Source organism: Streptomyces sp. NPDC054842 (genome assembly GCF_053611025.1).
In genome coordinates, this window is sequence record NZ_JBSGZN010000009.1 from 1 (window position 1) to 115343 (window position 115343).

Annotated in this window: 91 protein-coding genes and 2 pseudogenes (1 of these 93 running past the window's edge); 57 read left to right on the plus strand and 36 right to left on the minus strand. The window is 73.3% G+C overall.

Features of this window, described 5'->3' with window-relative positions; genetic code table 11:
- The first annotated feature begins 376 nt into the window (after positions 1-376).
- The 5 genes from ACWGIS_RS09295 (at position 377) to holA (ending at position 7443) form a co-directional block, all read left to right on the plus strand.
- Positions 377-1531 (plus strand): helix-hairpin-helix domain-containing protein, encoded by a 1155-nt coding sequence (locus ACWGIS_RS09295; protein ID WP_453361911.1) that lies wholly within the window; start codon positions 377-379, stop codon positions 1529-1531.
- Positions 1532-1647: 116 nt separating this feature from the next.
- The gene (locus ACWGIS_RS09300; RefSeq protein WP_453361771.1) at positions 1648-4224 is read left to right on the plus strand and encodes a ComEC/Rec2 family competence protein; all 2577 of its coding nucleotides are present in this window, start codon (positions 1648-1650) and stop codon (positions 4222-4224) included.
- A 493-nt stretch (positions 4225-4717) separates the two neighbouring features.
- Positions 4718-5530 carry an arylamine N-acetyltransferase family protein gene (locus tag ACWGIS_RS09305; protein WP_453361772.1) on the plus strand — a complete coding sequence of 271 codons (813 nt, stop codon included), beginning with the start codon at positions 4718-4720 and terminating at the stop codon, positions 5528-5530.
- Positions 5531-6004: 474 nt separating this feature from the next.
- A complete protein-coding gene (locus ACWGIS_RS09310) occupies positions 6005-6250 on the plus strand; it encodes a hypothetical protein (RefSeq protein ID WP_453361773.1) in 246 nt (81 codons plus the stop codon).
- A 206-nt stretch (positions 6251-6456) separates the two neighbouring features.
- On the plus strand, positions 6457-7443 hold the full coding sequence (gene holA / locus ACWGIS_RS09315; RefSeq protein ID WP_453361774.1) for a DNA polymerase III subunit delta: 987 nt from the start codon (positions 6457-6459) through the stop codon (positions 7441-7443).
- A gap of 1015 nt (positions 7444-8458) precedes the next feature.
- On the opposite strand, the gene rpsT is transcribed toward holA, so the two are convergent.
- Positions 8459-8725, minus strand: coding sequence for a 30S ribosomal protein S20 (gene rpsT, locus ACWGIS_RS09320; protein WP_121403109.1), 267 nt, complete (start codon positions 8723-8725; stop codon positions 8459-8461).
- Positions 8726-9032: 307 nt separating this feature from the next.
- On the opposite strand from rpsT, the gene lepA reads away from it, so the two are divergent.
- Both lepA and ACWGIS_RS09330 read left to right on the plus strand, forming a co-directional pair.
- Positions 9033-10901, plus strand: coding sequence for a translation elongation factor 4 (gene lepA, locus ACWGIS_RS09325; RefSeq protein ID WP_355780567.1), 1869 nt, complete (start codon positions 9033-9035; stop codon positions 10899-10901).
- 305 nt (positions 10902-11206) lie between these two features.
- Positions 11207-13093 carry an AMP-dependent synthetase/ligase gene (locus tag ACWGIS_RS09330; RefSeq protein ID WP_453361775.1) on the plus strand — a complete coding sequence of 629 codons (1887 nt, stop codon included), beginning with the start codon at positions 11207-11209 and terminating at the stop codon, positions 13091-13093.
- 285 nt (positions 13094-13378) lie between these two features.
- On the opposite strand, the gene ACWGIS_RS09335 is transcribed toward ACWGIS_RS09330, so the two are convergent.
- Both ACWGIS_RS09335 and ACWGIS_RS09340 read right to left on the minus strand, forming a co-directional pair.
- Positions 13379-13963: a response regulator gene (locus ACWGIS_RS09335; RefSeq protein ID WP_453361776.1), complete on the minus strand. Its 585-nt coding sequence runs from the start codon at positions 13961-13963 to the stop codon at positions 13379-13381.
- A 12-nt stretch (positions 13964-13975) separates the two neighbouring features.
- On the minus strand, positions 13976-18124 hold the full coding sequence (locus ACWGIS_RS09340; RefSeq protein WP_453361777.1) for a HAMP domain-containing protein: 4149 nt from the start codon (positions 18122-18124) through the stop codon (positions 13976-13978).
- A gap of 102 nt (positions 18125-18226) precedes the next feature.
- On the opposite strand from ACWGIS_RS09340, the gene ACWGIS_RS09345 reads away from it, so the two are divergent.
- On the plus strand, positions 18227-20260 hold the full coding sequence (locus tag ACWGIS_RS09345; RefSeq protein WP_453361778.1) for a SpoIIE family protein phosphatase: 2034 nt from the start codon (positions 18227-18229) through the stop codon (positions 20258-20260).
- Between the two features lie 22 nt (positions 20261-20282).
- Complete coding sequence (hemW, locus tag ACWGIS_RS09350) at positions 20283-21515, plus strand: radical SAM family heme chaperone HemW (protein ID WP_453361779.1); 1233 nt, start codon at positions 20283-20285, stop codon at positions 21513-21515.
- A gap of 189 nt (positions 21516-21704) precedes the next feature.
- On the opposite strand, the gene ACWGIS_RS09355 is transcribed toward hemW, so the two are convergent.
- The gene (locus tag ACWGIS_RS09355; RefSeq protein WP_453361780.1) at positions 21705-22508 is read right to left on the minus strand and encodes a DUF3097 domain-containing protein; all 804 of its coding nucleotides are present in this window, start codon (positions 22506-22508) and stop codon (positions 21705-21707) included.
- Positions 22509-22554: 46 nt separating this feature from the next.
- On the minus strand, positions 22555-23289 hold the full coding sequence (locus ACWGIS_RS09360; RefSeq protein WP_453361781.1) for an MBL fold metallo-hydrolase: 735 nt from the start codon (positions 23287-23289) through the stop codon (positions 22555-22557).
- A 212-nt stretch (positions 23290-23501) separates the two neighbouring features.
- Here ACWGIS_RS09360 and hrcA point away from each other — a divergent pair, with 212 nt between their 5' ends.
- The 9 genes from hrcA to ACWGIS_RS09405 all read left to right on the plus strand — a co-directional run bounded on the left by hrcA (position 23502) and on the right by ACWGIS_RS09405 (position 34262).
- Positions 23502-24518, plus strand: coding sequence for a heat-inducible transcriptional repressor HrcA (gene hrcA, locus ACWGIS_RS09365; RefSeq protein ID WP_453361782.1), 1017 nt, complete (start codon positions 23502-23504; stop codon positions 24516-24518).
- Entirely contained in the window at positions 24519-25655 is a 1137-nt protein-coding gene (gene dnaJ / locus ACWGIS_RS09370) for a molecular chaperone DnaJ (RefSeq protein ID WP_453361783.1), read from the plus strand.
- A gap of 135 nt (positions 25656-25790) precedes the next feature.
- A complete protein-coding gene (locus ACWGIS_RS09375; protein ID WP_453361784.1) occupies positions 25791-26876 on the plus strand; it encodes a nitronate monooxygenase in 1086 nt (361 codons plus the stop codon).
- The gene (locus tag ACWGIS_RS09380) at positions 26873-27622 is read left to right on the plus strand and encodes a 16S rRNA (uracil(1498)-N(3))-methyltransferase (RefSeq protein WP_453361785.1); all 750 of its coding nucleotides are present in this window, start codon (positions 26873-26875) and stop codon (positions 27620-27622) included. Before ACWGIS_RS09375 ends, ACWGIS_RS09380 begins: the two co-directional genes overlap by 4 nt.
- 150 nt (positions 27623-27772) lie before the next feature.
- A complete protein-coding gene (locus tag ACWGIS_RS09385) occupies positions 27773-28330 on the plus strand; it encodes a hypothetical protein (RefSeq protein WP_453361786.1) in 558 nt (185 codons plus the stop codon).
- 71 nt (positions 28331-28401) lie between these two features.
- On the plus strand, positions 28402-31614 hold the full coding sequence (locus ACWGIS_RS09390; protein ID WP_453361787.1) for a S41 family peptidase: 3213 nt from the start codon (positions 28402-28404) through the stop codon (positions 31612-31614).
- A gap of 132 nt (positions 31615-31746) precedes the next feature.
- Positions 31747-32100, plus strand: coding sequence for a histidine triad nucleotide-binding protein (locus ACWGIS_RS09395; protein ID WP_453361788.1), 354 nt, complete (start codon positions 31747-31749; stop codon positions 32098-32100).
- A gap of 12 nt (positions 32101-32112) precedes the next feature.
- Positions 32113-33018 (plus strand): ribonuclease Z, encoded by a 906-nt coding sequence (locus ACWGIS_RS09400; RefSeq protein ID WP_453361789.1) that lies wholly within the window; start codon positions 32113-32115, stop codon positions 33016-33018.
- A 227-nt stretch (positions 33019-33245) separates the two neighbouring features.
- Complete coding sequence (locus tag ACWGIS_RS09405; RefSeq protein ID WP_453361790.1) at positions 33246-34262, plus strand: adenosine deaminase; 1017 nt, start codon at positions 33246-33248, stop codon at positions 34260-34262.
- A gap of 23 nt (positions 34263-34285) precedes the next feature.
- On the opposite strand, the gene ACWGIS_RS09410 is transcribed toward ACWGIS_RS09405, so the two are convergent.
- The gene (locus tag ACWGIS_RS09410; RefSeq protein WP_453361791.1) at positions 34286-35656 is read right to left on the minus strand and encodes an MFS transporter; all 1371 of its coding nucleotides are present in this window, start codon (positions 35654-35656) and stop codon (positions 34286-34288) included.
- A 674-nt stretch (positions 35657-36330) separates the two neighbouring features.
- On the opposite strand from ACWGIS_RS09410, the gene ACWGIS_RS09415 reads away from it, so the two are divergent.
- The 8 genes from ACWGIS_RS09415 (at position 36331) to ACWGIS_RS09450 (ending at position 44704) form a co-directional block, all read left to right on the plus strand.
- Complete coding sequence (locus tag ACWGIS_RS09415; RefSeq protein ID WP_453361792.1) at positions 36331-37293, plus strand: 5-dehydro-4-deoxyglucarate dehydratase; 963 nt, start codon at positions 36331-36333, stop codon at positions 37291-37293.
- Positions 37290-38585: a glucarate dehydratase family protein gene (locus ACWGIS_RS09420; RefSeq protein ID WP_453361793.1), complete on the plus strand. Its 1296-nt coding sequence runs from the start codon at positions 37290-37292 to the stop codon at positions 38583-38585. The genes ACWGIS_RS09415 and ACWGIS_RS09420 overlap by 4 nt, the downstream gene beginning before the upstream one ends.
- A gap of 175 nt (positions 38586-38760) precedes the next feature.
- Entirely contained in the window at positions 38761-39870 is a 1110-nt protein-coding gene (locus ACWGIS_RS09425; RefSeq protein WP_453361794.1) for a carbohydrate kinase family protein, read from the plus strand.
- Positions 39871-40001: 131 nt separating this feature from the next.
- Positions 40002-42140: a PhoH family protein gene (locus ACWGIS_RS09430; protein ID WP_453361795.1), complete on the plus strand. Its 2139-nt coding sequence runs from the start codon at positions 40002-40004 to the stop codon at positions 42138-42140.
- Positions 42141-42152: 12 nt separating this feature from the next.
- Complete coding sequence (gene ybeY / locus ACWGIS_RS09435) at positions 42153-42650, plus strand: rRNA maturation RNase YbeY (RefSeq protein WP_453361796.1); 498 nt, start codon at positions 42153-42155, stop codon at positions 42648-42650.
- Positions 42651-42666: 16 nt separating this feature from the next.
- A complete protein-coding gene (locus tag ACWGIS_RS09440) occupies positions 42667-43974 on the plus strand; it encodes a hemolysin family protein (protein WP_453361797.1) in 1308 nt (435 codons plus the stop codon).
- On the plus strand, positions 43971-44330 hold the full coding sequence (locus ACWGIS_RS09445) for an MmcQ/YjbR family DNA-binding protein (protein WP_453361798.1): 360 nt from the start codon (positions 43971-43973) through the stop codon (positions 44328-44330). The genes ACWGIS_RS09440 and ACWGIS_RS09445 overlap by 4 nt, the downstream gene beginning before the upstream one ends.
- A 20-nt stretch (positions 44331-44350) precedes the next feature.
- Positions 44351-44704 carry a cytidine deaminase gene (locus ACWGIS_RS09450; protein ID WP_453361799.1) on the plus strand — a complete coding sequence of 118 codons (354 nt, stop codon included), beginning with the start codon at positions 44351-44353 and terminating at the stop codon, positions 44702-44704.
- Positions 44705-44817: 113 nt separating this feature from the next.
- On the opposite strand, the gene ACWGIS_RS09455 is transcribed toward ACWGIS_RS09450, so the two are convergent.
- Positions 44818-45156 carry a P-II family nitrogen regulator gene (locus tag ACWGIS_RS09455; RefSeq protein ID WP_453361800.1) on the minus strand — a complete coding sequence of 113 codons (339 nt, stop codon included), beginning with the start codon at positions 45154-45156 and terminating at the stop codon, positions 44818-44820.
- The gene (locus ACWGIS_RS09460; RefSeq protein WP_453361801.1) at positions 45153-46460 is read right to left on the minus strand and encodes an ammonium transporter; all 1308 of its coding nucleotides are present in this window, start codon (positions 46458-46460) and stop codon (positions 45153-45155) included. Before ACWGIS_RS09460 ends, ACWGIS_RS09455 begins: the two co-directional genes overlap by 4 nt.
- A gap of 218 nt (positions 46461-46678) precedes the next feature.
- Between ACWGIS_RS09460 and era the strand changes: the two genes are divergently transcribed.
- Complete coding sequence (gene era / locus ACWGIS_RS09465) at positions 46679-47638, plus strand: GTPase Era (RefSeq protein WP_356168756.1); 960 nt, start codon at positions 46679-46681, stop codon at positions 47636-47638.
- A gap of 42 nt (positions 47639-47680) precedes the next feature.
- Here the strand turns inward: era and ACWGIS_RS09470 are convergent, their stop codons facing one another.
- The 4 genes from ACWGIS_RS09470 to ACWGIS_RS09485 all read right to left on the minus strand — a co-directional run bounded on the left by ACWGIS_RS09470 (position 47681) and on the right by ACWGIS_RS09485 (position 51379).
- On the minus strand, positions 47681-48487 hold the full coding sequence (locus ACWGIS_RS09470; protein WP_453361802.1) for a GNAT family N-acetyltransferase: 807 nt from the start codon (positions 48485-48487) through the stop codon (positions 47681-47683).
- Positions 48488-48515: 28 nt separating this feature from the next.
- Entirely contained in the window at positions 48516-49904 is a 1389-nt protein-coding gene (locus ACWGIS_RS09475; protein ID WP_453361803.1) for a GH1 family beta-glucosidase, read from the minus strand.
- A 95-nt stretch (positions 49905-49999) separates the two neighbouring features.
- Positions 50000-50266, minus strand: coding sequence for a protealysin inhibitor emfourin (locus ACWGIS_RS09480; protein ID WP_453361804.1), 267 nt, complete (start codon positions 50264-50266; stop codon positions 50000-50002).
- A gap of 39 nt (positions 50267-50305) precedes the next feature.
- Positions 50306-51379 (minus strand): M4 family metallopeptidase, encoded by a 1074-nt coding sequence (locus ACWGIS_RS09485; RefSeq protein WP_453361805.1) that lies wholly within the window; start codon positions 51377-51379, stop codon positions 50306-50308.
- 321 nt (positions 51380-51700) lie between these two features.
- Here ACWGIS_RS09485 and leuA point away from each other — a divergent pair, with 321 nt between their 5' ends.
- From leuA to ACWGIS_RS09515, 6 genes are all read left to right on the plus strand, one after another.
- Positions 51701-53431 carry a 2-isopropylmalate synthase gene (leuA, locus tag ACWGIS_RS09490; RefSeq protein ID WP_453361806.1) on the plus strand — a complete coding sequence of 577 codons (1731 nt, stop codon included), beginning with the start codon at positions 51701-51703 and terminating at the stop codon, positions 53429-53431.
- Between the two features lie 175 nt (positions 53432-53606).
- Positions 53607-54311 carry a TerB family tellurite resistance protein gene (locus ACWGIS_RS09495; protein WP_453361807.1) on the plus strand — a complete coding sequence of 235 codons (705 nt, stop codon included), beginning with the start codon at positions 53607-53609 and terminating at the stop codon, positions 54309-54311.
- 168 nt (positions 54312-54479) lie between these two features.
- Positions 54480-56570, plus strand: coding sequence for an MMPL family transporter (locus tag ACWGIS_RS09500; RefSeq protein WP_453361808.1), 2091 nt, complete (start codon positions 54480-54482; stop codon positions 56568-56570).
- A gap of 466 nt (positions 56571-57036) precedes the next feature.
- Positions 57037-58425 carry a sensor histidine kinase gene (locus ACWGIS_RS09505; protein ID WP_453361912.1) on the plus strand — a complete coding sequence of 463 codons (1389 nt, stop codon included), beginning with the start codon at positions 57037-57039 and terminating at the stop codon, positions 58423-58425.
- Complete coding sequence (locus ACWGIS_RS09510; RefSeq protein WP_453361809.1) at positions 58422-59087, plus strand: response regulator; 666 nt, start codon at positions 58422-58424, stop codon at positions 59085-59087. Before ACWGIS_RS09505 ends, ACWGIS_RS09510 begins: the two co-directional genes overlap by 4 nt.
- Before the next feature lie 119 nt (positions 59088-59206).
- On the plus strand, positions 59207-60427 hold the full coding sequence (locus ACWGIS_RS09515) for a sialidase family protein (protein WP_453361810.1): 1221 nt from the start codon (positions 59207-59209) through the stop codon (positions 60425-60427).
- Positions 60428-60496: 69 nt separating this feature from the next.
- On the opposite strand, the gene ACWGIS_RS09520 is transcribed toward ACWGIS_RS09515, so the two are convergent.
- From ACWGIS_RS09520 to ACWGIS_RS09540, 5 genes are all read right to left on the minus strand, one after another.
- Positions 60497-61432 (minus strand): dihydrodipicolinate synthase family protein, encoded by a 936-nt coding sequence (locus ACWGIS_RS09520; RefSeq protein ID WP_453361811.1) that lies wholly within the window; start codon positions 61430-61432, stop codon positions 60497-60499.
- A gap of 8 nt (positions 61433-61440) precedes the next feature.
- Entirely contained in the window at positions 61441-62526 is a 1086-nt protein-coding gene (locus ACWGIS_RS09525) for an oligopeptide/dipeptide ABC transporter ATP-binding protein (protein ID WP_453361812.1), read from the minus strand.
- A 67-nt stretch (positions 62527-62593) separates the two neighbouring features.
- Positions 62594-64582 carry a dipeptide/oligopeptide/nickel ABC transporter permease/ATP-binding protein gene (locus ACWGIS_RS09530; RefSeq protein WP_453361813.1) on the minus strand — a complete coding sequence of 663 codons (1989 nt, stop codon included), beginning with the start codon at positions 64580-64582 and terminating at the stop codon, positions 62594-62596.
- 40 nt (positions 64583-64622) lie between these two features.
- Positions 64623-65585 carry an ABC transporter permease gene (locus tag ACWGIS_RS09535; protein WP_453361814.1) on the minus strand — a complete coding sequence of 321 codons (963 nt, stop codon included), beginning with the start codon at positions 65583-65585 and terminating at the stop codon, positions 64623-64625.
- A 22-nt stretch (positions 65586-65607) separates the two neighbouring features.
- Complete coding sequence (locus ACWGIS_RS09540) at positions 65608-67236, minus strand: ABC transporter substrate-binding protein (protein WP_453361815.1); 1629 nt, start codon at positions 67234-67236, stop codon at positions 65608-65610.
- Between the two features lie 218 nt (positions 67237-67454).
- Between ACWGIS_RS09540 and ACWGIS_RS09545 the strand changes: the two genes are divergently transcribed.
- From ACWGIS_RS09545 to ACWGIS_RS09565, 5 genes are all read left to right on the plus strand, one after another.
- Positions 67455-68216, plus strand: a complete 762-nt coding sequence (locus ACWGIS_RS09545; protein ID WP_453361816.1) for a FadR/GntR family transcriptional regulator — start codon at positions 67455-67457, stop codon at positions 68214-68216.
- Between the two features lie 31 nt (positions 68217-68247).
- Entirely contained in the window at positions 68248-68718 is a 471-nt protein-coding gene (locus ACWGIS_RS09550) for a protein-tyrosine phosphatase family protein (RefSeq protein WP_453361817.1), read from the plus strand.
- 253 nt (positions 68719-68971) lie between these two features.
- Positions 68972-69187: a hypothetical protein gene (locus ACWGIS_RS09555; protein ID WP_453361818.1), complete on the plus strand. Its 216-nt coding sequence runs from the start codon at positions 68972-68974 to the stop codon at positions 69185-69187.
- A gap of 217 nt (positions 69188-69404) precedes the next feature.
- A complete protein-coding gene (recO, locus tag ACWGIS_RS09560; RefSeq protein WP_453361819.1) occupies positions 69405-70151 on the plus strand; it encodes a DNA repair protein RecO in 747 nt (248 codons plus the stop codon).
- A gap of 29 nt (positions 70152-70180) precedes the next feature.
- Positions 70181-71026 carry an isoprenyl transferase gene (locus ACWGIS_RS09565; RefSeq protein ID WP_453361820.1) on the plus strand — a complete coding sequence of 282 codons (846 nt, stop codon included), beginning with the start codon at positions 70181-70183 and terminating at the stop codon, positions 71024-71026.
- 81 nt (positions 71027-71107) lie between these two features.
- Here ACWGIS_RS09565 and ACWGIS_RS09570 read toward each other — a convergent pair whose 3' ends face one another.
- The 4 genes from ACWGIS_RS09570 to ACWGIS_RS09585 are packed head-to-tail and all read right to left on the minus strand — an operon-like array spanning position 71108 to position 74233.
- Positions 71108-71530: a Fur family transcriptional regulator gene (locus ACWGIS_RS09570; RefSeq protein ID WP_453361821.1), complete on the minus strand. Its 423-nt coding sequence runs from the start codon at positions 71528-71530 to the stop codon at positions 71108-71110.
- Between the two features lie 59 nt (positions 71531-71589).
- Positions 71590-72492 carry a metal ABC transporter permease gene (locus tag ACWGIS_RS09575; RefSeq protein ID WP_453361822.1) on the minus strand — a complete coding sequence of 301 codons (903 nt, stop codon included), beginning with the start codon at positions 72490-72492 and terminating at the stop codon, positions 71590-71592.
- Positions 72492-73259: a metal ABC transporter ATP-binding protein gene (locus ACWGIS_RS09580; protein ID WP_453361823.1), complete on the minus strand. Its 768-nt coding sequence runs from the start codon at positions 73257-73259 to the stop codon at positions 72492-72494. The genes ACWGIS_RS09575 and ACWGIS_RS09580 overlap by 1 nt, the downstream gene beginning before the upstream one ends.
- Positions 73260-73276: 17 nt before the next feature.
- Positions 73277-74233 carry a zinc ABC transporter substrate-binding protein gene (locus ACWGIS_RS09585; RefSeq protein WP_453361824.1) on the minus strand — a complete coding sequence of 319 codons (957 nt, stop codon included), beginning with the start codon at positions 74231-74233 and terminating at the stop codon, positions 73277-73279.
- A gap of 173 nt (positions 74234-74406) precedes the next feature.
- On the opposite strand from ACWGIS_RS09585, the gene ACWGIS_RS09590 reads away from it, so the two are divergent.
- From ACWGIS_RS09590 to ACWGIS_RS09605, 4 genes are all read left to right on the plus strand, one after another.
- Positions 74407-75789 (plus strand): glycine--tRNA ligase, encoded by a 1383-nt coding sequence (locus ACWGIS_RS09590; RefSeq protein WP_402381674.1) that lies wholly within the window; start codon positions 74407-74409, stop codon positions 75787-75789.
- A 208-nt stretch (positions 75790-75997) separates the two neighbouring features.
- Positions 75998-76609 (plus strand): LysE family translocator, encoded by a 612-nt coding sequence (locus ACWGIS_RS09595; RefSeq protein ID WP_453361825.1) that lies wholly within the window; start codon positions 75998-76000, stop codon positions 76607-76609.
- A gap of 234 nt (positions 76610-76843) precedes the next feature.
- Positions 76844-77860, plus strand: coding sequence for an aldo/keto reductase (locus tag ACWGIS_RS09600; protein ID WP_453361826.1), 1017 nt, complete (start codon positions 76844-76846; stop codon positions 77858-77860).
- 20 nt (positions 77861-77880) lie between these two features.
- On the plus strand, positions 77881-78468 hold the full coding sequence (locus tag ACWGIS_RS09605; RefSeq protein WP_453361827.1) for a TetR family transcriptional regulator: 588 nt from the start codon (positions 77881-77883) through the stop codon (positions 78466-78468).
- Positions 78469-78489: 21 nt separating this feature from the next.
- On the opposite strand, the gene ACWGIS_RS09610 is transcribed toward ACWGIS_RS09605, so the two are convergent.
- Positions 78490-78945 carry a VOC family protein gene (locus ACWGIS_RS09610; RefSeq protein WP_453361828.1) on the minus strand — a complete coding sequence of 152 codons (456 nt, stop codon included), beginning with the start codon at positions 78943-78945 and terminating at the stop codon, positions 78490-78492.
- A 21-nt stretch (positions 78946-78966) separates the two neighbouring features.
- Between ACWGIS_RS09610 and ACWGIS_RS09615 the strand changes: the two genes are divergently transcribed.
- Positions 78967-79584: a CGNR zinc finger domain-containing protein gene (locus ACWGIS_RS09615; protein ID WP_453361829.1), complete on the plus strand. Its 618-nt coding sequence runs from the start codon at positions 78967-78969 to the stop codon at positions 79582-79584.
- A gap of 37 nt (positions 79585-79621) precedes the next feature.
- Here ACWGIS_RS09615 and ACWGIS_RS09620 read toward each other — a convergent pair whose 3' ends face one another.
- Positions 79622-79828 (minus strand): hypothetical protein, encoded by a 207-nt coding sequence (locus ACWGIS_RS09620; RefSeq protein ID WP_453361913.1) that lies wholly within the window; start codon positions 79826-79828, stop codon positions 79622-79624.
- A 225-nt stretch (positions 79829-80053) separates the two neighbouring features.
- The gene (locus ACWGIS_RS09625) at positions 80054-81490 is read right to left on the minus strand and encodes an MFS transporter (RefSeq protein WP_453361830.1); all 1437 of its coding nucleotides are present in this window, start codon (positions 81488-81490) and stop codon (positions 80054-80056) included.
- 101 nt (positions 81491-81591) lie between these two features.
- On the opposite strand from ACWGIS_RS09625, the gene ACWGIS_RS09630 reads away from it, so the two are divergent.
- Positions 81592-82494: a helix-turn-helix transcriptional regulator gene (locus ACWGIS_RS09630; RefSeq protein ID WP_453361831.1), complete on the plus strand. Its 903-nt coding sequence runs from the start codon at positions 81592-81594 to the stop codon at positions 82492-82494.
- A gap of 191 nt (positions 82495-82685) precedes the next feature.
- Here the strand turns inward: ACWGIS_RS09630 and ACWGIS_RS09635 are convergent, their stop codons facing one another.
- A complete protein-coding gene (locus ACWGIS_RS09635) occupies positions 82686-84131 on the minus strand; it encodes an MFS transporter (protein ID WP_453361832.1) in 1446 nt (481 codons plus the stop codon).
- Between the two features lie 268 nt (positions 84132-84399).
- Here ACWGIS_RS09635 and dusB point away from each other — a divergent pair, with 268 nt between their 5' ends.
- Entirely contained in the window at positions 84400-85551 is a 1152-nt protein-coding gene (gene dusB, locus ACWGIS_RS09640; RefSeq protein ID WP_453361833.1) for a tRNA dihydrouridine synthase DusB, read from the plus strand.
- 465 nt (positions 85552-86016) lie between these two features.
- On the opposite strand, the gene ACWGIS_RS09645 is transcribed toward dusB, so the two are convergent.
- Both ACWGIS_RS09645 and ACWGIS_RS09650 read right to left on the minus strand, forming a co-directional pair.
- Positions 86017-87954, minus strand: a complete 1938-nt coding sequence (locus tag ACWGIS_RS09645; protein WP_453361834.1) for an amylo-alpha-1,6-glucosidase — start codon at positions 87952-87954, stop codon at positions 86017-86019.
- Between the two features lie 22 nt (positions 87955-87976).
- A complete protein-coding gene (locus tag ACWGIS_RS09650) occupies positions 87977-89452 on the minus strand; it encodes an MGH1-like glycoside hydrolase domain-containing protein (protein ID WP_453361835.1) in 1476 nt (491 codons plus the stop codon).
- A 143-nt stretch (positions 89453-89595) separates the two neighbouring features.
- Here ACWGIS_RS09650 and ACWGIS_RS09655 point away from each other — a divergent pair, with 143 nt between their 5' ends.
- The 3 genes from ACWGIS_RS09655 to ACWGIS_RS09665 all read left to right on the plus strand — a co-directional run bounded on the left by ACWGIS_RS09655 (position 89596) and on the right by ACWGIS_RS09665 (position 95104).
- Positions 89596-90807, plus strand: a complete 1212-nt coding sequence (locus ACWGIS_RS09655; RefSeq protein WP_453361836.1) for an ROK family protein — start codon at positions 89596-89598, stop codon at positions 90805-90807.
- A 429-nt stretch (positions 90808-91236) separates the two neighbouring features.
- Positions 91237-93978 (plus strand): pyruvate, phosphate dikinase, encoded by a 2742-nt coding sequence (gene ppdK / locus ACWGIS_RS09660; RefSeq protein ID WP_453361837.1) that lies wholly within the window; start codon positions 91237-91239, stop codon positions 93976-93978.
- A 199-nt stretch (positions 93979-94177) separates the two neighbouring features.
- Positions 94178-95104, plus strand: coding sequence for an oxidoreductase (locus tag ACWGIS_RS09665; RefSeq protein ID WP_453361838.1), 927 nt, complete (start codon positions 94178-94180; stop codon positions 95102-95104).
- Between the two features lie 39 nt (positions 95105-95143).
- Here ACWGIS_RS09665 and ACWGIS_RS09670 read toward each other — a convergent pair.
- The 4 genes and pseudogenes from ACWGIS_RS09670 to ACWGIS_RS09685 all read right to left on the minus strand — a co-directional run.
- Positions 95144-95867: pseudogene (locus ACWGIS_RS09670) on the minus strand (SDR family NAD(P)-dependent oxidoreductase); the annotation flags it as partial.
- A 49-nt stretch (positions 95868-95916) separates the two neighbouring features.
- Complete coding sequence (gene nirD / locus ACWGIS_RS09675) at positions 95917-96267, minus strand: nitrite reductase small subunit NirD (protein ID WP_453361839.1); 351 nt, start codon at positions 96265-96267, stop codon at positions 95917-95919.
- Positions 96264-98867 (minus strand): nitrite reductase large subunit NirB, encoded by a 2604-nt coding sequence (nirB, locus tag ACWGIS_RS09680; protein ID WP_453361840.1) that lies wholly within the window; start codon positions 98865-98867, stop codon positions 96264-96266. Before nirB ends, nirD begins: the two co-directional genes overlap by 4 nt.
- The gene (locus ACWGIS_RS09685) at positions 98867-100093 is read right to left on the minus strand and encodes an NAD(P)/FAD-dependent oxidoreductase (RefSeq protein ID WP_453361841.1); all 1227 of its coding nucleotides are present in this window, start codon (positions 100091-100093) and stop codon (positions 98867-98869) included. Before ACWGIS_RS09685 ends, nirB begins: the two co-directional genes overlap by 1 nt.
- A gap of 420 nt (positions 100094-100513) precedes the next feature.
- On the opposite strand from ACWGIS_RS09685, the gene ACWGIS_RS09690 reads away from it, so the two are divergent.
- Positions 100514-101299 carry a sulfite exporter TauE/SafE family protein gene (locus tag ACWGIS_RS09690; RefSeq protein WP_453361842.1) on the plus strand — a complete coding sequence of 262 codons (786 nt, stop codon included), beginning with the start codon at positions 100514-100516 and terminating at the stop codon, positions 101297-101299.
- A 108-nt stretch (positions 101300-101407) separates the two neighbouring features.
- Here ACWGIS_RS09690 and ACWGIS_RS09695 read toward each other — a convergent pair whose 3' ends face one another.
- Positions 101408-102031: a class F sortase gene (locus tag ACWGIS_RS09695; protein ID WP_453361843.1), complete on the minus strand. Its 624-nt coding sequence runs from the start codon at positions 102029-102031 to the stop codon at positions 101408-101410.
- Positions 102032-102191: 160 nt separating this feature from the next.
- Positions 102192-102707, minus strand: coding sequence for a hypothetical protein (locus ACWGIS_RS09700; protein ID WP_453361844.1), 516 nt, complete (start codon positions 102705-102707; stop codon positions 102192-102194).
- Between the two features lie 449 nt (positions 102708-103156).
- Here ACWGIS_RS09700 and ACWGIS_RS09705 point away from each other — a divergent pair, with 449 nt between their 5' ends.
- Positions 103157-103816, plus strand: coding sequence for an NADPH-dependent FMN reductase (locus ACWGIS_RS09705; RefSeq protein ID WP_453361845.1), 660 nt, complete (start codon positions 103157-103159; stop codon positions 103814-103816).
- Between the two features lie 150 nt (positions 103817-103966).
- On the opposite strand, the pseudogene ACWGIS_RS09710 reads toward ACWGIS_RS09705, so the two are convergent.
- Positions 103967-104089, minus strand: a pseudogene (locus ACWGIS_RS09710) (M4 family metallopeptidase); the annotation flags it as partial.
- 122 nt (positions 104090-104211) lie between these two features.
- Between ACWGIS_RS09710 and cutA the strand changes: the two are divergent.
- A complete protein-coding gene (gene cutA, locus ACWGIS_RS09715) occupies positions 104212-104544 on the plus strand; it encodes a divalent-cation tolerance protein CutA (protein WP_453361846.1) in 333 nt (110 codons plus the stop codon).
- Positions 104541-105053: a gamma-glutamylcyclotransferase family protein gene (locus ACWGIS_RS09720; protein WP_453361847.1), complete on the plus strand. Its 513-nt coding sequence runs from the start codon at positions 104541-104543 to the stop codon at positions 105051-105053. The genes cutA and ACWGIS_RS09720 overlap by 4 nt, the downstream gene beginning before the upstream one ends.
- On the opposite strand, the gene ACWGIS_RS09725 is transcribed toward ACWGIS_RS09720, so the two are convergent.
- Positions 105010-107178 (minus strand): molybdopterin oxidoreductase family protein, encoded by a 2169-nt coding sequence (locus ACWGIS_RS09725; RefSeq protein ID WP_453361848.1) that lies wholly within the window; start codon positions 107176-107178, stop codon positions 105010-105012. The two genes, ACWGIS_RS09720 and ACWGIS_RS09725, sit on opposite strands and share 44 nt — an antisense overlap.
- A gap of 583 nt (positions 107179-107761) precedes the next feature.
- Positions 107762-108499 (minus strand): SanA/YdcF family protein, encoded by a 738-nt coding sequence (locus tag ACWGIS_RS09730; RefSeq protein ID WP_453361849.1) that lies wholly within the window; start codon positions 108497-108499, stop codon positions 107762-107764.
- Between the two features lie 226 nt (positions 108500-108725).
- On the opposite strand from ACWGIS_RS09730, the gene ACWGIS_RS09735 reads away from it, so the two are divergent.
- The 5 genes from ACWGIS_RS09735 to ACWGIS_RS09755 all read left to right on the plus strand — a co-directional run.
- Positions 108726-109631, plus strand: a complete 906-nt coding sequence (locus ACWGIS_RS09735; protein ID WP_453361850.1) for a sirohydrochlorin chelatase — start codon at positions 108726-108728, stop codon at positions 109629-109631.
- Positions 109632-109725: 94 nt separating this feature from the next.
- Positions 109726-111093 (plus strand): deoxyguanosinetriphosphate triphosphohydrolase, encoded by a 1368-nt coding sequence (locus tag ACWGIS_RS09740; protein ID WP_453361851.1) that lies wholly within the window; start codon positions 109726-109728, stop codon positions 111091-111093.
- A gap of 93 nt (positions 111094-111186) precedes the next feature.
- Complete coding sequence (locus tag ACWGIS_RS09745) at positions 111187-112452, plus strand: NAD(P)/FAD-dependent oxidoreductase (protein ID WP_453361852.1); 1266 nt, start codon at positions 111187-111189, stop codon at positions 112450-112452.
- Positions 112453-112498: 46 nt separating this feature from the next.
- Positions 112499-114400, plus strand: a complete 1902-nt coding sequence (gene dnaG, locus ACWGIS_RS09750) for a DNA primase (RefSeq protein ID WP_453361853.1) — start codon at positions 112499-112501, stop codon at positions 114398-114400.
- 201 nt (positions 114401-114601) lie between these two features.
- Positions 114602-115343, plus strand: the 5' portion of a protein-coding gene (locus ACWGIS_RS09755) for an RNA polymerase sigma factor (protein ID WP_453361854.1). 569 nt of this gene lie beyond the right edge of the window; the window shows 742 of its 1311 coding nt (coding positions 1-742); the start codon lies at positions 114602-114604; the stop codon falls past the right edge of the window.

Below are 115343 nucleotides of genomic sequence, written 5' to 3' on the forward strand. Positions count from 1 at the left end.
GCCGCGCGGACCGCCCCGGCCGCGAGGGCGGCGCGGGCCTCGGGGCGCCCCCGGGCCCCGGGGTGCGGGGGGCGGGTGGCTCGTCCCGGTGAGGCCGGAGGGCCTTGGTGGTGAGACGGCGGGTCTCGGTGCGGCGGCGGGTCTCGGGGGACGGCGGGCCTTGCTGGGACGGCCGGTCTCAGTGAGGCGGCGGGATCGGGGCGGACGCCGGGCCTGGCTGCGGCGGCGGGTCTCGGTGGGAGGGCGCGCCTCAGCGTGAGGTGGCGGGCGGGTGGATTGCCCCGTTCGGGTGAGCGAGTTATCCACAACGGGGTCGTCGTCCACGGGATTCGACCAAGATCATCGCGAGAGTCACGGGCTGCCTCATCCTCGGCGCATGGCACTTCGATCTCGCTCACGTACAGGCATCGCGACCAGCGGCCCGGGCCGGGGTCCCGTCTCCGACGGGCGTACCCGTCATCGGCGGCACCACGCCCGCCTCCGGGGCGGACGTCATCAGGCATCGGCGGAGGTGCTCCGCCGACGGGCCGAGGCGCTCTTCGCCGAAAAAGCAGGAGAATCGGGCGGTTCTGACGACGAGCCGCCGGAAGGTTCGGACCATGGGCCGCCGGGAGGACGGGCGGGGGATGCCGCCCACGGCGGTGACGATCGTCGCGGTGGTGCCACGCATCGCGGGGGCGCCACCCGTCGCGGTGGCGTCACCCGTCGCGGTGGCGTCACTGCCGGTGCTTACGCGGATGCCGTCGCGGAGGCCGAGTCGGGGACGGGCGCCGACGTCGGCGGGGTGCCTCACGCCTGGCGCGAGCGGGTCGCGCCCGCGGTGCGGGAGCGGCTGCCGCTGTGGCTCCAGTCGCGGTGCGGACTGGAACGGCGAAGCGTGGCCGCGCTCACCGTCGTGCTCGTCGTCGCCGGGATCTTCGCGGCCCAGCACTTCTGGACGGGACGTACGCAACAGGTCCGCGCGCCGGAAGTCGTACGGGCGGCGGTTCCCTACGGGGAGGAAAGCGGAGGGGAAGGCACGAACCCGGAGTCCTCGACAGGCGCGCCGACACCGGCCGGAGGCAACGGCGCCGGCCCCGGCCCCGCGATCTATGTGGACGTCAGTGGCAAGGTTCGCAGTCCCGGTGTCCAGCGGCTGCCGGCCGGTTCACGGGTCGCCGACGCTCTTCGGGCGGCCGGCGGAGTGCGTCCCGGCACGAAGACCGAGGGACTGAACCGGGCACGTCTCCTGGTCGACGGCGAGCAGGTGGTGGTCGGCGGTCCCGCACCCCCGGCAGGCGTCGGCTCCGGCCAGGCGGGGGCCTCCGGCAGTACGGGGTTGGCCGGAGGGGCTCCCGCGGCGCCGATTTCCCTGAACTCCGCCACACCGGACCAATTGGACACGCTGCCGGGAGTCGGGCCCGTGCTGGCGCAGCACATCATCGACTATCGCGCCCAGCACGGGGGGTTCCGGTCGGTCGACGAACTGCGCGAGGTCAACGGCATCGGCGACCGCCGCTTCGCCGATCTCCGAAATCTCGTACGGCCATGAGCGCGGCGGGGACCACGGAGCACAGCGGGGCGGGGACCGCGGAGCGCAGCCGGTTGGGGACCGCAGAGCACAGCGGGTCGGGGACCCCGGAGCACAGGGCACCTGACCGCCCTGCGGTGCATGCCGTCTCGGGCAGACGGCTGGGGGCGTCGCACCCCCGCCAGGAAGGAGCGACGGACCTGCGGCTGGTGCCGCCCGCGCTGGCGGCCTGGGCGACCGCGGCGCTCGCCGTGCACGTGTCCGGCGCGTGGGTGACGGGTCTGGTCGTGGTCTGTCTCGCCGGGGCGGCCGTGCTGTTGCTGGCGCGGTGGAACGGGGCGCGGCGGGGAGCGCCACGGGACGGGAGGGTGAGCGGGCGGGAGTGTCCGAGCGGGTCACCCGTTGCCTCGGCGGGGCGGCGACGGCGAGACGGCGTTCAGGGTGTCTCGGGGGCGTGGCCGCGGGTTTCGGTGGCCGCCGTGCTGCTCTGTGTCGCCGCGGCCGCCACCTCCGCCGGTGTGCACGGGGCGGACCTGCGCCGAGGCCCCGTGCCGGACCTGGCCCGGCAGTACGCGCGGGTCACCGCAGAGGTGCAGCTCACCTCCGACCCCCGGCTCACCCGGCCCCGCGTCGGAGGCGACAGAACGGCTCCCACGGCCGTGCTGCTCGACGCGGAGGTGCGGCGGCTGACGAAGCCGGACGGGACGGTCGTGGCGACCCGCACGCCGGTGCTGGTGATCGTGGACGCGAGCGGCGACCGGAAGCGGGGAGGTGCGGGGCGTTCACCGTGGCTGGAGCTACTGCCGTCCACGCGGGTTCGGGTGTCCGCCCAGTTGGTGCCCGCCCTGACGGGTGGAGACCGGATCGCGGGTGTCCTGCGCGTGCGGGGCGGGGCGGCACCGAATGTGGTGGGTGAGCCGTCGGGTGCGCAGCGGCTCGCGGGCCGGCTGCGCGGCGGGCTGCGGCAGGCGACCGAGGGTCTGGACCCGGACGCGCGGGCGTTGCTGCCGGGCCTGGTCGTCGGTGACACCTCACGCGTCTCGCCGGAGCTGGACGAGGCGTTCAAGGAGACCGACCTCGCGCACCTGCTGGCGGTCAGCGGCGGCAATCTCGCGATCCTGCTGGTCCTGTTCATTGGACCGCCAGGGCTGGCGCAGCGGGCGGAGCGTCGCGGCCTGGCGGCCGGACTCGGCATGTCATTGCGGACAACCGCGCTGTTCGGGGGTGCGCTGACGCTCGGCTTCGTGATCGTGTGCCGACCGGACCCCAGTGTGCTCAGAGCCGCGGCGTGCGGTGCGATCGTGCTGCTCGCCATCGCGACCGGACGACGCAGGTCCCTGATCCCGGCGCTGGCCACCGCCGTCCTGGTCCTCGTGCTGTACGACCCGTGGCTGGCGCGGAGTTACGGCTTTCTGCTCTCCGTGCTGGCGACCGGCGCCCTGCTCACCGTCGCTCCGCGCTGGAGCGCCGCACTCCAGGGGCGCCGGGTACCGCCCCGGGTGGCCGAGGCGCTGGCCGCGGCGGCCGCCGCCCAGGTGCTGTGCGCGCCGGTGGTGGCGGTGTTGTCCGCCCGGGTGAGCCTCGTGGCGGTGCCGTGCAACCTCCTGGCCGAGTTCGCGGTCGCACCGGCCACGGTGCTGGGGTTCGCCGCCCTCGTGGCGGCACCGGCGGCGATGCCCGTCGCCAAGGCGCTGGCGTGGGGGGCGAGTTGGCCCGTCGGATGGATCGCGGACATCGCCCGCACCGGAGCCGCGCTGCCCGGCGCGGGGGTGGACTGGCCGGGCAGTTGGACGGGCGCGCTGCTGCTCGCCCTGGTCACGGCGGTTGTCGTCCTGGTCGGGCGGAGGCTGGTGAGGCACCCCTGGCTGTGCGGAGTCTGCGCCGTGCTGTTCCTGCTGGTCGTGGTGCAGCCGCCGCCGTTGACCCGGGTGATCACGGGCTGGCCGCCGCCGGGCTGGCGGTTCGCGGTGTGCGATGTGGGTCAGGGCGACGCGACCGTGCTCGCGGCGGGCGACGGCACGGGTGTGGTGGTGGACGCGGGACCGGACCCGGTGCTCGTCGACCGGTGCCTGAGCGAACTCGGCGTCACCAGAATCCCGTTGGTCGTGCTGACCCACTTCCACGCCGACCACGTGGCGGGGCTTCCGGGCGTGCTGCGAGGGCGCTCGGTGGGCGCCATCGAGACGACCGGCCTGGAAGAGCCGCCGTCACAGGCAGAGTTCGTGCGGTCCCAGGCGGCGGCACGGCAGATCCCGGTGACCCGGGCCGCGGCGGGGGAGCGGCGGCGTACCGGAGACCTCGACTGGCGGGTGGTGTGGCCGCCACCGGGTCCCGCCCCGTCGGCCGAGGGCCCGAACGACGCCAGTGTCGCCCTGCTCGTGCGGTCGGCGGGACTGTCCCTGCTGCTGCTCGGCGACCTGGAACCCGCGGCCCAGCAGGCCCTGTTGAGATCGCCCGACGGCGCGGGCCTGGGCGCCGTGGACGTGCTGAAGGTCGCCCACCACGGATCGGCGTACCAGGATCCGGAACTCATACGCAGGGTGGCTCCGCGGCTCGCGCTGATCTCGTGCGGTGAGGACAACCCGTACGGCCACCCGGCACCGAGCACGGTCGCCGCGCTGCGTTCCAAGGGGGCAGCGGTGATGCGCACGGACAAGGACGGGTCCATCGCCGTAACGGGCTCGGGTGAGGGGCTGCGGGTGGCGAGGGGGTGAGGGGATGACGGGATGAGGAGGTGAGGGGCGGGAGCGTGGGGCAGTTCCGGGGAGGCGTCGCGCGGTAGCGGCCTGGGTGGAAGGCGGGGGGCGTGTGGCGGGGCGGTCAGAGGCCGAGAGCTGGCCGACCGGTGGGGCGGTCCGGATGGGAGAGCAACCGGGGAGGAGGCGGCGGCGGAGGAGGGGCCGGGAAGGAGGGGCCGAACCAAGTGGTGGGCGGCGCGAGAGGAGGGAGCGGGTCGGGCGGCGGCGCGGGTCGAGAGTGAGGAGTGGGCGGGCGGCTGACCGGGCGGGGCCGAGACGAGGGGGCGGGCGGGTCGAGACGAGAGGGCGGGTGGGTCGAGAGGGAGGCGGCAGGTGGGCTCAGACGAGGGGGCAGGTGGGTCGAGAGGGAGGACAAGTAGGGCGGCGGGACGGGCGGCGGAGGGAGAATCAGCCGGATTGGGTGGCTCGGGACCGGGGCGTGCGGTGGTCGCGGAGAGAGACTGGCGCCATGAATAGCGCACAGATCGACGCCTACCTCAGTCGTATCGGGGCCGCCCGCCCCGAGCGGCCCACCGCCGAAGCGCTGCGCGAACTCCAGGTGCGGCATCTGCGGACTGTCCCGTTCGAGAACCTGTCGATCCACCTCGGTGAGGAGATCGTGCTGGAGGAGAAGCGGCTGTTGGACAAGGTGGTGGGGGCTCGCAGGGGCGGCTTCTGCTACGAACTGAACGGCGCGTTCGGGATGCTGCTGGCCGCTCTGGGCTTCGACGTGGCTCTGCTGGCGGCGCGGGTGCACGCGGCGGGGGGACGGCTCGGCGTCCCCTACGACCACCTCGCGCTGCGGGTGCGGACGTCGGACGGGGGCGACTTGCTGACCGACGTGGGCTTCGGGGCGCACAGTCACTGGCCGCTGGCTTTCGGGGAGAGGGGCGACCAGGTCGATCCGGCCGGCACGTTCCGTGTGGTGGAGGTGGAGGAGCCGGGCGGGGACGGTGTGCCGGGGTACGGGGATCTCGACGTGCTGCGGGACGGCGCCGGGCAGTACCGCCTGGAGACCCGCAGGCGTGTGCTCGGGGACTTCGTGACGGGAGCCTGGTGGCACAGCACGTCACCGGAGTCGCACTTCTCGAAGTCGCTGGTGTGTTCGCGGGTGACGGAGGACGGAGGGCGGATCACGCTGAGCGGCCGGAGCTTCACGGTGACCGCAGTCGACGGCACGAAGGAGGTGTCGGAGCTGGGTACGGACGAGGAGGTGCTGGGGGCGTACCGGGAGCGGTTCGGGATCGAGCTGGACCGGGTTCCGGTGGTGCGGGGAGTCTGATCGACTCGGGGTTGCCGGAGTCGACTCAGTGTCGCCTGGCCCGGTTCAGATCGGGCCCGGGGTCGCCGGGCTCGGTCCGGAGTCAGCCCGGGGTCGCCACGCCCGGTCCGGAGTCAGCCCGGGGTCGCCCGGTCCGGAGTCAGCCCGGGGTCGCCACGCCCGGTTCGGAGTCGGCCAGGGTCGCCAGGCCCGGTCCGGAGTCGTCCCAGGGTCGCCAGACCCCGTTCGGAGTCGTCCCCCGAGCGGCTGCGGATCGGCCGGAGTTGTCCCGAGATCGGCCGCGGATCGTCCGGGGGCGGGATGCTCACGTGACCCGTAGGCGACGACCCTGCCGTCTGCGCCCCTGCGCCCCTGCGCCCCTGCGCCCCTGCGCCCCTGCGTCCCTGCGCCCCTACTCCTTCGCTCCCTGGCGTCTGCTTCCTGTGAGGGTGGGCCCGGCGTCCTGGGCCGGCGGGCGTGGCGGAAAATGTCTCCGTGAGCGATGTGAGACATGTGCTGGTGCTGCCCGACCGTGATGCGGCGGAGGAGGCGTTGGAGGCACTCGGGGACCGGTTCGGCCTGACCGAGGAGCCGCAGCTCGTACGGGACGCACTGGCCGGTGAGGACGACGCCGAGGACGCGCAGTGGCTGGTCGTGCTGCGGGACGCGGAGGGTCGGCTCGTTGCCGAGGAACTGGACGAGTTCGCGGGCGAGTGGGACGGCTGGCGGGAGGAGCCGTAGCCGGGGGCCGACGCCCAGCTGTCGTCCCCGACGTCCGCCTTCCCTCCAGGCGACCCAGAAGCTCCCCGGCCGTGTGATCCCGCGTGATCAGGTTGAAGCTCCGCGGTCGCGTGATCAGGCAGGAGCTCCCCGGCCGCCTGATCAGGGCTGCGGGGGTCAGCGGGCGGGGCGGTGGGTTGTCAGTGGCCCGTGGGATGCTTGGCGCGATGGCCAGGAAGACTGCACAAGACGACCCCCTCGCCCCTGTCACGCTCGCCGTGGGACAGGAGGATCTGCTGCTCGACCGTGCCGTGCAGGAGGTCGTGGCCGCTGCCCGGGCCTCGGATGCCGACACGGATGTCCGGGATCTCACGCCGGACCAGTTGCAGCCGGGGACGCTCGCGGAGCTGACGAGCCCGTCGCTGTTCGCCGAGCGCAAGGTGGTCGTCGTACGGGACGCGCAGGATCTGTCCGCCGACACGATCAAGGACGTGAAGGCGTACTTCGGGGCGCCCGCGGAGGAGATCACCCTGGTGCTGCTCCACGCCGGTGGGGCCAAGGGCAAGGGGCTGCTCGACTCGGCGCGCAAAGTGGGAGCGCGCGAGGTGGCCTGCCCGAAGATGACGAAGCCGGCGGACCGGCTGGCGTTCGTGCGCGGTGAGTTCCGGGCGCTGGGCCGGTCGGCGACGCCCGAGGCGTGTCAGGCGCTGGTCGACTCCATCGGAAGCGACCTGCGGGAGCTGGCGTCGGCGGTGTCGCAGCTGACCGCGGATGTCGAGGGCACGATCGACGAGGTCGTGGTCGGGCGGTACTACACGGGGCGGGCCGAGGCGTCGAGCTTCACCGTGGCCGACCGGGCCGTGGAGGGGCGGGCGGCGGAGGCGTTGGAGGCGTTGCGCTGGTCCCTGTCGACCGGGGTCGCGCCGGTGATGATCACCAGCGCGCTGGCGCAGGGGGTGCGGGCGATCGGCAAGTTGTCGTCCGCGCGCGCGGGGCGGCCCGCCGATTTGGCCCGGGAGCTGGGCATGCCGCCGTGGAAGATCGACCGGGTGCGGCAGCAGATGCGGGGGTGGACTCCGGACGGGGTCGCCTACGCGTTGCGGGCGGTGGCCGAGGCCGACGCGGGGGTCAAGGGAGGCGGGGACGATCCCGAGTACGCGCTCGAGAAGGCGGTCGTCGCCATTGCCCGGGCGGCGCGGTCCAGGCGGGGCTGACTCCGAAGCGGGATGCGGCGGGCTGACTCTCCCGACCAGGCCGGAGGGACCTCGCCGCTGCCCAAGCGCGAACCGGAACCCGGGGCGACCGCCGGCCACGCAGAGGACCCGGCCCCCACAGCGCAAGCCGAAGACTCGCTAGCTCCCGATCCTGCCTACGGTCCCGGTCCACTCCCGGTCCCGATCCCGGTCCGGATCCCGCTCGCGCTCCTGTTCCGGGTCCCGGACCGCTCCCGCTCCTGCCCCCGGTCCCGGTCCACTCCCGGTCCCGATCCCGGTCCCGGTCCGGATCCCGCTCGCGCTCCTGTTCCGGGTCCCGGACCGCTCCCGCTCCTGCCCCCGGTCCCCGGCCCCGGTCCACTCCCGGTCCCGGTCCCGGTCTACTCCCGTCCCGGTCCGTATCCTGCCCCCCGTCCCCGTCCCCGTCCCCGTTCCCGTCCCCGGACCGCTCCTGCCGCCGGACGGCTCCCGCTCCTGCCCCCGGACCGCTCCTGCCCCCGGCCCCCGGTCCACTCCCGATCCCGATCCCGGCCCGCTCCGGATCCAGCTCCGGGTCCCGGTCCTGCCCCGCTCCAGCTCCCGCCCCTGTTCTCGGTCCCGCCCCCGCCCGGGCTCCCCGACCCACTCCCGAGCCCCTCACCCCCGCTCCCACACCTCCAGGCCCTCACCGCCCCGCCCCCCACCGCCTCCACCACTGCCGACCCCACCGCCCCACCACTCCCGCCCCCACCGCCTCCACCACTGCCGACCCCACCGCCCCACCACTCCCGCCCCTCCCACCCGCCCGCCATCACCCCCCCCACCCCCGAACACTCAATGCAAAAGCCCCGGCTGTCCCTCCTGGGGAAGGAGGGACGACCGGGGCCTTTGGAGCAAGCTCTGTGGATCCACGCCCGCGTGGCGAACGCAGGTCGCGCGTGGGTCCGGGGGTGTCGGGTGGGAGCGGAGAGAGAGGGCCCGCTCGGGTCCAGCCGACGGTCAAGTCAGGGGTCGAGCCCGCGAGGGCTCAGCCGACTCAGCCCTTGAGGGAAGCGACCTTCGAAGCAAGCGCCGACTTCTTGTTGGCGGCCTGGTTCTTGTGGATGACGCCCTTCGAGACGGCCTTGTCGAGCGCGCGCGACGCGTCGCGCGTGTACTCGGTGGCCTTCTCGACGTCACCCGCGGCAGCGGCCTCGCGGGCCTTGCGGATCGCGGTCTTCAGAGAGGACTTGACGGCCTTGTTGCGCAGCCGGGCCTTCTCGTTGGTCTTGATCCGCTTGATCTGGGACTTGATGTTCGCCACTGATGAGCCTTTTCAGGTTCAGGCGCGCGAGGGCAGGCCTCACGCGCCGGTGATTGATCTTCGAGTAGCTCCCCGGCGAACCGGCGGAACTGCTGCCCCGCTGGTAGCCCGGCGGAGCCGATACTCCTCCGGTGACCCGGTGGAGCCGTATGTGCCTCGTGCTGAGAGGGCATGAGACACAGCCACCCAGGCTACCAGTCGTCGCGGGGGCGGCCCAAACCGGTCGCAGCTCCGCGCCCGTGGGACCATGGAGCCTACGTATCGATCCGACCCGAGGCGACAGGCGCCTCAAGAGACAGGACCCTGCGTGCCCGCGACCCCTAACAATGTGCCCGAGCCGAGCCGTACCGCCCCGGCTCTGATCCGCAATTTCTGCATCATCGCGCACATCGACCACGGCAAGTCCACGCTCGCCGACCGCATGCTCCAGCTGACCGGGGTGGTCGACCAGCGGCAGATGCGTGCTCAGTACCTCGACCGTATGGACATCGAGCGCGAGCGTGGCATCACGATCAAGTCCCAGGCGGTCCGGCTGCCCTGGGCTCCCACGGAGGACCCGGGCAGGACCCACATCCTCAACATGATCGACACCCCCGGGCACGTCGACTTCACGTACGAGGTGTCCCGGTCCCTCGCGGCCTGCGAGGGCACGGTCCTGCTGGTCGACGCGGCCCAGGGCATCGAGGCGCAGACTCTCGCCAACCTCTACCTGGCGATGGAGAACGACCTCAAGATCATTCCCGTACTGAACAAGATCGACCTGCCGGCGGCGCAGCCGGAGAAGTTCTCCGAGGAGCTGGCCAACCTCATCGGGTGCGATCCCGACGACGTGCTGAAGGTCTCCGCGAAGACCGGCATGGGTGTCGAGGCGCTGCTCGACCGGGTCGTCGCGGAGGTGCCGGCCCCGGTCGGTGTCGCCGACGCCCCGGCGCGCGCGATGATCTTCGACTCGGTCTACGACTCCTACCGCGGTGTCGTGACGTACGTGCGTGTCATCGACGGGCAGCTCAACAAGCGTGAGCGCATCAGGATGATGTCCACCAACGCCACGCACGAGCTGCTGGAGATCGGCACCAACTCGCCCGAGATGCTGTCGGCCGACGGCCTCGGTGTCGGCGAGGTGGGGTACATCATCACCGGCGTGAAGGACGTCCGTCAGTCCAAGGTCGGTGACACGATCACCACCCTGAACAAGGGTGCGACCGAGGCGCTCGGCGGTTACAAGGACCCGAAGCCGATGGTCTTCTCGGGGCTGTATCCGCTCGACGGGTCCGACTACCCCGAGCTGCGTGACGCGCTCGACAAGCTCCAGCTCAACGACGCCGCGCTGGTGTACGAGCCGGAGACCTCGGCGGCGCTGGGCTTCGGCTTCCGGGTCGGCTTCCTCGGGCTGCTGCACCTGGACGTCATCCGCGAGCGGCTGGAGCGCGAGTTCGGGCTCGACCTCATCGCCACGGCGCCCAACGTGGTCTACCGCGTCCTCATGGAGGACGGCAGCGAGCACACGGTCACCAACCCGAGCGAGTTCCCCGAGGGCAAGATCAGTGAGGTGTACGAGCCCGTCGTACGCGCCACGATCCTCGCGCCCTCGGAGTTCATCGGCTCGATCATGGAGCTGTGCCAGACCCGCCGCGGTGTGCTGCTCGGCATGGACTACCTGTCCGAGGACCGGGTGGAGATCCGGTACACGCTGCCGCTCGCGGAGATCGTCTTCGACTTCTTCGACCAGCTGAAGTCCAAGACGCGCGGTTACGCCTCGCTCGACTACGAGCCCACCGGTGAGCAGACGTCGAGCCTGGTCAAGGTCGACATCCTGCTGCACGGCGACAAGGTGGACGCGTTCTCGGCGATCACCCACAAGGACGCGGCGTACGCCTACGGCGTGCGGCTCGTGGCCAAGCTGCGCGAGCTGATCCCGCGGCAGGCCTTCGAGGTGCCGATCCAGGCGGCCATCGGCTCGCGCGTCATCGCCCGCGAGACCATCCGCGCCATCCGCAAGGACGTCCTCGCCAAGTGCTACGGCGGTGACATCTCCCGGAAGCGGAAGCTGCTGGAGAAGCAGAAGGAGGGCAAGAAGCGCATGAAGATGGTGGGTTCCGTGGAGGTTCCGCAGGAGGCCTTCATCGCCGTGCTCTCCAGTGACGACAACGCCGGCTCGGGCAAGGGCAAGAAGTAGCCGCCCGGACCGAGAAGCAGCCGTCCGATACGCGGACGACGCCCGGAAACGGACCGGGCGGCAGGGGCCCGTTCCGCTCGTGTGCGGCGGGCCCCCTGTGCATGCGGGCGGTTGCTCTCTGTAGGAAGTGACAGGCCGCTGCCTCTTACGTACCAGGCGGTCGGGCCTTACTCTGATCTCTGCTCGGTAGTTACTCACGAGTTAAACAAGGCTTCGCGAGTGACGACAACACAGCCGCAACCAGCCAGCCGCACAGCAGTCGATCGAGCCAGTCGCACGCACTGTCGCGGGCCCCGGAGGATGTCGTGAGCGACACACAGACCCTGATCGAGAACCGTCCGCCCTCCGTGGCGGCCGTCTTCCTGGAGCGCGTGGCGGCCACGCCCGATGCCGAGGCCTACCGCTATCCCGTCCCATCCGCCACGGGCCAGGGCCCGGACGAGTGGAAGTCGCTGACCTGGGCGCAGGCCGCCGAGCGGGTCTACGCCATCGCGGCGGGCCTGATCGAGCTGGGCGTGCAGCCCGAGCAGCGCGTGGCGCTCGCCTCCTCCACCCGCGTCGAGTGGATCCTCGCGGACCTCGGCATCATGTGCGCCGGCGCGGCCACGACGACCGTGTACCCGCAGACGAACGCGGAGGAGTCCGCGTTCATCCTCTCCGACTCGGAGAGCAAGGTCCTGATCGCGGAGGACGCCGCGCAGCTCGCCAAGGCGCGCGCCAAGCGGGCCGAGCTGCCCGAGCTGACCCATGTCGTGGTCGTCGACCCCTCCGGCCTGGACGCCGGCGAGGACGAGGGCGACTGGGTGCTGACGCTCGCCGAGCTGGAGGCGCGCGGCGCCGCGTACCTGGAGAAGAACCCCGACCTGATCAAGGAGAAGGTCGGCGCGATCACCGCCGACCAGCTCGCCACGCTGATCTACACCTCGGGTACGACGGGTCGCCCCAAGGGTGTCCGGCTGCCGCACGACAACTGGTCGTACATGGCCAAGGCCACCGTCGCCACCGGTCTGATCACCAGTGACGACGTGCAGTACCTGTGGCTGCCGCTCGCCCACGTGTTCGGCAAGGTGCTCACCTCCGGGCAGATCGAGGTCGGCCACGTCACCGCCGTGGACGGCCGGGTCGACAAGATCATCGAGAACCTGCCGGTGGTGCAGCCCACCTACATGGCGGCCGTGCCGCGCATCTTCGAGAAGGTCTACAACGGGGTCGCGGCCAAGGCGCGGGCGGGCGGCGGCGCCAAGTACAAGATCTTCAAGTGGGCGGCCGAGGTCGCCCGCGAGTACGCGAAGGCCAGCCAGGACAACTTCCGGCGCACCGGCGTCGCCTCCGTCCCCTTCGCGCTCGGCGCCAAGCACAAGGTCGCCGACACCCTGGTCTTCGCCAAGATCCGCGAGGCCTTCGGCGGCAACCTGCGCGCCTGCGTCTCCGGCAGCGCAGCGCTCGCGCCGGAGATCGGCTACTTCTTCGCCGGCGCCGGCATCCACATCCTGGAGGGCTACGGGCTCACCGAGTCCTCCGCCGCCTCCTTCGTGAACCCCGGCGAGGCCTACCGCACCGGCACGGTCGGCAAGCCGCTGCCCGGCACCGAGGTGCGCATCGCGGACGACGGCGAGATCCTGCTGCGCGGCCCCGGCATCATGGAGGGCTACCACGGGCTGCCCGAGAAGACCGCCGAGGTGCTGGAGTCCGACGGCTGGTTCCACACCGGCGACATCGGCGAGCTGTCCCCGGACGGCTACCTGCGGATCACCGACCGCAAGAAGGACCTGATCAAAACGTCCGGCGGCAAGTACATCGCGCCCGCCGAGGTCGAGGGCCAGTTCAAGGCCGTGTGCCCGTACGTCTCCAACATCCTGGTGCACGGCGCCGACCGGAACTTCTGCACCGCGCTCATCGCCCTGGACGAGCCGTCCATCCTGGACTGGGCGAAGGAGAACGGCCTGGAGGGCAAGTCGTACGCCGAGGTCGTCGCGGCCCCGGTCACGGTCGAGATGGTCGAGGGCTACGTCAAGCAGCTCAACGACGGTCTCCAGCGCTGGCAGACCATCAAGAAGTTCCGGCTGCTGCCGCGGGACCTGGACGTGGAGCACGGGGAGATCACCCCGAGCCTGAAGCTGAAGCGCCCGGTCGTGGAGCGGCAGTACAAGCACCTCATCGAGGAGATGTACGCGGGCTCGCGCGAGGCGTAGCCACCCGGCGGTGCGGGTGCGGGGCCGGCGATCCCCGGCCCCGCACCGGCATGTCGTGACGGTGCGGCCGGCTCCGGGCTCCCGGACCAGGAGGTCGTGTGGGGACCGGCGGTCCGCTGTCCCCGCACCGGTACATCATGAGAGGCCGCGGCCCCGCGTGCGCCCGCACCGGCACGTCGTGACGGGATCGGCCGCCCCCGGGCTCCCGTAGCGGCGGCAGGTCGTGACAGGTCCGGGGCCCGCCCCTCCCCGTACCCGCAGGTGCTGGCAGGCCGGGAGCCGGGGCTACAGGCCGCGTCCGTGCCGCATCTCCGTGAGCAGGTCCTCCATCTTCCGGAGCCGGCCGCGCAGTGCGGCGGGGTCCGTGATGCCGCCGGCCGTCACGTGGGTCTCGACCTCCCGCAGATGCTCGGCCAGTTCGTCGAACCGGGCCTGCTCGCGGGCCAGCATCCGCTCCAGCTGACGGCTCTTGCGGTGCAGATCGAGGAAGACGGTCACCTTGGCGCGCAGCACCCACGGGTCGAAGGGCTTCGTCAGATAGTCCGCGGCGCCCGTCGCGTACCCGCGGAAGGCGTAGCCCGCGTCGGCGTCCGTGCCGGTCAGGAAGATGATCGGGACGTCCTTGGTCTGGTCGAGCCGCTTGATGTTCGCGGCGGTCTCGAAGCCGTCCATGCCCGGCATCCGGATGTCGAGCAGGACGACGGCGAACCGCTGCCGCAGCAGGGCCTTCATCGCCTCCTCGCCCGAACGCGCCCGCACCAGCGGCTCGTTGAGCGACCCCAGGACGGCTTCCAGGGCGACCAGGTTGTCCTCCATGTCGTCCACCAGGAGGATGCTCGCGCGCTCGTCGGTCCTTGCCTCAGCGCTCATCGTGACGGTGCCTCACTCGGTCGGCGGCGGTACGGCGGGCTCCGCCGGGGAGCCCGGTCCCGGGACGGCGGACCCGGCGCGGGGGTCCGGCGCACCGCCGGCGGCCGGGTCCGCGGGGTCGAGGAGCGCGCAGACGACGGTCAGCAGCTGATCGACGTCCACCGGCTTGGGTACGTAGTCGTTGGCGCCCCGCGCGATGGACTTCTCGCGGTCTCCCGGCATCGCCTTCGCGGTCAGCGCGACGATGGGCAGACCCGCCCAGCGGGGGGTGCGGCGGATGGCGGCGATCGTCTCGTAGCCGTCCATCTCCGGCATCATGATGTCCATCAGGACCAGTTCGACGTCCGGGTTGCGTTCCAGTGTCTCTATGCCCTCGCGCCCGTTCTCCGCGTACAGGACCGGCATGCCGACCCGGCCCAGCACGTGGGTGAGGGCGAAGACGTTGCGGATGTCGTCGTCCACGATCAGTACGCGCCGGCCGGGCAGGACCCGGCCGGCCCGGCCCGCCTTCCACGCCTCCAGCTTGGTGAGCGTCGGCCAGGAGTCCTCGGTGTCGTGCGCCGTGTAGGGCTCCGTGGACAGCTGCTCGGGCACGGGTGGCCTGCGGTCCTCGGCGACCGCCCCGCTCGCCGCGTGCCCGGGGCTGATGACCGGGACGTACAGCGTGAAGGTGGAGCCCTGGCCCGGGGCGCTCTCGGCGACGATGCGGCCGCCGAGGAGCCCGGCGATCTCCCTGCTGATGGAGAGCCCGAGGCCGGTGCCGCCGTACTTGCGGTTGGTGGTGCCGTCGGCCTGCTGGAACGCCTCGAAGATCACCGGGAGTTTCTCCGGGGCGATGCCGATGCCGGTGTCGGAGACCGCGAAGGCGATCACGTCGTCGCTGTTCTCACGGGTGAAGAGGTGCTCGGGGTCCTTGAGCCGGCTGACCCGCAGCTCGACGCGCCCGTTCGCGGTGAACTTGATCGCGTTCGACAGGAGGTTGCGCAGGATCTGCTGGAGCCGCTGCTCGTCCGAGTACATCTCCCGCGGTACGTCCTCGCCGACCGAGACCTCGAAGGCGAGCCCCCGGTCGATGGTGAGCGGGCGGAAGGTGGCGTGGACGTAGTCGAGCAGTTTGATCAGCGGCAGCTTCTTCGGGCGTACGTCCATCCGGCCGGCCTCGATCTTCGAGAGGTCGAGGATGTCGTTGATCAGCTGGAGCAGGTCGGACCCCGAGCGGTGGATGGTGGTGGCGAACTGCACCTCCTGGTCGGAGAGGCGGCCGTCCGGGTTGTCGGAGAGCAGCCGGGCCAGGATGAGCAGGGAGTTCAGCGGGGTCCGCAGCTCGTGGGACATGTTCGCCAGGAACTCGGACTTGTACTGCGAGGAGGTCGCCAGCAGCGCGGCCTTCTCCTCCAGTTCGGCGTTGGAGCGCTGGAGTTCGCCCTGCTGGCGCTGGAGTTCGTCCGAGCGTTCCTGGAGCTGGGTGGCGAGCCGCTGGGACTCGCCGAGCAGCGACTCGGTGCGGGAGTTGGCGATGATGGTGTTGATCGCGACGCCGATGGTGTTCACGAACTGGTCGAAGAAGGCCAGGTGGACGTCGGAGAAGCGGGAGAACGACGCCAGCTCGATCACGCCCAGCAGCTTGTCCTCGAAGAGGATCGGGATGATCACGACGCTGGCCGGGGCGGCCTCGCCGAGCCCGCTGTTGATCTTGATGTAGTCCGGCGGGGCCTCCTCCACGAGGATGCGCTTCTTCTCCCGCGCCGCCTGCCGGACCAGCCCGTGCACCGGCATGCCGCCCGTGTCGACCGTCGCGCCCTGCGCCGAGCCGTACCCGGCGATGAACGCGAGCCCCTTCGCGGGGATGGCGGTCCGCAGGGACTCGTCCTCGGGGTCGGCCAGGAAGAACGCGCCGTACTGCGCGTTCACCAGCGGGGTCAGCTCGCGCAGGATCAGGTCGGCGACCTCCATCAGGTCGCGGTGCCCCTGCATCAGCGCGGCGAGGCGGGCGAGGTTGGACTCCAGCCAGTCCTTCGCGCGGGTGGTCTCGCGGAGGTTGGCCACCATCAGGTTGATGTTGTCCTTGAGCTCGGTGACCTCGCCCTGCGTCTCCACCGTGATCGAGCGGGACATGTCGCCCTGGGCCACGGCCGAGGCCACCTCGGCGATGGCGCGGACCTGAGTGGTCAGGTTCAGGGCGAGTTCGTTGACGTTCGTCGTCAGCCGCTTCCAGGTGCCGTACACGCCCTCCACCCGGGCCTGGCCGCCCAGTTGCCCCTCGCTGCCCACCTCGCGGGCCACGCGGGTGACCTCGGAGGAGAAGGACGACAGCGTGTCCACCATGGTGTTGATGGTGGTCTTGAGCTCCAGGATCTCGCCGCGCGCGTCCACGTCGATCTTCTTGGACAGGTCGCCCTGCGCGACCGCGGTGGCGACCTGCGCGATGTTGCGGACCTGCGAGGTCAGGTTGTCCGCCATGTAGTTCACGTTGTCCGTCAGGTCGCGCCAGACCCCGGAGACGCCGAGCACCTGGGCCCGGCCGCCCAGCCGCCCGTCGGTGCCGACCTCGCGGGCCACCCGTGTCACCTCGTCGGCGAAGGCGCGCAGTTGCTCCACCATCGTGTTGACGGTGTCCTTCAGCTCCAGGATCTCGCCGCGGGCGTCCACGGTGATCTTCTTGGAGAGGTCGCCGTTGGCCACCGCGGTGGTGACCTGGGCGATGTTGCGGACCTGCGAGGTCAGGTTCAGGGCCATGAAGTTGACGTTGTCGGTGAGGTCCTTCCAGACGCCCGACACCCCGCGGACCTGGGCCTGGCCGCCGAGGTTGCCCTCGGTGCCGACCTCGCGGGCGACCCTGGTGACCTCGTCGGCGAAGGCGGAGAGCTGGTCGACCATCGTGTTGATGGTCGATTTGAGTTCGAGGATCTCGCCCTTCGCCTCGACGGTGATCTTCTTGCCCAGGTCGCCCTGCGCCACCGCCGTGGACACCAGGGCGATGTTGCGGACCTGTGAAGTCAGGTTGTCCGCCATGAAGTTGACGTTGTCGGTGAGGTCCTTCCAGACGCCCGACACCCCGCGCACCTGGGCCCGCCCGCCGAGGTTGCCCTCGGTGCCGACCTCGCGGGCGACCCTGGTGACCTCGTCGGCGAAGGCGGAGAGCTGGTCGACCATCGTGTTGATGGTCGACTTCAGTTCGAGGATCTCGCCCTGGGCGTCGACAGTGATCTTCTGGCTGAGGTCGCCGTTGGCGACGGCCGTGGTCACCTGGGCGATGTTGCGGACCTGCGACGTCAGGTTCGACGCCATGAAGTTGACGTTGTCGGTGAGGTCCTTCCAGACCCCGGAGACGCCCCGCACCTGCGCCCGGCCGCCCAACTGGCCCTCGGTTCCCACCTCCCGGGCCACGCGGGTGACCTCGTCGGCGAACGCGGAGAGCTGGTCCACCATCGTGTTCACGGTGAGCTTGAGTTCGAGCAGCTCGCCGGTCGCCTCGACCGTCACCGTCCGGGTCAGGTCGCCGCGCGCCACCGCCGTGGTCACCAGCGCGATGTCCCGCACCTGGGCGGTCAGCCGGGAGGCCATGGTGTTGACCGCCTCCGTCACGTCCCGCCAGCTCCCCGACAGCCCCTGCGCCTTGGCCCGGCCGCCGAGCCGCCCCTCGGTGCCGACCTCGCGGGCGACCCGGGTCACCTCGCCGGTGAACAGCGACAGCTGGTCCACCATCTTGTTGACCGCCCGGCCCAGCCGGCGCAGATCGCCCCGCAGCTGCCGGTTGCCGTCGTGCAGGTCGACCCGCTGGGTCAGATCGCCGCCCGCCACCGCGTCCAGGACCCGGGTCGCGTTCGCCGCCGGCGCCACCAGGGCGTCGAGGAGCTGGTTCACGTCGTCGACCCGGGACGTCCAGCTGCCCTGACCCGGGCTCGCCGACAGCCGCTCGTCCAGCCGGCCGTGGCGCACCAGCTCGCGGCGGACCCGCTGCACCTCCGTGCTGAAGTGCATGTTCCGGTCCATCACCTGGTTGAAGGCCGTGCTCAGCTCGGCCACCAGCCCGTGCCCGGTCTCCGGCACCTTGGTGAAGTAGCCGTCCCTGACCGCGGTCAGCGCGGCGAGCAGCGGACGCAGATCCGATGCCCGGATACGACCGTCTTCGACCGCATGCCCGGCACTGTTCTCACTCATGGCGGCCCACTTCGGTGACTCGGCGCTTATGGGCACGCTCAGTCTGTCACCCTGTCCGCATCGGCTGAGGTGATTCGTCCGAACTGCTCAGGGAGACGCACAGTGGGGCCCATACCGACGCAAGGGGAGACCCTGTCCCGGGCCCGGGGTGCCCCCGGGCGCACCGGCACGGGCCGGCGCGCGGTGGCCCGTACGACCCTGCCCGGCGGTCCGCTCGCCCCCGCCGCCGCCCGCCGCTTCGTCCGGGCCGCGCTCACGGACTGGGCCGAACACGCCCTGACGGGCCCGGTCGCGGTCACCGACCGGCTGCTCGACGACGCCGCCGTGATCGTCAGCGAACTCGTCACCAACGCCGTCGTGCACGCCGGGACGGACGTCGAGCTGCTCTGCCGCCTCGACCGGGACGACCCCCTTGAGCCGGACGCCGACGAGGACGGACCGGACACCCTCGGCGGCCACGACACGGCCGGACTCGTCCTGGAGGTCGCCGACCACCACCCCTCCCGCGGCGTACGGGACGACGGCACCGAGCGCCCGAACGGCACCCCCGAGTACGGCCGCGGGCTCCGCCTGGTCTCCGCGCTCTCCGGCGAATGGGGCGTGACGTACCGGACCGGCGTCAAGACCGTGTGGGCGCGGCTCCCCGTCGGCGGGCCGGCTCCGGCCGACGGCGGGAGCGAGCCGCACGCCCCCGCACCGGCCGCCGGGCCCCGGACGGCCGCCGCAGGACCGCCCGGCCCCGGCCCGCACCACACCGCCCGGCGGGACCACGACTGGGTCAGCCGCGGCGCCCTCTCCTTCCTCGCCGAGGCCTCCGACCTGCTCGCGGGACAGCTCGACGAGGACCTGGTCGCGGCGCTCGCCGGACAGCTCCTCGTGCCCCGCATCGCCGACTGGTGCGCCGTCTGGCTGGAGGACGAGGCCACCGCCTGGCGGGGCTCCGATCGGCCCGGCGGCGCCACCGGGCCGCGGCTGGCCCGGGTCTGGCACGGCAGCGAGAACCGCATCGAGGAACTGCGCCGCGCCCTGGAGAAGGACCCGCCGCGGCTGCCCGACTCGGTGCGCTCCCGGGCCGTCCCGGTGCCCTGGCCCGGCGAGGACCGGGGCCCGCACGGAGCGCCCGGCGCGGCCCTGGCGTACCGGCTGATCGCCGGTGGGCGGCCGCTGGGCACCCTCGTCATCGGACGCGCCGGACTGACCGGCTTCCCCGACGAGGTCACCGGACTCGTCGAGGACCTCAGCCGCCGGATCGCGCTCGCCGTCGGCGCCGCCCGCCAGTACGCGCGCCAGGCCACCATCAGCCGGGTCCTCCAGCGCGGCCTGCTGCCCGGCGCCGTCGCCGAGATCCCCGGCGTGCGCAGCGCCCTCGTGTACGAGCCGTGCGACAAGGGCGGCCCGAGCGGCGACTTCTACGACCTGTTCCCGGCCGGGGACGGGCGCTGGTGCTTCGCGGTCGGCGACGTCCAGGGCAAGGGCCCCGAGGCCGCCGTCGTCATCGGGCTCGCCCGGCCCTGGCTGCGGCTGCTGGCCCGCGAGGGCTACGCCGTCGCGGACGTCCTGGACCGCCTCAACCAGCTGCTGCTCGACGACGCGACCGAGGCGGCCGACGCCGCGGCCCGCGCCCTGGTCGCGTCGGGCGGGCCCGGGCTCGTCGACGCCGAGGGCCCGCAGACGCGGTTCCTCTCCCTGCTCCACGGCGAGCTGGTGCCCTTCGACGGAGGCGTGCGGTGCACCCTCGCCTCCGCCGGCCACCCGCTGCCGCTCCTCCTGCGGCCCGACGGCTCCGTCCGGGAGGTGGCCGCCCCGCAGATGCTGCTCGGCGTCGTGGAGGACGCGGCCTACACCGCCGAGACCTTCGAGCTGCACCCCGGCGACACCGTGCTGTGCGTCACGGACGGGGTGACCGAGCGCCGCGACGGCTCCCGCCAGTTCGACGACCACGACGGACTCGCGACCGCCCTCGCGGGCTGCGCCGGACTGAGCGCCCAGCTGATCGCGGAGCGGATCCGGCGGCTCGTGCACGCCTTCGGGAACAAGCCGCCGGAGGACGACCTGGCCCTCCTCGTCCTCCAGGCGGAACAGCCCGGCCGGCCGCTTCCAGCCGGCCGGCCGGACCACGCGGACGGGGCCGGGTGAGCCGTGCTGGACAATGGAGGGCATGCCTTCCGCACTCCCCGACGGTGAGCCCGTCCCCGACGACGGGGCGCTGCCCGCGCACGCCCTGGCCGGGGCCGCCGAGCGCGCCCTCGGGTTCTACCTCCACGTCCCGTACTGCGCGACCCGCTGCGGCTACTGCGACTTCAACACCTACACGGCCACCGAGCTGCGGGGCACCGGGGGCGTGCTCGCCTCCCGCGACAACTACGCGTCGACCCTGGTCGACGAGGTCCGGCTGGCCCGCAAGGTGCTGGGCGACGACCCGCGCCCCGTCCGCACGGTCTTCGTCGGCGGCGGTACGCCCACGCTGCTGGCCGCCGACGACCTCGTACGGATGCTGGCCGCCGTCCGCGACGAGTTCGGGCTCGCGGACGACGCCGAGATCACCACCGAGGCGAACCCGGAGTCGGTCGACCCCGCCTACCTCGCCACCCTGCGCGCCGGCGGCTTCAACCGGATCTCCTTCGGCATGCAGAGCGCCCGGCAGCACGTCCTCAAGGTGCTCGACCGCACCCACACCCCCGGCCGGCCCGAGGCCTGTGTCGCCGAGGCCCGAGCCGCCGGCTTCGACCACGTCAACCTGGACCTGATCTACGGCACCCCGGGGGAGACCGACGACGACTGGCGGGCCTCCCTGGACGCGGCCCTCGGCGCCGGCCCCGACCATGTCTCCGCGTACGCGCTGATCGTGGAGGAGGGCACCCAGCTCGCCCGCCGCATCCGCCGCGGCGAGGTCCCCATGACCGACGACGACGTGCACGCCGACCGGTACCTCATCGCCGACGAGGTGCTCGCGGCGGCGGGCTTCGACTGGTACGAGGTCTCGAACTGGGCCACCTCGGACGCCGGACGCTGCCTGCACAACGAGCTGTACTGGCGCGGCGCCGACTGGTGGGGCGCCGGGCCCGGCGCCCACAGCCACGTCGGCGGGGTGCGCTGGTGGAACGTGAAGCACCCCGGGGCGTACGCGGCGGCGCTGGCCGCCGGCCGGTCCCCGGGCGCCGGACGCGAACTCCTCGCCGACGAGGACCGGCGGGTCGAGCGCATCCTGCTCGAACTGCGGCTGCGCGAGGGCTGCCCGCTCTCCCTGCTCAGGCCCGACGGCCTCGCGGCCTCCCGCCGCGCCCTGTCCGAAGGACTCCTCGAAGCCGGGCCGTACGAGGCCGGGCGGGCCGTGCTCACCCTGCGCGGGCGGCTGCTCGCGGACGCGGTGGTGCGCGACCTGGTGGACTGAGGTACCCCGCTCTCCTCCGTATCCTGGGGCCACGCCCTCCGGGGGCCTTGTGCCGCGCTGACGCGCTTGTCCTCAAGCGCCGGACGGGCTGGAATCCGACCCCGACCCGGGTCGCCTCGTCGCGTTCGTCCTCCAGCGGTCGGCGGGCTGGGATCCGCCCTCGGACGGCGTGCCGTGCCGGGCGCGCCGCTACTCCGGTGCCGTGACGAAGTCGATCAGCTCCTCGACACGGCCGAGGAGTTCCGGCTCCAGGTCCTTGTAGGAGCGGACCCGGGACAGGATGTGCTGCCAGGCGGCGCCGGTGTTCTCGGGCCAGCCCAGCGCGCGGCACACGCCGGTCTTCCAGTCCTGCCCGCGCGGCACCCGGGGCCAGCCGGCGATGCCGACGGACGACGGCTTCACGGCCTCCCAGATGTCGATGTACGGGTGGCCCACGACGAGCGCGTACTCGCTCGTGACCCCCTCGGCGATGCGGAACTCCTTCGAACCGGGGACCAGGTGGTCGACCAGGACCCCGAGCCGGGCGTCCGGACCGGGCCCGAACTCCTCGACCACCGCGGGGAGGTCGTCGACGCCCTCCAGGTACTCGACGACGACGCCCTCGATGCGCAGGTCGTCACCCCAGACCCGCTCGACCAGCTCGGCGTCGTGCCTGCCCTCGACGTAGATGCGGCCGGCCCGGGCCACGCGGGCGCGGGCGCCGGGCACGGCGACCGAACCGGAGGCGGTGCGGCTGGGCCGGGCCGGTCCCGCGGCGGGCCGCACCAGGGTGACCACCCTGCCCTCCAGCAGGAAGCCGCGCGGCTCCAGCGGGAACACCCGGTGCTTGCCGAAGCGGTCCTCCAGCGTCACCGTGCCCGCCTCGCAGCCGATCACCGCCCCGCAGAAACCGGTGCCGGGCTCCTCCACCACCAGACCGGGGTCGGCCGGGACCTCGGGCACGGGCTTGGGCTTCTTCCACGGCGGGGTCAGGTCCGGAGAGTACTGGCGCATTCGGATGACGATAGGAGAAGACGCGCGCCGAAGTCCCCGCCCGCGCCTACGACACGCCGAAGCGGGCGGCGAGCGCGTCCCGCTGGGCGCGGACGAACTCCGCGTCCACCGCCGCCCCGTGGCCCGGCACGTAGACCGCGTCCTCCCCGCCGAGGTCCAGCAGCCGGTCCAGCGCGGCCGGCCAGTGGGACGGGACGGCGTCCGGCCCCGCCTGCGGCTCGCCCGACTCCTCCACGAGGTCGCCGCAGAACACCACCTCCGGTCCGTCGGTGCCGGGCACGAGCACCACGAGGTCGTGCGCGGTGTGCCCGGGGCCCACGTTCGCCAGCAGGACCTGCGCGCCGCCGCCGAGGCCCAGCGTCCACTCGCCGGAGACGAGGTGGCGGGGCCGCACGAGCAGGTCCGCCGCCTCCGCCGCCGCGCGCGGGTCCAGGCCGTTGCGTACGGCGTCGGCGCGCAGTTCCTCGCGACCGTGGGCGAGCGCGGTGTCCAGGCCCACCGCGCCGAACACCTCCACCCCGGAGAAGGCGGCGGCCCCGAGGACGTGGTCGAAGTGCGGATGCGTCAGTGCGAGGTGCGTCACACGCCGCCCGGTTCCCAGGATCCGGCCCGCCTCGGCGCGCAGCCGCGCTCCCTCCGCCAGGCTCGACCCCGCGTCGATCAGCAGGGCCGCCCCCTCGCCCACCACGAGCCCCGCGGTGCAGTCCCAGCCCGGCAGCCGGCACCGCCCGGCCCGCGGCGCGAGTTGCTCCCATCCCGGCTCTTCCCAAGTCACCGTCACACGGAGACGCTAGCGGTGAAGCCCGGCGGGGGGTGCGACGGCGCGACATCGCAGGACACGTCCGTACACCTCGGCGGACGTCACGGGCCCGCCCTTGCCGGGGCCGTACCTCCCCGCCGTACACTGGCCCGGGGAACGCTGGCACTCGCACGCGCTGAGTGCCAGGAGGAAGACCGCGACGACCAAGGTGCCGACAGCTGGAGGTGTGCGCGATGCTCAGTGGACGCAGGCTCGAGGTACTGCGCGCCATCGTCCAGGACTACGTCGGGACGGAGGAGCCGGTCGGCTCCAAGGCGCTGACCGAGCGCCACCGGCTGGGCGTCTCCCCGGCCACCGTCCGCAACGACATGGCCGCCCTGGAGGACGAGGGGTACATCGCCCAGCCGCACACCAGTGCCGGGCGCATCCCCACCGACAAGGGCTACCGGCTGTTCGTGGACAAGCTCGCCGGCGTCAAGCCGATGACCGCGCCCGAGCGCCGCGCCATCCAGAACTTCCTCGACGGCGCCGTCGACCTCGACGACGTCGTGGGGCGCACGGTGCGGCTGCTCGCGCAGCTCACCCGGCAGGTCGCCGTCGTCCAGTACCCCTCGCTGACCCGCTCGACGGTGCGGCACGTGGAACTGCTCTCGCTGGCCCCGGCCCGCGTCATGCTGGTGCTCATCACGGACACCGGCCGGGTCGAGCAGCGCATGATCGACTGCCCGGCGCCCTTCGGCGAGGCGTCGCTGGCGGATCTGCGGGCCCGGCTCAACAGCCGGATCGCGGGCCGCCGTTTCGCGGACGTGCCGCAGTTGGTGCAGGATCTGCCGGAGGCCTTCGAGACGGAGGACCGCGGTACGGTCGCCACGGTGCTCTCCACCCTGCTGGAGACGCTCGTCGAGGAGAACGAGGAGCGGCTGATGATCGGCGGCACCGCCAATCTCACCCGCTTCGGACACGACTTCCCCCTCACGATCCGGCCGGTCCTCGAGGCGCTGGAGGAGCAGGTCGTGCTGCTCAAGCTCCTCGGTGAGTCGACGGATTCGGGCATGACCGTACGGATCGGTCACGAGAACGTCCACGAGGGGCTCAACTCCACGTCCGTGGTCTCGGTCGGCTACGGTTCGGGCGGCGAGGCAGTCGCCAAACTCGGCGTGGTCGGACCGACCCGCATGGATTACCCGGGAACGATGGGAGCGGTACGCGCAGTGGCACGGTACGTCGGACAGATCCTGGCGGAGTCGTAAGTGGCCACGGACTACTACGCCGTACTCGGCGTGCGCCGCGACGCGTCCCAGGACGAGATCAAGAAGGCGTTCCGGAGGCTCGCGCGCGAGCTGCACCCGGACGTCAATCCCGATCCGAAGACGCAGGAGCGGTTCAAGGAGATCAACGCCGCCTACGAGGTGTTGTCGGACCCGCAGAAGAAGCAGGTCTACGACCTCGGCGGCGACCCGCTCTCGCAGAGCGGCGGCGGGGGCGCGGGCGGCTTCGGCGCCGGCGGGTTCGGGAACTTCTCGGACATCATGGACGCGTTCTTCGGCACCGCGTCGCAGCGGGGCCCCCGGTCGCGCACGCGCCGCGGCCAGGACGCCATGATCCGGCTGGAGATCGACCTCGACGAGGCGGCCTTCGGCACCACCAAGGACATCCAGGTCGACACGGCCGTGGTGTGCACCACCTGCAACGGCGAGGGCGCGGCCCCCGGGACCTCCGCGCAGACCTGTGACATGTGCCGCGGTCGCGGCGAGGTGTCCCAGGTCACGCGGTCCTTCCTGGGCCAGGTCATGACCTCCCGCCCCTGCCCGCAGTGCCAGGGCTTCGGCACGGTCGTGCCGACGCCGTGCCCGGAGTGCGCGGGCGACGGGCGCGTGCGCTCGCGCCGCACCCTCACGGTGAAGATCCCGGCGGGTGTCGACAACGGCACGCGGATCCAGCTCGCGGGCGAGGGCGAGGTCGGCCCCGGCGGCGGCCCCGCCGGCGACCTGTACGTCGAGATCCACGAGCTGCCGCACTCGACGTTCCAGCGGCGCGGCGACGACCTGCACTGCACGGTCACCATCCCGATGACCGCGGCCTCCCTCGGCACGAAGGTGCCGCTGGAGACCCTGGACGGCCTGGAGGAGGTCGACATCCGCCCGGGCACCCAGTCCGGCCAGTCGATCCCGCTGCACGGCCGCGGCGTCACGCATCTGCGCGGCGGCGGCCGGGGCGACCTGATCGTCCACGTCGAGGTCATGACCCCCTCCAAGCTGGACGCGGAGCAGGAGCGCCTGCTGCGCGAACTGGCGAAGCTGCGCGGCGAGGAGCGGCCCACCGGCCAGTTCCAGCCCGGGCAGCAGGGCCTGTTCTCCCGGCTGAAGGACGCCTTCAACGGACGCTGACGCCGGCGCCCGCGGGCTGCCCCGACCGGGCGCCCGCGGTGCCCGCGCGGGACGCCCGGAGAGGCACATTCCGGTGGCCTGTGCCGCCGGAAGGCCGGATTCGGACTTGTACGGAGGACGTGACAACATGCCGTCATGTCCTCCGCGCTGACCGATCTCCTTCGGTGTCCGATCGTGCAGGCCCCCATGGCGGGCGGTGTCTCCGTGCCGCAGCTGGCCGCCGCCGTCTCCGAGGCCGGCGGGCTCGGCTTCCTCGCCGCCGGGTACAAGACGGCCGACGGCATGTACCAGGAGATCAAGCAGCTGCGCGGCCTCACCGGCCGCCCCTTCGGCGTGAACCTCTTCATGCCGCAGCAGGAACACACGGACCCGGCCGCCGTCGACGTCTACGCCCACCAGCTCGCCGGTGAGGCCGGCTGGTACCACACCGAGCTCGGCGACCCCGACAGCGGACGCGACGACGGCTACGACACCAAGCTCGCGGTCCTCCTCGACAATCCCGTGCCCGCGGTCTCCTTCCACTTCGGCTGCCCCACCCCCGAGGTGCTCGCCTCCTTCGCCCGCGCCGGCACGCTGACGATGGTCACCGCGACCACGGCCGACGAGGCGCAGGCCGTGGAGCGGGCGGGCGCCGACGTGGTGATCGTGCAGGGCGTCGAGGCCGGCGGCCACCAGGGCACCCACCGGGACGACCCGGAGACGGACGGCGCCGGCATCGGGCTGCTCTCGCTGGTCGCCCAGGTCCGCGAGAGCGTCCGGCTGCCGATCGTCGCGGCCGGCGGCATCATGCGCGGCGCGCAGATCGCCGCGGTCCTCGCGGCGGGCGCGAGCGCGGCCCAGCTCGGCACCGCGTTCGTCGCCACACCCGAGTCCGGCGCCGCCCCCGTGCACAAGGAGGCGCTGACCAACCCCCTGTTCGTCCGCACCGAGCTGACGCGCGCGTTCTCCGGGCGGCCGGCCCGCGGCCTCGTGAACCGCTTCATGCGCGAGCACGGCCCCTACGCCCCCGCCGCCTACCCCGAGGTCCACCACCTCACCTCCCCGCTGCGCAAGGCGGCGGCCAAGGCGGGCGACCCGCAGGGCATGGCGCTGTGGGCGGGCCAGGGCCACCGGATGGCCCGCGACCTGCCCGCCGGCCGGCTGGTGGAGGTCCTGGCCGCCGAACTCGACGCCGCGAAGACAGCGTTGTCGTCGTTCCCGGCCGCGGGCACGGCCCGATGACCGCGCCGGTGTTCGTGGTCGAGGACCTCCGTCCGGACAGCGGCGGACAGTTCGTGCTCGACGGCGCCGAGGGACGGCACGCGGTCTCCGTGAAGCGGCTGCGCCCCGGTGAGGACGTCGTCCTGACCGACGGCGCGGGCCGGTGGGCGGAGTGCGTCGTGACCGGCGCCGAGGGCAAGGACCGGCTGACCGTCCGGATGGGCGCGGTCGCCGAGGAACCGCCGGAGTCGCCGCGCATCACCGTCGTCCAGGCCCTCCCGAAGGGCGACCGGGGCGAACTCGCCGTCGAGACGATGACGGAGACCGGCGTCGACCGCGTCGTGCCCTGGGCCGCCTCCCGCTGCATCACCCAGTGGCGGGGCGACCGGGGCCAGAAGGCGCTCGCCAAGTGGCGGGCCACCGCCCGGGAGGCCGGCAAGCAGTCCCGCCGGGTGCGCTTCCCGGAGATCACCGACGCCATGACGAGCCGCCAGGTCGCCGCACTTCTGGCCACCGCCGACCTCGCCGCCGTCCTGCACGAGGACCGCGCGTACCCCAGTGAGCCCCTGGCCACGGCCCAACTCCCCGCGAGCGGCGACATCGTGCTCGTCGTGGGACCCGAGGGCGGTGTCTCGCCGGAGGAACTGGCGCTGTTCGCCGAGGCCGGCGCGAAGGCGTACCGGCTGGGGCGCAGCGTGCTGCGCACCTCCACCGCCGGCACCGCGGCGACGGCCCTGCTGCTGGGCCGCACCGGACGCTGGTCCTGACCCACCGTCCCCGCAGGTGGCGCCGGAACTCGCGCCTCCGCAGGGCGACTTCGCGGAGCCGCGCGGGAGCCGCCGCCGCCTCGCGGCCCTCGGTCACACTGGCCGCATGCGGTCTACCGCCGGGCCCGCGACGGTGGCACGCTGCCCTCCATGGGGGTTTTGAGGCATTCAAGGCGGCGGACCGGTCGCGGAAGGCTCCACGGACTGGCCGCTCTGGGCGCGGTCGCCGTGTTCGGCGTGGCCGCGTGCGAACCGGGTGACGGGCTCAGCTCCGCGTCGGTCGCGTACACCACGGACCAGGCGGGCACCAAGGAGCTGGAGCGGCGGGGCGTCGACGTGCAGTGGCTGAGCTGCACCGCGAACTACGGCGACCGCGACAAGGTGTCCACGCCCGGCAAGTCGTCCTCGCCCACCGTGCGGACCGTGGCGGACGTCGACTGCCAGGGCGAGACGAAGAGCGGGCAGGACATCACCATCACCGGCGAGGTCACGCGCGAGGTCAACGGCAAGTGCGTACGCGGCGACCTCACCGCCAAGGTGGGCGGCAAACAGCGCTTCCGTCTCAGCGTGCTCGGCAACTGCGACGCCGCCGGCACCCCGCCCGTCTCCTACGACCCGCGGCGGCCCGGGGCGACCGTGACGGTCACCGAGACGCAGACCATCTGGTGCGAGAACTACCCCTCCTGCCGTCCGGTCGAGGGCAAGTGAGGCGCGGCCGCCGGGGCACCAAGTGATCCAAACCCCTGTCCGGGCGGCCGGGCGCTGCATAGGGTGACCGGGTGACACAGTCCGTACCCCCCGCATACCTCCGGTTCCCCCACCTGCACGGCGACCTCCTCGTCTTCACGGCCGAGGACGACGTCTGGGCCGCCCCGCTCGACGCCGCCGGCCGCGCCTGGCGGGTCAGCGCCGACAACGTCCCGGTGAACCACCCGCGCATCTCGCCCGACGGCACCACCGTCGCCTGGACCTCCACCCGGGACGGCGCCCCCGAGGTGCACGCCGCCCCCCTCGACGGCGGCCCCGCCAAGCGGCTGACTTACTGGGGGAGCGGGCGGACCCAGGTCCGCGGCTGGACCCCGGAAGGACGCGTCCTCGCCCTCAGCACGGTCGGCCAGGCCTCCCTGCGGCGCAGCTGGGCCCGCGCCGTCCCGCTCGACGGCGGCCCCGCGGACACCCTGCCGTACGGCCCCGTCGGCGACGTCGCCCACGGCGGACCCGGCACCGTCCTGCTGTCCGCGCCCATGGGCCGCGAGGCCGCCTGGTGGAAGCGCTACCGCGGCGGCACGGCGGGCAAGCTGTGGATCGACCGCGAGGGCGAGGGCGAGTTCGTCCGCCTGCACGAGGACCTCGACGGGAACCTCGAATACCCGATGTGGGTCGGCCAGCGCGTCGCGTTCCTCTCCGACCACGAGGGCGTCGGCGCCGTGTACTCCTCCCTCGCCGACGGCTCCGACCTGCGCCGCCACACCGGCGTCGACGCCTTCTACGCCCGCCACGCCGCCACCGACGGCACCCGGGTCGTCTACGCCTCCGCCGGTGAACTGTGGCTCCTCGACGACCTGGACGGCGCCGAGCCGCGCCGGCTGGACGTCCGGCTCGGCGGCCAGCGCGTCGACCTCCAGCCCCATCCCGTCAGCGCCGCCCGCTGGTTCGGCGCGGGCGCGCCCGACCACACCGGCCGCGGCAGCGCCGTCTCCGTGCGCGGTGCCGTCCACTGGGTCACCCACCGCGCGGGCCCGGCCCGCGCGCTCGCCGCCGAGCCCGGCGTACGCGCCCGGCTGCCCCGCACCTTCCGCGCCGACGGCGAGGAGTACGTGGTGTGGGTGACCGACGCCGAGGGCGACGACGCCCTGGAGTTCGCGCCCGCCACCGGTGCCGCCCCCGGCGCCACCCCGCGCCGGCTCGCCGCCGGCCGGCTCGGCCGGGTCCTCGGGCTCGCCGTGGCACCCGACGGCAGCCGCGCCGCCGTCGCCTCGCACGACGGGCGCGTCCTGCTCGTCGAGCGGGAGACCGGCGAGGTCCGGGAGGTCGACCGCAGCGAGGACGGCGAGGTCTCCGGCCTCGTCTTCTCGCCCGACTCCGCGTGGCTCGCCTGGTCGCACCCCGGCCCGCGCCCGCTGCGCCAGCTCAAGCTCGCCAACACCGCCGACCTGTCGGTGACCGAGGCGACCCCGCTGCGCTTCCAGGACTACGCGCCGGCGTTCACCCTCGACGGGAAGCACCTCGCCTTCCTGTCCGCGCGCTCCTTCGACCCCGTCTACGACGAGCACGTCTTCGACCTCGCCTTCGTCGGCGGCTCGCGGCCCCACCTCATCACGCTGGCCGCGACCACCCCCTCGCCGTTCGGGCCGCAGCGCCACGGCCGCCCCTTCGAGGCCCCCGACAAGGACGAGACCCCCGAGAGCGAGGGCACCCCGACCACCCGTATCGACCTCGAAGGACTCGGCGACCGCATCGTGCCGTTCCCCGTCGAGGCCGCCCGCTACACCGGGCTGCGCGCCGCCAAGGACGGCCTGCTGTGGCTGCGCCACCCGGTGCGCGGGGTGCTCGGCTCCTCCCGCGCCACCCCGGACGACCCGGACCCGAGGACCGAGCTGGAGCGCTACGACCTCGTCCAGCAGCGCATCGAGCACCTCGCCTCCGACGCCGACCACTTCGCCGTCAGCGGCGACGGCAAGCGGGTCCTGCTGTGGACCGACGGCAAGCTCAAGGTCGTCCCCAGCGACCGCCGCGCCTCGAACGACGACGACAGCGACAGCAACATCACCGTCGACCTCTCCCGGGTCCACCAGAGCGTCGACCCGGCCGCCGAGTGGCGGCAGATGTACGAGGAGACGGGCCGCCTCATGCGGGACAACTTCTGGCGTCCCGACCTGGGCGGGGTCGACTGGGACGGCGTCCTCGACACGTACCGGCCCGTCCTGGAGCGCGTCGCCACCCACGACGACCTGGTGGACCTCCTCTGGGAGGTGCAGGGCGAACTGGGCACCTCGCACGCCTATGTCACCCCGCGCGGCGGCCGGGGCGGCGGCTCCCACGCCCAGGGCCTGCTCGGAGCGGACATCTCCCGTCACGAGGACGGCAGTTGGCGCATCGACCGGATCCTGCCCTCGGAGACCTCCGACCCCGACGCCCAGGCCCCGCTCGCCGCGCCCGGAGTCGCCGTCCGCGCCGGGGACGCCGTCGTCGCCGTCGGCGGGCGCCCGGTCGACCCCGTGACCGGACCCGGACCGCTCCTCGTCGGCACGGCGGGCAGGCCCGTCGAGCTGACCGTCTCCCCGTCCGGCGGCGGCGACCTGCGGCACGCCGTGGTCGTCCCCACCGACAACGAGGAACCGCTGCGCTACCACGCCTGGGTCGCCGACCGCCGGGCCTACGTCCACGAGAGGTCCGGCGGGCGCCTCGGCTATCTCCACGTGCCGGACATGCAGGCGCCCGGCTGGGCCCAGATCCACCGGGACCTGCGCATCGAGGTGGCCCGTGAGGGACTGGTCGTGGACGTCCGCGAGAACCGCGGCGGCCACACCTCCCAGCTGGTCGTCGAGAAGCTCGCGCGCCGCATCGTCGGCTGGGACCTGCCCCGCGGCATGCGCCCGTTCAGCTACCCCGAGGACGCGCCGCGCGGGCCCGTCGTCGCCGTCGCCAACGAGTTCTCCGGCTCGGACGGCGACATCGTCAACGCCGCCATCAAGGCACTCGGCATCGGCCCGGTGGTCGGCACCCGGACCTGGGGCGGCGTGGTCGGCATCGACAGCCGCTACCGGCTCGTCGACGGCACCCTCGTCACGCAGCCCAAGTACGCGATCTGGCTGGAGGGTCACGAGTGGGCCGTGGAGAACCACGGCGTCGACCCCGATGTCGAGGTCGTCCAGGCACCCCAGGACCACGCCGCCGGCCGGGACGTCCAGCTCGACGAGGCGATCCGCATCGCGCTGGCGGCGCTCGCCGAGAACCCGGCGAAGACCGCGCCGTCCCTGCCCGGACTCTGACCGCCGCGGACCCCACCGGCCCCGGCGCGCGACTCGGGCGCCGGTGGAGGTCCGCCGGAGGGCGGGGGCCCGGGACCGGCGGGCCGATACGATGCCGACGACAGTGATCAACGGGCGCGAGGAGGCACACGCATGTCGGGAGAACCGCAGGACGACTGCCTGTTCTGCAAGATCGTCGCGGGGCAGATCCCGGCGACCGTGGTGCGGGAGACGGAGACGACCTTCGCCTTCCGCGACATCAACCCGCAGGCGCCGACGCACGTCCTGGTGATCCCCCGGGCCCACCACGCCGACGCGGCGGCACTCGCCGCGGCCGAACCGGCGCTCGCCGCCGACGTGTTGCGCGAGGCCGGCGAGATCGCGGCCCAGGAGGGCCTGGACAGCTACCGGCTCGTCTTCAACACCGGCAGCGGCGCCGGACAGACCGTCTTCCACGCGCACGCCCACGTCCTGGGCGGACGCGGCCTGCAGTGGCCTCCCGGGTAAGGACGCCCCGCTTTGTCCGTACGCGAACTCGTCGTCCTCGGCACCGCCAGTCAGGTCCCGACCCGGCACCGCAACCACAACGGCTACCTGCTGCGCTGGGACGGCGAGGGCCTGCTCTTCGACCCCGGCGAGGGCACCCAGCGGCAGATGCTGCGCGCCGGGGTCGCCGCGCACGACCTGCACCGGCTGTGCGTCTCGCACTTCCACGGCGACCACTCGCTCGGACTCGCCGGCGTGATCCAGCGCATCAACCTCGACCGGGTGCCGCACGAGGTGACCGCGCACTACCCGCGTTCCGGACAGCGGTTCTTCGACCGGCTGCGGTACGCCACGGCGTACCGCGAGACCGTCGCGCTGACCGAGGCCCCCGTCGACGCCGACGGGGTGCTCGCGACCAGTGCCTCCTACACGCTGGAGGCGCGGCGGCTCTCCCATCCCGTGGAGTCCTTCGGCTACCGGCTGGTCGAGCCCGACGGCCGCCGCATGCTGCCCGGCCTGCTCGCCGAACGCGGGATCAGGGGCCCGGACGTCGGGCGGCTGCAACGCGAGGGTTCGGTCGGCGGGGTCACCCTGGACGAGGTCAGCGAGGTGCGGCGGGGGCAGCGGTTCGCCTTCGTCATGGACACCCGGCTCTGCGACGGCGTGCACGCGCTCGCCGATGGCTGCGACATGCTCGTCATCGAGTCCACGTTCCTCGACGAGGACGAGCGGCTCGCCGTCGACCACGGGCATCTGACGGCGGGTCAGGCCGGACGGGTCGCCGCCGACGCGGGCGTACGGCACCTCGTACTGACGCACTTCAGCCAGCGGTATTCGGAGCCCGCCGAGTTCGAGCGGCAGGCCCGGGCCGCGGGCTTCGCGGGCGAACTGACCGTGGCGCACGACCTGATCAGGGTGCCGGTCCCGAAGCGGGGCTGAGCCCGCGGGGAGGGCGGGCAGCCGCGCCGCCCGGGGGTGCGGTCCTGCGGCGCTTCGAAAGGCCCGGGCGCGGTGCGCGGGGAGGGGCCGTGCGGCCCGGGAGCCCCAGAGCGGGCCGGGAGCCCCAGTACGGGCCGGGCGTGCGGGCCGTGCGCCGCAGGTGGTGAAGGTGACCGGTGGGGCAGGGTTCGTGTGGATGTGCGGCGTTCGTTTCGTACGATGTTTCGATGCCCCTCCCCAAAGCCGAACTGCACCTGCACATCGAAGGCACGCTGGAGCCCGAGCTCGCCTTCACGCTCGCCGCGCGCAACGGCGTCACGCTGCCCTACGCCGACACCGAGGAACTCCGCAAGGCGTACCTCTTCGACGACCTCCAGTCGTTCCTGAACCTGTACTACGGGCTCATGGCCGTCCTGCGGACCGAACAGGACTTCGCCGACCTGGCCGACGCCTACCTCGCCCGCGCCGCCGCGCAGGGCGTACGGCACGCCGAGATCTTCTTCGACCCGCAGGCCCACATCGCCCGCGGCGTGGACATGGGGACGGTCGTCCGCGGCCTCTCCCGCGCCCTCGGCCGCAGCGAGGAGACGCACGGCGTCTCCACCCAGCTGATCATGTGCTTCCTGCGCGACGAGTCCGCCGAGTCCGCGCTGGAGACCCTGGAGGCCGCCCGGCCCTACCTCGACCGGATCGTCGGCGTGGGCCTCGACTCCGCCGAGGTGGGGCATCCGCCGGCCAAGTTCCGCGAGGTGTACGAGGCCGCCGCCGCGCTCGGACTGCGACGCGTCGCCCACGCGGGCGAGGAGGGGCCGCCCGCCTACATCACCGAGGCGCTCGACGTGCTCGGCGTCGAGCGCGTCGACCACGGGCTGCGCTGCATGGAGGACCCGGCACTGGTCGAGCGGCTGGTGCGGGAGCGGGTGCCGCTGACGCTGTGCCCGCTGTCCAACGTACGGCTGCGGGCCGTGGACGTCCTGGCGGACCACCCGCTGCCCGCGATGATGGACGCCGGGCTGCTGTGCACCGTCAATTCCGACGACCCCGCCTACTTCGGCGGGTACGTCGGCGACACCTTCCACGCCGTGCACGAGGTACTCGGCCTCGGTCACGAGCGGCTGCGGGAACTCGCCCGCAACTCCTTCGAGGCCGCCTTCCTGGACCACGACGAGGAGCGGCGCGCCCGGTACCTCGCCGAGGTCGACGCCTACGAGTTCGGGACCCCGGCGGTGGCCGGGACCGAGTAGGCGCCCGCCTCCGACGGGGCGGGTCAGCCCGGTCCCGGGCCCGGGGCTGCCGCCTGTCTCGGGCCCGCCGTGTCGTACGCCGCCCGCTGAGCCGGGATGCCGTCCAGCGCGATCTCCACGACCGGCTGCTCCGGGGCGGTGTGCGCGCGGGCGGCGCGCGTACGAGCGGTGTGCGCCCGAGCGGTGTGCGCACGAGCCGTGTGCGTCCGGAGGACCGGGCTCGGCAGGAACCGGCGGCCGCTCGTGTGCAGGGCGACGGCCGTCATCGGGGCGGCGATGACGAGCAGACCGAGGGCCAGGACCCGGCCCATCGCCGGATAGCCCGCCGACGCCGACAGCAGACTGCCCGCCAGCGGGCCGCACGCCGTGCCGAGCGAGGACGCCGAGCCGACCAGGACCGCCCACCGGCCCCGCGGGTCCATCGTCGCGGCCAGGCCGATCAGGTACGACAGCACGATCGGGTAGACCGTGTTCCAGGCGATCTCGCCCGCCGCGAAGGACGTCAGGTCGTCGGCCGCCGCACTGAGCGCGATGCAGCACGCGATCACCGCCGTGCCCGCGCCGATCGGCAGCGCCCGGCCGAGGCGCGGGCCCAGGGCGCCCGCGCCGATCACGCCGAGCAGGCCCGCGCCGAGCGCGATCGCGAAGACCGCGCCGACGGTGACTTCGCTCAGGCCCGCCTGCGCGGTGCCGATGCGGCCGCTCACCCCCCACAGGGAGTTCTGGGCGAGCGACCACAGGAGCATGGTTCCGGCCAGGACGAGGCCCGCCCTCGGGTAGGGGCGGTGCGCCGACGGGCGTGACGTCGCCGTGCCGGCCGTCCCGGTGGTCCCGGCCGTTCCCTCGGTCCCCGCGGTCGCCTTCGTGCGCAGGCGGTTGGTCGCCGGCCAGACCAGCAGGGCGACCAGGGCGATCGCCGCGAGCGGGTGGCCGTGGCCCGGGCCGAGGTGGGGGACCGTCAGGTAGACCGCGCCGGCGAGCGCGGAGACGCCGAGCAGGCCGAGCGTGGAGGCGCGGTGGGGATCGCGCTGGGCGGCGATGCCGGTCGCGGCGACGGTGGTGGCGGTGCCGGAGCCGAAGCCGCCGGCCAGCGCACCGGCGACCACCACGGGGACGGTGGTCGTCAGGGCGGCGGTGCCGTAGCCGACGGCGGCGAGGAGGAGGCCGGCGCGGGCGACCCGGCGGGGGCCGAGGCGCTCCACGCGCGAGGCGAGGACGAAGCCCGCCGCGGCCGAACTCAGCAGCAGGGCGCTGCCGATGGAACCGGCCTGGGTGGCGGAGAGGGAAAGCCCCGCGTCCAGTCGGCCGACGGTCGTGGGGAGCAGGTAGGGGGCGAGGTAGCCCGCCGTGAAAAGGGCGACGAGGGGCCAGGGAGGGGTGGTGCGGGCGGACACGGGCGTTCCCGGGGCATGCGGAAGAAGCGGCTCGGTGAGGGGGGTGGGCGGCTGTCGACGGACAGGAACGCGCGGGCAATTTGTATCAAGGCGGCGGGCCCGGGAAGAAGGCGGGACGGTGTGATCTGGGCCACGTCGCGTTTGCGGTGAGGGCAGCGGGGTAAACGAGGTCGTTTGCGCTGGTGGGTGCCGGTGCCTTCGGTGGGCGCCGGGCGCTTTCGGTCCGGTGGGTGGGTCGGGGCCGTGCCGGTACATCCGGCCGTCGGTAGTTGTTGTCGGCGTCCGTACCAGCGTTCCTCGGTTGCGTACCTCCCGTACCCGACGGCCATCTGATGTACCGGCACGGCCCCTTCCGCCGAATTGCGGCTGCGGGCCGTCGTTCCTCGCGGTCCGGGTCGGCGTGCGGCGCCCGTCTCGGTGGGGCCGCCGTCCGCCTATGTGAGTTGCGGGCGATCGTGCGGCGGCGCGGGTGGGTGCGGGCGGTGGCGCGTCGGTGTCGGGCTCGGCGGCCTGCCTCGACGTCAACAGCGTTACCGGGGACCGATGTTCGTGGAGGAGTGGGCTCGGTCCGATGGTCGTCCCCTGCTCGGGGTGGGTGTGCGGCATTGACGGGGCGGGGGGTTCTGCCTACGCTCCATTTTCATACGTGTATAGCGTCTACATATGGAGATGGCATGCGTACGGACTCAGAGTCCGGAGCCGTCAGCGGGCTCCGGAGCGGCATGGCCCGGGGCGTGCTGTCGTTCCCGCTGACGAGCTTCCACGCCGACGGCTCCCTCGACCTCGACGGTTTCCGCGCGCACCTGGAGACCCAGCTCGCCACCGGGCCCGGCGCCGTCTTCCCGGCCTGCGGCACCGGCGAGTTCTTCTCCCTGGACGAGGACGAGTACCGGCAGGTCGTCACCGCGGCCGTGGAGGAGACGGCGGGCCGCGTCCCCGTCGTCGCGGGCACCGGCTACGGCTGGGCACAGGCCGCCCGGTTCGCCCGGATCGCCGAGGACGCCGGCGCCGACGCCCTGCTCGTCCTGCCGCACTACCTCGTCGCCGCCCCGCAGGACGGGCTCGTCGCGCAGCTGGAGCACCTGGCCGCGCGGACCCGGCTGCCGCTCATCGCCTACCAGCGCGGACAGGTCGCCTTCACCCCCGACGCGCTGCGGCGGATCGCCCGCATCCCCGGGGTCGTCGGGCTCAAGGACGGGCACAGCGACCTCGACCGGCTCCAGCGGCTCACGCTCGCCGCGCCCGAGGGCTTCCTGTTCTTCAACGGCGCCGCCACCGCGGAGATCCAGGCCCGCGCCTACGCCGCCGTCGGCGTACCCGCCTACTCCTCGGCGGTGCACGCCTTCGCCCCCGAGATCGCCGGCGCCTTCTTCGCGGCCCACCGGCGCGGTGACGACACCGTGATGGACCGGCTGCTGCGCGAGTTCTACGTCCCGTTCGTCGAACTGCGGGACCGCCGAACCGGCTACGCCGTCTCGCTGGTGAAGGCCGCGGCCCGGCTGCGCGGCCGGCCCGTCGGCCCCGTACGGGCCCCGCTCACCGAACCCTCGCCCGCCGACCTCGCCGACCTCGAGGCGCTGATCGCCGCCGGGCTGGCCCTCGTGTCCGGTCCCACCCCCGTAGGAGCCGCACTGTGACCCGCGACCTGACCGTCACCGAGGTCCGGCTGACCCCGATCCTGGTCGCCGACCCGCCTTTGCTCAACACCCAGGGGGTGCACCAGCCGTACACCCCCAGGCTGATCGTGGAGGTCGTCACGGCGGGCGGTGCGACGGGCGTCGGCGAGACGTACGGCGACAGCAAGTACCTGGAACTCGCCCGGCCCCTGGCCGAACGTCTGGTGGGGCTGTCGGTCACGGACGTGAACGGTCTGTTCGCCGCCGCCGACGCGGTCGCCGTCGACCGGGGGCGGATCGACCACCAGGTCGACGTGGGCGGGCTGCGCGGGGTGCAGACCGCCGACAAGCTGCGGCTGTCCGTCGTCTCCGGCTTCGAGGTGGCCTTCCTGGACGCCCTCGGCAAGGCCCTCGGGCTGCCCGTGCACGCCCTCCTCGGCGGCAAGGTGCGGGACGCGGTCGAGTACAGCGCGTACCTCTTCTACAAGTGGGCCGCGCACCCCGAGGGCGTCGCCGCCGAGCGGGACGACTGGGGAGCCGCCCTCGACCCGGCCGGAGTCGTCGAACAGGCGCGCAGGTTCACCGAGCGGTACGGGTTCACCTCCTACAAGCTCAAGGGCGGGGTCTTCCCGCCCGACGAGGAGATCGCCGCCGTACGCGCCCTCGCGCGGGCCTTCCCCGGGCGTCCGCTGCGGCTCGACCCCAACGGCGCCTGGTCGGTGACCACGTCGCTGCGGGTCGCGCGGGAGCTGGGGGAGGTGCTGGAATACCTGGAGGACCCCGCGCTCGGCACCCCCGCCATGGCCGAGGTCGCGGCGGCGACGGACGTGCCGCTGGCCACCAACATGTGCGTGACCACCTTCGCGGAGATCCCGGAGGCGTTCACCCGGGGAGCCGTGCAGGTCGTGCTCTCCGACCACCACTACTGGGGCGGCCTGCGCAACACCCGCGAACTGGCCGCCGTCTGCCGCACCTTCGGGGTCGGGATCTCGATGCACTCCAACACCCACCTGGGCATCTCGCTCGCCGCGATGACCCACGTGGCGTCGACCGTCCCCGGCCTCCACCACGCCTGCGACACCCACTACCCCTGGCAGTCCGAGGACGTGCTCACCGAGCGCCCCGCCTTCGAGAACGGCGCCGTCACGGTGTCCGACGCACCCGGCCTCGGCGTCGAACTCGACCGCTCCCGGCTGGAGTTCCTGCACCGGCGCTGGCTCGACGACGACGGCACGCTGCGCGACCGCGACGACGCGGCCGCCATGCGGGTCGCCGACCCGGAGTGGGTGACTCCCGCCGTCCCGCGCTGGTAGTCCCGGCGGGGCGATCCGGACACGTCCCGGCGGACCCGGCCGGGGGCACGGCACCGGGTGCGGCGGGGCCCCGAGCAGTGCCCGACACGGGCGGAACCGCCCCGGCGGGGGACCCCGGCCCCGGCGAGGGGGGTGGCACACTGGCCTGAATCCGCACCACGCCAGGGAGCCCACCGTGATCGACCCCGACGGAGAGGGACCGCGCCGGCCGGCCCAGATCGACCCGCTCGCCGGGCTGCGCACCCCGCACGACCCGCCGTTCGACGTCTACCTCACGGGCACCGTCTTCCTCGACATCGTCTTCGCGGGACTCGACTCGGCCCCGGTGCGCGGGACCGAGTCCTGGGCACGCGGGATGGGGTCGAGCCCCGGCGGCGTCGCCAACATGGCCACGGCACTCGCCCGGCTCGGCCTGCGCACGTCACTCGCGGCGGCCTTCGGCGACGACCACTACGGGGAGTACTGCTGGGACGCCCTGGAGCAGGGCGAGGGCATCGACCTCGGACCGTCGCGCACCGTACCGGGCTGGCACTCGCCGGTCACCGTGTCGATGGCCTACGAGGGCGAGCGGACGATGGTCAGCCACGGGCACGAGCCGCCCCCCGAGGAGCCCGCCCCCGAACACGCCCCCCGCGCGCGTGCCGCCGTCGCCTCCCTGACGCCCGGCACCCGCGCCCCCTGGATCGCCGAGGCGGCGGCCGCCGGCACCCGTGTCTTCGCGGACGTCGGCTGGGACGACACCGGCCGCTGGGACCTGGCGGGACTCGCCGACCTGGAGCACTGCGAGGCCTTCCTGCCCAACGCGGAGGAGGCCATGCGGTACACCCGCGCCGACTGCCCGCGGGCGGCGGCGCACGCGCTGGCCGAGCACGTGCCGCTCGCCGTCGTCACCCTCGGCGCGGAGGGCGCGTACGCCGTGGACGGCCGGACCGACGAGAGCGCCGTGGTCCCGGCGATCGCCGTCGAGGCCCTCGACCCGACCGGGGCGGGTGACGTCTTCGTCGCCGGGTTCGTCACGGGCACGCTCGCCGACTGGCCGCTGGCCGACCGGCTCGCCTTCGCCGGACTGACCGCCGCGCTCTCCGTCCAGGAGTTCGGCGGCTCCCTGTCGGCGCCCGGCTGGTCCGAGATCGCCGCCTGGTGGCGCCGCGTCCAGTCGGTCGACGACCAGGACCCCACGGCCCTCGCCCGGTACGCCTTCCTGGAAGGCCTCGTCCCCGAGGCGGGCAGGCCGTGGCCGCTGCGCCGGGCGGTCCCCACGATCGGTTTCCGCCGCTCCGCCTGACACGGGTGCGACGGGTGTGGAAAAGCCCTACGGCGTTGTCGGTGCACCGACGTACCCTTGGCAGTGCGAGGGCGGCCCACGCCGAGCCGCCCCGGTACGAGGAGGACGAGCAAGGCCTACAGAGCCGGCCCATGACTGACACACCCACAGTGCACGACCCCGCACAGGGGCAGGCGAGAGCGCAGTTCACCGTTCCGGCCGCGCACCCCATGGTGACCGTGCTGGGCTCCGGAGACGCGCTGCTGCGCGTGATCGAGAAGGCCTTCCCGGCGGTCGACATCCATGTCCGGGGCAACGAGATCAGTGCGGTCGGCGACGCCGGTGATGTCGCGCTCGTCCAGCGCCTGTTCGACGAGATGATGCTCGTGCTCCGCACGGGACAGCCGATGACGGAGGACGCAGTGGAACGCTCGATCGCCATGCTCAGGGCGAGCGGGAACGGGGAGGGCGACGGCCAGGAGACCCCGGCCGAGGTGCTCACGCAGAACATCCTGTCCTCGCGCGGGCGCACCATCCGCCCCAAGACGCTCAACCAGAAGCGCTACGTCGACGCCATCGACAAGCACACCGTCGTCTTCGGCATCGGCCCCGCCGGCACCGGCAAGACCTACCTGGCCATGGCCAAGGCGGTCCAGGCGCTCCAGTCCAAGCAGGTCAACCGCATCATCCTCACCCGCCCGGCCGTCGAGGCCGGCGAGCGCCTCGGCTTCCTGCCGGGCACGCTCTACGAGAAGATCGACCCGTACCTGCGCCCCCTGTACGACGCGCTGCACGACATGCTCGACCCCGACTCCATCCCGCGTCTGATGGCGGCGGGCACGATCGAGGTGGCCCCGCTGGCCTACATGCGCGGCAGGGCGCAACCGGTCTTCACGAACGTCCTCACACCGGACGGCTGGCGCCCCATCGGCGACCTCCGGGTCGGTGATCTCGTCATCGGTTCGAACGGTGAGCCGACCCCGGTCCTCGGCGTGTACCCGCAGGGTGAGAAGGACGTCTACCGCGTCACCGCCCAGGACGGCTCCTGGACCCTGTGCTGCGGGGAGCACCTGTGGACGGTCCGCACCGCCTCCGACAGGCGCCGAAACAAACCGTGGCGTGTTCTGGAGACCCAGGACATGATCGGCAACCTGCGGGCTGCGCACGCCCGTAGGTACGAACTGCCGATGCTCACGGCTCCGGTGTGCTTCCCGAAGCGCGACGTGCCGATGGACCCGTACGCACTGGGCCTGCTGCTGGGCGACGGCTGCCTGACGGGCTCCTCGACTCCCTCCTTCTCCACGCAGGACCCCGAGCTGGTCGAAGCGCTGAACGCGGCGTTGCCCGGTGTCGTGGTGCGGCACAAGAGCGGCCCCGACTACGTCCTCAACCGGATCAAGTCGCCTGGTGACGTGGTCACGCTGGAGAACCCCGTCACGCGAGTCCTGCGAGAGCTGGACCTGCTGCGCACGCGGTCCCACAGCAAGTCCGTGCCGGACAAGTACCTGTACAACGCGGCCGAGGTGCGGTTGGCGCTCCTCCAGGGCCTGCTCGACTCCGACGGTGGTCCGGTCACGCAGAAGGACCGCACCTGCCGCATCCAGTACACGACCACATCGATTCTGCTGCGTGACGACGTGATCGCGCTGGTGCAGTCGCTGGGCGGTGTCGCGTACACCCGCCGACGGGCAGCCGAGGGCAGGCGGCCCGGCAGGGTCAACGGCCTTGACGTCCGGTTCAACCGTGATGCCCACATCGTCGACATCCGGCTTCCGGAGGAGATCGAACCGTTCAGGCTGACCCGCAAGCGTGACACGTACCGGGCGGCAGGGGGCGGTGGGCGTCCCATGCGATTCATCGACAGTATCGAGCCTGCAGGGCGCGAGGAGACCGTCTGCATCCAGGTGGCGGCCGAGGACTCGCTGTACGTCACACAGGACCATCTGCTGACGCACAACACGCTGAACGACGCCTTCATCATCCTGGACGAGGCCCAGAACACGAGCCCCGAGCAGATGAAGATGTTCCTCACCCGCCTCGGCTTCGAATCGAAGATCGTGATCACGGGCGACGTCACCCAGGTCGACCTGCCCAGCGGGACGAAGTCCGGTCTGCGCCAGGTCCAGGACATCCTGGAGGGCCTGGACGACGTCCACTTCTCGCGCCTGACGTCCCACGACGTCGTCCGGCACAAGCTGGTCGGCCGTATCGTCGACGCGTACGAGAAGTACGACAGCGAGAACGGTACGGAGAACGGCACCCACAAGGGCGCCCGGGACAAGCGGAAGTAGACCAGCACCACCATGTCGATCGACGTCAACAACGAGTCCGGAACCGAGGTCGACGAGCAGGCGATCCTCGACATCGCCCGCTACGCCCTCGCGCGGATGCGCATCCACCCGCTCTCCGAACTCTCCGTGATCGCCGTGGACGCCGACGCCATGGAGCAGCTGCACATCCAGTGGATGGACCTGCCCGGCCCGACGGACGTCATGTCCTTCCCCATGGACGAGCTGCGTCCGCCGACGAAGGACGACGCCGAGCCGCCGCAGGGCCTGCTCGGCGACATCGTGCTCTGCCCGGAGGTCGCCGAGCGGCAGGGCAAGGACGCCCCGACGCAGCACTCCATGGACGAGGAGCTCCAGCTCCTCACCGTCCACGGAGTGCTGCACCTCCTCGGCTACGACCACGAGGAGCCGGACGAGAAGGCCGAGATGTTCGGTCTCCAGGCGGCCATCGTGGACGGCTGGCGCGCGGACAAGGGCCTGACCGGCCCGTCCCCGGCGCCGACCGTCTCCTGAAGAGTTCCGGGAAGAAATGACTCCTCAGCTCGTCATCGGCGCCATCGCGCTGGTCGTCGTCGCCTGGCTCGCCGCCTGCGCGGAGGCGGGCATCGCGCGCGTCTCCAGCTTCCGCGCCGAGGAGGCCGTACGCGGCGGGCGGCGCGGCGGCGCCAAGCTCGCGCAGGTCGCCGCCGACCCGACCCGCTATCTCAACGTCGCCCTGCTGGTGCGCATCACCTGCGAGATGGCCGCCGCCGCCCTCGTCACGTACGCCTGCCTCAAGGAGTTCGACGAGACCTGGCAGGCGCTCGCCGTCGCCATCGGCGTGATGGTGCTGGTCAGCTATGTCGCCGTCGGCGTCTCGCCGCGCACCATCGGCCGCCAGCACCCGCTGAACACGGCGACCGCCGCCGCCTACGTCCTGCTGCCGCTGGCCCGGATCATGGGGCCGATCCCGCCGCTGCTGATCCTCATCGGCAACGCCCTCACCCCCGGCAAGGGCTTCCGGCGCGGCCCGTTCGCCTCGGAGGCCGAGCTGCGGGCGCTCGTCGACCTCGCGGAGAAGGAGTCCCTCATCGAGGACGAGGAGCGCCGCATGGTGCACTCCGTCTTCGAGCTGGGCGACACACTCGTCCGCGAGGTGATGGTGCCGCGCACCGACCTGGTCGTCATCGAGCGCTTCAAGACCATCCGCCAGGCGCTGACGCTCGCCCTGCGCTCCGGCTTCTCGCGCATCCCGGTCACCGGGGAGAGCGAGGACGACATCGTCGGGATCGTGTACCTGAAGGACCTGGCGCGCAAGACGCACATCAGCCGGGAGGCGGAGAGCGAGCTGGTGTCCACGGCGATGCGGCCCGCCGCCTTCGTCCCCGACACCAAGAACGCGGGCGACCTGCTCCGCGAGATGCAGCAGGAGCGCAACCACGTCGCCGTCGTCATCGACGAGTACGGCGGCACGGCCGGGATCGTCACCATCGAGGACATCCTGGAGGAGATCGTCGGCGAGATCACCGACGAGTACGACCGCGAGCTGCCCCCGGTGGACGAACTGGGCGAGGACCGCTACCGGGTGACGGCCCGGCTCGACATCGGCGACCTCGGGGAGCTGTACGGCTTCGAGGCGTACGACGACGAGGACGTCGAGACGGTCGGCGGGCTGCTGGCCAAGGCGCTCGGCCGGGTGCCGATCGCGGGCGCCTCCTCGGTCGTGGAGCTGCCCGACGGCCGTGGACTGCGGCTGACGGCGGAGGACTCGGCGGGCCGCCGGAACAAGATCGTGACGGTGCTCGTGGAGCCCGTGACCCCCGAGCACGCGCCGCGCGAGGAGGCGAAGGCGGAGTGACGCCCCAGGAGCTGCGAGCGTTCTGCCTGTCCTTCGAGGCGACCGTGGAGGACTTCCCCTTCAACCCGGACACGTCCGTCTTCAAGGTGCTCGGCAAGCTCTTCGCGCTCACCAACCTGGACGGGCGTCCGCTGAAGGCCAACCTGAAGTGCGACCCGGACGACGCGGTGCGGCTGCGCGGCGAGTACCCGGGCCTGATCGCGCCGGGCTACCACATGAACAAGCGGCACTGGAACACGGTGACGGTGGACGGCGAGCTCCCCGACGGCCTGGTCCGGGAGCTGATCGAGGACTCGTACGACCTGGTGGTGGCCGGTCTTCCGAGGGCCGAGCGGCTGCGGCTCGACCGTCCCTAGCGGCTCGATAAGCTCCTCGTATGACCGACACCCCCGCCCTCGACCCCGAGGACCGCAAGATCGTCACCCTGGCCCGTTCGGCCCGCGCCCGCAACGGCGTGCCCGAGGGGGCCGCCGTACGCGACGAGACCGGACGCACCTATGTCGCGGGCACCGTCGCGCTGGACTCCCTGAAGCTGAGCGCGCTGCGGACCGCGGTGGCGATGGCGGTGGCCTCGGGCGCGAAGTCGCTGGAGGCGGCGGCCGTGGTGACGGACGCCGAAACCCCGCACGAGGACGATCTGGCGGCGGTGGGCGATCTCGGGGGACCCGGGACGCCGGTACTGGTCGCCGGGGCCGACGGCGTCGTCCGCGCCACCCACACCACGGGCTGACCGCGCGGGGGCACCCGAGCGGTGCTCCCGGCCGGAGAGCGGTGACCTTGGCCGGGGGCGTCTTCCGCCCGGGACCGTGCCCCGGCGCCCCGGGCCTCGACTCCTGAGCCCGGTCAGAGGGCGTCCGGGCCCCGTTCGTCGGTGCGCACCCGGGCCACCGTCTCCACCGGTACCGACCAGACCTTGCCGTCGCCGATCTTGCCGGTCCGGGCCGCCTTGACGATCGCGTCGATGACCGGGTCCGCGTCGGCGTCCCCGACGACGATCTCGATACGGACCTTCGGGACCAGGTCGACCTGGTACTCGGCACCGCGGTACACCTCGGTGTGGCCCCGCTGGCGCCCGTACCCGCTGGCCTCCGTGACGGTCATCCCGTGCACGCCGAGTTCCTGCAGGGCGGTCTTGACCTCGTCGAGGCGGTACGGCTTGACGATCGCGGTGATGAGTTTCATGCCTGGGCCTTGACCTTCTGGGCGTGGGAGGCGGACGACGACACCGGGGCGCCGTGCCCCAGGACTCCGTGATCGTAGGCGGTCTCGGCGTGCACCGTGAGGTCCAGACCGGTCTGCTCCTGCTCCTCGTCCGCCCGGAAGCCCATGACCTTGTCGATGAGCTTCCCGATCCCGTACGTGACGGCGAAGGCGTACGCCCCGACGGCCAGGACGGCGACCAGCTGCCGGCCGAGCTGCCCGAACCCGCCCCCGTAGAGCAGGCCCTCGGCGCCCTCGGTCATCGACTCCGTGGCGAAGACGCCGATGAGCACCGTGCCGATGACGCCGCCGACGAGGTGGACGCCGACCACGTCGAGCGAGTCGTCGTAGTTGAGCCGGAACTTCCAGCCCACCGCGTACGAGCAGACGACACCCGCGGCGAGGCCGACGGCCAGGGCGCCCACCAGGGACACCGAGCCGCAGGACGGGGTGATGGCGACGAGGCCGGCCACCGCGCCGGACGCCGCGCCCAGCGTGGTGGGGTGGCCGTCGCGCCGCTGCTCCACGAAGAGCCAGCCCAGCAGCCCGGTGCAGCCGGCGGCGAGGGTGTTCAGGAAGGCGGCGGCGGCGAGGCCGTTCGCACCCAGCGCCGACCCGGCGTTGAAGCCGAACCAGCCGAACCACAGCAGACCGGCGCCCAGCACGACCATGGGCAGGTTGTGCGGCCGCATCGCGTCCTTCTTGAAGCCCATGCGCGGGCCGAGGACCAGGCACAGGGCGAGCCCGGAGGCACCCGAGGTGATCTCGACGGGGAGACCGCCCGCGAAGTCCAGGGCGCCGAGACGTTCCAGGATCCAGCCGCCCGGACCCCAGACCCAGTGCGCGACGGGAACGTATACGAGCAGCGCCCACAGCGGTACGAAGACCAGCCACGCCCCGAACTTCGCCCGGTCCGCGATCGCGCCGCTGATCAGCGCGGCCGTGATGACCGCGAAGGTCAGCTGGAAGGTCGCGAACAGCAGGGTGGGCACCGTGCCCTGGACGCTGTCCGGGCCGATGCCCGCCATCCCCGCGTGCTCCAGGCCGCCGATCAGCCCGCCGAAGGTGTCGCCGCCGAACGCGAGCGAGTACCCGGCGGCCAGCCAGACCACCGTGACCAGGGCGATCGACACGAAGCTCATCATCAGCATGTTGAGGACGCTCTTCGTGCGGACCATGCCGCCGTAGAACAGGGCGAGGCCCGGTGTCATCAGCAGGACCAGCGCGGTGGCGGCGAGCAGCCAGGCGGTGTCGCCGGTGTCGAGGTGCGGGGCGGCCAGGGTCACGGTCTCTCCAGCGGTGCGGGGCGGCGTCCGGCGGGCGGGGCGTCGTCCGAGGGTCACCGGCCCGCGTTTCGTGTTGTGCACACGCGCGTTTCCGGCGTGTTTCGTGTTGCGCGGGCGTTTCCGGGACCTCACGGAGCGGACCCCGGGCCGGGCCCCGGGATTACGGCGGGGCGGGCGGGCGCGACCTTGGTACGGCGGGCGCCCGACGATCAGGGACAATGGGCGCCATGAGCGTTCGTACCGAGTCATCCGAGCCGTCCGAGGCCACACACCGCGCCGGCTTCGCCTGCTTCGTGGGCCGCCCCAACGCGGGCAAGTCCACCCTCACGAATGCTCTGGTCGGCCAGAAGGTGGCGATCACGGCCAACCAGCCGCAGACGACGCGGCACACGGTGCGCGGCATCGTGCACCGGCCGGACGCCCAGCTGATCCTGGTGGACACCCCGGGCCTGCACAAGCCGCGCACGCTGCTCGGCCAGCGGCTCAACGACGTCGTCCGCACCACCTGGGCCGAGGTCGACGTGATCGGCTTCTGCCTGCCGGCGAACGAGAAGCTGGGCCCCGGCGACCGCTTCATCGCCAAGGAGCTGGCGTCGATCAAGAAGACGCCGAAGATCGCGATCGTCACGAAGACCGACCTCGTGGACAGCAAGACCCTCGCCGAGCAGCTCATCGCGATCGACCAGCTCGGCAAGGAGCTCGGGTTCGAGTGGGCGGAGATCGTGCCGGTGTCCGCCGTCGCCGACCAGCAGGTCGACCTGCTGGCCGACCTGCTCATCCCGCTGCTCCCCGAAGGCCCCGCGCTCTACCCCGAGGGCGACCTCACGGACGAGCCCGAGCAGGTCATGGTGGCCGAGCTGATCCGCGAGGCCGCGCTGGAGGGCGTCCGCGACGAGCTGCCGCACTCCATCGCCGTCGTGGTGGAGGAGATGCTGCCGCGCGAGGACCGGCCCGCCGACAAGCCCCTCCTGGACATCCACGCCTTCGTCTACATCGAGCGCCCCAGCCAGAAGGGCATCATCATCGGCCCGAAGGGCAAGCGCCTGAAGGAGGTCGGCATCAAGTCCCGCAAGCAGATCGAGGCGCTGCTGGGCACGCCGGTCTTCCTCGACCTGCACGTCAAGGTCGCCAAGGACTGGCAGCGGGACCCCCGCCAGCTCCGCAAGCTCGGCTTCTGAGCCCCGGGCGGCGGGCCGTCGCCCGCCGCCGGGACGCCGGAGCTACTCGGCCGGTTCCGCGATGAGTGCCGTGGCGACCCTGCGGAAGCCCAGCCGGCCGTACATGCGGGCCACGTCCTCGTCGCCCGCCGACAGGAACACCGTGTCGGCACCGCGCGCCTCGGCGTCCGCCACGAGGGCGGCGGTCACGGCGAGCCCCAGGCCCCGCCGCCGCGCGGACGGCAGGGTGCCGACGCCCGCCACCTCGGTCACCGGGCCGACCGGCAGATGCATCCCGGAGCACAGGGCGACGCCGTTCTCGACCGCGGCGGCCAGCACCGTGCGGCCCGCCCTGATCCGGTCCGCGGCGGCGGGCACGTCGCCGGCGCGCGCCGTGGTCTCGGTGGCCAGTTCGGCGGGGCCGGCCGTACCGACGCCGGTGCCGGGCGCCGCGAACGCCACGTGGGGCAGCGCCAGGGCACTGGCCAGGAACGGGTCCTCGGGCCCGAGGACGCGGACCAGGGGGTGCGGGTCGGGCAGCGCCACGTCCCGGTCCCTGACCATCAGCGGATGCTCGTGCACCCGCAGCCCCGACGCCTCGACGGCCCGCCGCAGCCCCGGCGTCACCTCCGCCACCCACTCGAACGCCTCCGGTACGCCCAGCTCGCGCTGCCGGGCCCTGACCCGGTCGACGTCCGCGGCGCCGGTCGCGTCCGCGCGGCCGAGCGCGGGCCGCGCGTAGTAGGGCCAGCCCGGGCCCTCCCGGACGAACAGGGTGAGCGGTCCGAAGTCCTCGGCGCGGGCCGCGGCGCGCGGCACCGAGTCGTAGTAGTGCTCCAGGCGGTCGAGGGTCTGCTGAGGGGTGGTCATACGGTTCATCCAAGACGACGGGGTCCGGTCACGGCATCCGATATTCGGGCCCGGCGGCCCGTCCGTCCTCCGCATCCCGTCCCACCCCGCCCGGGGGCCGCCAGTCCCGCGCCCGCAGGGCGTCCCGCAGCCAGCGGTACGACGCCTTCGGGGTGCGCTCCAGCGTGTCGAAGTCGACGTGGACGAGGCCGAAGCGGCGCGCGTATCCCTCCGCCCACTCGAAGTTGTCGAGCAGCGACCACACGAAGTAGCCCCGGACGTCGACGCCCGCCTCGCAGGCGCGGTGCAGTGCGCGGACGTGGCCGTCCAGGAAGGCGATCCGCTCCTGGTCGTCGAGACCCTCGTAGGAGCAGCCGTTCTCCGTGATGACGACCGGAGGGAGCCGGTCGCCGTAGCGCTCGGCGAAGCCGGTGAGCAGTTCGGTCAGCGCCTCCGGGACCACCGGCCAGCCGAAGTCCGTCACCGGGTATCCCTCCAGTTCCCTTACGGAGAAGGGGAGTTCGGCGGGCAGGGTGAGTCCGCCGAACTCGATCTCCGCGCCCTCGGGGGCACCCACCCGGGTCGGCTGGTAGTAGTTGACGCCGTACCAGTCCAGCGGCTCGGCGATCACCTCCAGGTCCGCGGCGACGTCCCCGGGGAGCAGGTCGGCGATGCCCTCGGGGTAGCGGCCGAGCAGCAGGGGGTCGGCGAACAGGCGGTTGAGGAGCACGTCGTAGAAGTCGGCGGCCGCCACGTCCTCGGGGCTCTCCGAGGCCGCCCAGGTCGGGCCGTGGGAGTTGGCGATCCCGATGTCGCCGGCGCCGGCCGCGCGCAGCGCCCGTACCGCGAGGCCGTGCGCGAGCAGTTGGTGGTGGGCGACCGGCAGCGCGTCGAACAGGAGCCGCCTGCCGGGGGCGTGGGCGCCGAGCGCGTGGCCCAGCAGGGTGTGCTCGGCCGGTTCGTTCAGGGTGATCCACTTGTCCACGCGGTCGCCGAGCCGGGCGACGACCCGTGCCGCGTACTCGGCGAACCGGGAGGCGGTGTCGCGGTCCAGCCAGTCCAGCTCCAGTGGCAGGTCCCAGTGGAAGAGGGTGGGCACGGGGCGTACGCCGGCCGCGCGGAGCTCGTCGACCAGCCGGTCGTAGAAGTCGAGGCCGCCCGGCGCGTCCGCCCGCGGCCAGGAGACCGAGAAGCGGTACGCGTCCACGCCCAGCTCCGCGAGGAGCGCCACGTCCTCCCGGTAGCGGTGGACGTGGTCGCAGGCCACCTCCGCCGTCGAGCCGTCCTTCACCCGCCCCGGCTCGGCCGTGAACGCGTCCCACACGGAGGGGCCGCGCCCGGCGACCGCCCCCTCGATCTGGTGGGCCGAGGTGGACACGCCCCAGAGGAAGCCGGGCGGGAACTGCGGGAGGGGGTTCGTCGCCATGCGCGCGATCATCCGCACCCACGCCGACGGACGTCAACGGTGCCGACGCGGAAGGGAGTCGGGTGGGGCCGGTACCTCGGCCCGCCACCTCGGCCCGCCCCTTCTGACTACGCCCCCTCCTTCAGCACGCGCGTGATCAGCTCCCGCTGCTCCTCCGTCAGCCGGGGATCCGCCGCGTACACCGTCCTGCCGTCCACCGTGATCTCGTAGCCGAAGCCGTCCGGGACCCCCGCGGGCGGCGTTCCCCGGCCGGCGGCGACCGCACGCTCGGCCAGGGTCCGCCAGTCGAGGGCGTCGGGGAGCCCCGAGGTGTCCACCTCGGCGCACCGCTCGATGCCCGCGAACCCGCCCGTGCGCCGCACCTGAATACGCATGGGTCCCTGTCTAGTACGAAAGCGCCCGGCGGGCCACGGTCACAGGGTCCTGACCCCGACCTGCTCCCACGCCTTGAGCACGGCCTGAAGCTCCTCGCCGTCCCCGAACCGGGCGCGCGCGGCGGCGACGGTGAGGGTCGCGAAGTCGGCGAACAGGGCGTCCTGCCGGAGCTCCCCGCCGGTCAGGACGTCGTACCAGATCTGTCCCGCGCGCTCCCACGCGTGCCCGCCGAGGGCGGTCGCCGCGAGACAGAACGCGTGATTGGGGATGCCCGAATTGATGTGCACGCCGCCGTTGTCGCGGCCGGTGCGGACGAAGCCGTCCATCGTCGCGGGCTGCGGGTCCTTGCCGAGCACGTCGTCGTCGTACGCCGTGCCGGGCGCCTTCATGGAGCGCAGCGCCCGGCCGGTGACGCGGGGCGCGAGCAGGCCCGCGCCGATCAGCCAGTCGGCCTCGGCGGCCGTCTGCCCGAGCGTGTACTGCTTGATGAGCGAGCCGAAGACGTCCGACATCGACTCGTTGAGGGCGCCGGGCTGGCCGAAGTACGTGAGGTTCGCCGTGTACTGGGTGACGCCGTGGGTCAGCTCGTGGCCGATGACGTCGACCGGGATGGTGAAGTCGAGGAAGATCTCGCCGTCACCGTCGCCGAACACCATCCGCTCGCCGTTCCAGAAGGCGTTGTTGTAGTCGCGGTCGAAGTGCACCGTGGCGTCCAGGGGCAGGCCCTCGCCGTTGATCGAGTCGCGGGCGTACGCCTGGAGGTAGAGGTCGAAGGTGGCGCCGAGGCCCGCGTACGCGCGGTTGACCGTGGCGTCCCTGCCGGGCTTGTCGCCCTCGCCGCGCACCTTCCTGCCGGGCAGCTCCTGGTGGTGCCGGGCGTCGTGGACGGTCCGGTGCGGCGTGCCGCCCTCCGCCTTGCCGGGCGCGGCCACCGCGGGGGCGCCGATGACCGTGGTCAGTCGGCGGCGGGTGCGCTCCAGGGCGTCCCGCTCCAGGGTGCGGCGCGCGGGTCCGGCGAGCGCGGGGTCCTCGTGCCGGGCGAGGGTGTCGAGGACGTGGGGCGGCACGATGGTGCAGAAGACAGGCTCGAAGCCTGCTGGAGTGGCGGTCATGCCGGCACCCTTGCACTGCGTCACCGTACTGTCACCCCCCGCAACCATGATTGGTGAAAATGGGGCGATAAGGAACCTCGGCGTCCACTCCGACGTGGTATGGCGCACTGTTTGTCCTGTATGACCGGCCGGTCCCGCATACTGATACACGTCCCCGTACGAAGCGGGGCTCGGCTAGGCTGCGGAGCATCATGCGTTTCGAGCTGCTTCTCCTTAGCTGCCGCGGCGAGGGCCTGTAAGTCGAGGCCGACCCCCTCCCCGCGGAGTCTGGCGTTGCGCCGTCGGCCGTCCTTCCGGACACCTTCGAGGAGCCCTCGCATCATGCCGAACCGCCAGCAGCCCACCTCCATGCCGGTCCACAAGTACCGCCCGTACGAGCAGGTCGACATCCCCGACCGCACGTGGCCGGACAACCGGATCACCGTCGCCCCCCGCTGGCTCTCCACCGACCTGCGTGACGGCAACCAGGCGCTGATCGACCCCATGTCGCCCGCCCGCAAGCGTGAGATGTTCGACCTGCTGGTCAAGATGGGCTACAAGGAGATCGAGGTCGGTTTCCCCGCCTCCGGTCAGACGGACTTCGAATTCGTCCGCTCGATCATCGAGGACGAGACCGCGATCCCCGACGACGTGACCATCTCGGTACTGACCCAGGCCCGCGAGGACCTGATCGAGCGGACCGTGGAGTCCCTGGTCGGCGCCAAGCGGGCGACGGTCCACCTGTACAACGCGACGGCGCCCGTCTTCCGCCGGGTCGTCTTCCGCGGCTCCCGGGACGACATCAAGCAGATCGCCGTCGACGGCACCCGGCTGGTCGTCGAGTACGCCGAGAAGCTGCTGGACGAGCGCACGACGTTCGGCTACCAGTACAGCCCCGAGATCTTCACCGACACCGAGCTGGACTTCGCCCTGGAGGTCTGCGAGGCCGTCATGGACGTCTGGCAGCCCGGCCCGGACCGCGAGATCATCCTCAACCTGCCCGCCACCGTGGAGCGTTCGACGCCCTCCACGCACGCGGACCGCTTCGAGTGGATGAGCCGCAACCTGTCCCGCCGCGAGTACGTCTGCCTGTCGGTCCACCCGCACAACGACCGCGGTACGGCGGTCGCGGCGGCCGAGCTGGCGCTGATGGCCGGCGCCGACCGCATCGAGGGCTGCCTGTTCGGCCAGGGCGAGCGCACCGGCAACGTCGACCTGGTCACCCTCGGCATGAACCTGTTCTCGCAGGGCGTCGACCCGCAGATCGACTTCTCGCAGATCGACGAGATCCGCCGCACCGCCGAGTACTGCAACCAGATGGAGGTGCACGCCCGCCACCCGTACGTCGGCGACCTCGTCTACACCTCCTTCTCCGGCTCCCACCAGGACGCCATCAAGAAGGGCTTCGACGCCATGGAGGCCGAGGCGGCCGCGCAGGGCGTCACGGTCGACGACATCGAGTGGGCGGTCCCGTACCTGCCGATCGACCCGAAGGACGTCGGCCGCTCCTACGAGGCCGTCATCCGGGTCAACTCGCAGTCCGGCAAGGGCGGCATCGCGTACGTCCTGAAGAACGACCACAAGCTGGACCTGCCGCGCCGGATGCAGATCGAGTTCTCGAAGATCATCCAGGCCAAGACGGACGCCGAGGGCGGCGAGGTCACCCCGAAGGACATCTGGGCGATCTTCCAGGACGAGTACCTGCCCAACCCCGGGAACCCCTGGGGCCGCATCCAGGTCAAGACCGGCCAGACCACCACGGACAAGGACGGCGTGGACACCCTCACCGTCGAGGCCTCGGTGGACGGCGTCGACACCGTCCTGACCGGCACCGGCAACGGCCCCATCTCCGCCTTCTTCGACGCCCTGCAGTCCATCGGCATCGACGTGCGCCTGCTGGACTACACCGAGCACACGATGAGCGAGGGCGCCTCCGCGCAGGCCGCCTCGTACATCGAGTGCGCGATCGACGGCAAGGTCATGTGGGGAATCGGCATCGACGCGAATACGACACGCGCCTCGCTGAAGGCCGTGGTCTCCGCCGTCAACCGGACGGCCCGCCGATCCGCCTGACCGGCACTTTCCGGAGCCCCTTCCGTCCGTCAGGGCGGCGGGGGCCCCGTCGTTTACCGGCCATTCCGGGTCCGGGTCGCGCAGAGGCCCCGCCCGGGGTACTGACTCCGCAGTCACAATGTGGCTAACATCACGCCAACGCGGCGATGTTGCCGCGCGGTTACGGAGGTGCGACGTGCTGCCAGGATGGGGACGAGACGACCGTTCTGTCCGCGTAGGTCGTGTGTCCCGCGTTCTCGGCATCCGCACCGCGTGGACCGCCGTCGGCGACGGCGAGTTCTTCTGCCCCGGCTGCGGGGGCGACCGCAACTACCAGCGGCTGGCCGGACGCCGCCGCTTCACCGTCCTCGGCGTCCCGCTCCTCGCCCGCGGCGAGACCGGCCCCGTCGTCGAATGCGCCGCCTGCGGCGGCCACTTCGGCGCCGACGTCCTCGACCACCCCACCACGACCCGCTTCTCGGCGATGCTCCGCGACGCCGTCCACACCGTCGCGCTCGCCGTCCTCGCCGCCGGCGGCACCTGCTCCCGCGCCGCCCTGGAGACCGCCGCCGCCGCGGTCCGCGCCGCCGGCTTCGACGACTGCACCGAGGAGCAGCTGAACGCCCTCGTGGAGGCCCTCGCCGCCGACACCGGCCGCCTCTTCGGAGAACCGTGCGGGGCCGGCCTGGCCATAGAGCTGCACGAGGCGCTGGACCCGCTGGCACCGCACCTGGCCGCCGTCGGCAGGGAGGCCGTCCTGTTCCAGGGCGCCCGCATCGCCCTGGCCGACGGGCCCTACACCCCGGCCGAACGCGACGTCCTCGCGACCGTCGGCGCGGCGCTCACGATCTGCTCGGACGACGTGACCCGGCTGCTGGCCGCGGCGCGCACACCCTCGTAGGCCACGCCGCGGACGTGCTCCGCCGCGGTACTCCCCCGGGAGTAGTCCGGCCCCGCCGTCACCCGGCGCAGTAGGGACGAACTCGCCCTCCGGCGCGACGCGCGCGACCTCGCGCGACGGGAGTCTGGTGCGTGTCCAGACATCCGTCCAGGAGGGGAGGACCCCGACATGGGGCCCGGAAAGACAACCACGCGTACGCGTCGCAGGGCCGTGCCCTGGGCGCTGCTCGGGCTCTGGGTGGCCGTACTGGCCGCCGTCGCGCCGTTCGCGGCGAAGCTGGCGGACGTGCAGCACGACCGGATCGTGGACTACCTGCCGGCGAGCGCCGACTCCACCCAGGTCGCGAGGATCCAGGACCGGATGCCGGGCGGCGAGGCGACCGAGCTGGTGCTGGTGTACCACCGCGACGGCGGGCTGACCGCCGCCGACCGGGCGACCGCGGACCGGCAGGTCGCCGAGGTCGCCGCACGCCACGAGCTGACCGGCGACCCGGCGGCGGTCCCCTCGAAGGACGGCACGACCCTCATGTACCCGGTCTCCTCCACCGAGCCCGGCCAGGACGAGGAGCTGCGGGACGTCCTGGTCGACGACGTGCGCCGGATCACGCACGGAGAGAACGGCCTCGGCGTCGAGGTGGGCGGCCCCGGCGCGCTGAACACGGACGCGGCCCAGGTGTACGACTCCCTCGGCGGCCCGCTGCTCTACACCACCGTCGGCGTCGTCGCCGTCCTGCTGATCCTCATCTACCGCAGCCCGTTCCTGTGGCTCGTCCCGCTGGTCGTCGCGGGCGTCGCGGACTACCTGTCGATGGCCGTCGCCTACGGGCTCCACGAGACCTTCGGGACCACCGTCTCCGGGCAGAGCTCGGGCGTGATGACCATCCTCGTCTTCGGCGCCGGCACCGACTACGCCCTGCTGATCGTCGCCCGCTACCGCGAGGAACTACGGCGCTTCGAGCGGCCGTACGACGCCATGCGGGCCGCGCTGCGCGGCTGCGGCCCCGCCGTCCTCGCCTCCTCGGGGACCGTGGCCGCCGGACTGCTGTGCCTGCTCGCCGCCGATCTGAACAGCAGCCGGGGCATGGGCCCCCTGGGCACCGTCGGCGTGCTCTGCGCCCTGGTCGCCATGCTGACGCTGCTGCCCGCCGTCCTCGTCCTGCTCGGCCGCCGGGTGTTCTGGCCGCTCGTCCCGGCGTACGGGAGCGAGCCGGCGCGGCGGCGCGGCCTCTTCACGGCGATGGGGACGTCGGCCGGGCGGCGGCCCCTCGTCGTCCTCGCGGGCGGTGCCGTGCTGCTCGGCGCGCTGGCCCTCGGCGCGCTGAACCTGCCCGGCCCGCTCAAGCAGCAGGACGCCTTCGTCGACAAACCCGAGTCGGTGGCCGCGATGGAGACCCTCGCCGCGGCCTACCCCGAGCGGGGCACCCAGCCCCTCGTCGTGATCACCCCGGCGGGGGAGGCGGACGCCACCCTGAGCGCCGCGCGGGCCCAGCCGGGCGTCGCCGGTGCCGAGCGGGGCCGCACGGCGGACGGCTGGACGGAGATCACGGTGACCGCGCGGGACGCCCCGCAGTCCCCGGGCGAGACGCGGACCGTCGAGGCGCTGCGCACGGCACTCGACGGCTCGTACGTCGGCGGGCCCAGCGCCCAGCAGATCGACCTGGAGGACACCAACTCCCGCGACCGGCTCGTCGTCGTCCCGATCGTCCTGCTCTCCGTGCTGCTCGTCCTCGTCGTCCTGCTGCGCAGTCTGGTGGCCCCGCTGCTACTGGTCGCCGCGGTGGTCGCGGTGTGGGGCGCGGCGCTCGGCATCGGGGGACTGGTGTTCGGGCCGCTGCTCGGCTTCGAGGGGACCGACCCGGGCCTCGGACTGCTCTCGTTCGTGTTCCTGGTCGCCCTCGGCGTCGACTACGGCATCTTCCTGATGCACCGGATGCGGGAGGAGTCGCTCGCGGGCGCCGAACCGACCGCCGCCGCGCTGACCGCGCTGCGGACGACCGGCGGGGTCATCGCCTCCGCCGGTCTCGTCCTCGCCGCGACCTTCGCGGTGCTCACGAACATGGGCCTGGTGCAGCTCGTCGAGCTGGGCTTCGTGATCTCGGTCGGGGTGCTGCTCGACACCTTCCTGGTACGGACGTACCTGGTCACCAGCGCGAGTGTCGCGCTGCGGCGCCGGATGTGGTGGCCGGGGCGCCTGGCCCGCCGACCGGAACCGCCGACCCCACCGGAGCGCCAGGAAAACACCCCGGCAGCCGTCGGCTGACCGCCCCCGGCCCGCCCGACCCGCCCCGGCCCTCCGGGGCGGGCTTCGGCCCTTCCCGGCCGGGGCGGGCCCCTCCCGGTGGGGGACTGGCCCCTCCCCGGTCGGACCCGGGCCCTTCCCGGCGGAGGACTGGCACTCCCCGGTCGGACCCGGGCCCTTCCCGGCGGCTTCCGGGCAGGGACTCGGCCCTTCCGGGCCGGGCCTCGTCCCTTACGGCCGAGGACCGGCCCCCCATGGCCGGGGCCCGGGCCCTTCCGGCCGGGGACCGGCCCCGTCCCCGCCGTCCCGTTTCGGGCGCCCCCCTCCCGCGGGGGGCGCCCCCTACCGGAGGATGAACCCCGTGCAGGCAACCGGCGCGGCCACCGATGACACCGCGGACACAGCCGTGGGCGGACGTCCGCCCACGGCGTCGGGCGGCCACGTGTGGACGCGGTGCGCCGCGCTCGTGCGGACCGGCATCGGCCGCATGGCCGGCGGCACCCCGCCCCGGTCGCCGCGCGCCGACGCGTGGGGTGCCGCCGCCCTCGCCGTCCTGTCGGTGGTGATCGGCTCGGTCGTGCACGACGGACGCCATCCCGACGCCCTCGGCTGGTCCCTGCTGCTCTGCGGCCACGTGCCGCTGGCCTGGCGCCGCCGCCGGCCGCTGCGCGCCCTGCTCGGTGTGGTCGTCCTCCTCGTCCCCTACCACGCCCTCGACTTCCACCACACGGCCGCCACCGGCCCGATCATGGTGGCGCTCTACACCACCGCGACACTGAGCACGCCGCGCCGGACCCTGCACATCGGGAGCGGTCTCATCGCCCTGGTGCTCGGCGTGAACGCCGCGGTGCCCCCGCACCAGGTCCTGGAGGTGCTGCGGATCACCGGCTGGGTCGTCGCCGTCCTGCTGCTCGGCGGATACGTCCGCGTGCACCGCCAGTACGTCGCCTCGGTCGTGGAGCGCGCCGAACGGGCCGAGCGCACCCGGGAGGAGGAGGCCCGCCGCCGGGTCGCCGAGGAGCGGCTGCGCGTCGCCCGGGACCTGCACGACCTGCTCGCGCACAGCATCACGCTGATCGGCGTGCAGACGTCCGTCGCCGCACACGTGCTGGCCGCCGACCCCCAACGGCTGGACCGGGCGGCGGTCGCCCGAGCCCTGGACGACATCGCCGAGACCTGCCGCGCCGCCCGCGGTGAGCTGCGCGGCACGCTGGAGGTGCTGCGCGAGACCGGCCACCCGCCGGACGAGGCCGAGGGACGCGGGCCGCTGCCCGGCCTGGACGGGCTGGCGGACCTGGTGTCGACGGCCAGGACCGCCGGCGCGGCCGTCCGGGCCGAGATCGGCGTGCGGTCCGAGGACGTGCCGTCCGCCGTCGGTGCCGCCGCCTACCGGATCGTCCAGGAGGCGCTGACCAACGCGGTACGGCACGCGGGACCCGGGGTGGCCGTCCGGGTGGCCCTGAGCGCGCGGGCGGGGGCGCTGCGGGTGACGGTCACGGACGACGGCGGCACGGCGGACGACGGCGGCACGGCGGACGAGGGGAGGCGGACCGGCGCGGACGGCGACGGCACCCGTGCCGTCCCCGGGTTCGGGCTGGTGGGCATGCGGGAGCGGGCCCGGAGCGTGGGCGGCACGGTGGAGGCGGGGGCGCGGGCGGCCGGCGGGTTCGAGGTCGCGGCCGTACTGCCGCTGACCGGCGGGGGACCGGCGCCCGGACCGGCGCTGGACGCCGGGGGACCGGCTCCCCAATCGGCGCTGGACGCCGGGGAAGCGGTGCCGGAACCGGCGCTGGACGGCGGGGGAGTCGTGCCCGGGCCGCCGGGGTCGGCGGGGTCCGTGGTGCCCCGGCAGTCGCGGGACGGGTGGCCCCGATGACCATCCGGGTGCTCCTCGCCGACGACCAGACCCTCGTACGGGCCGCGTTCGCCATGCTCGTCGAGTCCGCGCCGGACATGGAGGTCGTGGCACAGGCGGGCACGGGCCGGGAGGCGCTGGAGCTGGCCCGCCGCGCCCGCGCCGACGTGGTCGTCATGGACGTCCGCATGCCCGACCTCGACGGCATCGAGGCGACCCGGCTGATCGCCGCCGACGAGGACCTGGCCGGGGTCCGGGTGCTGGTCCTCACCACCTACGACACCGACGAGCACATCGTGGCGGCCCTGCGCGCGGGCGCCTCCGGCTTCCTGGTGAAGGACACCAGGCCGGCCGACCTCCTCGACGCCGTCCGCACCGTGGCCGCCGGTGACGCCCTGCTCTCGCCCGGCCCGACCGCCCGGCTGATCGCGCGGTTCCTGCGCAGCCCGTCGGCGCCGGTGACGCACGGCGGGCCGGAGTGCCTGTCGGAGCGCGAGCGCGGGGTCCTCGCCCTGGTGGCGCGCGGGCTGAACAACACCGAGATCGCCGAGTCCCTCGGCCTGAGCCCGCTCACCGCGAAGACCCACGTCAGCCGCATCATGGGCAAGCTCGGCGCGCGCGACCGGGCCCAGCTGGTGATCGTGGCGTACGAGTCGGGGCTGGTCACCCCCGGCGCCCCGTGAGCCGACGCACCGTCACCACGCCGTAGGGGCGCGGGTGTTGCCGCACCTCCCGTGGCGCAGTAGTTTCACCCGGGTCAGGACATCCCACGTCCTACCTCCGCCGCAGCCCCGGGAGCGTCATGAGCCGCACGAGCCGTACGACCGTCCCGGCCGCGGCCGCCGGGCTCCTCACCGCCCTCGCGGTCGCCTGCGTCGGCGCCGGGTCCGCCTCCGCCGCCCCGGCGGGGCAACGGGGCTGCGTCTCGTCCGTGCCGTACACCGCGGGCCGGGACGGCTACGACACCTACCGCATCCCGGCGGCCCTCAGGACCCGGGCGGGCACGGTGCTGGCCTTCGCCGAGGGCCGGCGCGACGGCGCGGGCGACACCGGCAGCATCGACGTCGTCCTCAGACGCTCCTTCGACGGCGGCTGCACGTGGGGGCCGCTGCGTGTGGTCGCGGCCGGTGACGGCGACACCCGCGGCAATCCGGCGCCGGTCACCGACCCGCGGACGGGCCGGATCGTGCTCGTCACCTCGTACAACGGCGGCGCGGTGACCGAGGCGCAGATCATGCGCGGCGAGGTGGCGCCCGAGGACGGCCGCCGGATCTTCGTGCAGTCGAGCCGGGACGACGGGCGGCACTTCACGCCCCCGCGGGACATCACGGCGCAGGTGAAGCGGCCGGGCTGGCGGTGGTACGCGACGGGCCCGGGGCACGCCGTGGCCCTGACCCGCGGGCCGCACGCCGGGCGCCTGGTCGTCCCCTCCAACCACTCCGCCGCGCCGCCCGAGGGCTCCGGCGACACCGGCCAGGAGGCCCGGTACTACGGGGCCCACGCGATCTACAGCGACGACGGCGGGCTCAGCTGGCGGCTCGGCTTCGTCGACGACTCCTACGACGGCCGGGACAACGCCAACGAGAGCAGCGCCGCCGAACTGGACGACGGGCGGCTCTACTTCAGTGCACGGGACCAGAACGGCACCAGCGCCGGCAACCGGCTGGACACCTACTCCGGTGACGGCGCCCTGACCCTGGACCGGCCGTACGCCGTGCAGCCCACGCTGAACGACGTGCCGGTCGTGCAGGGCAGCGTGCTCCAGCCGCGCGGGACGCGGGCACCGCTCCTCTTCTCCGGCCCCTCCGTCCCCGGCTCCCGGCAGGCGATGGCGCTCTGGCGCAGCACCGACGCCGGAGCCACCTTCGTCCGGGCGGCGACGCTCTCGCAGCGCCGGGCCGCGTACTCCGACCTCGTGCAGCTCGGCGCCGAGCGGATCGGCGTCCTGTACGAGACCGGGACGGCGGGACCGTACGAGACGATCGAGTTCCGCCGGGTGCGGCTGGCGGAGCTGGGCGGTTAGCGGCCCCGGCGCGGTACGGCCGGGGGCGCGGAGCGAACAGCCGGAGGGCGGGGCGGACGGCCGGGAGCCCTACAACAGCCCCGCCGCCGCGAGGTACTTGCCCACCCGCTCCACCTCGCCCTGCGACAACGGCACCTGGGGCTCCGCCGTGAGCGGGCACGCGATGACACCCCGCAGGTACAGCGCGGCCTTGAAGGCGCCGAGCGCGGACGAGCCGGCGCCCATCCGCGCGGGGTCGCCCACGTCCACCATCCCGAACAGCGCGCAGAGCCGCTCCTGTTCGGCCCGGGCGCCCGCCCAGTCCCCCTCCCGGCAGAGCCGGTACAGCCGCACGTATCCGGCCGGGTCCACGTTCCCGAGGCCCGGCACCACCCCGTCGGCCCCCAGCGCCAGCGCGGAGTCGGCGATCAGCTCGGAGCCGGTCAGCACGCTGAACTGGGCGAGGTCGGGGCGGGCGCGGGCGCCCAGGACGACCGAGCGGAAGCCGCCGAGGTCGCCGCTGGAGTCCTTCAGCCCGGACAGCGTGCCGTCCGCCGCGAGTTCCAGGACCAGTTCGGCGGACAGCTTGCTGTGGACGCCGGAGGGAAGGTCGTAGGCGAGGACGGGGACCGGCGAGCGCGCCGCGACGAGCCGGTAGTGGCGGGCGATCTCCGCGGGATGGGTACGGGCGTAGAAGGGCGCGGTGGCGACGACCGCGTCCGCGCCGGCGGCGGTGACGGCGGCGACGTGGTCCAGGACGCGCGGGGTCGTCATGTCGATGGCCCCGGCGAGCACCGGGAGCCGGCCCGCGACGTGCCCGGCCACGGTCTCCACCACCAGCCGGCGCCGGGCGTCCGTCAGGTAGGCCGCCTCCGAGGTCGAGCCGAGGACGAACAGCGCGTGCACCCCCGCCGTCACCAGATGGTCCACCAGCGCGACGAGCGAGGGGACGTCCACCTCGCCCTCCGGAGTCAGGGGGGTGCAGACGGGCGGTACGACACCGGTCAGCGGCGCGGGGACGGACATCGGTGCTCCTAGGGCTGGTGCTGGGCCGGGACGACCCCGGCCGGGGCGGTCGCCGAGGCCGCCGCGGCCTGCGCCACCAGGTCCCGCGTCGTCTGGCTCTCCTCCACAGGATGGTGGCAGCGGAAGCGGTGCCGGGGCGAGGACGCCTCCGCGAAGTCCGGCAGCAGCGCCGCGCAGACGTCGTCGGCCTTCCAGCAGCGGGTGCGGAACGGGCAGCCGCTGGGCGGACGGGTCGCCGAGGGGACGGGACCGGCCAGCGGGATCGGGTCGACGGGGTCCAGCAGGCCGGGCGTCGCGGAGAAGAGGGCGCGGGTGTACGGGTGCCTGGCGCCGGCGGTGACCTCGGTGGCCGGGGACTCCTCGACGATCCGGCCCAGGTACATGGTGACGACCCGGTCGCTCATCCTGCGCACCGTCTGGATGTCGTGCGAGACGAAGACCAGCGCCAGACCGAGCCGCTCCTTCAGGTCCAGCAGGAGGTTGAGGATCTGGGCGCGTACGGAGACGTCCAGCGCGCTGGTCGGCTCGTCGGCGACCACCAGCTCGGGATCGAGCGCCAGGGCCCGCGCGATCGCCACGCGCTGGCGTTGGCCGCCGGACAGCTGCCCCGGCAGACCGTCGGCCAGCGCGCCCGGCAGGCCGACCAGCGCCATCAGCTCCCGCACCCGCGCCTCCCGTTGCGCCGGCGTGCCGCGCCGGTGCACGTCCAGCGGGTCGCGCAGGATCCGCCGGACCGTCAGCCTGCGGTTCAGGGCGGTCGACGGGTCCTGGAAGATCATCCCGGTGGTGCTGCCGACGGCCAGGCGCCGTTCGGCCGGTCTCATGGACCACAGGTCGCGGTCCCGGAAGGACACCGTGCCGGAGGTCGGCCTGTCCACGCCCACCAGCACCTTGGCGAGCGTCGACTTGCCGCAGCCGGACTCGCCGACCACGCCGACCGTCTCGCCGGGGGCGACGGTGAGGTCGGCGCCGGTCAGCGCGTACACCCGGTCGCGGGTGAACAGGCCGCCGCTGCGCGCCCGGTGGACGACATGGGCGTCGGACAGGGTGACCAGCGGAGCCGTGTCCGCGGTCGCGGGGGCGGGGATCCTCACGGTCCGGCCTCGCTTCCGCGGCTGTCCTCGTGTCCGGCGGCGGTACCGCCGGTCCCGGTCGGGGCGCTCATGTGACGGCCTCGCTTCCCGTGCTCGCGGCGGTTCCCGGGGCCAGGTCGACCGCGGGATGGTGGCAGGCCGCCGTGTGGGCGGGCCCGCCGCGCGGCGCCGGCACCGTGGTGCGGCAGGTGCCGGTCGCCAGGGGGCAGCGGTCGGCGAACCGGCAGCCGGCCGGGAAGTCGGCCGGGGCGGGGACCACGCCCTTGATCTGCGTCATCCGCACCGCCGCCGACTCCAGCGACAGCACGCTGCCGAGCAGGCCCCGCGTGTAGTGGTGGGCGGGCGCCTCCACCAGGTCGGCGGTCACGCCCGTCTCCACGATCCGGCCGCCGTACATGACCACCACCCGGTCGGTGACGTCCGCGACGAGCGCGAGGTCGTGCGAGACGAGGATCAGGGCGAAGCCGAGTTCCGCGCGCAGGCGCAGCAGCAGTTCGATGATCTGCGCCTGGACCGTCACGTCCAGCGCGGTGGTCGGCTCGTCGGCGACGATCAGCCGGGGGCCGCGCGAGAGGGCCATGGCGATCAGCACCCGCTGGCGCTGGCCCCCCGACAGCTCGTGCGGGTAACTGGTCAGCGTACGGCCGGGATCGAGGCCGACCAGCGCCAGCAGCTCGGCGGGGGACCGGTCGCCGCCCCTGCGGACGACCTGCCGGAGCTGGCCGCGGATCGTCATCGCCGGGTTCAGCGAGGACAGCGCGTCCTGGTAGACCATCGCCATCCCGTGGCCGAGCAGCCGGCGCCGTACGCGCATCGGCTCGCCCACGAGCTGCCGCCCGTCGAAGACCACCCGGCCGCGGACGCGCGCGCCCTTCGGTTGCAGGCCCATCACCGCCAGCGCCGTCAGCGACTTGCCGCAGCCCGACTCGCCGACCAGGCCCAGCACTTCCCCGCTGCGGACGTCGAAGCTGACGCCGTCGACGATGTCCACCCCGCCGTGCCGGCCGTCGAAGCCGACGGTGAGGTCCCGCACGGACAGGACGGGCGGGCCGGCGGGCAGCGGACGGGCGCGGGAGCGAAGGCGCCGTGCGGCCTCCGTGAGCCCCGGCAGCGCGACGACCTCGCCACTGCCCGGCCGTGGGGCCTGGAGGGGGTCCGCGTCCCCGCGTGCCGCCACCTCGCGGGCGGCCGGCGCGGCCCAGGCGTCGGAGACGCCCTCGGACAGGATGTTCAGCGACAGCACGGTGGCCAGCATCAGCAGCCCGGGGAAGACGGTCGCCCACCAGCCGCCGGTCAGCACCATGTTCTTGCCGTCCGCGATGACGCTGCCCCAGGACGGGTCCGGCGGCCGTACGCCCGCGCCGATGAACGACAGCGACGCCTCGAAGACGACCGCCTCGGCGACCTGCACGGTGCAGAACACCAGCACGGGGGCTGCGCAGTTGACGGCCACGTGCCGCAGCACGATGTGCGGTGTGCGGGCGCCGATGACCCGTTCCGCGGTGACGTAGTCCTCGCCGTACTGGTCGAGGACGTTCGCCCGGACCACGCGGGCCACCGGCGGGGTGAACAGGAAGGCGATCGCACAGATCAGGACGGTGATGCCGCCGCCGAACACGGCGACCAGGACCGCGGCGAGCGCGATGCCGGGGAAGGCCATCACCACGTCCAGGCAGCGCATCAGCGTCTCGTCCACGGCCTTGCGGGAGGTCGCCGCGACCGCGCCGAGGAGCGCCCCCGCGACCAGGGCGAGCACGGTGGCGCCCAGGCCGATGGCGAGGGACCAGCGGGCGCCGTACATCAGGCGGCTGAGGATGTCCCGGCCGAGGCTGTCCTGGCCCATCCAGTGCGCGCCGGACGGGTGGCCGGTGCCGTCCACCGGGGTCTGCTGGTCCAGCGGGTCGTGCGGGGCGATCAGCGGGGCGAGGACCGCGACCAGCACGACCACGGAGAGGAAGAACACCGCGGCCCTCGACAGCGCCGGCAGCCGGCGCGGGCCGCGCAGCCGGACGCCGGGACGGGAGAGCGCCTCTGTCAGGCGCGCGCGCGTGGTCACCGCACCGCCTGCCCGGTCGCCGCGCCGGATGCCGCGGCGGTCACCGGGCCGCGTCCCGCAGGCGCGGATTGACCAGCAGGTGGAGGAGGTCGATGGCGAGGTTCACGACGACGAAGCCCGTGGCCGTCGTCAGGACGACGCCCTGGACGACCGCCGGATCGCCGTTCTTCACCGCGTCGATCATCAGTTTCCCCATCCCGGGCAGGGAGAAGATCGTCTCGATGACGACCGCCCCGCCGAGCAGGTACCCGACCCGCAGGCCCAGTACGGTCAGTGGGTTGATCAGGGCGTTGCGCAGGACGTTCCGGCCGACGACCACGACCGGCGGCAGCCCGCTCCCGACGGCCGTCCGCACGTAGTCCTTGTCGAGCTCCTCGACCACGGCGGTGCGCACGATCCGGGTGAGCTGGGCCGCGACCGGCAGCGACAGCGCGAAGGCGGGCAGGGTCATGGTCTCCAGCCAACCGCCCACCGAGTCGGCGGGGTTGACATAGCCGCCGGTCGGGAACCAGCCCCGGTCGACCGCGAGGTACTGGATCATCAGCAGCGCGAGCCAGAAGCCGGGGGCGGCGACGCCGGTGAGCGAGACGAGCCGGACGACCTGGTCGGGCAGCCGGTCCCGGTGGATCGCGGCGGTGACCCCGCCGAGCAGCGCGAGGACCACCGCGATGCCGAGCCCGAGGAAGGTCAGCTGGAGGGTGAGCGGCAGCGCGGTGGTCACCTGGTCGACGACCGGGGCCCGGGTCAGCGCGCTGGTGCCGAGGTCACCGTGCAGCAGGTCGCCGACGAAGTGGACGTAGCGCACCGGGAAGGGGTCGAGCAGGCCGTTCTCCTCCCGGAAGTCGTGCAGTTGCTCCTCGGTCGGGTTGGCACCCTGGAAGAACGCGGACGCCGGATCGACGTCGGAGAACCGCATCACCAGGAACACGAAGAGCACGATGCCCAGCATCAGCGGCACCAGCAGGGCGATGCGGCGGACCAGGATCCGGACGACGGTGACCACGCGCGACCCCTCTCCCCGCCGGCTAGGCCCACTTGGCCTGGAGGAGGTTGACGCCCGGGTAGGGCTGGGCGCGTACGCCCGTCAGCCGCCTCGGGTCCCAGGCCGTCATCAGCTCGTTGTGCACCACCGGGTACAGGACGGCCTGTTCCGCGACGACGTCGATGTAGTCCTGGATCATCGTCTTCTTGCGGTCGGGGTCCGGCTCGCGCGTCGCCTGGTCCATGTCGCGGAACAGCTTCCTGGCCACCGGGTCACCGGCCCAGCGGGCGTAGCCCATCCACAGGTTCCGGGGGCCGTAGTTGTAGTGCATGATCAGGTCGGCGTCGAGACCGAACTGGTTCGGGTTCGAGGCGGCGGCCACCACCTGGTAGTCCCGCTTCTGGTCCATCTTCGTGAAGACGGCCGTGGTCTCCTGCGGCGAGAGGGTGGTCTTGACGCCGATCGCGTCCCAGGACGCCTTGACGGTCGGCAGGCAGTCGACGATCCAGCTGACGTTGACCGCGAGGAGGTCGATCCTCAGCCCCTCGGCCCCGGCCTCCTTCAGCAGTTTTCTCGCCTTCTCGGGGTCGTACGAGTAGACCGTCTTCGCGGGCCGGTAGGCGGGGTTGGCCTCGTTCAGGAAGGAGGTCGACGCCCTGCCGTGGCCCTTGAGCGCGACCTCCACCATCTTGTCCGTGTCGATGGCGTAGTGCAGCGCCTGGCGCACGCGCACGTCGTCGAAGGGCTTGCGCCGGGTGTTGAACATGAGGAAGAGGTTGTTCATGCCCGCCCCGCCCTGGACGGTCAGGCCGCTCCTTTTGAGCTGACCGATGTTGGCGTACGGGATGTTGTCGGCGAGCTGCGCCCCCGCGCTCGACCCGGAGATCTTCGCGACGCGCGGCGCGGCGTCCACGATGGTCAGCCAGTTCATCCTGCGGAACGCGGCCCTGCGCGGGCCGTTGTAGTCGTCGAAGGCCTCGAAGGTGGTGTTGGACTTGGGGTGGTGGGCGGTCTGCCGGTACGGGCCCGACCCCACCGCCTTGCCCTTGATCGCCTCGTCCCAGGCGCCCGGCTTCGAGAAGACGTGCTTCGGCATGACCTTCGCCAGCGTGAGCCGCGAGATCCCCTCGGGGAAGGGGAACTTGAGGATCAGCTCGACGTTGCGCGCGTCGATCTTGCGGACCGTCCGGAGCCAGGGCGCGAAGAATCCCTTGGCGAGGGTCTGGGTGTCCGGGTCGAGGATCCGGTCGAAGACGAAGACGACGTCGTCCGCCGTGACGGGCGCGCCGTCGTGGAACCGGGCGCCGGCCCGTAACTCGAACTTCCAGGAGATGCCGGTCAGATCGGCCGGGACCTCGGTGGCGAGCGCCGCGTACGGCTCGCGGGAGATCGGGTCGGTGTCGAGCAGGCCCTCGTAGATGTGGTGGTTGGCGGCCATGGAGAACGCGGAGGCGGTCTGCGTGGGGTCCCAGCTGCCGTCGTTGCCGTAGCCGATGACGGCGGTCAGCGTGCCGCCCTCGCCCCCCTTCCCGCCCCCGGTGTCGTTCGTCGACTCCGGCCCGGACGAGCAGGCGGACAGCGAGGAGGAGACGGCGGCGGCCGCGCCGAGCGCGGCGCCGTACTTCAGGAACGACCGGCGGTGCGGCGCCGGAGCGGGGGTCACGTCGCGCACGGTTCCTCCAGCAGGAGTGGGAGAGCGGCTCGGACGAGGGGAGATACGACGTCCTACGTCATGGGCGGCAGCGTGACCCTAGGAGGGGCCGTGGGGGCGGTCAAGGGACCGCGCACGAATGGCGCGTTGTCCACGGCCACGCCCGATGAAGCGGCCACATCCCGCGGTCGAGGTTTATCCCGCCGCGAGATGGGACGTCCGATGTCGGCGAGCGTACGATGCGGCGCATGGTTGAGGAGACCGGGAACCGGCCCAGGCCCACCGGGACGCGCATCCCCCGTGAACGGCGCGTGAGCAGCCAGATCCAGCGCGAGGTCACGCAGTTGATCCTCGACCGCAGGCTCCAGGCGGGCGCCTCGCTGCCCACCGAGACCGAGCTGATGGAGGACCTCGGCGTGAGCCGCAACTCCGTCCGCGAGGCGCTCAAGGCGCTCCAGGCCCTGGACATAGTGGAGATCAGGCACGGCTACGGCACGTATGTCGGCCAGGCTTCGCTGACCCCCCTCGTCGACGGCCTGACCTTCCGCACGCTGGCCCAGCAGGACGACGACACCAGCGCGCTCACCGAGATCCTCCAGGTCCGCGAGGTCCTGGAGGAGGGCCTGATCCGGCGGGTCGCGGCCACGCTCTCCGAGGCCGAGCTCGACCGCCTCGAATCCGTGGTCTCCCGGATGGAGGAGGCGGGCCGCGACGGCCTGCCCTTCCCCGAACTCGACCGCGAGTTCCACGAGTTGCTGTACGCCTCGCTCGGCAACACCCTCGTCCCGCAGCTCCTCGGCGCCTTCTGGACCGTCTTCCGGCGCGTCGCGGGCGCCCGCGGCTGGACCGACGACCCCGCGCCCGGACTGACCGTGCGCCGCCACCGCGACATCGTCACCGCCCTGCGCGCCCGCGACGTCGAGGCCGCCCAGCGCGCGATGGCGGACCACTTCCGGGGCATCGAGTCCCGCGCGGCCCAGGAGTCGCACGGCGTGGGCTGACCCCGTCCGGGGCGCGGCCTACGCTGAGTCGGTGACCGACCCCCGCAACCCCGCCGACCCCCGGAACCCCGCCGTCACCTGGGACCCCGCCGGCGCCGGGGTGCTGCGCCTGCCCTCCGGCCGGCTGGTCCGCGGCCGCGCCCTGCGCCGGCCCCTGCCGCCCGGCACCCCCGCCCCGGCGTACGGCGTGTACCTCCTCGGCCGCCGGCCGCCCGAGGTGCCGTGGGAGTCCCACTGGCTGCGCTGGCCGGACTTCCGCCTGCCCGGCAGCCCCGACGAGGCCCGCGAGGTGCTCACGGACGCCTGGCGGCGGGCCGCCGGTGAACGCGTCGAACTCGCCTGCGGCGGCGGTCGCGGGCGCACCGGGACCGCGCTGGCCTGCCTGGCCGTCCTCGACGGCGTGCCGCCCGAGGAGGCGGTCGGCTACGTCCGCTCCCACTACGACCGGCACGCGGTGGAGACGCCCTGGCAGCGGCGGTACGTGCTCCGCTTCCCCGGCTGAGACCGGCCCTGACCCGCGTCCCGCGGTGCGCACCTGTGAAGCACGGAGTCCGGCCGAGTGTAGGTGCACCGCGTCACACCCCGCGTGCGAAGAGTGAAACTCGCAGCCGGAGGGGAGCACGGGGGAGGCAGTACCCGTACCACCGGGGGCGGTTCGCGACGCCCGGCGTCGATGAGGCGGAGGCAGCAGTGAAGGAAATGCGGGCAGCAACAGCAAACACGGGAAACATGCCGCCGACGGGCCGGAGCTGCCGGTGAAGCCCCCGATCGGCGCCTACGTCGTCGACCTCCGCACCGGACAGGTGGGCATCGTCATGGGGCACGAGGGCCCGTACGTCCAGCTGAGGCCCTACGGCGGCGGCCGGGAGTGGGACTGCGAGCCCGACGCCCTGCGCGGCGCCACCGTCGCCGAGCGGCTCAGCGCGGCCACCGCCTACGCCAACGCGCGCAGCCGCGGCGAGGTCCCTTGAAGCGGAGCCGCCGCCGGGGCCGACGGGGGCCGGGACCGAAAGGAGCCGGCCCGGCCCGGAGCACGGGCGCCGTAGGCGAGAATGGGGGCATGAGTCTGTTCCGCGCCGACGGCACCGCGCCGCGCCCCCGGACGTCCGGCGGGGCGGGCCGGAGCGTGCCGCGGTCACCCCGTCGCCCCGCCGCGCGCCGCGAACCGGGCCGGTCCGGGGGCGGACGATGAGCCTCTTCCGCGACGACGGCGTCGTCCTGCGGACCCAGAAGCTCGGCGAGGCGGACCGGATCATCACGCTGCTCACCCGCGGCCACGGGCGCGTGCGGGCCGTGGCGCGCGGGGTACGGCGCACCAAGTCGAAGTTCGGGGCGCGGCTCGAACCCTTCTCGCACGTGGACGTGCAGTTCTTCGCGCGGGGCAGCGAGCTCGTCGGGCGCGGCCTGCCGCTGTGCACCCAGAGCGAGACGATCGCCCCCTACGGCGGCGGGATCGTCACCGACTACGCGCGCTACACCGCGGGCACGGCCATGCTGGAGACCGCAGAGCGGTTCACCGACCACGAGGGCGAACCGGCCGTCCAGCAGTACCTGCTCCTGGTCGGCGGGCTGCGCACCCTCGCCCGCGGCGAGCACGAGCCGCATCTCGTCCTCGACGCCTTCCTGCTGCGCTCCCTCGCCGTGAACGGCTACGCGCCGAGCTTCACCGACTGCGCGAAGTGCGGGATGCCCGGGCCGAACCGGTTCTTCTCGGTGGCCGCGGGCGGCTCCGTCTGCGTCGACTGCCGGGTGCCCGGCAGCGTCGTACCCTCGGCGCAGGCCCTGGAACTGCTCGGCGCGCTGCTCACGGGAGACTGGGAGACCGCGGACGCCTGCGAGCCGCGGTACGTCCGGGAGGGCAGCGGGCTGGTGTCGGCGTACCTGCACTGGCACCTGGAGCGCGGCCTGCGCTCCCTGCGGTACGTAGAGAAATAGCCGCACGGAATCAAGGAGACGAGAGACACATGGTCGTACGCGGGATCCTGGGACGCCAGCGCCGCGAGTACCGGACGCCGGAGCCGCACCCCTCCGGTGCCACGGCGCCCAAGCTGCCCGGCGAGCTGATCCCGAACCATGTGGCGGTCGTCATGGACGGGAACGGCCGGTGGGCCAAGGAGCGCGGGCTGCCGCGCACCGAGGGCCACCGGGTCGGCGAGGGCGTCGTCATGGACGTCCTCAAGGGCTGCCTGGAACTGGGCGTGAAGAACCTGTCCCTGTACGCCTTCTCGACGGAGAACTGGAAGCGCTCGCCGGAAGAGGTGCGCTTCCTGATGAACTTCAACAAGGACGTCATCCGCCGCCGCCGGGACGAGATGGACGAGCTGGGCATCCGCATCCGCTGGGTCGGCCGGATGCCCAAGCTGTGGAAGTCGGTCGTCCAGGAGCTCCAGGTCGCCCAGGAGCAGACCGAGAAGAACGACGCGATGACGCTGTACTTCTGCGTCAACTACGGCGGGCGGGCCGAGCTCGCGGACGCCGCGAAGGCCCTCGCCGCCGACGTCGCCGCGGGCCGGCTCGACCCCGACAAGGTCACCGAGAAGACGATCCAGAAGTACCTGTACTACCCGGACATGCCGGACGTCGATCTCTTCCTGCGGCCCAGCGGCGAGCAGCGCGTCTCCAACTACCTGATCTGGCAGTCGAGTTACGCGGAGATGGTGTTCCAGGACGTCCTGTGGCCCGACTTCGACCGCCGTGACCTGTGGCGCGCCTGCGTCGAGTACGCCTCCCGGGACCGCCGCTTCGGCGGGGCCGTCCCGAACGAGGACCTGCTCAAGATGGAGGCGGCCATGCGGGGCAACCCCGAGTAGGACGGCACACGAGAGGCGGGGCCGTGGTCCACGGCCCCGCCTTCCGCGTTCTCGACGGGCCGGCGGCCGGCCCGGACGGTGCTATTCCTCGGCCGGGCACTGCGCGCACTCCGCGCAGGTGCCGAAGATCTCGACGGTGTGGGCGACGTTCACGTAGCCGTGCTCGGCGGCGATCGCCTCCGCCCACTTCTCCACGGCCGGGCCCTCGACCTCCACCGCCTTGCCGCAGACCCGGCAGACCAGGTGGTGGTGGTGCTCGCCGCTGGAGCAGCGCCGGTACACGGACTCGCCGTCGGACGTGCGCAGGACGTCCACCTCGCCGGCGTCGGCGAGCGACTGGAGCGTGCGGTAGACGGTCGTCAGGCCGACCGAGTCGCCCTTGTGCTTGAGCATGTCGTGCAGATCCTGCGCACTGCGGAACTCGTCCACCTCGTCGAGCGCCGCCGCCACGGCGGCACGCTGCCGGGTGGAGCGGCCCTTCACGGACGGTCCAGCGGTCGTCACCGGTTGCCTCCTCACGTCTGCACTTGCCGGGCCATTGTGCCAGTCCGGCCCGGCGGTGGTCAGACGCCGACCTTGCCGTCGGAACCCCGGCTGGCCGGAATCACGCACTCCGCCGGATCCCCGGCGGGCCCCGCGGCGACCAGGGCCCGCGCGCGGCGCCGGGCCAGCGGGGCGGCCAGGAGCGTGAGCACGAAGAAGGCGCCGATGGCCATCAGGACGATCGTCGCACCGGGCGGCACGTCCTGGTAGTACGACGTGGTGGTGCCGCCGACCATGACGGTCACGCCGATGGCGACGGCGATCGCGAAGGTGGCCGCGAAGCTGCGGCTCAGCTGCTGGGCCGCCGCCACCGGGACCACCATCAGCGCCGACACCAGCAGCAGCCCGACGACCCGCATCGCGACCGTCACCGTCACCGCCGCGGTGACCGCGACCAGCAGGTTCAGGGCGCGCACCGGCAGCCCGGTGACCCGCGCGAACTCCTCGTCCTGGCTGACCGCGAAGAGCTGGCGGCGCAGGCCCACGGTGACGAGCACCACGAAGCCGGCCAGCAGGCAGATCGCGGTCACGTCGGACTCGGACACCGTCGACAGGGAGCCGAAGAGGTACGACACCAGGTTGGCGTTGGAGCCGCCCGGGGCGAAGTTGATGAGCATCACGCCGCCGGCCATGCCGCCGTAGAAGAGCATGGCGAGGGCGATGTCGCCGCGGGTCTTGCCGTACCAGCGGATCAGCTCCATCAGGACGGCGCCGAGGACGGAGACGAGCGTCGCCATCCACACCGGGGACCAGGACAGCAGGAAGCCGAGGCCGACACCGGTCATCGCGACGTGGCCGATGCCGTCGCCCATCAGGGCCTGGCGGCGCTGGACGAGGTAGATGCCGACGGCGGGGGCGGTGACGCCGACCAGGACGGCGGCGATCAGGGCCCGCTGCATGAAGGCGTAGTTCAGGATCTCCATCAGCTCAGCAGTCCCGTGCGAATCGGTTCGGCGCCCGCCGGAGCGTGCGGGTGTACGTGGTCGTGGCCGGGCAGCGCGTGCTGGCCGAGGGCGCGCGGGGGCGGTCCGTCGTGGGTCACGCAGCCCTCGCGCAGGACGATCGCCCGGTCGATGAGGGGCTCCAGGGGGCCCAGCTCGTGCAGGACGAGGAGGACGGTGGCGCCCTGGCCGACCTGCTCGCGCAGGGTCCGGGCGAGCACCTCCTGGCTGGCCAGGTCGACTCCCGCCATCGGCTCGTCCATGATCAGCAGCTCGGGTTCGGCGGCGAGCGCGCGGGCGATCAGCACGCGCTGGTGCTGGCCGCCGGAGAGGGCGTCGACGGAGTCCTTCGCGCGGTCGCTCATGCCGACCTGCTCCAGGGCCCGGCGCACGGCCTCGCGGTCGGCCCTGCGCAGCACGCCGAAGCGGGCGCGGGAGAGCCGTCCGGAGGAGACGACCTCGGTCACCGTCGCCGGGACGCCTCCGGCGGCCGTGGTGCGCTGCGGTACGTAGCCCACGCGCCGCCAGTCGCGGAACGCGCCCCGCGGGGTGCCGAACAGCTCGATCTCGCCCGCGGTGGCGGGCACCTGCCCGATGACGGCGCGCACGGCGGTCGACTTGCCGGAGCCGTTGGCCCCGAGCAGCGCGACGACCTCGCCCCGGCGCACGGTGAGGTCGATGCCGCGCAGGACCGGGCGTGACCCCAGCTCGGCGCGGACGCCGCGCAGGGATATGACGGGCTCACCCATGAAGTCCTCCGGTCCGGTCACTTGGCGCCCAACGCCGCTTCGAGGGCCTTGAGGTTGGCGTCCATGACCTCCAGGTAGTCGTCGCCCGCCGAGCGGTCGGTGATGCCTTCCAGCGGGTCGAGGACGGCCGTCTTCAGGCCGGCGTCCCGGGCGAGCGTCCTGGCGGTCTTGTCGGACACCAGTGTCTCGTAGAAGACCGTGGTGACGCCGTCGGCCTCGGCCTCCTGGTGGAGTTCCCTGATCCGGGCGGGGCTGGGCTCGCTCTCCGGGTCGAGGCCGGTGATGGCCTCCTGGGTCAGGCCGTAGCGCTCGGCGAGGTAGCCGAAGGCGGCGTGGTTGGTGAAGAAGACCTTGGTGCCGGTGTTCTTCAGGCCGTCCTCGAAGCGGGTGTTCAGCGCGTCGAGCTTGCCGGTCAGCGCGTCGGCGTTCTTCGCGTAGTCGGCCGCGTGGTCCGGGTCGGCCTTCTCGAAGGCGGCCGCCACGCCCTTGGCGACCTCGGCGTACTTCACCGGGTCCAGCCAGACGTGCGGGTCCCGGGCGTGCTCCTCCTTCTCGGAGGAGGCTGCCTCGCCCTCGTGGGCGTGCTCGACGTCGCCGTGGTCCTCCAGCTTCGTGAGCGTCGCCGCGTCGATCCTGTTCTCGACGCCGGACTGGGAGACGGCCTCGTCCACGGCGGGCTGGAGCCCCTTGAGGTAGAGCACGGCGTCGGTCTCCTGGAGCTGCGCGGTCTGCTTGGCGCTGAGCTCCAGGTCGTGCGGCTCCTGGCCGGGCTCGGTGAGCGTCGTCACATTCACGTGGTCGCCGCCGATCTGCTCGGCGAGGTACTGCATCGGATAGAACGACGCGACGACGTCGAACTTGTCCGTGTTTCCGGCGGCCGCGCTGTCCGAAGAGCAGGCCGAGAGGGTGCCGATGCCGATCGTGGTGGCTGCCGCGAGGGCTATGCCGGATATGTGACGCCGTCCTACGTTCATGACAGTCATTTTCAACTAAACTGGAAACGGTTGTCAACAAGCCCGGTGAGCGGCCCTTGGGCGGACCGATTTGATTGTGGGGCAGGCCACGCCGGTAACCTGAAGCATTCGCTCTGAAGCAATGCTCCGCAGCATCTCGCTTCGTCGCCCGTCGTCGTAATGAAGAGAGCACCGTGGCCGCCGACAAGATCGACACCATCGTCAGCCTGAGCAAGCGCCGTGGCTTCGTATTCCCCTGCAGTGAGATCTACGGCGGTCAGAAGGCCGCCTGGGACTACGGGCCGCTGGGTGTCGAGCTCAAGGAGAACATCAAGCGCCAGTGGTGGCGTTACATGGTCACCTCCCGCGAGGACGTCGTCGGTATCGACTCGTCGGTGATCCTGGCCACCGAGGTCTGGGTCGCCTCCGGCCATGTCGCCACGTTCAGCGACCCGCTCACCGAGTGCACCTCCTGTCACAAGCGCTACCGCGCCGACCACCTGGAGGAGGCCTACGAGGCGAAGCACAACCGCCTCCCGGAGAACGGCCTCGCGGACATCAACTGCCCCAACTGCGGCAACAAGGGCCAGTTCACCGAGCCCAAGCAGTTCTCGGGTCTGCTCTCCACGCACCTCGGCCCGACCCAGGACAGCGGCTCGGTCGCCTACCTGCGTCCCGAGACCGCGCAGGGCATCTTCACCAACTTCGCCCAGGTCCAGCAGACCTCGCGCCGCAAGCCGCCGTTCGGCATCGCGCAGATGGGCAAGTCCTTCCGCAACGAGATCACGCCCGGCAACTTCATCTTCCGGACCCGCGAGTTCGAGCAGATGGAGATGGAGTTCTTCGTCAAGCCGGGCGAGGACGAGAAGTGGCAGGAGTTCTGGATGCAGGAGCGCTGGAACTGGTACACCGGCCTCGGCCTGCGCGAGGAGAACATGCGCTGGTACGAGCACCCGGCGGAGAAGCTCTCGCACTACTCCAAGCGCACCGCCGACATCGAGTACCGCTTCCAGTTCGGCGGCAACGAGTGGGGCGAGCTGGAGGGCGTCGCCAACCGCACGGACTACGACCTGTCCGCGCACTCCAAGGCCTCCGGCCAGGACCTCTCCTACTTCGACCAGGAGGCCGGCGAGCGCTGGACCCCCTACGTCATCGAGCCCGCCGCCGGTGTCGGCCGCGCGATGCTGGCCTTCCTGCTCGACGCGTACGTCGAGGACGAGGCCCCCAACGCCAAGGGCAAGATGGAGAAGCGCACGGTGCTGCGCCTCGACCCGCGCCTGTCGCCGGTCAAGGTCGCCGTCCTGCCGCTGTCCCGCAACCCGGAGCTGTCGCCGAAGGCCAAGGGCCTGGCGTCCGCCCTGCGCCAGCACTGGAACATCGACTTCGACGACGCGGGTGCCATCGGCCGCCGCTACCGCCGCCAGGACGAGATCGGCACGCCGTTCTGCGTGACGGTCGACTTCGACACCCTCGACGACAACGCCGTCACGGTGCGCGAGCGCGACTCGATGAAGCAGGAGCGCGTCTCCCTCGACCAGATCGAGGGCTACCTGGCCGCCCGCCTCATCGGCTGCTGACCCGACGCACGTCCCGGGCCCCCGGTTCCGCCACGCGGAGCCGGGGGCTTCGTCGTGCCCGGGCGGAGCCGGTCAGCGGTCGCCGCCGGAGCCGGGCGAGCGGTCCCGGCGGGCGCATCGGTCCTGTTGCCGCGCCGCCGATTGGTCCTGTTTCCGCGCCCCCGATTGGTCCTGGAGGCGAGGGCGCCGCGCCCGCCAGGCTGGCCGCATGAGCATCGCGTTCCTGCTGACCACCCTCGTCGTGGTCGCCACTCCCGGTACCGGCGTCGTCTACACCCTGGCGGCCGCCCTCTCCCAGGGCCGGCGCGCCGGGGTCGTCGCCGCCTTCGCCTGCACGCTCGGAATCGTCCCGCACATGCTGGCCACCGTCACCGGTGTCGCCGCCCTGCTGCAGACCAGCGACACCGCCTTCCTGGTCCTCAAGTACGCGGGCGTGGTCTACCTCCTCCACATGGCCTGGGCCACGCTGCGCGACAAGGAGGCGCTCGTGGTGGACGGGCGGGCGGCGCCCCGCACGTTCGGACGGGTCGTCGTCTCGGGCGTCCTGGTCAATCTCCTCAACCCGAAGCTGACGATCTTCTTCTTCGCGTTCCTGCCGCAGTTCGTGACCCCCGGCGAGCCCGGCGCGCTGCCGCGGATGCTGGCCCTCAGCGGGGTCTTCATGCTCGCGACGTTCGTCGTCTTCGCGGGGTACGGCGCCCTGGCGGCCTCCGTCCGCGACCGGATCGCCGCCCGCCCGCGCGTGATGGCCTGGCTGCGCCGGAGCTTCGCGGGCTCGTTCCTCGCGCTGGGCGCGAAGCTGGCGCTCACCGCCCGGTAGGCGGTGCCCGGCGCCCCGGACGGGACGCGGGGCGCCCGGCGGCGGCCCAGCCCGTTGCAGTGCCGAGCCGGTCCGGGCGACGAGGTCATGACGACCTACCGCTGACACATGACAGCTGACAGATATTGAAATCTGTCAGCTGTCATGTCAGGCTGGAGGCACGTCATCGTCCGGGTCCCCTCCCGGGAGCGAACGAGTCCGGTTTCCCTGTCCGGGGAACCAGAAGGAGCCCTCATGCACACGCGTCCCCTCGGCACCACCGGCCCCCAGGTCTCCGCCCTCGGCCTCGGCTGCATGGGCATGTCCGCCCTGTACGGCGACGCGGACCGGGCCGAATCCGTCGCGACGATCCACGCCGCCCTCGAAGCGGGCGTCACCCTGCTCGACACCGGCGACTTCTACGGCATGGGCCACAACGAGATGCTGATCGGCGAGGCGCTCCGCACCGCCCCGCAGGCCCGGCGCGAACAGGCGCTCACCAGCGTCAAGTTCGGCGCCCTGCGCGACCCGGACGGCGGCTGGTCCGGTTACGACGGACGTCCGGCCGCGGTGAGGAACTTCGCCGCGTACTCGCTCCAGCGGCTCGGCGTCGACCACATCGACGTCTACCGGATCGCCCGGGTCGACCCCGAGGTGCCGATCGAGGAGACGGTCGGCGCGATCGCGGAACTGGTGCAGGCCGGGTACGTCCGCCACATCGGGCTCAGCGAGGTCGGCGCGGACACCGTCCGCCGGGCCGCCGCCACGGCGCCGATCTCCGACCTCCAGATCGAGTACTCGCTCATCTCCCGCGGCATCGAGGACGAGATCCTGCCCGCCGTGCGCGAGCTGGGCATCGGCGTCACCGCGTACGGCGTGCTCTCGCGCGGGCTCATCTCCGGCCACTTCACCCCGGACCGGCAGCTGGCCTCGAACGACTTCCGCGCCGTCAGCCCCCGCTTCCAGGGCGACAACCTCCGGCACAACCTGTCCCTCGTGGAGGCGCTGCGGAAGATCGCCGCGCAGAAGGACGTCAGCGTCGCGCAGATCGCCATCGCCTGGGTGCTCGCGCAGGCCACGCGGCAGGGCGCGGACATCGTGCCGCTGGTCGGCGCCCGCACCCGCGAGCGGCTGCACGAGGCGCTCGGCGCCCTGGACGTCACGCTGGACGCCGAGGACCTCGCCGCCGTCGAGGAGGCCGTGCCGGCCGGTGCCGCGGCGGGCGACCGCTACCCCGAGGCCCAGATGGCGCACCTCGACAGCGAGCGCTGACCTGGCGGTACGGTTCCGTCATGGCACCGACCACCGAGACCCTGACCGCCGAGCGCATCCTGGAGGCCACCGAGGACGTGCTGCGCCGGCACGGCCCGGCCAAGGCCACCGTGGTCGACGTGGCGCGGGCGCTCGGGGTCAGTCACGGCAGCGTCTACCGCCACTTCCGCACCAAGGCGGCGCTGCGCGAGGCGGTGACCGAGCGCTGGCTGGAGCGGGCGTCCGGGGCGCTGGCGGACATCGCCGGGCAGGACCGGGACCCGGAGCAGCGGCTGCGGGACTGGCTGTCGGGCCTGTTCACCGCCAAGCGGCACAAGGCGGGCGACGACCCCGAGCTGTTCGCCACGTACATGGTGCTCATCGGCGAGACCAGCGAGGTCGTCGACCGCCACCTCGCCAAGCTCGTCGGCCAGCTCACCCGCATCGTCGGCGACGGCGTCGCCCTCGGCACGTTCACCGCCGCCGACCCGCCGTCCGCGGCCCGCGCGGTGCTGGACGCCACCGGCCGCTTCCACGACCCCTACTACGCCCGTGACTGGCAACAGCCCGGCATCGAGGCCGAGTTCGCGGCGGTCGTGGAACTGGTGACCCGCGGGCTGCGGGCCTGACGGACTCCCGCGGCCGCCTCGTCAGGCCGCGCAGAACTCGTTGCCCTCCGGGTCCCGCATGACCCACCAGTGGCCCGCCGGCCCCTGGTCCACTTCGCTCACGCGCGTCGCGCCGAGGCTCTCCAGGCGGGCCACGAGCGCGTCGAGACCGTCCGGCCCGCTGTGGACGTCGATGTGCAGGCGGTTCTTGGCGCTCTTGGGCTCGGGGACGTCCTGGAAGAGCAGCCGGCGCCCGTGCCCGACCCCGCTGACCTCGTCGTACGGGTCGTCGGGATGCCGGATCCCCGCCAGCCCGCGGAAGAGACGGCGTCCGTCGTGCTCGACGACCGCCGCTTCGGGGAGTTGGCCGGCGGCCAGCAGGCGCTCGATGAGCGGGCCCGGGTCCTCCACCTCGTACTTCAGCGCCGCCGCCCAGAAGTCGGCGAGCGCGGGCGCGTCGTGCGTGTCGACGACCAGCTTCCAGTTCAGTGCTGTCATGTAACCAGTTATATTGGTTACATGGCGGTCGAGTCCAACACCCGGGGCCTGGTGCTCACCACCCCCGGCGGTACCACCTTCCGGTTCGACCCGGGCGCGCTGTGCCTGGAGCTGCTGGTCACCGGCGGGCCGGACGACTTCGCGCGGTACGAGACGCTGCACACGCCCGCCGATCTGGTGGACTGGACCCGCCGGTCGCGACTGACCCCGACGCCCGCCGTGTCGGTCACCGAGGACGAACTCGCCGACGTCCGCCGCACACGCGACGCGCTGTGGCGCACGGTCCTGGCCCACACCGGCGGCGAACCTCCGGCCGCCGGTGACCTGGACCTCCTGAACGAAGCCGCGGCGCGCGCCCCGCTGATCCCCGCCATCGGGCCGGAGGGCGCCCGGTGCTGGGCAGGTCCGGCGGACGGCCACCGCCTGCTCTCCACGCTCGCCCGCGACGCCGTCGACCTGCTCACCGGGCCCTGGTCGCACCGCGTCCGCATGTGCGCCGGCGACAACTGCCGGCTGGTGTACGTCGACACCTCACGGCCGGGCCGCCGCCGCTGGTGCTCGATGGAACGCTGCGGCAACCGCCACAAGGTGCGGACCCTGCGCGCACGCCGCGGCGAGGGCGTGCGCGGAGCGGAATGACGGTCCGCGCCCGGGGACGGGCGGCACGGTCGTCCTGCTACGACGCCGTGGGGTCCACCGTCGCCTGGTGCGCCTCGGTGAGATGCTCCTCCGCCTTCAGCCAGGGCAGGAACTGCGCCGCCTTCCGCCAGCCGCACGTGTCGCAGCTGATCGAGCGCTGGATGCCCGTGCGCTGGACCCTGACGACGTGCTCCCGCCCGTGCTGGTCCCAGCGGCTCACCTTGCTCGTGTTGATCTGCAGCATGAACACCTCCACGTCGAGCGCTGTGAGCGCGCAGCAAGGAGTGTGCAGCAAGACCAACATCAACGGGGCGTCCCCCAGGGCAAGTCGACCACGGGATCGCACATGGTCACGCTAAGTCGTTGATGCGCATGAGAAGTTGACGGTATGTGTGCGCCGGGCGTCCGGGGCGGCGGGCCGTGAGCCTTCGGACGCCGCCCCGGACCGGGGCCGGTCGCGTGGGACGGGTCAGCCCACCGTGCGGGGCAGGCGCAGGCTCAGGGCCGTCGTCAGGGCCACCCCGGCGAGCTGGACCAGGAGCGTGACGACCAGGGCGTCCCGCATCCCGTGGCCCGGGACCAGGGCGAGGAACAGGGAACCGAGGGTCGCGACGCCGAGGGCCAGCGCCGCCTGCTGCGTGGTGATCATGACGCCGCCGCCGACACCCGCCCGTACGGCCGGGACCTCGGAGAGGACGACCCGGAACAGGACGGGGAGCTGGAGCGCCTGGCCCGCCCCGGCCACCGCCGCGCCCGGCAGCAGCTCCAGCACGCCGAGCCCGGGCCAGGACCGCCACGCCGCCAGGGCGATGAGCGCGACCCCCACCGCCTGGATCAGACCGCCCGCGGTCACCACCCGCGTGCCGTACCGGGCGACGAGCCGCGGCCCGCACAGCGAGACGGCGAAGAACACCACCGCCATCGGGGCGAGCGCCAGCCCGGCGGCCACCGGTCCGCGTCCCGCGCCCTCCTGGAGCGCCACCGCGATCACGAACATGAAGCCGCTGAAGCCGATCGAGAACGGCACGATCATGATCAGCCCCCGGCGCAGCGAGGCCAGTGCGAGCAGCCCCGGCGGCACGAGCGGGGTACGGCCCTGCCGGTCCGCCCGGCGCTCCACCAGGCAGAAGGCCAGCGCCGCGAACGGGAAGAGGGCCAGCGAGAGCCAGGTCCACAGCGGCCAGCCCGCCGCCCGGCCCTCCGTCAGCGGCGCCAGCAGCGCGAGCATCGCGACGGCCAGCAGCACGGTGCCGGGGCCGTCCACCGGCTCCGGGCGCTGCGAACGGGTCTCCGGGACGGCGCGGGCGGCCAGCAGCAGGCCCACGATCACCACCGGCACGTTGACCAGGAACACCGACCGCCACCCGGTGCCCGCGATGTCCGCCGCGACCAGGACGCCGCCGAGGATCTGCCCGGCCACCATCGACAGCCCCGCCGTCGCGCCGTACAGGCCCATCGCCCTGGCGCGCCGGGGACCCGCGGTCGCCGACTGGATGGTGGCCAGCACCTGCGGCAGCATCGCCGCGGACGCGGCGCCCTGCGCGACCCGCGCCGCCACCAGCGTCCACGCGGAGGGCGCGAGCCCGCAGGCCAGCGAGGTCACGCCGAACGCCGCCATGCCGCCGAGGAAGAGCCGGCGCCGCCCGAAGAGGTCGCCGAGCCGCCCGCCGAGCACCAGCAGGACGGCGTACGAGACCCCGTACCCGGCGACCACCAGCTCCAGGACGGCCTCGCCCGCGCCGAGGTCCCGGGCGATCGTCGGCAGGGCCACATTGACGATGAAGAAGTCGATGAGGGGAAGGGCCGCGCCCAGCAGGACGGTGAACAGCCCGAGCGCGCCGAGCACGGGCGCGGCGGCGGGGGAACGGACGGCACCACGGTCGAGAACAGTTCCGGTATCGGTCACGACCCCGAGCCTCGTCCCGGTCCGAGACGGGTACCAGAGTCTCCTCATCCTGGTAGCGGAAGTACCTGGAAATAGGATGGGGAGTACGCCAGGCTGGGACCATGACGACGACGGCCCGGGAGCAGACGGCAACGGCGAGCCGGAACCACGGCCGCGCGGCGGAGATCCGGCGGCACGAGCTGGCCGCCTTCCTGCGCCACCGCCGCGAGCACGTCACGCCCGAGCGGGTCGGCCTGCCCCGCGGCCCCCGCCGGCGCACCCCCGGGCTGCGCCGCGAGGAGGTCGCGCAGCTCGCCGCCGTCGGCGTCACCTGGTACACGTGGCTCGAACAGGCCAGGGACATCCAGGTGTCCGTCCAGGTGCTCGACGCGCTCGCCCGCGCCCTGCTGCTGGACCCCACCGAGCGCGTGCACCTCTTCCAGCTGGCCGGAGCCGTCGACCCGGCGCCCACCTCGGTCTGCCCGTCCGTCACGCCCGCGCTGCGCGGCCTGCTGGAGCAGCTGGAGCCGTACCCGGCCTGCGTCCAGAACAGCCGGTACGACATCCTCGCCTACAACCGCACGTACGGACTGCTGCTGTGCGACCTGGACGAGGTGCCGTCGGAGGACCTCAACTGCATGGTCCTCGCCTACACCAACGCGCAGTGGCGCTCGTCGATCGTGCACCTGGAGGAGGCCACCCGGCTGATGGCCGCCAAGTTCCGCGCCGCGATGGCCGGGCACCTCGCCGACCCGGCCTGGAAGACGCTGCTCAAGCGGCTGCGGGCGGAGTCCCCGGACTTCTGCGCGGCCTGGGACCGGCACGAGGTGGTCGGCTCCCGCACCAAGCGCAAGGAGTTCCGCAACGCGCACGTCGGCCGGATCACCGTGGACCACACCGACCTGTGGCTCGGCCCGGAGACCGGCCCCCGCCTGGTGACGTACGTGCCCGCGGACGAGGAGTCCCGCGAGCGCCTCGAAAAGCTCCGGGCGATCGCCGAGGAGCGCGCCGCGGCCCGCGTCTGAACCGCACGGGTCCGAGCCGCCCGGACACCGCTCGCGGGAACGCCGTACGAGCGCCTGCCGGGACGCCGCTCGCCGGTACCCCGGCCGGGGTGCAGCCTGCGGCCGCGGGATCCAGGGGCCGGCCGGGTGTGCCGATCCCCGGCGCCTGGAGGGCGTCGCGGGTGCCCGCCCGGGGACGCCGAGGGCCGGGCCTACGCCCGGACGCCCGGTGCCTTCGGGGGCTCCGCCGTCTCCAGCTGCTCGGCGGTGCGCTCGGCGGTGCGGCGGGCCCACGGCCCGCTGGTCAGCGCGCCGAGCACCAGCACCAGGAAGCCGCAGCCCGCGATGATCCACCAGCCGGGACGGGCCGCCGAGACGAAGACGTCCCGGTACGACGAACTCCCCACGCCCGACGCCAGCACCGCGCCGATCACGGCGACCCCGAGGGTCTGGCCGATCTGCCGGCTGGTGGAGGCGACGGCGGCGGCGACACCCGCCTGGGCGCGGGGCATGCCCGAGACGGCGGTGTTGGTGATGGGGGCGTTCACGAAACCGAAGCCGAGGCCGAACAGCACGTAGCCGATCACCAGCGTCACGTTCGACGTCTCCGCCTCGAACGCGGCGAAGAGCACCCCGCTCACGGTCATCGTGACGCCGGCGACCAGCAGCGACAGGCGGGGTCCGCGGCTGCCGACCAGCCGGCCGGAGACGGGCGCGGCCACGAAGCACATGGCCGCCATCGGCAGCATCCACAGGCCGGCGTGCAGCGCGTCCAGTCCCCGTACGTTCTGCAGGTACAGCGTGGACAGGAACAGGAAGCCGCTGAGCGCCGAGAACGCGCTGACCGCGACCGCCGTGGCCCCGCTGAACGGCGCCGAACGGAAGAAGCGCAGGTCGATGAGGGGTTCGGCGCGCCGGGGTTCGTAGCGGAGCAGGCCCGCGAGGGCGGCGACGGCGAGGAGGCCGAAGCCGGCGGTCCTGAGGGCGCCGGAGTGGGGCGCCTCGATGATCGCGTAGGTCAGCGAGCCGAGCAGCACGATCACCAGGACCTGGCCGAGCGGGTCCGGGCGGCGGGCCCTGGGCGCGCGGGACTCGGGCACGAACCGCAGCGTCAGCAGCAGCGCCGCGAGGCCGACCGGGAGGTTGACCCAGAAGATCGACCGCCAGCCGACGGAGTCGACGAGCAGTCCGCCCATCACCGGTCCCGCGGCCATGGCGATGCCGACGACGCCGCTCCAGGCGCCGATGGCGCGGGCGCGCTCCCGCGGGTCCGTGAAGGTGTTGGTGATGATCGACATCGCCACGGGGTTCAGCATCGAGCCGCCCACGGCCTGGACCATGCGGAAGGCGACGAGCGAGCCCAGGTTCGGGGCGAGGGAGCACAGCAGGGAGCCGAGGGTGAAGACGACCAGGCCCGCGACGAAGACCTTGCGGCGGCCGATGCGGTCGGCGGTCGACCCCGCGAGCATCAGCAGCGAGGCGAGGACCAGCGTGTAGGCGTCGATGGCCCACTGGAGGCCGGCCACATCGGCGTGCAACTCCCGCTGCATGGAGGGCAGCGCGACGTTCAGGGCCGTGTTGTCGAGGCTGACGATCAGCAGGCTCATGCAGCAGATCGCGAGCACCAGCATCCGGCGGCGATGACTCAGCTCGGGCATCCCCACAGCGTACGCCGTTCTCGGTAGTGCGCCTAACTAATGACCACTACACGATCTTTTCGGCCGCAGACTTCCAGGACGCCGGGGACGCGGAGGGTGGCCGGCGTCGTCACGGGTGACGTGCGAGGCGGTGCCGGGTCCTGGCACCGCGTCGCCGTACGGGCCGAGGGGCCCCCGTCATCCGGGTCTGCGCGGCCCCGGCGGGCCCGTGCCCGTACGGCGACCCGCCTCCGTACGAGCACACGTCGTCGTACGCGACAATGGGGGAATGTCCGCGCCCACCCTCGCCTCCGCGTCCCCCCTGTCGATCGGCCCGCACACGGTGCAGCCGCCCGTGGTCCTCGCGCCCATGGCCGGGATCACGAACGCGCCCTTCCGCACGCTCTGCCGGGAGTTCTCCGGCGGCAAGGGCCTGTTCGTCAGCGAGATGATCACCACGCGAGCCCTGGTCGAGCGCAACGAGAAGACCATGCAGCTGATCCACTTCGACGCGAGCGAGCAGCCGCGCTCGATCCAGCTGTACGGGGTCGACCCGGCGACCGTCGGCAAGGCCGTCCGCATGATCGCGGAGGAGAACCTCGCCGACCACATCGACCTGAACTTCGGCTGCCCGGTGCCCAAGGTGACCCGCAAGGGCGGCGGCTCGGCGCTGCCGTTCAAGCGGAACCTGCTGCGCGCGATCCTGCGCGAGGCCGTGGCCGGCGCCGGCGACCTCCCGGTGACGATGAAGATGCGCAAGGGCATCGACGACGACCACATCACGTACCTGGACGCCGGGCGCATCGCCGTGGAGGAGGGCGTGACGGCCATCGCCCTGCACGGCAGGACCGCCGCGCAGCACTACGGCGGCACCGCCGACTGGGACGCGATCGCGCGCCTCAAGGAGCACGTGCCGGAGATCCCGGTCCTCGGCAACGGCGACATCTGGTCGGCCGAGCACGCGGTGCGGATGGTGCGGGAGACCGGGTGCGACGGGGTCGTCGTCGGACGCGGCTGCCTGGGCCGCCCGTGGATCTTCGGTGACCTGGTCGCCGCCTTCGAGGGACGCGCGGAGAGCGCCGCCCCCACCCTGCGCGAGGTCGCCTCGGTCATGGTCCGGCACGCCACCCTGCTCGGCGAGTGGATCGGCGACGAGGCGCGCGGCGTCATCGACTTCCGCAAGCACGTGGCCTGGTACCTGAAGGGCTTCGCGGTCGGCTCCGAGATGCGCAAGCGCCTCGCGGTCACCTCCTCGCTGGACGAACTGCGCGAAGGACTGGCCGAGCTGGACCTCGGCCAGCCCTGGCCCAGCGGCGCCGACGGCCCGCGCGGGCGCACCTCGGGCAACAACCGGGTCGTCCTGCCCGACGGCTGGCTCAAGGACCCCTACGACTGCGCGGGCCTGTCCGAGGACGCGGAACTGGACACGTCCGGCGGCTGACCCGCAGCCCGGCCGGCCCGCCCCGATCCGCGGACCACGGACCGCCCGCCCGGCCCGCACGCGCCGTGCCGGACGCCTTGGCCCGCACGCGTCGTGTCGCCTGCCCCTGCCCCGCACGCCCCGCACCGCCGCCCGGACCACACGCTCCGCACCGCCCGAGCCGGATGCTTGGGGCCCGCCCGCACGGCCCGCAGCCGCGATCCGGCGGAAGGGGCCGTGCCGGTACATCAGATGGCCGTCGGCTACGGGACGTACGCAACCGAGGAATGCTGGTGACGGACGCCGACACCAACCACCGACGGCCGGATGTACCGGCACGGCCCCGACCCACCACCGAACCCGAAGCGCCCGACGCCCACCGGCGGTCAGCGCCCGCCCCACCACCGGCGTACAGCGCCTGGCGCCGCCGACCGGCGTACAGCGTCCGGCGCCGCCGACCGGGGCGGCCCGGCGGGACCGGATCGCTCAGGCGCCGCCCACCGCGGTGAGCAGCGCCAGCGGAGCCGCCGCCGAGCGGGACTCGCGGACGCAGGCGTGCGGGTACGGGACCGGCTCCGCGTGGGTGTCGCGGCCGTAGCCCGCGATCACCTCCGGGAGACGGTGTCCGGCCGCCGTCGCCGCGTCCACCAGGGCGTGGGCGACGGTGCGGGCCTCGTCGTGCAGCCCGTAGCGGGCCAGGCCCAGGCAGATGAGGGCGTTGTCGTGCGGCCAGACCGACCCCCGGTGGTAGGAGAGGGGGTGGTACGCCGGCTGGCCGGCGGCGAGCGTGCGCACACCCCAGCCGGAGAAGAAGTCCGGTGCCAGCAGCCGACGGCCCACCAGCTCGCCGTACTCCTTGTCCAGCAGCCCCGACCACAGCAGGTGACCCGCGTCGGAGGCGAGCGCGTCGACATGGCGGCCGTCGCCGTCCAGGGCCAGCGCCGGGAAGGAGTGCTCCGGCATCCAGAAGTCCCGCTGGAAACGGTCGCGCAGGTCCGCGGCCGCCTGCTCCAGCAGGGCCGCGTACTTCTCGTCGCCCCACACGGTCCGCGCGAGCTGAGCGGTCCGGCGCAGCGCGTCGTACGCGTACCCCTGCGCGCCCGCCGCCATCACCGGGCCGGTGGGCCGGCCGCCCCCGGCCGAGCAGATGGCGCCGGGCGAGTCCTTCCAGTTCTGGTTGGCGAGGCCGCCCTCGTCCGCCCGGTAGACGAGGTAGCCGCGGGAGGTGAGCCCCCCGTGGTCCAGCATCCAGCCGATCGCGGCCCGCGCGTGGGACTCCAGCCGGCGGGCCAGGGCGACATCGCCGGTCTGCTCCACGTAGGCGCCGAGCAGGACGAGGAACAGCGGCGTCGCGTCCACCGAGCCGTAGTAGCGCCCGTACGGCACCTGCCCGAAGTGCGCCAGCTCCCCGTGCCGCACCTCGTGCACGATCTTGCCGGGCTGGGCGACCGGTCCCGTGCCCGTGCCGGTGGCCTGCGTCGCGGCGAGCGCGGCGAGCGTGGCGGCGGCCGGCCGGGGCCGGTAGGGGAGGGCGAAGAGCGAGGTGAGGAGGGCGTCGCGGCCCAGCAGCGTGAGGAACCAGGGCACACCCGCGGCGGGGACGCGCAGGTCCTCGCCGTCCGGGCCGCGCGCGGGCACCTGGAGCACCGCGAGATCGGACAGCCCCCGCGCGCAGGCCGCGGCCAGCTCCGGCCAGCCGGTCGGGAAGGGCACACCCTCCGCGAACTCGCCCTCCAGTTCCAGAAGTTGCTCGTTGACGGCGGCGGGGGAGGGCGGGACGTCCGGCATCCGGGGCACGCCGTGCGGGCGGGCCGCGACCCGCAGGGCCAGCTCCGCCGAGCCGTGCGGCGCGAGGTCCAGGGACCAGACCAGGCGGCGGGCGCCGGTCCCCGTCTCCTCCACGCCGTCGGGGGCGGGATCGGCGGTGACCGTCGTACAGGACCGCCATTCGCCGCGCCGGTAGCCGAACTCCACGCCGTCGTCGAGGATTTCGCGGGTCCGGACGGCGCCCCGCTTGGCGTACGTGCGGTAGTCGGAGCGCAGCTCGAACTGGTCCGCGAAGTCGGCGTCCGCGGTGACCGCGATGCGGACCGTCGTCGGTGCCGCGCGGTTGCTGGTGACCCGCAGCGCCTCGACGAACGCGCCGTCGGCGACGGCCTGTTCGCGGAAGAGCGTGTAGGCGGGCGGCTCCTGGCGGCCGCCGCGCGGTACGAGCACGCAGCGGGCCGTGTCGCCGTCCGCGACCGGCGCGAGTGCCTCGGGCACCGCGCCGTCCACGGTCAGCTGCCAGCGGCTCAGATGGCGTGCGTCGCGCACGAACAGGCCGTCCGGCGAGCCGCCGCCGCGTACCCCGCTGATGTCCCCGCCGTCGCCCACGGCGGCGAACGTCCCGCCCCGCACGAGCAGATGATGCCGGTCCGTCATCCCCGGTCCCCTCCCTGGTCCCTCATGTCGACGTGCCCTCCCCCGCGCGGGACGCGTTCCGCGCGTCGCACCCGGGGGGCCGGTGAAGCAGATCGAGGGTGAGCGCGGCCGTCCAGCCGAAGCCGGTCGCCCCGCAGCCCTCACCCGTGTACGGGTCCACGTACTCGGCGAATCCCGAGGTGCCCGCCGTGTCCAGCAGCGCGGCCCGCAGGGCGTCCGCCGGCCCGTGCTCCCCGTGCAGCCGCAGCCCGCGCTCCAGCAGCCAGTTGGTGTTGAACCAGGCGGGGCCGCGCCAGTACCGGCGCGCGTCGAACGCCGCGCCGGTGAGGTCGTAGCTCGGCACGAGCCGGGCGGTGGTGCCGAGCCCGAAGTGCGGGCCCCGCACGGTGCCGGCCAGCCGCGCGGCGACCTCGCGGGGGAGCGCGGGCAGCACCAGCGGCACGAGACCGGCGACCCCGCGTTCGGGGATCAATCCCCCGTGCACGTCCCGGCAGAGGAACATGCCCTCGGCCGGGTCCCACAGCCGCTCGACCAGGGCCTCCGTGAGGCGCTCCGCGCGGCTGTGCCGGGCCGTCCCCGTCGCGCCGAGCTCGCGCGCGATACGGGCCAGCGCGTGCTCCGAGGCGATCAGCAGGGCGTTGAACGCGGGGTCCTCGACGGCGAACTCGCCCACGCCGTCCGCGTATCCGCGCTCCCGGTAGTCCGCGGCCAGGCGCACGTACCGCCCGTAGTCGAGGTCCGTGGGCCGGTCCTCGGCGGCCCCGTGGTCGAGGTCGGCGCGGCGGAAGGAGCGGGGCGGCGCCGGGGTGACCCGGCTCAGCGGCCCGTCCCAGCAGGGGCTGTTGTCCATGCCCTGCTCCCACGGGTGGACGACCGCCGCGAGGCCGCCGCCGCCGAGGTCACGGCGGTGCAGGAGGTAGCGGTGCCAGGCCGCGAGGCGCGGGTAGGCCCGGGAGAGGAAGCCCCGGGCGCGGGACAGCCGGGGGTCGGCGCGGTGCACGAGCCAGACGGCGAGGGCGTGCACCGGTGGCTGGACGATCCCCGAGGTCTGTACGGTGCGCGGGGCGCCCGCGGCGCGTCCGGCGGTGGCCGAGCGCCAGAAGTCCGGGCTCGGGAAGTACGCGTCGAGCGGTACGGAGGGGTTGAAGACGATGTGCGGGATGCGCCCGTCGGCCCACTGGGCGCCGAGCAGCGTCTCCAGCTCGGTCTGGGCCCGTAAGGGGGACAGGTGGCGCAGGCCGATCGCGATGAACGCGGAGTCCCAGGACCACTGGTGCGGGTACAGGCCCCGCGAGGGCACCGTGGACGTGCCCGTCCAGTTGCCGTCCAGCACGCGGGCGGCCTCCCGGTGCAGGGCACGCGCCTCGGACCGGTCGTATACGGCGCTGCCCGGGGCGGCGGCGGGCCCGCCGGGACCGGGCGGCGCAGGGGTGCCCGAAGTGCGTTCGGGCGCGCCGGATTCCGGTCGCAGGGCGGTGAGTTGGGCTGTGCGGTCCACTCAGGTCTCCCCGAAGACGTCCGGGCGGCCGGTTCGGCCGTACCCACCGTAGGGTTACGTCTATTTAACACGCAAAACCCAATATGTAATGCAGAGTTGGTGAACGCAAGAGGGTGGGCATGACGGGAAGGGCGGCGAAGGCCATGAGAGCCGGAAGCCAGGCGAGCGCCGGGGACCTGCTGCAACTGGTGCGCAGCGGACGGGCGACGACGCGCGGCGCGCTCCAGCACGAGACCGGCCTGTCGCGGGCCACGGTCGGACAGCGCCTCGACCGGCTGTTCCGCGCGGGCTGGCTGCGCGAGGGCGCGGGCGGTCCGGTCGACTCCCCGCTGGGCGGCCGGCCCTCGATCACCCTGGAGTTCGACGACGCCCACGCCGTCGTCCTCGCCGCCGACCTCGACACCCGGCACGCCCGGGTGGCCGTGCTCACCCTGGGCGGGGAGATCCTGGCGGAGCACATGGGGATCCTCGTCCTCGACGAGGGGCCGGACGCCGTGCTCGGCGAACTCGGCCGCCGGTTCGCCGAGTTGCTGGACAAGGCCGGGCAGCGCGCCGGGTCGGTGTGCGGCATCGGGCTCGCCGTGCCGGGACCCGTCGACCACGCGAGCGGGCTGGTCGTGCAACCGCCGATGATGCCGGGCTGGGACGGCTACGACATAGGCGGCCGGCTGGGCCGCGCGCTCGCCGAGCACGCGGGCACCGACGGCGGTGCCCGCGTGCCGGTCCTCGTCGACAACGACGCCAACCTGATGGCGTACGGCGAGCAGCGCACGGGGTATCCGGACTGCTCGGCCTTCGCCCTGGTCAAGGTCTCCACCGGGATCGGCGCCGGTGTCGTCGTCGGCGGCTCCGTCTACCGGGGCGTCGACGGGGGCGCCGGGGACATCGGGCACATCCGCGTCCCGGAGGGCGCCGGCGCGCTGTGCCGGTGCGGTTCGTACGGCTGTCTGGCGGCGCTGGCGAGCGGCGGCGCGGTGGCGCGGCGGCTCACCGAGGCGGGGGTGCCGGCCGCCTCGGGCTCGGACGTGCGGGACCTGCTGGCGGCGGGCCACCCGGAGGCGGTGGCGCTCGCCCGGGACGCGGGACGGCACGTGGGCGAGGTCCTGGCCACCGTGGTGACGCTGCTCAACCCGGGCGTCCTGATGATCGCCGGGGATCTGGCCGGAACCCACTTCCTCACGGGCGTGCGCGAGCTGCTGTACCAGCGGGCGCTGCCCCGCTCCACCGCCCGCCTGGAGGTGGTCACCTCGCGGCTCGGCGACCGGGCCGGGCTGATCGGGGCCGGGGCGATGGTCGTGGAGCACCTGTACGCGCCCGAGCGGGCCGAGGAGCGGCTGGCGGCACTGGGCGTGTGAGCGGCGGCGGAGCCCTCTTCGTGTCGTCCGTGTGACGGGTCCGCGACGGCGTCCGGATGGTGAAATGGCGGCCCCGGCCACGGCGTGATTCTCGCCACCCCTGATAGGGGTAGCGCTCAGATGAGCGATTTGGCGGCGGATGCACTTCCCTAAGGGGTGGCACTGAGTGCCACCCCGTGATCGTTCACGGGATGAACTCAATCGTGCCGACGGCCGCTCATTGGAGCGGTGTGGGTGCCCTGTGAGGGCCGGCTCGTTCAAGAAGTGAAAACACCGGTCCGGAGTGGGCTTCTCCCGCCGACTTTCGATCTGCTGGCGGACGAGTGGTTACGGGCGCATGACGCGCAAGTGGACGTACCCAGGGGCCTTCGATCTGGGTATGTTCCTCGCCGTCAGGGCAGCCACCGTCACGTCGAGGAGTCGAGACCCGTGTCGGAAAACAAAGATCCCCACGTAGCTCAGAGCGGTGCCGAGGACGTGAAGTTCGTCTACGACTTCACGGAAGGCAACAAGGACCTCAAGGACCTGCTGGGCGGCAAGGGTGCGAACCTCGCCGAGATGACCAACCTCGGTCTTCCCGTCCCGCCGGGCTTCACCATCACCACCGAGGCCTGCAAGACCTACCTCGACAGCGGCGAGGAGCCGGCGGCACTGCGTGACGAGGTGAGTGCGCACCTCGACGCCCTGGAACAGAAGATGGGCAAGAAGCTCGGCCAGGCCGACGACCCCCTGCTCGTGTCGGTCCGCTCCGGGGCCAAGTTCTCCATGCCGGGCATGATGGACACCGTCCTGAACATCGGGCTCTCCGACAAGTCGGTGCAGGGACTTGCCGCGCAGGCCGGCGACGACCGTTTCGCGTGGGACTCCTACCGGCGCCTCATCCAGATGTTCGGCAAGACGGTCCTCGGCGTGGACGGCGACCTCTTCGAGGAGGCGCTGGAGGCGGCCAAGGCGGCGAAGAAGGTCACCGTCGACACCGACCTCGAAGCGGCCGACCTGAAGAAGCTCGTCACCAAGTTCAAGAAGATCGTCAAGACCGAGGCCGGGCGGGACTTCCCGCAGGACCCGCGCGAGCAGATGGACCTCGCCATCCACGCGGTCTTCGACTCCTGGAACACCGACCGCGCGAAGCTCTACCGCCGCCAGGAACGCATCCCGCACGACCTCGGCACCGCCGTCAACGTCTGTTCCATGGTCTTCGGCAACCTCGGCCCCGACTCCGGCACCGGCGTCGCCTTCACCCGCGACCCCGCCTCGGGCCACCAGGGCGTCTACGGCGACTACCTGCAGAACGCCCAGGGCGAGGACGTCGTCGCGGGCATCCGCAACACGGTCCCGCTCGCCGAGCTGGAGCAGATCGACAAGAAGTCGTACGACCAGCTGATGCAGATCATGGAGACCCTGGAGAACCACTACAAGGATCTCTGCGACATCGAGTTCACCATCGAGCGCGGCCAGCTGTGGATGCTCCAGACCCGTGTCGGCAAGCGCACCGCCGGCGCCGCCTTCCGCATCGCCACCCAGCTCGTCGACCAGGGCCTGATCGACGAGGCCGAGGCGCTCCAGCGCGTCACCGGCGCGCAGCTCGCCCAGCTGATGTTCCCCCGCTTCGACGAGGGCGCGAAGGTCCAGCAGGTCGGCCGGGGCATCGCCGCCTCGCCGGGCGCGGCCGTCGGCAAGGCGGTCTTCGACTCGTACACCGCGGTGAAGTGGTCGCGTTCGGGCGAGAAGGTCATCCTCGTCCGCCGCGAGACCAACCCGGACGACCTGGACGGCATGATCGCGGCCGAGGGCATCCTGACCTCGCGCGGCGGCAAGACCTCCCACGCGGCCGTCGTGGCCCGCGGCATGGGCAAGACCTGTGTCTGCGGCGCCGAGGAGCTGGAGGTCGACACCAAGCGGCGCCGGATGACCGTGCCGGGCGGCCACGTCGTCGAGGAGGGCGACGTCATCTCCATCGACGGCTCCACCGGCAAGGTCTACCTGGGCGAGGTCCCGGTGGTCCCGTCCCCGGTCGTGGAGTACTTCGAGGGCCGGATGCACGCGGGCGCCAACGACGCCGACGAGCTGGTCGAGGCCGTCCACCGCATCATGGCCTTCGCCGACCGCAAGCGGCGCCTGCGGGTGCGCGCGAACGCGGACAACGCCGAGGACGCGATGCGCGCCCGCCGCTTCGGCGCGCAGGGCATCGGCCTGTGCCGCACCGAGCACATGTTCCTCGGCGACCGCCGCGAGCTGGTCGAGCGCCTGATCCTGGCGGACACGGAGGACGAGCGCGAGGAGTCGCTGAAGGCGCTGCTCCCGCTCCAGAAGCAGGACTTCGTGGAGCTGTTCTCCGCGATGGACGGACTGCCGGTGACGATCCGGCTGCTCGACCCGCCGCTGCACGAGTTCCTGCCCGACATCACCGAGCTGTCGGTCCGGGTGGCCCTCGCCGAGTCCCGCAAGGACGCCAACGAGAACGACCTGCGGCTGCTCCAGGCCGTGCACCGGCTGCACGAGCAGAACCCGATGCTGGGCCTGCGCGGTGTCCGCCTCGGCCTCGTCATCCCGGGCCTGTTCACCATGCAGGTGCGGGCGATCGCGGAGGCCGCCGCCGAGCGCCGGAACGCCAAGGGCGACCCGCGCGCGGAGATCATGATCCCGCTCGTCGGCACCGTCCAGGAGCTGGAGATCGTCCGCGACGAGGCCGACGAGGTCATCGCCGAGGTCCAGCAGGCCACGGGCGTCCAGCTCAACCTCGCCATCGGCACGATGATCGAGCTGCCCCGGGCCGCGCTGACCGCCGGCCAGATCGCCGAGGCCGCCGAATTCTTCTCCTTCGGCACGAACGACCTCACCCAGACCGTGTGGGGCTTCTCCCGCGACGACGTGGAGGCGAGCTTCTTCACCGCGTACCTGGAGAAGGGCATCTTCGGGGTCTCCCCCTTCGAGACCATCGACCGGGACGGCGTCGGCTCGCTCGTGCGCAGCGCCGTCGAGGCCGGCCGGGCCACCCGCCCCGACCTCAAGCTCGGGGTCTGCGGCGAGCACGGCGGAGACCCGGAGTCGGTGCACTTCTTCCACGAGGTGGGACTCGACTACGTCTCCTGCTCGCCGTTCCGGATCCCGGTGGCGCGCCTGGAGGCGGGACGCGCGGCGTCCTCGTCGGCGGGCAGCGACCACCGGTAGGCCCCCGGGATCGCCGCCGGTCACCTTTCGACCCTCACCGGCACGGCGGCGGTCCCGGTGCACCAGGAGAGGGCGGTACCCCTGTGCGGGGGGTGCCGCCCTCTCGGGCGTGCCCGCCACCGCCCCGCGCGCGCGTCCGGGACCGGCCGGGCGGCGGGCGTACGGTGAGGGGACACACCGCCGGAGAGGGAACATCCGCATGACGGGCTGGAACGCGAGCGACATCCCCGACCAGAGCGGCCGCACCGCGGTCGTCACCGGGGCCAACAGCGGCATCGGCTACGTCACCGCGCGGGAGCTGGCCCGCCGCGGCGCCCGCGTGGTCCTCGCCTGCCGCAGCGAGGAGCGCGGCCAGGAGGCCGGTGACCGTCTCGTCGCCGAAGTGCCGGGCGCGGACGTGGTGTTCCGCCGGCTGGACCTCGCGGACCTCTCCTCCGTACGGGAGTTCGCCGCCGGGTACCCGTACGAGCGGCTCGACCTCCTGGTGAACAACGCCGGGGTCATGGCGCTGCCGCAGGGCCGTACCGCCGACGGGTTCGAGACCCAGTTCGGCGTCAACCACCTGGGGCACTTCGCGCTGACCGGACTGCTGCTGCCCGCGGTGCTGGCCACGCCCGCAGCGCGGATCGTGACCCTGTCCAGCATGGTGCACGCGCTCGCCGACATCGACCTCGACGACCTCAACGCCGAGCGCGGATACCGGCGTTGGATCGCCTACGCCCGGTCCAAGACCGCCAACCTGCTCTTCACCCACGAGCTGGCCCGCAGGCTCGCCGCCACCGGCGCCGGACAGATCGCCACCGCCGCGCACCCCGGGTACGCCTCCACGAACCTCCAGAGCGCGGGAGCCCGGATGGAGGGGCGCAGGGGCGCCGAGCGGTTCGCGGAGCTCGGCAACCGCGTCTTCGCGCAGAGCGCCGAGGCGGGCGCCCTGCCCACGCTGTACGCGGCCACCGCGCCCGGCGTCCTGCCCGACTCCTTCACCGGCCCCGCGTTCGCGATGTGGCGCGGGGCGCCCGCCGCGTCCTGGCGGGCCGCCCGGACCCGCGACGACCGGCTGGCCGGACGGCTGTGGACCGCCTCCGAGGAGCTCACGGGCGTCCGGTACGAGGCCCTGAAGAGCTGACCCGCCTCCCGCCGGACCGGACGGGGCGGGCGGCCCGTGTCAGAGGGAGGCGCCGCTGTCGACCACGAGGTCCGTGCCGACGACCGATGCGCCGTCGTCGGACGACAGGTACAGGACGGCGGCGGCCACCTCCCCGGTCGTCGACACGCGGCCGAGCGGCACCGCGTGCCGCATGCGCTCCGCGCGGCCGGCCTCGGTCTCGCCGGGCAGCGACATCGAGGCCGCGGTGGCTCCCGGGCTGACGGCGTTGATGCGGACGCCGTCAGCGATGTGGTCCAGGGCGGCGGCGCGGGCGCGGGCGCGGGCGGCCACGGCGGCCTTGGAGGCTCCGTGGGCGGCGCCGCCCGGCAGGCGGGTGTGGGCGCCGATGTGGGAGGCGACGTTCACGATCACCCCGCCGTCCGGCTGGGTCCGCGTCCGGCGGATCTGGGCCTGGAGCGCCAGGAACACGCCCGCGACGTCGATGTCGAGCTGCGTGTGCCAGTCCGCCTCGGGGAGGTCGGCGACCGCGCCGCCGCCCCGGAAGCCCCGCGTAGTTCACCGCGCCGCCGCCCCGGAAGCCCCGCGTAGTTCACCGCGACGTCCAGGGAGCCGAAGTGGCCGACGGCCGCCTCGACCAGCGCCCGAGCCTCACCGGAGCCCGAGCCTCACCGGAGCGGGACACGTCGGCGGGCACGGCGGGCGCCTTGCCGCCCCGCTCCTCCACGAGGGTGACCGTCTCCTTCAGCGGCCCCGGGGCGCGCCCGGCCGTGACGACGTTCGCGACGTTTCCGGAACGAGCGGCCAAGTGTGGAAGGGGTGGGAGGGCGCCCTCAGAAGGTCCGCACCTCGTACGCCGCGACCCGCACCGAGTCGTCGTCCAGGCACTGCCCGGAGGCCAGGTCGAAGCGCTGCTTGAGCAGCGGCGAGGCGACGAACGCCCGCCCCTGCCTGCTGCCCGTCAGGCCCCGGGAGAGGACCGCCGCGCCGGTGAACGGGTCACGGTTGTCGATGGCGTACGCACGCCCCGCGCGGTCGGTGAAGAGCGCGACCTGCCGGCCGTCGGGCAGCAGGGCCGCGACTCCCCGGCCCGGGGTCAGCAGGGACAGGTCGCAGACGGTGAACCAGTCGTCCTCCAGGCGGAGCCGGACCTTCAGGGCGGTGGTCTCGGGGGCGATCGTCATCGCTGGGCGCTTCCTTCCAGGGCTTCGGCGGGCCGCGTGCCGATGGTGAGCAGCGGCAGGTCGGGCTTGATCTGGTCGCGCTCCGGCACGAAGCCGACGACCGGGTCGGGCGTGTCGGGCGCGTTCACGAAGGACACGAACCGGGCCAGCTTCTCGGGGTCGTTGATGGTCTCGGCCCACTCGTCGCGGTAGCCCGCGACATGGGCCCGCATCAGGCCCTCCAGCTCCTCGCAGATGCCGAGCGAGTCGTGCACGACCACGTCGCGCACGTGGTCCAGGCCGCCCTCGATGCGCTCCAGCCAGGTGGAGGTGCGCTCCAGGCGGTCGGCGGTGCGGATGTAGAACATCAGGAACCGGTCGATCAGGCGCACCAGTTCGGCGTCCGAGAGGTCCTGGGCGAGCAGGTCGGCGTGGCGCGGGGTCGCACCGCCGTTGCCTCCCACGTACAGGTTCCAGCCGTTGGAGGTGGCGATGATGCCGAAGTCCTTGGACTGGGCCTCGGCGCACTCGCGGGCGCAGCCGGAGACCGCCGACTTCAGCTTGTGCGGGGAGCGCAGACCCCGGTAGCGCAGCTCCAGGTCGATCGCCATGCGGACCGAGTCCTGCACGCCGTAGCGGCACCAGGTCTGCCCCACACAGGACTTGACCGTCCGCAGCGACTTCCCGTACGCGTGCCCCGACTCGAAGCCGGCGTCCACCAGCCGGGCCCAGATCAGCGGGAGCTGCTCCACCCGGGCGCCGAACATGTCGATGCGCTGACCGCCGGTGATCTTCGTGTAGAGGCCGAAGTCGCGGGCCACCTCGCCGATCACGATCAGCTTCTCCGGGGTGATCTCACCGCCGGGGATGCGCGGCACGATCGAATAGGAGCCGTTCTTCTGGAGGTTGGCGAGGAAGTGGTCGTTGGTGTCCTGGAGCGCGGCCTGCTCGCCGTCCAGGACGTAGCCGTCGGCGCCGATCGCCGGGGCCAGCGAGGCGATGATCGAGCCGATGGCGGGCTTGCAGGTCTCGCAGCCGTCGCCGCCCCGGGCGTCCTCGCGGCCGTAGCGGTCCAGCAGCGCCTGGTAGGAGTTGACGCGCAGGGCGAGGACGATCTCGTACAGCTCCTCGCGGGTCTGCGCGAAGCAGCCGCACAGGCCCTTGTCGACCTCGACGCCGCTCGCCTCCAGCTCGGCGGTGACCAGCTGGCCCAGCACCTTGACGCAACTGCCGCAGCCGGTACCGGCCTTGGTGCACTTCTTCACCTCGGGCACCGTCGTGCAGGAGTGCTCGGTGACCGCGCCGCGGATCGTGCCCTTGGTGACGTTGTGGCAGGAGCAGATGACGGCCTCGTCCGGCAGCGCCGAGGGGCCGAGGGCGACGGGACCGCCGGAGCCGGCCGGCAGCACGAGCTGCTCGGGCGCGATCGGCGGCACGGACCCGGTGAGCGCGCGCAGCGTGCCGTACGCGTCCGCGTCGCCGACCAGGATTCCGCCGAGCAGCCGCCCGTCGCGGCCGATGACCAGCTTCTTGTACGTGCCCGAGCGGGAGTCGGCGTAGACGACGTCGAGGCAGTCCGCGGTGGCGCCGTGCGCGTCGCCGAACGAGGCGACGTCGACACCGAGCAGCTTCAGCTTGGTGGAGAGGTCGGCGCCGGTGAAGCTCGCCTCGTCCGCGGCGATGGTGGCGGCGGCCGTCTCGGCCATCTCGTAGCCGGGCGCGACCAGACCGTAGACCCGGCCGTCCGAGGCGAGCGCGCACTCGCCGATGGCGAACACGTGCGGGTCCGAGGTGCGGCACTGCTCATCGACGGAGATGCCGCCGCGCTCGCCGACCGTCAGGCCGGTGTCGCGGGCGAGCTGGTCGCGGGGCCGGACACCCGCGGAGAACACCACGAGGTCGGTGGCGAGTTCGGAGCCGTCGGACAGCTTCATGCCGGTCACCGCGCCGTCCTCGCCGACGACGATCTCCTGCGTGCCCGTGCCCGTGTGCACGGTCAGGCCCATCTCCTCAATGGTGCGCAGCAGGGCCGCGCCGCCGCCCTCGTCGACCTGCACCGGCATCAGGCGCGGCGCGAACTCCACGATGTGCGAGGTCAGTCCGAGCCCCTTGAGGGCGCCCGCCGCCTCCAGGCCGAGCAGACCGCCGCCGACCACCGCGCCGGTCGTCGCCCGGGACTTCGCGTACTCCTCGATGGCGAGGAGGTCCTCGATCGTGCGGTAGACGAAGCAGCCCTCGGCGTCCTTGCCCGGCACCGGCGGCACGAAGGGGTACGAGCCGGTGGCGAGCACCAGCGTGTCGTAGGAGAAGGACAGGCCCGAGCGGGCCGTCACCTTCCTGGCCTCGCGGTCGATCGTCTCGGCCGGGTCGCCGAGGTGCAGCTCGATGCCGTGCTCCTTGATGAACTCCTCGTCGGACAGCGAGAGTTCCTCGGGGGTGCGGCCCGAGAAGTACGAGGTGAGCTGAACCCGGTCGTACGCGGGGCGCGGCTCCTCGCACAGCACGACCACGCGGTGCGTGGCGGTCAGGCCACGCTCGGCGAGCGCTTCGAGGAAGCGCTGGCCGACCATGCCGTGGCCGACGAGCACGATCGTGGGGGTGCCCCCCAGGGTGGCGGTCATCAGGAGCCTCCGTCGTTGGTGAGCAGGTGGAGCAGGGGAGCGCCGTCCGCGGGGAGCGGCTCTGCTCCCTCCCAGGCGCGCGCGAGCGCGCCGACGGTGCCGAGTTCGCCGACGAGTACGCCGCCGACCAGGCGGTCGTCGCGGACGACGACCTTGCGGTAGGTGCCGCGGGTGGCGTCGGTGAGCTGGATGACGTCGTCGCCCGGGCGGGGGTCGGTCTCGCCGAAGGCGGCGAGGTCGAAGGGCGCGTTCCCGGTCAGGGTGAGCCGGGTCAGGGCCCGGGTGCCGGCGTAGCGGGCGGTGTCCTCGCCCCCGCCGCCGGCCAGCAGTCCGGCCAGCACGTCGGCCTGTTCCAGGGCGGGGGTCGCGAGTCCGTAGACCGTGCCCTCGTGCTGGGTGCAGTCGCCGATCGCGCGGATGTGCGGGTCGGAGGTGCGCAGCTGGTCGTCGACGATGACGCCCTTGTGGACGGCCAGGCCCGCGTCCTGGGCGAGTCCCACCCGGGGGTGGACCCCGCAGGCGAGGACGACGAGGTCGGCGTCCAGGGCGTACCCGTCGGCCATCTCGACCGAGCGGACGGCCCCGCCGACGCAGCGCACGTCGCGCACCCGCGTCTCGGTGTGCACCTCGACGCCCAGCTCCGTCAGGTGGCGGTGCACCAGCCGGGACGCGGACGGGTCGAGCTGGCGCTCCATGAGCCGCTCGGCCTGCTGGGCGAGGACCACCTGGGCGCCGCGCACGGCCAGCGCCCGGGCGGCCGAGACACCCAGCAGGCCGCCGCCGATGACGACGGCGCGGGTGCCCTGCCGGACGGCCTTCGACAGGCCGAGGCAGTCGTCCATGGTGCGGAACGCGTGCACGCCCTCGGGCAGTTCGTGCCGCCCCTGGGCGAACAGGCCGCGCAGCGGCGGCAGTACGGGGTTCGAGCCGGTCGCCAGGACCAGCGTGTCGTAGGCGATGTCGGAACCGTCCGCGCAGTGCAGCGTGCGGGCGGCCCGGTCGATGCCGGTGACCCGGGTGCGGACCAGGCCGGCCGGGGCCGGCAGGGCGATCACCTCGGGGGCGTACCGCCCGGCGAGGACCTCGGCGAGCAGCACCCGGTTGTAGGGGCGGTGCTCCTCCTCACCGATGAGCACGACGGACACGCCGAGCTCGTCGAGCCGCTGGGCGAGCCGGGCGCCCGCGATCCCGGCGCCGATCACCACCACACGCGTTTTCGAGGTCATGTCAGCAGCGTGCGGGGCCGGTGTTACCCGGTCGCATCACTCCCGTTTCCCGCGGGGAACGCTGCGCTCAGCGCGGGCACGTGCCGGGTGTGAGGGTTCTGCGGGCGGCCCGGCGAGGCGCTGTGAGCCGCCCGGGGCGCGGCGTCAGCACCCGCGGGGCGGTGCGGCGTACGGCGCTGGGCCGGGTGCGCGGTGCGGCGAGCGCCGGTGGGTGAGGTGCGGCACACGGCGGCGGACCCGGTGCGCGGGGCGCGAGCGTCGGTGGGGTTCTCGGTCCGCGAGCGCCGACGGGGGCGCGGCGCGGGGCGGGCGGGGTGTGCAGCACGGCGGCGGCGCGGCGCCGGTGCGCGGCCGGGGGCAACCTCAGAAGACCCTCAGGTCCGTGGACGGCACATCCATCCGCTCCGTAGGGTCCCGATCATGCCCGACATATCGCTGACCATGGTCGTCGTCCTCTGCCTCGCCTCCCTCGCGGCGGGCTGGATCGACGCCGTGGTCGGCGGCGGCGGCCTCCTGCTGCTGCCCGCGCTGCTGCTCGGACTGCCGAACTCCGGGTCGGCGGCCCAGTACGCGCTGGGCACCAACAAGGCGGTGGCGATCGTCGGCACGACCGGCGCGGCGGTCACCTACGCCCGCAAGGCACCCGTGGACGTCGGCACGGCCGTGCGCATCGGGCTGGCGGCGCTCGCCGGGTCCACGGGAGGCGCGTTCGTCGCCGCCGGTATGAGCACCGAGGTGCTGAAGCCCGTCGTCATGGTCGTCCTGCTGGGCGTCGGAGCCTTCGTCATCCTGCGGCCCGCCTTCGGCACGGCCCCGTCGACGGAGCCGGTCTCCCCGCGCCGCGTCCTGGCCGCCATCGGGCTGGCGGGCCTCGGCATCGGCTTCTACGACGGTCTGATCGGCCCCGGCACCGGCACGTTCCTCGTGCTCGCCCTCACCGCGCTGCTCCACCTCGACCTGGTGACCGCCTCCGCCACCGCCAAGATCGTCAACTGCTGCACCAACGCGGGCGCCCTCGCGACGTTCGCCTGGAAGGGCACGGTCTACTGGCAGCTGGCCGCGCTGATGGCCGTCTTCAACCTCGTCGGCGGCACGGTCGGGGCGCGCACCGCGCTCAAGAAGGGCAGCGGGTTCGTCCGGGTGGTGCTGCTGACGGTGGTCTTCGCCCTGGTCGCGAACCTGGCGTACCAGCAGTGGCTGGCCTGACCCGGCCGCGCACCGCCGCCCCGCGCGTCGCCTGTACGCTCGTCGGCTCCCGCCCGCGCACCGCCCGTCCGCCCGCCGGTCCGCCCGCCGGTCCGCACGCCGGTCCGCTCAGCGGCTCCCGGTGAGGTGGGCGAAGACGACCACGTTCCCCAGATAGCCCGTCGCCTTCGAGTAGCCACCCCCGCAGGTGATGACGCGCAGCTCGGGGCGCCGGGCCGCGCCGTACACCTTCTCGTCGGGGAAGGCGCGGGCGTCGTACACCTCGACCGCGTCCACGGTGAACAGGGCGACCGTGCCGTCCCGGCGGGCCACCTCGACGGAGCTGCCCTTCTTCAGGCCGCCGAGGCGGTAGAAGACGGCCGGTCCCTCGGTGTTGTCGACGTGACCGGCGACCACGGCGGTGCCCGTGTCGCCCGGGGCGGTGCCGGCCTCGTACCAGCCGGCGAGGTTCTTCCTGGCGGCCGGCGGGACGTCCAGGCTGCCCTGCGGAGTGAGCCCGAGCCCCATCAGCGGGGCGTCCACGCCGATGGAGGGGATGCGGACGCGGTCGGGCGGGGAGGGCGGCAGCGCGGGCGCCGCGGACTGCCCCTCGGTCGCTCCCGGCGACGCGGCCTGCGCGGCCGAGGGCTGCGGGGGCGTCTGCCCCTCGGCGCCGCTGCGCAGCAGCCACGCGCCGGAGCACAGGGCCGTCACGGTGACGGCGGATATGGCGAGGTTGCTCAGTCTGCGCACGTGAGCCTCCTGTCTCGGTGCCACGGGGGCCCGCGTCCGTCGCGGGGGCCCGCGTCGGTGGGACCGGCCGGGTCCGCCGCCCCCTCCGGGCCGCGAGGGGCGTCGGACCCGGAGGGGGAGGGGACGGCGGTACCTGGGGACGGACAGCGGAGGGTGTCCGTCAGAACCCGTCGCCTCTCGCCCGGCGATGCAGGAGCCAGGTACCGCCCGCGGCGGCGACGGCCAGCGCCGCCACACCCGCCGCGGTCTGCACGGGGTCGGAGCCGAGTGCGCCGCCGACCCCCGTCTTGACACTTCCTCGCGGGTGCACCCGCTCCTCGGTGGCGGTCAGCGTGACCACCAGGTCGCCCGCCGCCTGCCGGCCGCCGGAGCACTTCGCGACGATCTCGTACGTGCCCGGCTGGGCGCCGGGCGGCACGCGGAACCGACCGGCCGTGTCCCCTCCGCGCGCGCCGGGGGCCAGCGCGAACGTGCCCGCGCCCACCGCGCTGGCGTCCCCCGTCGCCGTGCCGTCGGCGCCGCACGCCGCCGTGCCGACCGTGACGTCGGCGCCGGGGACGACGGTGGCCGGACGGACGTCGAGCGTGCCGGTGTCCCCGCCGTACGCGGGCGCGGCGGCGAGGCCCGCGGCGGCGACGGCGAGCGCGGTACCGGTCAGCAGACGGGCTGTGCGCATCGTGTTGCTCCTCCGAGAGGGCACGGCCCGCGGCACCCCCATGTGCCGCTGCGTCGGTCGCACCCCTGCCCTACCGAGGTAAGTGGCACACGGCCCGCTCCGCTCCCTGATGGCACGTCAGAAACACCGCGCACGGGCACCGGGGGCGACCCCCGCCGACCCCGCGCGGCACCATTCCAGCAGGTCACCGGCGTACGGCCGGGAAGTCGTGGAGGAGAACCCCACGGGTGCGGCACGCGGGTGTGAACGGGTGACCCGCACCCGCCGGTCCGCTGCCGCCCGCCCCGCCGCCGCCCACCCTGCCGGTCCGTCGGCCGCCGTGACGATCGCCCCGCCGCGACCGGCCCTGGTCCACGCAGGCCCCACGGACGGCTGGAAACCGCGACCCGCGTCGGCCCGCGGAACGGCGGCTTGACCTGAACCAAGCTTGAGGTAAGAGCCTGTGACGCATGAAGACCAGCGCCGGGATCCCGGCCGTATCCGACACCCGTTCCGCACCCGACGCCTCCGTCCGCCCGTCCGGGCGGTCCGGTACACGGGCCCCCGTGCGCGTCGTCGTCATCGTCGCCAGCAACCGCGAGGGCCGCTTCGGCCCGGTCGTCGCCAACTGGCTGCTGTCCCTGCTGGAGGCGCGCGAGGACCTCCGGGCCGAGGTCGTCGACCTGGCCGAGGTCCGGCTGCCCACCACCCTGTCGCCGTCCCCGGAGTCGGAGGCCGCCCTCCGCCGGGTCACCCCCGCCCTGGCCGCCGCCGACGCGTTCGTCGTCCTCACCCCCGAGTACAACCACTCCTACCCCGCGCCCCTGAAGAACCTCATCGACTGGCACTACACCGAATGGCGCGCCAAGCCCGTGGGGTTCGTCTCCTACGGCGGCCTGTCCGGAGGGCTGCGGGCGGTCGAGCACCTGCGCCAGGTCTTCGCCGAGCTGCACGCCGTGACCGTCCGGGACACGGTCTCCTTCCACGGCGCGGGCGCGGCGTTCGACGAGAGCGGCGACCCGCGCGACCCCGCGGCACCGGCCGCGGCGGCGCGGCTGATGTCCGACCGGCTGGTGTGGTGGGCCAGGGCTCTGCGCGAGGCCAAGGCGCTGCGCCCGTACGAGGACTGAGCGGCCGGGGTCAGGGCTGCCGGACGCCCGGGCGGGAGCCGCCCCCGTGGGGGAGGGGCGGGTCCCGCCCGGGCCGGCGCCGGGGCCGCGCACGGACACGGCGCTCCAGGCCGCGGCCACCGCGGCGTACTCCGCGCCGCCCGCCCCGTACAGGTCCCGCGCCGCGTTCGGCGTCGCCGTCCGGGCGCCCGCGTGGTTCGTCGGGGACGTCAGGTACACCGTGAGGGCGCCGTACCGGACGGCTCCGGTCCTGTCCCGGCCGATGCCCTCCAGGGACGCGCCGTGGCACGGGGTGCCGGTCGTGCTGGACCCCGCCGGTCACCTGTGAGGGCGCGTGGGGAGCGAGAATCGTTTCTGCGAAGGCGTGCGCGAGGGCTCGAACGAGGAGAACGATCATGGCCACGGCCGACTGGCTGACCGTCCTGACCACCACGGACGCCCCGGAGAAGGCACAGGCGCTCGCCCGGGGCGCGGTGGAGGCGCGGGTCGCGGCCTGCGCGCAGGTCTCCGGTCCCGTCACCTCCGTCTACCGCTGGGACGGCGAGGTCGAGACGGCCGAGGAGTGGCAGGTGCTGTTCAAGACGACGGGCGCCCGGTACGACGCGCTGGAGGCCCACCTGCGCGCCGCGCACGACTACGACACGCCCGAGATCATCGCCACGCCCGTCGTGCGGGGGAGCGCGGACTACCTGCGGTGGGTGGCGCGGGAGACGGGGACGGAGGCGTGACGGGGGAGCCGCTGCCCTTCTTCGTCTACGGCACCCTGCGCCCGGGCGAGCACAACCACGACCTGTTCCTGCGCGGGCGCACCCGCTCCGAGGAACCCGGCCGGCTGGACGGGGCCGCGCTGTACGACGGGCCCGGCTACCCCTACGCCGTCCCGGAGCCGGGTTACGCGGTGCGCGGGGAACTGGTCACCGCGCTGCCCGGGGCGTACGGCGAACTGCTCGCGGAACTCGACCGGCTGGAGGAGTACGCCTGTCCGCCGGGCGACCCCCGCAACCTGTACGAGCGGGTCGCCCGGGACGTGTCACGGGCGGCCGGCCCGCCCGTGCGGGCCTGGGTCTACCTGGCCGCGCCCGCCGTCGCCGCCCGGCTGCGGACGGGCGGCGCACTCATCGAGGACGGCGACTGGCACAGCCGCCGGGGCTCCCGCGAGGCGCCCGTCAGTCCCGTCAATCCCGTCAGCCCTGTCAACTCCGTCCGACCGGCTCCAGCCGCACGGCGCACGCCTTGAACTCCGGCATGCGCGACGTCGGGTCGAGCGCCGGGTTGGTCAGGGTGTTGGCGCGGCCCTCGCCCGCCCAGTGGAACGGCATGAAGACGGTGTCGGGCCGGATGGACGTGGTGACGCGGGCCGGCGCCACGGCCCGCCCCCGCCGGGACACGACGGCCACGGGGTCCCCGTCCACCGCCCCGAGCCGCTCGGCGAGCCGCGGGTGCATCTCCACGAACGGACCGGGGGCGGCGGCGTTCAGCTCGTCGACCCGCCGGGTCTGGGCGCCCGACTGGTACTGCGCGACGACCCGCCCGGTGGTCAGCAGCACCGGGTACTCGGCGTCCGGCTCCTCGGCGGCCGCCCGGTGCGACACGGCCACGAAACGCGCCCGCCCGTCCTCGGTGGCGAACCGGTCGAGGAAGAGCCGCGGGGTTCCGGGATGCACCCCGTCACCGGTCCCGCCCGTGCCGCCGCCCTCGCCGGCCGGGTCGTCCGGCAGCGCGTCGAACGCCGCGTCCTCCGAATCCTGTACGGACTCCGGCGCGGGGCAGGGCCAGAACACCCCGTTCTCCTCGGCCAGCCGGCGGTAGGTGATCCCCGAGTAGTCCGCGGCCCCGCCCGCGCTCGCCCGGCGCAGTTCCTCGAACACCTCCTCCGGGTTCGTCGGGAAACCCTTCTCCACGCCCAGCCGGCCGGCCAGTTCGTGCAGCACGTCGAGGTCGCTGCGGATCCCCTCGGGAGGGGAGACGGCCCGGCGCCGCAGCAGGACCCTGCCCTCCAGGTTCGTCGTCGTGCCCGTCTCCTCCGCCCACTGGGTGACCGGCAGCACCACGTCGGCCAGCGCCGCCGTCTCGGACAGGACGACGTCCGCGACGGCCAGGAAGTCCAGGGACTTCAGGCGCCCCTCGATGTGCGCGGCGCGCGGCGCGGAGACCACCGGGTTCGAGCCCATCAGCAGCAGGGAGCGGATGTCGGTGCCCATCGCGTCGAGCAGCTCGTAGGCACTGCGCCCCGGCCCGGGCAGCGAGTCCGGGTCCACGCCCCACACCTCGGCCACGTGCCGCCGGGCCGCGGGGTCCGTCAGCTTGCGGTAGCCGGGCAACTGGTCGGCCTTCTGGCCGTGTTCCCGGCCGCCCTGCCCGTTGCCCTGGCCTGTGAGGCAGCCGTAGCCGGACAGCGGACGCCCCGCCCGGCCGGTCGCGAGGCACAGGTTGATCCACGCGCCCACCGTGTCGGTGCCCTTGGACTGCTGCTCGGGCCCCCGGGCGGTGAGCACCATCGCCGACGAGGGCTCGCAGAACATCCGCACCGCCTCCCGGAGCTGCGGAACGGACACCCCCGTGATCCGTTCCACGTACTCCGGCCAGTGCGCCATCGCCGCGGCCCGCGCCTCCTCCCAGCCGCTCGTCCGCTCCTGGATGTACTCCTCGTCGGTGCGCCCCTCGGCGACCACCAGGTGCAGCAGCCCGAGGGCCAGCGCCAGGTCCGTGCCCGGGCGCGGCGCCAGGTGCAGGTCCGCCTGCTCCGCCGTCCTCGTGCGGCGCGGGTCGATGACGATCAGTGTGCCGCCGTTCTCCTTCAGCTCGGTGAGGTAGCGCAGCGCGGGCGGCATCGTCTCGGCGAGGTTGGAGCCGACGAGGATCACGCAGCCGGTCCGCGGGATGTCCTCCAGCGGGAAGGGCAGCCCCCGGTCGAGGCCGAACGCCTTGATGCCGCCGGCCGCCGCGGACGACATGCAGAAACGCCCGTTGTAGTCGATCTGCGAGGTGCCGAGGACCACGCGCGCGAACTTGCCGAGCGCGTACGCCTTCTCGTTCGTCAGGCCGCCCCCGCCGAAGACCCCGCACGCGTCCGGGCCATGCTCCGTACGCGTGCGGGACAGCCCCTCGGCGATCCGGTCGAGGGCCTCGTCCCAGGTGGCGGGCTCCAGGACGCCCGCCCTGCGGACCAGCGGGGAGGTCAGCCGCACCCGGGACGAGAGCAGGGCGGGCGCGGTACGGCCCTTGCCGCACAGGGCGCCCCGGTTCACCGGGAAGTCCGCGCGCTCCGTCACGGTGACGCCCCCGTCGGACGTGGGCGTCAGGTTCATCCCGCACTGCAGGGCGCAGTACGGGCAGTGGGTGGGCGTCGCGGAGGTCTGCATACCGTCCAGCGTGCGGCGGCCGTGTTACGCGGTGGGGCGCTGTCCGTTACGCCCCCGGCACGGGGACCTCCCGGTGGGGTGGACGTCGCCGTGAGGGGCGCCGTCCCGATCCGGGGGCGAGCCCCCGGGCCCCCGGTCGCGCTGCGCGCTCGTCCTCAAACGCCGGACGGGCTGCATGGTCGCCCCCTGCCCGTGCCGGGGGCTTCGCCCGGGTGTCGTCGGATCGCGCTGCGCGCTCGTCCTCAATCGCCGGACGGGCTTGAAACTCTCCTCGCGCCGGGCGTTTGGACCGAACCGCCTGGCGGGCTCAAAACTCTCCTCGCGCCGAGCGTTGCCCTCGCACGCCGGACGGGCTCAAGATCTCGCGACGGGCGTTTGTCCTTGCCCGTCGGACGGGCTCAAATCCGCGCGTCCGACGGGCTGGTACGTATCGCGCCTGTGTCCTCACCCGGGCGGTGAACCGGCGCCGGGGGAAAAATTCAGCCCCTCCGGCGTTTGAGGAGCGGGGTCCGGGGCGGAGCCCCGTGGGGGGAGGGGAAGGGCTCGTCGGCTGGAAGGCCGGGGAGGGGAGAGGGCACGGAAATCACCGGGACGGCACCCGCAGGGCCCGTCGTACCCCCGGCTCGCGGGGGCCCAGGAACCGGGGGTCGGGTTCGAACACGGCGTCCCACGCGGCCTTGCCCGCCGCGAGGACCTCGCGCGTCCCCCCGTAGTACCAGGTCACGTCGTGCACGGCGTCGACCCCGACGCCGTAGGACCGTACGCCCGCCGCCTCGCACAACGCGACCGCCCGGCGGATGTGGAACCCCTGACTGATCAGCACGGCCCGGTCGACTCCGAAGATCTTCTTCGCGCGGACGCAGGAGTCCCAGGTGTCGAACCCGGCGTAGTCGCTGACGATGCGCCGGCCGGGCACCCCGTGCCCGGTCAGGTAGGCGCGCATGGCGTCGGGCTCGTCGTAGTCCTCGCGGCTGTTGTCGCCGGTGACGAGCACGACCTTCACCCGGCCCGCCCGGTACAGCTCCGCCGCCGCGTCCAGCCGGTGCGCGAGGTAGGGGGAGGGCTCGCCGTCCCAGAGGCCGGCGCCGAACACCACCGCGACGTCGGTCCGCGGCACGTCCGCGGTCGTCCGGAGCCGGTCACCCGTCGTCACGTACATCCAGGTCGCGGGCGTCAGCGCCAGGACGCAGAGGAGCATGACGGCCTGGACGCAGCGCCGCTGTCCCCGGCGGGTGCGCGGCAGGGACGGCCGGCGCAGGCGCACCGCCGGAAGCCGGAAGCGCGGTGACGGTCTGCGGATGCTCGGGCGCGGCAGGCGCATGATTCGGTGTCCCCCAGGTGACGTCGGCCCTCGTCAGAGGGGGACGCGGCGAACGGGAGTACGGTTCAGGGAAGGACCGTGACAGGGCTCACTCCGAGCCCCTGACCGCGGCCGGAAGCGGCCCCCGCGAGCCCTCACACCCCCGGGCACCCCGCGGTGAACCGCCGGAAAACACCCGTGACGCCCACGCAACGGCGCGGCAACGTCGCCCCGCCAGACTCGGTCCATGACGGCGTCGACACCAGCACACGACGAGTCCCAGAACCGCTTCGGCGGCCGGCCGCACAGCGGCGCCCACCTCGACAGTACGGCGCAACTCATGAACCGGATCACCAGCCAGCTCGGCAGCCAGCTCCGCCTCGTCTCGCCCGGCGGCGCGCGCCGCCCGGCGCCGCCCGCGCTCGTGATGGTGGCCCACGGCAGCCGCGACCCGCGCGCCCTCGACACCGTACTGAGCCTGGCCGAGCGGGTCCGCGAGCTGCGCCCGGGCCTGTCCGTGCGCCTCGGCCACATCGAGCTCAACGAACCGCTGCTGCCCGACACGCTCGCGTCCCTGGACACCGGCGAGGCCGTGCTCGTACCGCTGCTGCTGAGCCGCGGCCACCACGTCAAGCGGGACATCCCCGAGGCCGCGGCCGCCGTCCCCGAGCGGGACTGCCGGGTCGCCTCCCCGCTCGGCCCGCACCCGCTGCTCGTGGAGACGCTGTACGAGCGGCTCGTCGAGGCGGGCTGGCGGACGCGCATGAGCGAGGCCACCCGCCGCGCCAGTGGCGTCGTCCTCGCCGCGGCCGGGTCCCGCGACCCCGACGCGGCCGTCGACACCCGCCGCACCGCCCAGCTGCTCGCCGAGCGGCTCGGCGTCCCGGTCGTGCCCGCCTACGCCTCCGCCGCCGCGCCCACCGTGCCCGCCGCGGTGCGCGCCCTCGCCGCCCGGGGCCGCCACCGGGTCGCCGTCGCCTCCTACTTCACCGCCCCCGGCCGGTTCGCCACCGAGAGCGCGGCGGCCGCCCCCTGGATCGCCGCCGCCCCGCTCGGCGCGCACCCGGCGATGGCCCGCCTCGTCCTGCACCGCTACGACCGGGCGCTCGCGGCCCCGGGAGCCGCCGCCGAACGCACCCTGGCCTCGGCCTGAACCCGGGGGACCGCACCCGGTCCAGGCCCGCGGGCGCGCCTGCCGGACCGGGCCGCACCGGCATGATCCGAACGGCAGGGCCTAGGGTCGGGGCATGGAAGGCACCCCACCGCAGACCTCGTCCGAGACCGAGAGCACCCCGCGCCGGGTCCGCGAGGACCGGTCCGCGCGCGCCGAGTACGACGAAGCGGCCGTCGAGCGCTGGGCCGTCGAGCCCGACAAGCGCCCCGGCCGTACCGCCTTCCAGCGCGACCGCGCGCGCGTGCTGCACTCCGCGGCCCTGCGCCGGCTCGCCGGCAAGACCCAGGTCGTCACGCCCGGCACCCGCACGCGGGCCTGGGACGCCAGCCCCCGCACCCGGCTGACCCACTCCCTGGAGTGCGCCCAGGTCGGCCGCGAGCTCGGCGCCGCCCTGGGCTGCGACCCCGACCTGGTCGAGGCGGCCTGCCTCTCGCACGACCTGGGCCACCCGCCCTTCGGGCACAACGGCGAACAGGCCCTCAACGAGTTCGCGCGGGACTGCGGCGGCTTCGAGGGCAACGCGCAGTCGCTGCGGCTGCTCACCCGGATCGAGCCCAAGCGCTTCGCCCGCAGCGAGGAGACCGGCGAACTGGTCAGCGTCGGCCTCAACCTCACCCGGGCCGCCCTCGACGCCGCCACCAAGTACCCCTGGCCGCGCGGCGGCCGGCCCACCGACCCCGGGTCCCCCAAGTTCGGGGTGTACGAGGACGACCGGCCGGTCTTCGACTGGGTCCGCAAGGGCGCCCCCGGCACCCGTACCTGCTTCGAGGCCCAGGTCATGGACTGGTCCGACGACGTGGCGTACTCGGTGCACGACGTCGAGGACGGCCTGCACGCCGGGCACATCGACCCGAACTGCCTGCACGCCGAGCCGGAACGGAACGCGGTCTTCGCGGTCGCCGTGGCGCGGTACGTGCCCGCCGGCACCGACCACGCCGAGCTGGCCGAGGCCCTCGACCGCCTCCTCGACCAGGAGTGGTGGCCGCACGGCTACGACGGCTCGTCCGTCGCCCAGGCCCGGCTGAAGGACGCCACCAGCCAGCTCATCGGCCGCTTCTGCCTGGCCGCCGAGGCCGCCACCCGCGAGCGGTACGGCACCGGGCGCCTCACCCGGTACGCGGCGGAACTGGTCGTCCCCCGGGAGACCCGCCTGGAGTGCGCCGTCCTCAAGGCGGTCGCCGACCGGTACGTCATGCAGCGCGCCGAGCAGGAGATCCTCCGCGCCGACCAGCGGATCGTCGTCGCCGAGCTGGCCGAGGCCCTCACCGCCCGCGCCCCCGACGGGCTGGAGCCGCAGTTCCGCGCCCGGTTCGACGAGGCTCCCGACGACCGGGCCCGCAAGCGGGTCGTCGTCGACCAGATCGCCTCGCTCACGGACGCCTCGGCACGCTCCCTGCACCTCGGGCTCACCACGCGCCCCGCCGGCGGCGGCGCGGTGTGACCCCGTGTGGCCTGATCGGGCCACTCCCTCTTCCCGCACCACGCCGCGTGCGGGACGCTCGCATGTGGCGACATCCTTACGAGGAGGCATCAAGTGGTCGACGCGGATCAGACATTCGTCATCGTCGGAGGAGGTCTGGCCGGCGCGAAGGCGGCCGAGACGCTCCGCGCGGAGGGGTTCACCGGCCGGGTGATACTGATCTGTGACGAGCGCGACCACCCCTACGAGCGGCCGCCCCTGTCCAAGGGGTACCTGCTCGGCAAGGAGGAGCGCGACAGCGTCTTCGTGCACGAGCCCGGCTGGTACGCGCAGAACGACATCGAGCTGCACCTGGGCCAGACCGTCGACGCCGTCGACCGGATCGCGAAGACCGTCCGGTTCGGCGACGACGGCACCGTCGTGCACTACGACAAGCTGCTGCTCGCCACCGGCGCCGAGCCCCGCAGGCTCGACATCCCCGGGACCGGCCTGGCGGGCGTCCACCACCTGCGCCGCCTCTCCCACGCCGAGCGCCTGAAGGGCGTCCTGGCCGCCCTCGGCCGCGACAACGGGCACATCGTCATCGCGGGCGCCGGCTGGATCGGCCTGGAGGTCGCCGCGGCGGCCCGGGAGTACGGCGCCGAGGTCACCGTCGTGGAACCCGAGCCGACCCCGCTGCACGGCGTCCTCGGCCCCGAGCTCGGCCAGCTCTTCGCCGAACTGCACCGCGAGCACGGCGTCCGCTTCCACTTCGGCGCCCGCCTGACCGAGATCGCCGGGCAGGACGGCATGGTGTTGGCCGCCCGCACCGACGACGGCGAGGAGCACCCCGCGCACGACGTGCTCGCCGCCATCGGGGCCGCCCCGCGCACCGGCCTCGCCGAGGCGGCGGGCCTCACCCTGGCCGACCGCGCGCACGGCGGCGGCATCGCCGTCGACGAGCGGCTGCGCACCTCCGACCCGGACATCTACGCGGCCGGCGACGTGGCCTCCTTCCACCACACCCTCTTCGACTCCCGGCTGCGCGTGGAGCACTGGGCGAACGCCCTCAACGGCGGACCGGCCGCCGCGCGCGCGATGCTGGGCCGCGAGACGACGTACGACCGCGTGCCCTACTTCTTCTCCGACCAGTACGACGTCGGGCTGGAGTACTCCGGCTGGGCTCCCCCGGGGACCTACGACCAGGTGGTGATCCGCGGCGACGCGGGCAAGCGCCAGTTCGTCGCCTTCTGGGTCAAGGACGAACGGGTGCTGGCCGGCATGAACGTGAATGTGTGGGACGTCACGGATCCCGTCCAGGCGCTGATCCGATCCCGGGCCCGCGTGGACACCGAGGCACTCGCCGACCCGCACGTCCCGCTGGAGACCCTCGTACCGTGACCCGCCGCGGCGCTCGGCTGTCACACCGTCCCCGTAGAATTCACGCGTGGCAGGACGGATCAACGACGAGGACGTGAAGGCTGTTCGGGACGCGGTCTCGATCGACGCCGTGGTGTCCGAGTACCTCCAGCTGCGCAACGCGGGCGGCGGCAACCTGAAGGGCCTCTGCCCGTTCCACGACGAGAAGTCGCCGTCCTTCCAGGTCAGCCCGAGCAAGGGGCTCTTCCACTGCTTCGGCTGCCAGGAGGGCGGCGACACCATCACGTTCGTGATGAAGGTCGACCACCTCACCTTCTCGGAGGCGGTCGAGCGCCTGGCCGGCCAGGCGGGCATCACCCTGCGGTACGAGGAGGGCGGGTACAACCCCTCCCACCAGCGGGGGGAGCGCATCCGCCTGGTCGAGGCGCACAAGGCGGCCGCCCAGTTCTACGTCGAGCAGCTCGACAGCGCCCCCGAGGCGGACGCCGGCCGGAAGTTCCTCGCCGAGCGCGGCTTCGACCAGGCCGCCGCCGCCCACTTCGGCGTCGGCTACAGCCCCCAGGGCTGGGACCACCTCACCCGCCACCTGCGCGGCAAGGGCTTCTCGGACAAGGAGCTGGTCCTCTCCGGCCTCTCCCAGGACGGCCGGCGCGGCCCCATCGACCGCTTCCGGGGCCGGCTGATGTGGCCCATCCGCGACATCGGCGGCGACGTGGTCGGCTTCGGCGCCCGCAAGCTGTACGACTCCGACAACGGCCCGAAGTACCTCAACACGCCCGACACCGCGATCTACCGCAAGTCGCAGGTCCTCTACGGCATCGACCTCGCCAAGAAGGAGATCGCCAAGACCAGCCGCGCGGTCGTGGTCGAGGGCTACACGGACGTCATGGCCTGCCACCTGGCCGGTATCACCACCGCCATCGCCACCTGCGGCACCGCCTTCGGCACCGACCACATCAAGATCCTCCGCCGCCTCCTCATGGACAACGGCTCCGCGCGCGTGATCTTCACCTTCGACGGTGACGCGGCGGGCCAGAAGGCAGCCCTGCGCGCCTTCGAGGACGACCAGAAGTTCGCCGCCGAGACGTACATCGCGGTCGCCCCCGACGGCATGGACCCCTGCGACCTGCGGCTCGCCAAGGGCGACGAGGCCGTGGCCGACCTGGTGGAGCCCCGCACCCCGCTCTTCGAGTTCGCCCTGCGCCAGATCGTCCTGCGCTACGACCTGGAGACCCCGGCCGGCCGCGCCGCCGCCCTCGACGAGGCGGCGCCCGTCGTCGCCCGCATCAAGAACAGCGGCGCCCAGCACGAGGTCGCCGTGCAGCTCGCGGGCATGCTGGGCATCCTCGACACGCAGTTCGTCGTCAAGCGGGTGGCGCAGCTGGCCCGTTGGGCCCGCGACCGCGGCGGCAAGGGCCCCGCGCCCGAGCGGCAGCGGCCCCAGCAGGCGTACGGGGCGGCCCAGGCGGCCCCCGGCGGCCCCGCCCTCAACCTGCGCAACCCGGTCTTCGCCACCGAGCGCGAGCTCCTCAAACTGGCCCTGCAACGACCCGAGTTGGTGTCTCCGGCCTTCGACGCGTACGGCATCGACGAGTTCACCGCCGCGCCGTACGCGGCGGTCCGCCAGGCGATCATGGACGCAGGCGGCGCGGAGTACGGCGTCCAGGACCCCCAGGAGTACCTGGTCCGGGTCCGTGACGCCGCCCCGGACGACGGGGTGCGCGCCATGGTCACGGAGCTGGCCGTCGAGGCCATCATGCGCAGGACGGTCGACGAGGCGTACGCGGGCGACCAGTTGGTGATGGTCCGCAGGCGGGCCGTCGACCGCCGCATCCAGCAGGTGCAGGGCTCGCTGGCCCGGGCGAGCGCCCAGGGCGACCCGGCCAGGCTGGCCGCCGTGCAGAACGAGCTGTGGGTGCTCCAGCAGTACGGGCAGGCGCTGCGCGAACGGGGCGCCGCGGCCCTCTGACGTCCCCGGTCGTGCCGGGCGCGCCCGGCGCACTCCGGCACGCGCCGGTGAACGGCACCCGTCCGCGGGGTTTCGGAGGGTTTGGGTCCCGTCCTGCCGCGCACTCGTGCGTCAGGGTATTCACGCCGTCACGGACCGGACGCAAAAAGTCACCGCACGCCCCTCGTGGCAGCGATGTGTCGTACTCCACACTGGGGTGCGGTGCCTGAGTCCTCGGAGCGCGGCCGACCCGTACGCGACGGGTCCCCCATCCCCGCGGTTCCGCCACACGACTACGGGATGGACAGCGGCGAGGCCGTCGACCCCATCCCGGACGTACCGCTGCCGCATGCCTCAGCAGCGACATTCCTGGAGGTCGCCCCCGTGCAGACCCAGACCCTCACCGAGACCGACAACACGACGGACACGGACGCGGAGAACGGCGTCGTCGCGGCGGTCCCCCCGCAGAGCCGTGCCGCGCACCACCCGGAGGCGCGGCCGGAGAGCCCGCCCGAAGCGGACGAACCGGCCGCCGCCGACGAGGCGCCCGAGAGCGACGCGTCCGGGGCCGTGGAGGCCGAGCCCGCCGTACCGCCCCGCAGCCGCGCCGCCGACACCAGCGGCCCCTCCTCGGACCTGTTCCGCCAGTACCTGCGCGAGATCGGCCGCATCCCCCTGCTCACCGCGGCCGAGGAGGTCGAGCTGGCCCGCCGCGTGGAGGCCGGCCTCTTCGCCGAGGAGAAACTGCGGCTCGCCCGCGACCTGGACAGCCAGCTCGCCCTCGACCTCGACAAGCTGGTCGTCATGGGCCGGATGGCCAAGCGCCGGCTCATCGAGGCGAACCTGCGGCTCGTGGTCTCCGTCGCCAAGCGGTACGTCGGGCGCGGGCTGACCATGCTCGACCTGGTCCAGGAGGGCAACCTCGGCCTGATCCGGGCGGTCGAGAAGTTCGACTACGCCCGCG

Coding starts and splice junctions, on each gene's coding strand:
- ACWGIS_RS09295 (WP_453361911.1), top strand. CDS start 377: ATGGCACTTCGATCTCGCTCACGTACAGGCATCGCGACCAGCGGCCCG.
- ACWGIS_RS09305 (WP_453361772.1), top strand. CDS start 4,718: ATGAATAGCGCACAGATCGACGCCTACCTCAGTCGTATCGGGGCCGCC.
- holA (WP_453361774.1), top strand. CDS start 6,457: ATGGCCAGGAAGACTGCACAAGACGACCCCCTCGCCCCTGTCACGCTC.
- ACWGIS_RS09335 (WP_453361776.1), bottom strand. CDS start 13,963: ATGAGCGCTGAGGCAAGGACCGACGAGCGCGCGAGCATCCTCCTGGTG.
- ACWGIS_RS09340 (WP_453361777.1), bottom strand. CDS start 18,124: ATGAGTGAGAACAGTGCCGGGCATGCGGTCGAAGACGGTCGTATCCGG.
- hemW (WP_453361779.1), top strand. CDS start 20,283: ATGCCTTCCGCACTCCCCGACGGTGAGCCCGTCCCCGACGACGGGGCG.
- ACWGIS_RS09355 (WP_453361780.1), bottom strand. CDS start 22,508: ATGCGCCAGTACTCTCCGGACCTGACCCCGCCGTGGAAGAAGCCCAAG.
- hrcA (WP_453361782.1), top strand. CDS start 23,502: ATGCTCAGTGGACGCAGGCTCGAGGTACTGCGCGCCATCGTCCAGGAC.
- ACWGIS_RS09375 (WP_453361784.1), top strand. CDS start 25,791: ATGTCCTCCGCGCTGACCGATCTCCTTCGGTGTCCGATCGTGCAGGCC.
- ACWGIS_RS09380 (WP_453361785.1), top strand. CDS start 26,873: ATGACCGCGCCGGTGTTCGTGGTCGAGGACCTCCGTCCGGACAGCGGC.
- ACWGIS_RS09385 (WP_453361786.1), top strand. CDS start 27,773: ATGGGGGTTTTGAGGCATTCAAGGCGGCGGACCGGTCGCGGAAGGCTC.
- ACWGIS_RS09395 (WP_453361788.1), top strand. CDS start 31,747: ATGTCGGGAGAACCGCAGGACGACTGCCTGTTCTGCAAGATCGTCGCG.
- ACWGIS_RS09405 (WP_453361790.1), top strand. CDS start 33,246: ATGCCCCTCCCCAAAGCCGAACTGCACCTGCACATCGAAGGCACGCTG.
- ACWGIS_RS09415 (WP_453361792.1), top strand. CDS start 36,331: ATGCGTACGGACTCAGAGTCCGGAGCCGTCAGCGGGCTCCGGAGCGGC.
- ACWGIS_RS09430 (WP_453361795.1), top strand. CDS start 40,002: ATGACTGACACACCCACAGTGCACGACCCCGCACAGGGGCAGGCGAGA.
- ybeY (WP_453361796.1), top strand. CDS start 42,153: ATGTCGATCGACGTCAACAACGAGTCCGGAACCGAGGTCGACGAGCAG.
- ACWGIS_RS09440 (WP_453361797.1), top strand. CDS start 42,667: ATGACTCCTCAGCTCGTCATCGGCGCCATCGCGCTGGTCGTCGTCGCC.
- ACWGIS_RS09450 (WP_453361799.1), top strand. CDS start 44,351: ATGACCGACACCCCCGCCCTCGACCCCGAGGACCGCAAGATCGTCACC.
- ACWGIS_RS09455 (WP_453361800.1), bottom strand. CDS start 45,156: ATGAAACTCATCACCGCGATCGTCAAGCCGTACCGCCTCGACGAGGTC.
- era (WP_356168756.1), top strand. CDS start 46,679: ATGGGCGCCATGAGCGTTCGTACCGAGTCATCCGAGCCGTCCGAGGCC.
- ACWGIS_RS09470 (WP_453361802.1), bottom strand. CDS start 48,487: ATGACCACCCCTCAGCAGACCCTCGACCGCCTGGAGCACTACTACGAC.
- ACWGIS_RS09475 (WP_453361803.1), bottom strand. CDS start 49,904: ATGATCGCGCGCATGGCGACGAACCCCCTCCCGCAGTTCCCGCCCGGC.
- ACWGIS_RS09480 (WP_453361804.1), bottom strand. CDS start 50,266: ATGCGTATTCAGGTGCGGCGCACGGGCGGGTTCGCGGGCATCGAGCGG.
- ACWGIS_RS09485 (WP_453361805.1), bottom strand. CDS start 51,379: ATGACCGCCACTCCAGCAGGCTTCGAGCCTGTCTTCTGCACCATCGTG.
- leuA (WP_453361806.1), top strand. CDS start 51,701: ATGCCGAACCGCCAGCAGCCCACCTCCATGCCGGTCCACAAGTACCGC.
- ACWGIS_RS09500 (WP_453361808.1), top strand. CDS start 54,480: ATGGGGCCCGGAAAGACAACCACGCGTACGCGTCGCAGGGCCGTGCCC.
- ACWGIS_RS09505 (WP_453361912.1), top strand. CDS start 57,037: ATGGCCGGCGGCACCCCGCCCCGGTCGCCGCGCGCCGACGCGTGGGGT.
- ACWGIS_RS09510 (WP_453361809.1), top strand. CDS start 58,422: ATGACCATCCGGGTGCTCCTCGCCGACGACCAGACCCTCGTACGGGCC.
- ACWGIS_RS09515 (WP_453361810.1), top strand. CDS start 59,207: ATGAGCCGCACGAGCCGTACGACCGTCCCGGCCGCGGCCGCCGGGCTC.
- ACWGIS_RS09520 (WP_453361811.1), bottom strand. CDS start 61,432: ATGTCCGTCCCCGCGCCGCTGACCGGTGTCGTACCGCCCGTCTGCACC.
- ACWGIS_RS09545 (WP_453361816.1), top strand. CDS start 67,455: ATGCGGCGCATGGTTGAGGAGACCGGGAACCGGCCCAGGCCCACCGGG.
- recO (WP_453361819.1), top strand. CDS start 69,405: ATGAGCCTCTTCCGCGACGACGGCGTCGTCCTGCGGACCCAGAAGCTC.
- ACWGIS_RS09565 (WP_453361820.1), top strand. CDS start 70,181: ATGGTCGTACGCGGGATCCTGGGACGCCAGCGCCGCGAGTACCGGACG.
- ACWGIS_RS09575 (WP_453361822.1), bottom strand. CDS start 72,492: ATGGAGATCCTGAACTACGCCTTCATGCAGCGGGCCCTGATCGCCGCC.
- ACWGIS_RS09580 (WP_453361823.1), bottom strand. CDS start 73,259: ATGGGTGAGCCCGTCATATCCCTGCGCGGCGTCCGCGCCGAGCTGGGG.
- ACWGIS_RS09585 (WP_453361824.1), bottom strand. CDS start 74,233: ATGAACGTAGGACGGCGTCACATATCCGGCATAGCCCTCGCGGCAGCC.
- ACWGIS_RS09595 (WP_453361825.1), top strand. CDS start 75,998: ATGAGCATCGCGTTCCTGCTGACCACCCTCGTCGTGGTCGCCACTCCC.
- ACWGIS_RS09600 (WP_453361826.1), top strand. CDS start 76,844: ATGCACACGCGTCCCCTCGGCACCACCGGCCCCCAGGTCTCCGCCCTC.
- ACWGIS_RS09605 (WP_453361827.1), top strand. CDS start 77,881: ATGGCACCGACCACCGAGACCCTGACCGCCGAGCGCATCCTGGAGGCC.
- ACWGIS_RS09610 (WP_453361828.1), bottom strand. CDS start 78,945: ATGACAGCACTGAACTGGAAGCTGGTCGTCGACACGCACGACGCGCCC.
- ACWGIS_RS09615 (WP_453361829.1), top strand. CDS start 78,967: ATGGCGGTCGAGTCCAACACCCGGGGCCTGGTGCTCACCACCCCCGGC.
- ACWGIS_RS09620 (WP_453361913.1), bottom strand. CDS start 79,828: ATGCTGCAGATCAACACGAGCAAGGTGAGCCGCTGGGACCAGCACGGG.
- ACWGIS_RS09630 (WP_453361831.1), top strand. CDS start 81,592: ATGACGACGACGGCCCGGGAGCAGACGGCAACGGCGAGCCGGAACCAC.
- ACWGIS_RS09635 (WP_453361832.1), bottom strand. CDS start 84,131: ATGCCCGAGCTGAGTCATCGCCGCCGGATGCTGGTGCTCGCGATCTGC.
- dusB (WP_453361833.1), top strand. CDS start 84,400: ATGTCCGCGCCCACCCTCGCCTCCGCGTCCCCCCTGTCGATCGGCCCG.
- ACWGIS_RS09645 (WP_453361834.1), bottom strand. CDS start 87,954: ATGACGGACCGGCATCATCTGCTCGTGCGGGGCGGGACGTTCGCCGCC.
- ACWGIS_RS09655 (WP_453361836.1), top strand. CDS start 89,596: ATGAGAGCCGGAAGCCAGGCGAGCGCCGGGGACCTGCTGCAACTGGTG.
- ACWGIS_RS09665 (WP_453361838.1), top strand. CDS start 94,178: ATGACGGGCTGGAACGCGAGCGACATCCCCGACCAGAGCGGCCGCACC.
- nirD (WP_453361839.1), bottom strand. CDS start 96,267: ATGACGATCGCCCCCGAGACCACCGCCCTGAAGGTCCGGCTCCGCCTG.
- nirB (WP_453361840.1), bottom strand. CDS start 98,867: ATGACCGCCACCCTGGGGGGCACCCCCACGATCGTGCTCGTCGGCCAC.
- ACWGIS_RS09685 (WP_453361841.1), bottom strand. CDS start 100,093: ATGACCTCGAAAACGCGTGTGGTGGTGATCGGCGCCGGGATCGCGGGC.
- ACWGIS_RS09690 (WP_453361842.1), top strand. CDS start 100,514: ATGCCCGACATATCGCTGACCATGGTCGTCGTCCTCTGCCTCGCCTCC.
- ACWGIS_RS09700 (WP_453361844.1), bottom strand. CDS start 102,707: ATGCGCACAGCCCGTCTGCTGACCGGTACCGCGCTCGCCGTCGCCGCC.
- ACWGIS_RS09705 (WP_453361845.1), top strand. CDS start 103,157: ATGAAGACCAGCGCCGGGATCCCGGCCGTATCCGACACCCGTTCCGCA.
- cutA (WP_453361846.1), top strand. CDS start 104,212: ATGGCCACGGCCGACTGGCTGACCGTCCTGACCACCACGGACGCCCCG.
- ACWGIS_RS09725 (WP_453361848.1), bottom strand. CDS start 107,178: ATGCAGACCTCCGCGACGCCCACCCACTGCCCGTACTGCGCCCTGCAG.
- ACWGIS_RS09730 (WP_453361849.1), bottom strand. CDS start 108,499: ATGCGCCTGCCGCGCCCGAGCATCCGCAGACCGTCACCGCGCTTCCGG.
- ACWGIS_RS09735 (WP_453361850.1), top strand. CDS start 108,726: ATGACGGCGTCGACACCAGCACACGACGAGTCCCAGAACCGCTTCGGC.
- ACWGIS_RS09740 (WP_453361851.1), top strand. CDS start 109,726: ATGGAAGGCACCCCACCGCAGACCTCGTCCGAGACCGAGAGCACCCCG.